General features: G+C 52.6%; 104 protein-coding genes (2 of these 104 only partly in view). 72 read left to right on the forward strand and 32 right to left on the reverse strand.

What is annotated here, in order from left to right:
- Nucleotides 1-1,631 carry the 3' portion of an efflux RND transporter permease subunit gene (locus tag C5610_RS01920; RefSeq protein ID WP_105305638.1) on the forward strand. The gene continues 1,417 nt to the left of window position 1, outside the view, so 1,631 of the gene's 3,048 nt are visible here — the last part of the coding sequence; its start codon lies off the left edge, out of view; its stop codon occupies nucleotides 1,629-1,631.
- Between the two features lie 16 nt (nucleotides 1,632-1,647).
- Here C5610_RS01920 and C5610_RS01925 read toward each other — a convergent pair whose 3' ends face one another.
- Nucleotides 1,648-3,405: a DUF885 domain-containing protein gene (locus C5610_RS01925; RefSeq protein WP_105307670.1), complete on the reverse strand. Its 1,758-nt coding sequence runs from the start codon at nucleotides 3,403-3,405 to the stop codon at nucleotides 1,648-1,650.
- A gap of 133 nt (nucleotides 3,406-3,538) precedes the next feature.
- Here C5610_RS01925 and C5610_RS01930 point away from each other — a divergent pair, with 133 nt between their 5' ends.
- Nucleotides 3,539-4,504 carry a Dyp-type peroxidase gene (locus tag C5610_RS01930; protein ID WP_105305639.1) on the forward strand — a complete coding sequence of 322 codons (966 nt, stop codon included), beginning with the start codon at nucleotides 3,539-3,541 and terminating at the stop codon, nucleotides 4,502-4,504.
- On the opposite strand, the gene argR is transcribed toward C5610_RS01930, so the two are convergent.
- The gene (gene argR, locus C5610_RS01935; RefSeq protein ID WP_105305640.1) at nucleotides 4,480-4,953 is read right to left on the reverse strand and encodes a transcriptional regulator ArgR; all 474 of its coding nucleotides are present in this window, start codon (nucleotides 4,951-4,953) and stop codon (nucleotides 4,480-4,482) included. The two genes, C5610_RS01930 and argR, sit on opposite strands and share 25 nt — an antisense overlap.
- Before the next feature lie 158 nt (nucleotides 4,954-5,111).
- On the opposite strand from argR, the gene mdh reads away from it, so the two are divergent.
- The 10 genes from mdh to C5610_RS01985 all read left to right on the forward strand — a co-directional run bounded on the left by mdh (nucleotide 5,112) and on the right by C5610_RS01985 (nucleotide 14,353).
- Nucleotides 5,112-6,041: a malate dehydrogenase gene (gene mdh, locus C5610_RS01940; protein WP_105307671.1), complete on the forward strand. Its 930-nt coding sequence runs from the start codon at nucleotides 5,112-5,114 to the stop codon at nucleotides 6,039-6,041.
- Between the two features lie 381 nt (nucleotides 6,042-6,422).
- A complete protein-coding gene (ispB, locus tag C5610_RS01945; protein ID WP_105305641.1) occupies nucleotides 6,423-7,394 on the forward strand; it encodes an octaprenyl diphosphate synthase in 972 nt (323 codons plus the stop codon).
- Nucleotides 7,395-7,782: 388 nt separating this feature from the next.
- Nucleotides 7,783-8,094, forward strand: a complete 312-nt coding sequence (gene rplU / locus C5610_RS01950; RefSeq protein WP_105305642.1) for a 50S ribosomal protein L21 — start codon at nucleotides 7,783-7,785, stop codon at nucleotides 8,092-8,094.
- A gap of 15 nt (nucleotides 8,095-8,109) precedes the next feature.
- Complete coding sequence (gene rpmA / locus C5610_RS01955) at nucleotides 8,110-8,367, forward strand: 50S ribosomal protein L27 (RefSeq protein ID WP_105305643.1); 258 nt, start codon at nucleotides 8,110-8,112, stop codon at nucleotides 8,365-8,367.
- A gap of 126 nt (nucleotides 8,368-8,493) precedes the next feature.
- The gene (gene cgtA / locus C5610_RS01960; protein WP_105305644.1) at nucleotides 8,494-9,657 is read left to right on the forward strand and encodes an Obg family GTPase CgtA; all 1,164 of its coding nucleotides are present in this window, start codon (nucleotides 8,494-8,496) and stop codon (nucleotides 9,655-9,657) included.
- Between the two features lie 220 nt (nucleotides 9,658-9,877).
- Complete coding sequence (folA, locus tag C5610_RS01965; protein ID WP_105305645.1) at nucleotides 9,878-10,378, forward strand: type 3 dihydrofolate reductase; 501 nt, start codon at nucleotides 9,878-9,880, stop codon at nucleotides 10,376-10,378.
- Between the two features lie 113 nt (nucleotides 10,379-10,491).
- A complete protein-coding gene (locus C5610_RS01970; protein ID WP_105305646.1) occupies nucleotides 10,492-10,866 on the forward strand; it encodes a DUF3718 domain-containing protein in 375 nt (124 codons plus the stop codon).
- A 141-nt stretch (nucleotides 10,867-11,007) separates the two neighbouring features.
- Nucleotides 11,008-12,474: an alpha/beta hydrolase gene (locus C5610_RS01975; RefSeq protein WP_105305647.1), complete on the forward strand. Its 1,467-nt coding sequence runs from the start codon at nucleotides 11,008-11,010 to the stop codon at nucleotides 12,472-12,474.
- Nucleotides 12,474-13,208 carry an ATP-binding cassette domain-containing protein gene (locus C5610_RS01980; protein WP_105305648.1) on the forward strand — a complete coding sequence of 245 codons (735 nt, stop codon included), beginning with the start codon at nucleotides 12,474-12,476 and terminating at the stop codon, nucleotides 13,206-13,208. Before C5610_RS01975 ends, C5610_RS01980 begins: the two co-directional genes overlap by 1 nt.
- Nucleotides 13,208-14,353 carry an ABC transporter permease gene (locus C5610_RS01985; protein ID WP_105305649.1) on the forward strand — a complete coding sequence of 382 codons (1,146 nt, stop codon included), beginning with the start codon at nucleotides 13,208-13,210 and terminating at the stop codon, nucleotides 14,351-14,353. The genes C5610_RS01980 and C5610_RS01985 overlap by 1 nt, the downstream gene beginning before the upstream one ends.
- 19 nt (nucleotides 14,354-14,372) lie before the next feature.
- On the opposite strand, the gene C5610_RS01990 is transcribed toward C5610_RS01985, so the two are convergent.
- The 7 genes from C5610_RS01990 to folE2 all read right to left on the reverse strand — a co-directional run bounded on the left by C5610_RS01990 (nucleotide 14,373) and on the right by folE2 (nucleotide 21,387).
- On the reverse strand, nucleotides 14,373-15,692 hold the full coding sequence (locus C5610_RS01990) for an NAD(P)/FAD-dependent oxidoreductase (protein ID WP_105305650.1): 1,320 nt from the start codon (nucleotides 15,690-15,692) through the stop codon (nucleotides 14,373-14,375).
- A 2-nt stretch (nucleotides 15,693-15,694) separates the two neighbouring features.
- Nucleotides 15,695-16,270, reverse strand: coding sequence for a GNAT family N-acetyltransferase (locus tag C5610_RS01995; protein WP_105305651.1), 576 nt, complete (start codon nucleotides 16,268-16,270; stop codon nucleotides 15,695-15,697).
- Nucleotides 16,270-17,655, reverse strand: a complete 1,386-nt coding sequence (gene ahcY, locus C5610_RS02000) for an adenosylhomocysteinase (protein WP_105305652.1) — start codon at nucleotides 17,653-17,655, stop codon at nucleotides 16,270-16,272. The genes C5610_RS01995 and ahcY overlap by 1 nt, the downstream gene beginning before the upstream one ends.
- Nucleotides 17,656-17,671: 16 nt before the next feature.
- The gene (locus tag C5610_RS02005) at nucleotides 17,672-18,667 is read right to left on the reverse strand and encodes an adenosine kinase (RefSeq protein WP_105305653.1); all 996 of its coding nucleotides are present in this window, start codon (nucleotides 18,665-18,667) and stop codon (nucleotides 17,672-17,674) included.
- Between the two features lie 49 nt (nucleotides 18,668-18,716).
- Nucleotides 18,717-19,670, reverse strand: coding sequence for a cobalamin biosynthesis protein (locus C5610_RS02010; RefSeq protein ID WP_105305654.1), 954 nt, complete (start codon nucleotides 19,668-19,670; stop codon nucleotides 18,717-18,719).
- 24 nt (nucleotides 19,671-19,694) lie between these two features.
- A complete protein-coding gene (locus C5610_RS02015) occupies nucleotides 19,695-20,255 on the reverse strand; it encodes a DUF2726 domain-containing protein (protein WP_105305655.1) in 561 nt (186 codons plus the stop codon).
- A 205-nt stretch (nucleotides 20,256-20,460) separates the two neighbouring features.
- Nucleotides 20,461-21,387, reverse strand: a complete 927-nt coding sequence (folE2, locus tag C5610_RS02020; RefSeq protein WP_105305656.1) for a GTP cyclohydrolase FolE2 — start codon at nucleotides 21,385-21,387, stop codon at nucleotides 20,461-20,463.
- A 189-nt stretch (nucleotides 21,388-21,576) separates the two neighbouring features.
- On the opposite strand from folE2, the gene C5610_RS02025 reads away from it, so the two are divergent.
- The gene (locus tag C5610_RS02025; protein ID WP_105305657.1) at nucleotides 21,577-21,930 is read left to right on the forward strand and encodes an Hpt domain-containing protein; all 354 of its coding nucleotides are present in this window, start codon (nucleotides 21,577-21,579) and stop codon (nucleotides 21,928-21,930) included.
- On the opposite strand, the gene C5610_RS02035 is transcribed toward C5610_RS02025, so the two are convergent.
- From C5610_RS02035 to C5610_RS02070, 8 genes are all read right to left on the reverse strand, one after another.
- A complete protein-coding gene (locus tag C5610_RS02035) occupies nucleotides 21,924-22,646 on the reverse strand; it encodes a response regulator (protein WP_187346274.1) in 723 nt (240 codons plus the stop codon). The genes C5610_RS02025 and C5610_RS02035 overlap by 7 nt on opposite strands.
- Before the next feature lie 111 nt (nucleotides 22,647-22,757).
- The gene (locus C5610_RS02040; protein ID WP_105305659.1) at nucleotides 22,758-24,398 is read right to left on the reverse strand and encodes an ATP-binding protein; all 1,641 of its coding nucleotides are present in this window, start codon (nucleotides 24,396-24,398) and stop codon (nucleotides 22,758-22,760) included.
- Between the two features lie 97 nt (nucleotides 24,399-24,495).
- Nucleotides 24,496-25,416, reverse strand: a complete 921-nt coding sequence (locus C5610_RS02045; protein ID WP_158682638.1) for a methyltransferase — start codon at nucleotides 25,414-25,416, stop codon at nucleotides 24,496-24,498.
- A 93-nt stretch (nucleotides 25,417-25,509) separates the two neighbouring features.
- A complete protein-coding gene (locus C5610_RS02050) occupies nucleotides 25,510-27,219 on the reverse strand; it encodes a DUF342 domain-containing protein (protein ID WP_105305661.1) in 1,710 nt (569 codons plus the stop codon).
- Between the two features lie 69 nt (nucleotides 27,220-27,288).
- Nucleotides 27,289-27,639, reverse strand: a complete 351-nt coding sequence (locus C5610_RS02055) for an Hpt domain-containing protein (RefSeq protein ID WP_105305662.1) — start codon at nucleotides 27,637-27,639, stop codon at nucleotides 27,289-27,291.
- The gene (locus C5610_RS02060) at nucleotides 27,636-28,655 is read right to left on the reverse strand and encodes a succinylglutamate desuccinylase/aspartoacylase family protein (protein ID WP_105305663.1); all 1,020 of its coding nucleotides are present in this window, start codon (nucleotides 28,653-28,655) and stop codon (nucleotides 27,636-27,638) included. The genes C5610_RS02055 and C5610_RS02060 overlap by 4 nt, the downstream gene beginning before the upstream one ends.
- 32 nt (nucleotides 28,656-28,687) lie before the next feature.
- On the reverse strand, nucleotides 28,688-29,596 hold the full coding sequence (gene rimK / locus C5610_RS02065; protein ID WP_105305664.1) for a 30S ribosomal protein S6--L-glutamate ligase: 909 nt from the start codon (nucleotides 29,594-29,596) through the stop codon (nucleotides 28,688-28,690).
- Between the two features lie 2 nt (nucleotides 29,597-29,598).
- On the reverse strand, nucleotides 29,599-30,015 hold the full coding sequence (locus C5610_RS02070) for an ATP-dependent zinc protease (RefSeq protein ID WP_105305665.1): 417 nt from the start codon (nucleotides 30,013-30,015) through the stop codon (nucleotides 29,599-29,601).
- A 165-nt stretch (nucleotides 30,016-30,180) separates the two neighbouring features.
- Here C5610_RS02070 and C5610_RS02075 point away from each other — a divergent pair, with 165 nt between their 5' ends.
- Nucleotides 30,181-30,915, forward strand: a complete 735-nt coding sequence (locus C5610_RS02075; protein WP_105305666.1) for an EAL domain-containing protein — start codon at nucleotides 30,181-30,183, stop codon at nucleotides 30,913-30,915.
- 7 nt (nucleotides 30,916-30,922) lie between these two features.
- On the opposite strand, the gene C5610_RS02080 is transcribed toward C5610_RS02075, so the two are convergent.
- The gene (locus tag C5610_RS02080) at nucleotides 30,923-31,606 is read right to left on the reverse strand and encodes a DUF2982 domain-containing protein (protein ID WP_105305667.1); all 684 of its coding nucleotides are present in this window, start codon (nucleotides 31,604-31,606) and stop codon (nucleotides 30,923-30,925) included.
- Nucleotides 31,596-32,276 carry a DNA mismatch repair endonuclease MutH gene (gene mutH, locus C5610_RS02085; RefSeq protein ID WP_105305668.1) on the reverse strand — a complete coding sequence of 227 codons (681 nt, stop codon included), beginning with the start codon at nucleotides 32,274-32,276 and terminating at the stop codon, nucleotides 31,596-31,598. The genes C5610_RS02080 and mutH overlap by 11 nt, the downstream gene beginning before the upstream one ends.
- Nucleotides 32,277-32,355: 79 nt before the next feature.
- Between mutH and rppH the strand changes: the two genes are divergently transcribed.
- From rppH to tcdA, 8 genes are read left to right on the forward strand one after another with little or no spacing between them, the layout of a single operon-like run.
- Nucleotides 32,356-32,883 (forward strand): RNA pyrophosphohydrolase, encoded by a 528-nt coding sequence (gene rppH / locus C5610_RS02090; RefSeq protein ID WP_105305669.1) that lies wholly within the window; start codon nucleotides 32,356-32,358, stop codon nucleotides 32,881-32,883.
- A 3-nt stretch (nucleotides 32,884-32,886) separates the two neighbouring features.
- Nucleotides 32,887-35,157, forward strand: coding sequence for a phosphoenolpyruvate--protein phosphotransferase (ptsP, locus tag C5610_RS02095; RefSeq protein ID WP_105305670.1), 2,271 nt, complete (start codon nucleotides 32,887-32,889; stop codon nucleotides 35,155-35,157).
- Between the two features lies 1 nt (nucleotide 35,158).
- Nucleotides 35,159-35,950 (forward strand): sulfite exporter TauE/SafE family protein, encoded by a 792-nt coding sequence (locus C5610_RS02100; RefSeq protein WP_105305671.1) that lies wholly within the window; start codon nucleotides 35,159-35,161, stop codon nucleotides 35,948-35,950.
- Nucleotides 35,951-35,959: 9 nt separating this feature from the next.
- On the forward strand, nucleotides 35,960-36,766 hold the full coding sequence (lgt, locus tag C5610_RS02105; protein WP_105307672.1) for a prolipoprotein diacylglyceryl transferase: 807 nt from the start codon (nucleotides 35,960-35,962) through the stop codon (nucleotides 36,764-36,766).
- On the forward strand, nucleotides 36,763-37,629 hold the full coding sequence (locus C5610_RS02110; RefSeq protein ID WP_105305672.1) for a thymidylate synthase: 867 nt from the start codon (nucleotides 36,763-36,765) through the stop codon (nucleotides 37,627-37,629). Before lgt ends, C5610_RS02110 begins: the two co-directional genes overlap by 4 nt.
- Before the next feature lie 8 nt (nucleotides 37,630-37,637).
- Nucleotides 37,638-38,654 (forward strand): response regulator, encoded by a 1,017-nt coding sequence (locus C5610_RS02115; RefSeq protein WP_105305673.1) that lies wholly within the window; start codon nucleotides 37,638-37,640, stop codon nucleotides 38,652-38,654.
- A 1-nt stretch (nucleotide 38,655) separates the two neighbouring features.
- Nucleotides 38,656-39,075: a PAS domain-containing protein gene (locus tag C5610_RS02120; protein WP_105305674.1), complete on the forward strand. Its 420-nt coding sequence runs from the start codon at nucleotides 38,656-38,658 to the stop codon at nucleotides 39,073-39,075.
- On the forward strand, nucleotides 39,041-39,862 hold the full coding sequence (gene tcdA / locus C5610_RS02125) for a tRNA cyclic N6-threonylcarbamoyladenosine(37) synthase TcdA (RefSeq protein WP_105305675.1): 822 nt from the start codon (nucleotides 39,041-39,043) through the stop codon (nucleotides 39,860-39,862). Before C5610_RS02120 ends, tcdA begins: the two co-directional genes overlap by 35 nt.
- 359 nt (nucleotides 39,863-40,221) lie before the next feature.
- Here tcdA and C5610_RS02130 read toward each other — a convergent pair whose 3' ends face one another.
- A complete protein-coding gene (locus C5610_RS02130) occupies nucleotides 40,222-40,611 on the reverse strand; it encodes a SufE family protein (RefSeq protein ID WP_105305676.1) in 390 nt (129 codons plus the stop codon).
- 140 nt (nucleotides 40,612-40,751) lie between these two features.
- On the opposite strand from C5610_RS02130, the gene C5610_RS02135 reads away from it, so the two are divergent.
- The 4 genes from C5610_RS02135 (at nucleotide 40,752) to C5610_RS02150 (ending at nucleotide 46,559) form a co-directional block, all read left to right on the forward strand.
- Complete coding sequence (locus C5610_RS02135) at nucleotides 40,752-41,501, forward strand: electron transfer flavoprotein subunit beta/FixA family protein (protein ID WP_105305677.1); 750 nt, start codon at nucleotides 40,752-40,754, stop codon at nucleotides 41,499-41,501.
- On the forward strand, nucleotides 41,498-42,427 hold the full coding sequence (locus C5610_RS02140; protein WP_105305678.1) for an electron transfer flavoprotein subunit alpha/FixB family protein: 930 nt from the start codon (nucleotides 41,498-41,500) through the stop codon (nucleotides 42,425-42,427). Before C5610_RS02135 ends, C5610_RS02140 begins: the two co-directional genes overlap by 4 nt.
- Nucleotides 42,428-42,605: 178 nt before the next feature.
- Entirely contained in the window at nucleotides 42,606-44,426 is a 1,821-nt protein-coding gene (locus C5610_RS02145) for a DUF1302 domain-containing protein (protein WP_105305679.1), read from the forward strand.
- Nucleotides 44,427-44,534: 108 nt separating this feature from the next.
- Nucleotides 44,535-46,559, forward strand: a complete 2,025-nt coding sequence (locus C5610_RS02150; RefSeq protein ID WP_105305680.1) for a S9 family peptidase — start codon at nucleotides 44,535-44,537, stop codon at nucleotides 46,557-46,559.
- On the opposite strand, the gene C5610_RS02155 is transcribed toward C5610_RS02150, so the two are convergent.
- On the reverse strand, nucleotides 46,556-47,290 hold the full coding sequence (locus C5610_RS02155) for a glycosyltransferase family 25 protein (protein WP_105305681.1): 735 nt from the start codon (nucleotides 47,288-47,290) through the stop codon (nucleotides 46,556-46,558). The genes C5610_RS02150 and C5610_RS02155 overlap by 4 nt on opposite strands.
- The gene (locus C5610_RS02160; RefSeq protein WP_105305682.1) at nucleotides 47,291-48,076 is read right to left on the reverse strand and encodes a glycosyltransferase family 2 protein; all 786 of its coding nucleotides are present in this window, start codon (nucleotides 48,074-48,076) and stop codon (nucleotides 47,291-47,293) included.
- Between the two features lie 74 nt (nucleotides 48,077-48,150).
- Between C5610_RS02160 and ung the strand changes: the two genes are divergently transcribed.
- Both ung and C5610_RS02170 read left to right on the forward strand, forming a co-directional pair.
- On the forward strand, nucleotides 48,151-48,801 hold the full coding sequence (gene ung / locus C5610_RS02165) for a uracil-DNA glycosylase (RefSeq protein ID WP_105305683.1): 651 nt from the start codon (nucleotides 48,151-48,153) through the stop codon (nucleotides 48,799-48,801).
- A 308-nt stretch (nucleotides 48,802-49,109) separates the two neighbouring features.
- Entirely contained in the window at nucleotides 49,110-49,283 is a 174-nt protein-coding gene (locus tag C5610_RS02170; protein ID WP_105305684.1) for a DUF3545 family protein, read from the forward strand.
- A gap of 57 nt (nucleotides 49,284-49,340) precedes the next feature.
- Here the strand turns inward: C5610_RS02170 and suhB are convergent, their stop codons facing one another.
- Nucleotides 49,341-50,129, reverse strand: a complete 789-nt coding sequence (gene suhB, locus C5610_RS02175; protein ID WP_105305685.1) for an inositol-1-monophosphatase — start codon at nucleotides 50,127-50,129, stop codon at nucleotides 49,341-49,343.
- 142 nt (nucleotides 50,130-50,271) lie between these two features.
- Between suhB and trmJ the strand changes: the two genes are divergently transcribed.
- From trmJ to C5610_RS02190, 3 genes are all read left to right on the forward strand, one after another.
- A complete protein-coding gene (gene trmJ / locus C5610_RS02180; RefSeq protein ID WP_105305686.1) occupies nucleotides 50,272-50,994 on the forward strand; it encodes a tRNA (cytosine(32)/uridine(32)-2'-O)-methyltransferase TrmJ in 723 nt (240 codons plus the stop codon).
- Nucleotides 50,995-51,139: 145 nt separating this feature from the next.
- Complete coding sequence (gene iscR, locus C5610_RS02185) at nucleotides 51,140-51,598, forward strand: Fe-S cluster assembly transcriptional regulator IscR (RefSeq protein WP_105305687.1); 459 nt, start codon at nucleotides 51,140-51,142, stop codon at nucleotides 51,596-51,598.
- 36 nt (nucleotides 51,599-51,634) lie between these two features.
- On the forward strand, nucleotides 51,635-52,786 hold the full coding sequence (locus tag C5610_RS02190) for an IscS subfamily cysteine desulfurase (RefSeq protein WP_105305688.1): 1,152 nt from the start codon (nucleotides 51,635-51,637) through the stop codon (nucleotides 52,784-52,786).
- A gap of 283 nt (nucleotides 52,787-53,069) precedes the next feature.
- Here C5610_RS02190 and msrA read toward each other — a convergent pair whose 3' ends face one another.
- Nucleotides 53,070-53,597: a peptide-methionine (S)-S-oxide reductase MsrA gene (gene msrA, locus C5610_RS02195; RefSeq protein ID WP_105305689.1), complete on the reverse strand. Its 528-nt coding sequence runs from the start codon at nucleotides 53,595-53,597 to the stop codon at nucleotides 53,070-53,072.
- Nucleotides 53,598-53,768: 171 nt separating this feature from the next.
- Here msrA and ndk point away from each other — a divergent pair, with 171 nt between their 5' ends.
- From ndk to der, 9 genes are all read left to right on the forward strand, one after another.
- On the forward strand, nucleotides 53,769-54,200 hold the full coding sequence (ndk, locus tag C5610_RS02200) for a nucleoside-diphosphate kinase (protein ID WP_105305690.1): 432 nt from the start codon (nucleotides 53,769-53,771) through the stop codon (nucleotides 54,198-54,200).
- 59 nt (nucleotides 54,201-54,259) lie between these two features.
- A complete protein-coding gene (locus tag C5610_RS02205; RefSeq protein WP_105305691.1) occupies nucleotides 54,260-55,396 on the forward strand; it encodes a bifunctional tRNA (adenosine(37)-C2)-methyltransferase TrmG/ribosomal RNA large subunit methyltransferase RlmN in 1,137 nt (378 codons plus the stop codon).
- 201 nt (nucleotides 55,397-55,597) lie between these two features.
- Nucleotides 55,598-56,014, forward strand: coding sequence for a pilus assembly protein PilF (locus C5610_RS02210; protein WP_158682639.1), 417 nt, complete (start codon nucleotides 55,598-55,600; stop codon nucleotides 56,012-56,014).
- Between the two features lie 46 nt (nucleotides 56,015-56,060).
- Entirely contained in the window at nucleotides 56,061-57,212 is a 1,152-nt protein-coding gene (rodZ, locus tag C5610_RS02215; protein ID WP_105305693.1) for a cytoskeleton protein RodZ, read from the forward strand.
- Between the two features lie 33 nt (nucleotides 57,213-57,245).
- Nucleotides 57,246-58,361, forward strand: coding sequence for a flavodoxin-dependent (E)-4-hydroxy-3-methylbut-2-enyl-diphosphate synthase (gene ispG, locus C5610_RS02220; RefSeq protein WP_105305694.1), 1,116 nt, complete (start codon nucleotides 57,246-57,248; stop codon nucleotides 58,359-58,361).
- 126 nt (nucleotides 58,362-58,487) lie between these two features.
- A complete protein-coding gene (gene hisS / locus C5610_RS02225; RefSeq protein ID WP_157982906.1) occupies nucleotides 58,488-59,765 on the forward strand; it encodes a histidine--tRNA ligase in 1,278 nt (425 codons plus the stop codon).
- Between the two features lie 11 nt (nucleotides 59,766-59,776).
- On the forward strand, nucleotides 59,777-60,394 hold the full coding sequence (locus C5610_RS02230) for a YfgM family protein (protein WP_105305696.1): 618 nt from the start codon (nucleotides 59,777-59,779) through the stop codon (nucleotides 60,392-60,394).
- Nucleotides 60,394-61,641, forward strand: coding sequence for an outer membrane protein assembly factor BamB (bamB, locus tag C5610_RS02235; protein ID WP_105305697.1), 1,248 nt, complete (start codon nucleotides 60,394-60,396; stop codon nucleotides 61,639-61,641). Before C5610_RS02230 ends, bamB begins: the two co-directional genes overlap by 1 nt.
- Nucleotides 61,642-61,647: 6 nt before the next feature.
- Nucleotides 61,648-63,093 (forward strand): ribosome biogenesis GTPase Der, encoded by a 1,446-nt coding sequence (gene der, locus C5610_RS02240; protein WP_105305698.1) that lies wholly within the window; start codon nucleotides 61,648-61,650, stop codon nucleotides 63,091-63,093.
- 142 nt (nucleotides 63,094-63,235) lie between these two features.
- On the opposite strand, the gene hslO is transcribed toward der, so the two are convergent.
- Together hslO and hslR are read right to left on the reverse strand one after the other, a co-directional pair.
- A complete protein-coding gene (hslO, locus tag C5610_RS02245; RefSeq protein WP_187346275.1) occupies nucleotides 63,236-64,075 on the reverse strand; it encodes an Hsp33 family molecular chaperone HslO in 840 nt (279 codons plus the stop codon).
- Nucleotides 64,072-64,482 (reverse strand): ribosome-associated heat shock protein Hsp15, encoded by a 411-nt coding sequence (gene hslR / locus C5610_RS02250; RefSeq protein ID WP_105305699.1) that lies wholly within the window; start codon nucleotides 64,480-64,482, stop codon nucleotides 64,072-64,074. The genes hslO and hslR overlap by 4 nt, the downstream gene beginning before the upstream one ends.
- A gap of 117 nt (nucleotides 64,483-64,599) precedes the next feature.
- Between hslR and gspC the strand changes: the two genes are divergently transcribed.
- The 13 genes from gspC to C5610_RS02315 all read left to right on the forward strand — a co-directional run bounded on the left by gspC (nucleotide 64,600) and on the right by C5610_RS02315 (nucleotide 76,730).
- Nucleotides 64,600-65,487 carry a type II secretion system protein GspC gene (gene gspC, locus C5610_RS02255; protein WP_262339969.1) on the forward strand — a complete coding sequence of 296 codons (888 nt, stop codon included), beginning with the start codon at nucleotides 64,600-64,602 and terminating at the stop codon, nucleotides 65,485-65,487.
- A 2-nt stretch (nucleotides 65,488-65,489) separates the two neighbouring features.
- Nucleotides 65,490-67,571 (forward strand): type II secretion system secretin GspD, encoded by a 2,082-nt coding sequence (gene gspD / locus C5610_RS02260; RefSeq protein WP_105305700.1) that lies wholly within the window; start codon nucleotides 65,490-65,492, stop codon nucleotides 67,569-67,571.
- On the forward strand, nucleotides 67,564-69,045 hold the full coding sequence (gene gspE / locus C5610_RS02265) for a type II secretion system ATPase GspE (RefSeq protein WP_105305701.1): 1,482 nt from the start codon (nucleotides 67,564-67,566) through the stop codon (nucleotides 69,043-69,045). The genes gspD and gspE overlap by 8 nt, the downstream gene beginning before the upstream one ends.
- Before the next feature lie 6 nt (nucleotides 69,046-69,051).
- Nucleotides 69,052-70,278, forward strand: a complete 1,227-nt coding sequence (gene gspF / locus C5610_RS02270) for a type II secretion system inner membrane protein GspF (RefSeq protein WP_105305702.1) — start codon at nucleotides 69,052-69,054, stop codon at nucleotides 70,276-70,278.
- 5 nt (nucleotides 70,279-70,283) lie between these two features.
- Nucleotides 70,284-70,727 (forward strand): type II secretion system major pseudopilin GspG, encoded by a 444-nt coding sequence (gspG, locus tag C5610_RS02275; protein WP_105307675.1) that lies wholly within the window; start codon nucleotides 70,284-70,286, stop codon nucleotides 70,725-70,727.
- Between the two features lie 11 nt (nucleotides 70,728-70,738).
- Nucleotides 70,739-71,320, forward strand: coding sequence for a type II secretion system minor pseudopilin GspH (gspH, locus tag C5610_RS02280; protein WP_105305703.1), 582 nt, complete (start codon nucleotides 70,739-70,741; stop codon nucleotides 71,318-71,320).
- A complete protein-coding gene (gene gspI, locus C5610_RS02285) occupies nucleotides 71,307-71,711 on the forward strand; it encodes a type II secretion system minor pseudopilin GspI (protein WP_105305704.1) in 405 nt (134 codons plus the stop codon). Before gspH ends, gspI begins: the two co-directional genes overlap by 14 nt.
- Nucleotides 71,708-72,385, forward strand: coding sequence for a type II secretion system minor pseudopilin GspJ (gspJ, locus tag C5610_RS02290; protein ID WP_105305705.1), 678 nt, complete (start codon nucleotides 71,708-71,710; stop codon nucleotides 72,383-72,385). The genes gspI and gspJ overlap by 4 nt, the downstream gene beginning before the upstream one ends.
- Nucleotides 72,382-73,350, forward strand: a complete 969-nt coding sequence (gspK, locus tag C5610_RS02295; RefSeq protein WP_241970524.1) for a type II secretion system minor pseudopilin GspK — start codon at nucleotides 72,382-72,384, stop codon at nucleotides 73,348-73,350. Before gspJ ends, gspK begins: the two co-directional genes overlap by 4 nt.
- 2 nt (nucleotides 73,351-73,352) lie before the next feature.
- Nucleotides 73,353-74,582, forward strand: coding sequence for a type II secretion system protein GspL (gene gspL, locus C5610_RS02300; RefSeq protein ID WP_105305707.1), 1,230 nt, complete (start codon nucleotides 73,353-73,355; stop codon nucleotides 74,580-74,582).
- Nucleotides 74,579-75,115 carry a type II secretion system protein GspM gene (gene gspM / locus C5610_RS02305; protein ID WP_241970523.1) on the forward strand — a complete coding sequence of 179 codons (537 nt, stop codon included), beginning with the start codon at nucleotides 74,579-74,581 and terminating at the stop codon, nucleotides 75,113-75,115. The genes gspL and gspM overlap by 4 nt, the downstream gene beginning before the upstream one ends.
- Entirely contained in the window at nucleotides 75,112-75,852 is a 741-nt protein-coding gene (locus C5610_RS02310; RefSeq protein ID WP_105305708.1) for a type II secretion system protein N, read from the forward strand. Before gspM ends, C5610_RS02310 begins: the two co-directional genes overlap by 4 nt.
- Before the next feature lie 62 nt (nucleotides 75,853-75,914).
- Nucleotides 75,915-76,730, forward strand: a complete 816-nt coding sequence (locus C5610_RS02315; RefSeq protein ID WP_105305709.1) for a mechanosensitive ion channel domain-containing protein — start codon at nucleotides 75,915-75,917, stop codon at nucleotides 76,728-76,730.
- A 60-nt stretch (nucleotides 76,731-76,790) separates the two neighbouring features.
- Here the strand turns inward: C5610_RS02315 and C5610_RS02320 are convergent, their stop codons facing one another.
- Together C5610_RS02320 and C5610_RS02325 are read right to left on the reverse strand one after the other, a co-directional pair.
- Nucleotides 76,791-78,062 carry an O-acetylhomoserine aminocarboxypropyltransferase/cysteine synthase family protein gene (locus C5610_RS02320; RefSeq protein WP_105305710.1) on the reverse strand — a complete coding sequence of 424 codons (1,272 nt, stop codon included), beginning with the start codon at nucleotides 78,060-78,062 and terminating at the stop codon, nucleotides 76,791-76,793.
- Nucleotides 78,059-79,006: an alpha/beta fold hydrolase gene (locus C5610_RS02325; protein WP_105305711.1), complete on the reverse strand. Its 948-nt coding sequence runs from the start codon at nucleotides 79,004-79,006 to the stop codon at nucleotides 78,059-78,061. The genes C5610_RS02320 and C5610_RS02325 overlap by 4 nt, the downstream gene beginning before the upstream one ends.
- Nucleotides 79,007-79,523: 517 nt before the next feature.
- Here C5610_RS02325 and guaB point away from each other — a divergent pair.
- Nucleotides 79,524-80,993, forward strand: a complete 1,470-nt coding sequence (gene guaB, locus C5610_RS02330) for an IMP dehydrogenase (RefSeq protein ID WP_105305712.1) — start codon at nucleotides 79,524-79,526, stop codon at nucleotides 80,991-80,993.
- 37 nt (nucleotides 80,994-81,030) lie between these two features.
- The gene (guaA, locus tag C5610_RS02335; protein ID WP_105305713.1) at nucleotides 81,031-82,608 is read left to right on the forward strand and encodes a glutamine-hydrolyzing GMP synthase; all 1,578 of its coding nucleotides are present in this window, start codon (nucleotides 81,031-81,033) and stop codon (nucleotides 82,606-82,608) included.
- A 75-nt stretch (nucleotides 82,609-82,683) separates the two neighbouring features.
- On the opposite strand, the gene xseA is transcribed toward guaA, so the two are convergent.
- Together xseA and C5610_RS02345 are read right to left on the reverse strand one after the other, a co-directional pair.
- A complete protein-coding gene (xseA, locus tag C5610_RS02340) occupies nucleotides 82,684-83,997 on the reverse strand; it encodes an exodeoxyribonuclease VII large subunit (RefSeq protein ID WP_105305714.1) in 1,314 nt (437 codons plus the stop codon).
- A 63-nt stretch (nucleotides 83,998-84,060) separates the two neighbouring features.
- A complete protein-coding gene (locus tag C5610_RS02345) occupies nucleotides 84,061-85,245 on the reverse strand; it encodes an endonuclease/exonuclease/phosphatase family protein (RefSeq protein WP_222843003.1) in 1,185 nt (394 codons plus the stop codon).
- Between the two features lie 415 nt (nucleotides 85,246-85,660).
- On the opposite strand from C5610_RS02345, the gene C5610_RS02350 reads away from it, so the two are divergent.
- Both C5610_RS02350 and C5610_RS02355 read left to right on the forward strand, forming a co-directional pair.
- Complete coding sequence (locus tag C5610_RS02350; RefSeq protein ID WP_105305715.1) at nucleotides 85,661-88,801, forward strand: TonB-dependent receptor domain-containing protein; 3,141 nt, start codon at nucleotides 85,661-85,663, stop codon at nucleotides 88,799-88,801.
- A 143-nt stretch (nucleotides 88,802-88,944) separates the two neighbouring features.
- On the forward strand, nucleotides 88,945-92,106 hold the full coding sequence (locus tag C5610_RS02355; protein WP_105305716.1) for a TonB-dependent receptor: 3,162 nt from the start codon (nucleotides 88,945-88,947) through the stop codon (nucleotides 92,104-92,106).
- A 354-nt stretch (nucleotides 92,107-92,460) separates the two neighbouring features.
- On the opposite strand, the gene C5610_RS13570 is transcribed toward C5610_RS02355, so the two are convergent.
- Complete coding sequence (locus C5610_RS13570; RefSeq protein ID WP_158682640.1) at nucleotides 92,461-92,817, reverse strand: four helix bundle protein; 357 nt, start codon at nucleotides 92,815-92,817, stop codon at nucleotides 92,461-92,463.
- 322 nt (nucleotides 92,818-93,139) lie between these two features.
- Here C5610_RS13570 and C5610_RS02365 point away from each other — a divergent pair, with 322 nt between their 5' ends.
- The 15 genes from C5610_RS02365 to C5610_RS02430 all read left to right on the forward strand — a co-directional run bounded on the left by C5610_RS02365 (nucleotide 93,140) and on the right by C5610_RS02430 (nucleotide 114,360).
- Nucleotides 93,140-94,528, forward strand: coding sequence for a Na+/H+ antiporter NhaC family protein (locus C5610_RS02365; protein WP_105305718.1), 1,389 nt, complete (start codon nucleotides 93,140-93,142; stop codon nucleotides 94,526-94,528).
- Between the two features lie 106 nt (nucleotides 94,529-94,634).
- The gene (tadA, locus tag C5610_RS02370) at nucleotides 94,635-95,084 is read left to right on the forward strand and encodes a tRNA adenosine(34) deaminase TadA (protein ID WP_105305719.1); all 450 of its coding nucleotides are present in this window, start codon (nucleotides 94,635-94,637) and stop codon (nucleotides 95,082-95,084) included.
- A 704-nt stretch (nucleotides 95,085-95,788) separates the two neighbouring features.
- Nucleotides 95,789-97,084, forward strand: coding sequence for an amidohydrolase (locus C5610_RS02375; RefSeq protein WP_105305720.1), 1,296 nt, complete (start codon nucleotides 95,789-95,791; stop codon nucleotides 97,082-97,084).
- Nucleotides 97,085-97,448: 364 nt separating this feature from the next.
- A complete protein-coding gene (locus C5610_RS02380; protein ID WP_105305721.1) occupies nucleotides 97,449-99,053 on the forward strand; it encodes a PAS domain-containing methyl-accepting chemotaxis protein in 1,605 nt (534 codons plus the stop codon).
- The gene (locus C5610_RS02385; protein ID WP_105305722.1) at nucleotides 99,037-100,689 is read left to right on the forward strand and encodes an EAL domain-containing protein; all 1,653 of its coding nucleotides are present in this window, start codon (nucleotides 99,037-99,039) and stop codon (nucleotides 100,687-100,689) included. The genes C5610_RS02380 and C5610_RS02385 overlap by 17 nt, the downstream gene beginning before the upstream one ends.
- 119 nt (nucleotides 100,690-100,808) lie before the next feature.
- On the forward strand, nucleotides 100,809-101,621 hold the full coding sequence (locus C5610_RS02390) for an ETEC_3214 domain-containing protein (RefSeq protein ID WP_105305723.1): 813 nt from the start codon (nucleotides 100,809-100,811) through the stop codon (nucleotides 101,619-101,621).
- Between the two features lie 3 nt (nucleotides 101,622-101,624).
- The gene (locus C5610_RS02395; RefSeq protein ID WP_105305724.1) at nucleotides 101,625-102,569 is read left to right on the forward strand and encodes an LPP20 family lipoprotein; all 945 of its coding nucleotides are present in this window, start codon (nucleotides 101,625-101,627) and stop codon (nucleotides 102,567-102,569) included.
- Nucleotides 102,570-102,578: 9 nt separating this feature from the next.
- Complete coding sequence (locus tag C5610_RS02400) at nucleotides 102,579-103,604, forward strand: hypothetical protein (RefSeq protein WP_105305725.1); 1,026 nt, start codon at nucleotides 102,579-102,581, stop codon at nucleotides 103,602-103,604.
- Between the two features lie 9 nt (nucleotides 103,605-103,613).
- Complete coding sequence (locus C5610_RS02405) at nucleotides 103,614-104,198, forward strand: LPP20 family lipoprotein (protein WP_105305726.1); 585 nt, start codon at nucleotides 103,614-103,616, stop codon at nucleotides 104,196-104,198.
- 2 nt (nucleotides 104,199-104,200) lie between these two features.
- Nucleotides 104,201-105,391 carry a murein transglycosylase domain-containing protein gene (locus C5610_RS02410; protein ID WP_105305727.1) on the forward strand — a complete coding sequence of 397 codons (1,191 nt, stop codon included), beginning with the start codon at nucleotides 104,201-104,203 and terminating at the stop codon, nucleotides 105,389-105,391.
- A 70-nt stretch (nucleotides 105,392-105,461) separates the two neighbouring features.
- The gene (gene mltF / locus C5610_RS02415) at nucleotides 105,462-106,826 is read left to right on the forward strand and encodes a membrane-bound lytic murein transglycosylase MltF (protein WP_105305728.1); all 1,365 of its coding nucleotides are present in this window, start codon (nucleotides 105,462-105,464) and stop codon (nucleotides 106,824-106,826) included.
- Between the two features lie 85 nt (nucleotides 106,827-106,911).
- Nucleotides 106,912-107,046, forward strand: coding sequence for a hypothetical protein (locus C5610_RS13675; RefSeq protein WP_262339975.1), 135 nt, complete (start codon nucleotides 106,912-106,914; stop codon nucleotides 107,044-107,046).
- Between the two features lie 628 nt (nucleotides 107,047-107,674).
- Complete coding sequence (gene rfaH, locus C5610_RS02420; RefSeq protein WP_105305729.1) at nucleotides 107,675-108,160, forward strand: transcription/translation regulatory transformer protein RfaH; 486 nt, start codon at nucleotides 107,675-107,677, stop codon at nucleotides 108,158-108,160.
- Nucleotides 108,161-108,383: 223 nt separating this feature from the next.
- Nucleotides 108,384-112,355, forward strand: coding sequence for a phosphoribosylformylglycinamidine synthase (gene purL, locus C5610_RS02425; RefSeq protein ID WP_105305730.1), 3,972 nt, complete (start codon nucleotides 108,384-108,386; stop codon nucleotides 112,353-112,355).
- A gap of 277 nt (nucleotides 112,356-112,632) precedes the next feature.
- The gene (locus C5610_RS02430) at nucleotides 112,633-114,360 is read left to right on the forward strand and encodes a DUF5666 domain-containing protein (RefSeq protein ID WP_105305731.1); all 1,728 of its coding nucleotides are present in this window, start codon (nucleotides 112,633-112,635) and stop codon (nucleotides 114,358-114,360) included.
- Between the two features lie 382 nt (nucleotides 114,361-114,742).
- Here the strand turns inward: C5610_RS02430 and C5610_RS02435 are convergent, their stop codons facing one another.
- On the reverse strand, nucleotides 114,743-115,343 hold the 3' portion of the coding sequence (locus tag C5610_RS02435) for an REP-associated tyrosine transposase (RefSeq protein ID WP_262339976.1). Its footprint extends 80 nt past the window's final position; 601 of the gene's 681 nt are visible here — the last part of the coding sequence; its start codon lies beyond the right edge, outside the window; it ends in the stop codon at nucleotides 114,743-114,745.

Raw genomic sequence — 115,343 nt, forward strand, 5'->3', positions numbered from 1 at the left:
TGTTAAGTTGGATTACGGCACTGATATTGATCCCATTTTTAGCGGACCGGCTGTATTCCAAAAAGGACATCAGTGGTGATGGTAACAGTGATGTCTTCGACCATCCGGTGTATCGCGTTTATCGACGTGTGCTGGAAGCCTGTCTGCGGCACAAAGTGTTTACCATGTTATTGATGCTGGCACTGTTGGTGGTATCCGCAGCCGGCTTTAAGCAAGTTAAACAAGCGTTTTTTCCACCGTCGACGACGCCGATGTTCTACGTTGACCTCTGGTATCCGCAAGGTACCGATATTCGCACCACGGCACAGGACTCCAAGCGCCTGGAACAATACCTGCTGGCGCAGCCGCAGGTGGTTTCGGTGTCCACAACCGTCGGTCAGGGCGCACCGCGTTTTACCTTGACCTATCTGGTCGAAAAAGCGTACGAAAGTTATGCACAGTTAATTGTGCGAGCTCAGGATAAGGACGCCATGGAGCAGATCATGGCCAATGTCCGTGAACACATCCGGGTCGCTCATCCTCAGGTGGAAGATAAACTGATTCGAGTCGAAATTGGACCGGCGACGCCGGCCAAAATCGAAGCGCGCATCAGTGGTTCAGAACCGGCAGTATTACGTGAGATTGCGACGCAGATCGAAGCGATTCTGGCCAAGGATCCGGGCGCCATGAATATTCGTCATGACTGGCGCAACAAAACTAAGTTGCTAAGGCCGCGTTTTGATGAGTCGGCGGCACGGCGACTGGGTATTACCAAACAGGACGTTAATGATCTGCTGCGGACCAACTTTGTTGGTCGCCAGGTCGGCTTGTACCGTGATGGCACCGATTTACTGCCTATTGTCTCGCGGGCTCCGGCCAGCGAACGAGTGGATCTGGATAACTGGCAGGAACTGCAGATATACAGTCCAGTCATGGATCGCTTTTTGCCGTTGGCGCAGGTGGTACAGCGCATAGACGTAGAGTGGGAGGACGCCTTAATTTTACGCCGTGATCGCAAACGCACGCTGACGGTGATGGCTGATCATGATGTACTGGGTGAGGAAACCGCCACAGCGGTATTTGAACGGGTCCGTCCGCAGATTGAGGCGCTGTCGCTGCCGCTGGGTTATGAACTGTCCTGGGGAGGTCAGCACGAGGCGTCAAATAAGGCTCAGACGGCGCTGTTCAGCTCGTTACCGCTGGGATTTTTGGTGATGTTTATCATCACGGTGTTGTTGTTCAATTCCGCTCGCCTGGCGGTGGTGTTGTGGACGACAGTACCGTTGTCGATTGTGGGGGTGACAGCAGGCCTGTTGCTGTTGGATAAGCCGTTTGGTTTTATGGCGTTACTTGGCTTCTTGAGTTTGTCGGGGATGCTGATCAAGAACGGCGTGGTTTTGCTGGAGCAGGTGAATGTTGAGCTGGGCGAGGGTAAACCGCCGCATCAGGCGTTGGTGGATGCGTCGGTCAGCCGCGTTCGTCCGGTTGCGATGGCGGCAGCAACCACAATTCTGGGGATGCTACCGCTGTTATTTGATGACTTCTTTGCCAGTATGGCGACGGTGATCATGTTTGGCCTTGGGTTTGCGACGGTACTGACGCTCATCGTGGTACCGGTGATGTACGCGCTCATCGCTTCACCCAAGCGCTAGGCGCCGCCGACGGCGTCTAGCGTTGCTGGTTGATCCAGTCATTGATGTGAGCCTCGAGAATGTCCAGCGGCACGCTGCCATTCTCCAGAATCGCATCGTGGAACTCACGCAGATCAAAGTCAGCCCCCAATTGCTGCTCAGCCTCGGCTCGTAAGCGCTTAATGGTTAACTCACCCAGCTTGTATGACAACGCCTGCGCCGGCCACGTAATGTAACGATCAATCTCGGTCGTTACGTTATGCAAGGACAACGCCGTGTTATTGGCCATAAACTCAATCGCCCGCTCACGGCTCCAGCCCATCGCGTGCATACCGGTATCCACCACCAGTCGCGCCGCGCGCCACATCTCATAACTCAGACGACCAAAGTTGCTGTAGGGGTCCTGATAAAAGCCCGCTTCCAGCCCCAGATACTCCGAATACAGCCCCCAGCCCTCACCGAAGGCTGAGATATAGGTCTGTTGACGGTATTCAGGTAACCCCTCCAGTTCGCCGGCCAGTGCATTCTGCAAATGATGACCCGGCACCGCCTCGTGTAAGGTCAACGCTTCCATCTGATACAACGGGCGACGGTCCAGGGCATAGGTGTTAACCCAATAAAAACCGGCGCGGTCATCGCGGTTGGTGCCTGAATAGCGACCGGTGGTGTATTTGGGTGCGATTTCTTCCGGCACCGGAGCAATACCATAAGGCTTGCGTGGCAGCGTTTTAAACAGTTTGGGCAGTTCGCCGTCCATTTTTTTGGCGATCCAGGCGGCATAGCGCAGCAATTCTTCTGCGGACTTTGGATAGAACTGCTCGTCGGTACGCAGGAAATGAACAAAGTCATCAAAGTCGCCGTCAAAGCCGGTTTCTTCGATCACGCGCAACATTTCAGCACGAATACGGGCAACTTCCTGCAAACCGATGTTATGAATTTCTTCCGCACTCAAGTCGGTGGTGGTGTAATGTTCAATGCGGTTTTTATAGAAGGCATCACCGTTTGGCAGCTCGCTGGCACCGACGGATTCACGAGCACTTGGTAAGTACTCACTGACCATGAAGGTAAAGTAATCGTCGTAAGCCGGCATGATTTGGTCATCAATGATGGTGGCGGCTTGTTGTTGTAAATCGGCCCAGGTGCTGTCATCAATAAACGTCGGCTGCTGCTGGAACGGGTCGTAATAAACGCTGGCTGTCGGATCTTGTACGATGTACGCAAGGATACTTTCTTCAAAGCCGGCCATGGCTGCTTTAGGCTGAGTATAGCCTTGCTCGATGGCCTGCCGCAGCCAGTCGGTCTGTTGCGCCATGTAACGTTCGATGGTGCCGAGTTTGGCAAGGTAGTCGCGATAATCCTGTTCGCTGTTAAAACGGGTATAGCCCGGCATAAACGCCAGTGAACTGTGAAATGAGCCCTCGGCGGTTAGCGGCATCAGGTGGGCATTAAACCGGTACTCATCGACACGGTTTTTCAATGCATAATGGATCATGGCGTGATTAATACGATCCTGCTTATCAAGCTGTGCGACATCGATGGCATCGAGTTGTTTAAGCCATGTTTGATGGCGCTCGAAGCGTTGCTTTAACGCGTCTGGCGACATATCCGGCAGCGCGGTTTTGTGTGGTGCCGAAAGTGCTTCCCAAATGGTGTCAGCCAATTGTTTAAACTGTTGAGTTTGTGAGCTGGCCGCAACCGCGCTATTGTTGGTCGTAGTCCGTTGATTTGGCGCGTCCGTCTGACTGGCACACGAAGTCAGTGACAGAACCGCTAAAGCAATGATCGTTTTGCGCATGATTTTTCCTTGCGAAGCAATATTAAATAAAGGCATTCTATAATGCCTGCAGTTCGCGGCAATGTAAAAGAACCGAAAAAGCACGCCAAATGTCTCAAACGGCGGCCTAAAAACAACAACAACGGGGTCAACTTTGCTAAAAGCACAATCCGGCGTTTGTGCCGAACCTAATCTGCATGGTTTAACCTTATTCTGCAACGTAATGACAGATGACGTTGATGCGGTGCGTGGCAAGCTGGCGCGCATTCCGGACATCATCAGCGAACTTGATGATCGCTTTTCCGAATCGATGCTGAACGGCTTTGTCGCCGTAGGGGCCGATTATTGGGATGTCGTCTATCCGGAGCAGAAACCGGTTTATTTACGCCGTTTCCCGGAGCTGTCGCAGGGCGACCGTGAAGCACCACGACAGCCTTACGACTTATTATTGCAGATCCGCTCCGATCGATTTGACGCCAATTACCTGGCCGGGCGAACCCTGCTCGAGTGGTTAGGTTATGATGTCGAAGTGGTTGAGCAGTTGCGTACCTTTCGTTATCTGGATGGCCGAGACCTGACCGGCTTCATTGATGCGCCCGATAATCCTCGGGGCTTACGCAAGCGCGCCGTTGCGCTGCTCGACCCAGACATGGATGCGGAGTTTGCCGGTGGCAGCTATTTGTTTCTGCAAAAATTTCGTCACGATCTCAGGCGCTGGGACCACCTCGGACCTGAACGGCAACAACAAATCATGGGGCGCGATAAAGTATCCGGTGAGCGCTTAGCGGAGGCCGAAATTGAAGGGGTTACACACGCCGCCAAAACTCGTTTGCTAGGCACTGACGAGCAACCGGTAGCCTTGTTACGACAAAACATGCCTTGGGGCGACCTGCGTGAACAAGGGCTGCTTGGCATGTATTTTAGCAACCAGCCCAAAACCGTTATCGATTGGCTTAAAGTACGCTACTACGAAGACGAACAGGGTCATTATGACCCTTTGCTGGACTACACTCAGGCCGTTACCAACGCCAGCTTTTTCGTCCCGTCCCCGGATTTTTTAAAACGTTATCGCTACGCGATACAGACCGAATCGCGTCAGGGTTCTGATACCACCGAATGAGTGGCAAACAACTCTTTGACTTTGGTCAAGGTAAAGTCAATTTCCGACACCTTTAACGGTGCAATAAAGATGGTATCGTCACCGGCAATCGTGCCCAATACGCCTTCTTTTTTCCCCACCGAATCCAACAGCCGCGCGATCAACTGTGCCGCGCCCGGGCTGGTACGGATGATCACCATCACATCATTATGCTGAATATCCAGTACAAGCTGATTTAATGGTGCTTTGGCTGAAGGTACGCTAATCTCAGCGGGTAAACAGTAAACCATCTCCTGCTTAGCATTGCGGGTGCGAACAGCGCCGTGTTTGCTCAGCATGCGTGAGACTTTTGACTGACTGACATTAGTGAATCCCTGTGCTTTAAGGGCATCGACAATTTCCGTTTGTGAGCCATAGCGTTCTTCTTTGAGTAATGCTTTGAACGCATCCAGTAAATCTGCTTTGGTCATAAGTCTTGTGTTCCAGGTTTGCGGTACCGGGTTGGTGGGTGACCAGCCGCGGCTAAATTTGTAATTTTAACCCTATTAGAGTACAGTTTTGCGCCAAATATTGCATAACTATTCTATGCTTATGCAGTACCTTATCAAACAGTCAAATGGAGTCTGAGATGAAAGTAGCCGTATTAGGTGCGGCCGGTGGTATCGGCCAGGCATTGTCATTACTTCTTAAAACTCAATTACCAGCAGGTTCTGAGTTATCTTTATATGACGTAGCACCGGTCGTTCCGGGTGTTGCTGTTGACCTGAGCCACATCCCGACCGACGTTAAAGTGACCGGTTTCGGTAAAGACGATCTGGCATCAGCGTTGGTGGGCAGTGACATCGTATTGATTCCAGCCGGTGTTCCGCGTAAGCCGGGTATGGATCGTTCAGACTTGTTTAACATGAACGCGGGCATCGTGAAAAACCTGGTGCAGGGCGTTGCTGATAATTGCCCGGACGCTTGTGTGGGTATCATCACTAACCCGGTTAACACCACAGTTCCTATCGCTGCTGAAGTACTGAAGCAAAACGGTTGCTACGATAAGCGCAAGTTGTTTGGTGTTACTACGTTGGATGTTATCCGCTCGGAAGCGTTCGTCGCGGAACTGCGTGGCCTTAACCCGGCTAACGTGACGGTACCGGTTATCGGTGGTCACAGCGGTACGACGATTCTGCCATTGCTGTCTCAGGTTGAAGGTGTTGAGTTTACCGAGCAAGAAATTAACGATCTGACGCATCGTATTCAAAACGCCGGTACCGAAGTGGTTGAAGCGAAAGCAGGCGGTGGTTCAGCGACCTTGTCGATGGGTCAGGCGGCAGCACGCTTCTGCTTATCGCTGGTGAAAGGCTTACAAGGTCAGGAAACCGTCGAGTGCACCTACGTTGAAGGTCCAGGTGACCACGCGACTTTCTTCGCACAGCCAGTACGTCTGGGTAAAAATGGCGTTGAAGAAGTGCTGCCTTACGGCGAGCTGAGTGCATTCGAGAAGCAATGCATGGATGAGATGCTGGATGGCCTCAAGAGCGATATTCAAAAAGGCATCGATTTCGTTTAATCGGGTGTCGCCAAAAAAACCGCGCTTCGGCGCGGTTTTTTTATGCCTGGCGCCGCCTGCGGCGGCTTGCCTGGCGACACGTGCTTCGCCGTGTCTTGCTCGGCGTCCGCTCCGCGAACTTGCCTGGCGCGCCGAAGGCGCTTGCAGCAAAGCGCCGTAACTTGCGCCTACGGCGCAAGGAGGCTTGTCGCGCCACAGGCGCGACTCGCTGGGGTTTACAAGCGCCTACGGCGCGCCCAGCAAGCGGGCGGAGCCCGCGCCAGGCAAGGTACGGCGAAGCACGTACCGCCGAGCAAACCGCCGAAGGCGGTGCCTAGCGCTTATTGTAAAAATGATGTAGCATGGCGCTTCCGTTAAATTTTGTAAAAACAGATAGCTACCATGGATATGCAGTCCATTAACGCGTTAGCCAAAGACGACATGCTTGGGGTTAACGCGCTGATCGGTGAACAGCTAACATCAGATGTTGCCCTAATCAACCAACTTGGCATGTACATCGTTAACAGCGGCGGTAAACGACTCCGTCCCTTGTTGACCGTACTCGCCGCCCGAGCCCTTGGGTATCAGGGCAACGATCATCAAAAGCTGGCCGCCATCATCGAATTTATTCATACCGCAACTTTGTTGCACGATGACGTAGTGGACGAATCCGAACTGCGGCGCGGACGCAAAACCGCCAACGCAGTATTTGGCAATGAAGCCTCAGTACTGGTGGGTGATTTTCTTTACACCCGTGCCTTCCAGATGATGGTGCAGCTGGACTCGCTGAAAATCCTCAGTATTTTGGCCGATGCCACCAATATCATCGCCGAAGGTGAAGTACTGCAGTTAATGAACTGCAATGATCCTGATACCACCGAAGCACGCTACTTTAATGTCATTTACGGCAAAACCGCGAAACTGTTTGAAGCGGCAACGCAGTTGGCCGGCATTTTAACCGAGCAGGATGATGATGTGACGGCGTCGATGGCGGATTATGGCCGCTATCTCGGTACCGCGTTTCAGCTCGTCGATGATTTGCTGGATTATACCGCGGATACCGCAACCATGGGTAAGAATGCCGGCGACGATCTGGCTGAAGGAAAACCGACGCTGCCGCTGTTGTACGCTATGTGGCATGGTGATGAAACTGAGCAAAATTTGATTCGCGCCGCGATCGAAAACGGCGACGGACGCGAGCATTTGCAAACGGTTTTGACCGCGATGGAGCGTACCGGGGCGTTGACCTACACCCGCGAAAAAGCGCTGGAAGCGGCACAACAGGCGCGCGACGCGTTAGCGGATATTCCAGATTCAGACTACAAACAGGCCTTGCTGGCGCTCGCTGATTTGTCAGTCAATCGTATCGCTTAACTCCACAACGCCTTACTGCGTTGCGCTTGGCGCGGGCTTTGTCCGCTTGCTTGGCGCTGCAAGCGGTGCTTGCAGCTTGCGCGGCGTTCGCTACGCGAACTTGCCCGGCGGCGCGAAGCGCCTTGCGAAAACGCCGTACCTTGCGCCTACGGCGCAAGGAGGCTTGTCGCGCCGCAGGCGCGACTCGCCGGGGGTTGCAAGCGCCTTCGGCGCGCCCGGCAAGCGGGCGGAGCCCGCGCCGGGCAAGACACGTGCGTAGCACGAGTCGCCAAGCAAGCCGCCGCAGGCGGCGCCAAGCGGAAATTACCGCTTGCGTTAATTTCCGCTTTTCAGTACAATTCGCGCCCTGATTTAAATTTGGATACCCATAAGGGTTGTGGAGATTACTATGTACGCAGTATTCCAAAGTGGCGGTAAGCAGCACCGTGTGACTGAAGGCCAAATCGTCCGCCTGGAAAAACTGGAAGCAGCTACCGGAGACGTAGTTGAGTTCGACCAGGTTTTGATGGTTTCTGACGGCAGCGACGTGAAAATTGGCGCGCCGTTCGTATCAGGTGGCAAAGTTAAGGCAGAGATCGTAAACCACGGTCGTGGCGATAAAGTAAAAATCGTCAAGTTCCGTCGTCGTAAGCATTCTCGTCGCCAACAAGGTCATCGTCAGTGGTTCACTGAAGTGAAAATCACTGGTATCAACAGCTAATTAAGGAGTAACGACATGGCACACAAAAAGGCTGGTGGTTCAACCAAAAACGGTCGTGACTCAGAGAGTAAACGTCTGGGTGTTAAGCGTTTCGGTGGTGAGTCTGTATTAGCAGGCAACATCCTTGTTCGTCAACGTGGTACTAAGTTCCACGCCGGCGACAACGTAGGTATGGGTAAAGACCACACCTTGTTCGCGACTGCAGAAGGCAAAGTTTCTTTCGAAACCAAAGGCAACAAAAACCGTAAATACATCAGTGTTATCACTGACTAATTAACGGATTGCCAAAGCCGCCTGCAATAGCAGGTGACTGATTACGGAGCCCCGCCTACAATAGGCGGGGCTTTTTCATATGTGCTAAGATTTTGTTCCAGGCATCCAAGCAAAGTAAGTTTATTCATGAAATTTGTCGATGAAGCAGAAATCCGCGTAGAAGCGGGCGATGGCGGTAATGGCTGTATCAGCTTCCGCCGCGAAAAATACATTCCTAAAGGTGGACCCGACGGCGGCGACGGTGGCGACGGCGGTGACGTATACCTTGAGGCTGATGAAAACCTCAATACGCTCATTGACTACCGCTTTGAGCGCTTCCACCGGGCACAGCGCGGTCAAAACGGGATGGGTAAAAATTGTACCGGTAAACGGGGCGAGGATATTACCCTGTTCGTACCACCGGGAACTCGCGCCACCGATCAGGACACCGGTGAGGTGCTTGGCGATTTAACCAAACACGGTCAACGTCTGATGGTGGCCAAAGGCGGTTTCCACGGCTTGGGCAACACTCGCTTTAAAAGCAGTGTCAATCGTGCGCCACGGCAAAAAACCGACGGCACTCCGGGTGAGATACGCAACTTAAAACTGGAGCTGATGCTGCTTGCGGACGTCGGTTTGTTGGGTATGCCAAATGCCGGTAAGTCGACCTTTATTCGTTCGGTTTCGGCTGCCAAGCCGAAAGTGGCGGATTATCCGTTTACCACCCTGGTGCCGAATCTCGGTGTGGTGCGTCCTGCCGCACACCAAAGTTTCGTGATTGCCGATATTCCGGGGTTGATCGAAGGGGCCGCGGATGGTGCCGGACTGGGTATTCAGTTCCTCAAACATCTGGAACGTTGTCGGTTGTTGCTGCACTTGGTTGATTTGGCACCTTACGACGAAAGCGATCCGGCCGAGCAGGCCCGAATCATTATCGAAGAGCTTGAAAAATACAGCCCGAAACTGGCCGACAAGCCACGTTGGCTGGTGATCAATAAGATCGACCTGGTACTGGAAGAAGAGCGCCAAGAGCTGGTTGATGCTCTGGTTGAGGAACTTGAGTGGGATGGCCCGGTCTATCAGATCGCGGCACTGGAAGGCCGTGATACTGATAAACTTTGTCGTGACGTGATGGCGTTTATCGAAACCATGCCATCACCCCATGAAGAAGCTGAACAAGCCACCGAAGCGGATCCGGTCGACTTTAAATGGGATAGCTACCATGAAGAGGCGATGGAACAGGTCGACGATGATGACGACGATGACTTTGATGACGACGACTACGACGTTGAGGTTATTTACGAGCGCTAGCCGGGCTCGCTGCGCTCGCGTTTTAGGCTCGCTGCGCTCGCGGTTTGGGCTCGCTGCGCTCGCGGTGTAGCTTGCCGCCTTCGGCGCAAGGGTTTAGGGCCTCCGGCCGCCACACCGGCGAAGCCCTAAACCGGCCGCAGGCCCCAGACCGGCCGCAGGCCCTAGACCGGCCGCAGGCCCTAGACCGGCCGCAGGCCCTAATCGAAACTGAGGAAATTCAATGAAAATATCACTGGTGGCCGCGATGGCCAATAACCGCGTCATAGGTAAGGACAATACCATGCCGTGGCACATACCCAGCGAGTTAAAATATTTCAAAAAAATTACCTTGGGTAAGCCAATTGTTATGGGTCGGCGGACATTTGAATCCCTTGGCCGTCCTCTGCCAGGGCGCAAAAACATTGTCCTTTCGACCCAGGCGAAACCGCCCGAAAGCCAAGCAGAACAAGTGGTTTGGGTGTCCGGTGTTAAGCAAGCCATTGCCGCTGCTGGGGCGGTAGACGAGCTTATGGTGATTGGTGGCGGAAAAATTTATAACGCGTTTTTACCCTATGCGGATCGACTTTATGTTACCGAAATCGAACTGAATGTTGCAGGCGATACATACTTTCCAGACTATCAGCAAGTCGGTGAATGGCAGGAAGTGGAGCGGCAATACGTTGCCGCCGAAGGCCCCGAGGTACCCGCTTATACTACTCGTATACTCGACTTAAAACGTTAGGTAAATGTTAACAAATCAAACACTTAAGCTTAAAATCGGACGTTGATGCGACGCTAAATTCGTAGTATTATTTTGATGAAAATTTGAGCGATTTAGTGATAGGGGTCACATAGATGAAAGCATTGTTATTAGGCTCAGTAATGGCAGCCGTGGCAGCGACTGGAGTAACCTTTTCAAAGAACGCAGAAGCCAATGAGCTGGCGTTGAGCCTTTGCACTTACGTACAAGGTGACGACACCATGCGCATGCGCAAAAAGTTGCGCGATTCACGCGTACGGATTCGCGACGTGTACTCGGGTATCCAGTGCAACGGTCAAAGCCTATTGCAATTCGCAATGAGTAATGGTTCGAGCGATGTCGGTACCTTTATTGTCGGCCGCCTTGCTGTTGATGATTTGAAAGCATCAGGCGACTATGAGTGGGCGCAGTCGAATGGCCACGGTGGTTCGGCTATTGCGCAAGCGATTAAAGAGCGTGCTGGTCTTTAACCGCGATTGATGACGAAAACGAAAAAGGCTCCTACGGGAGCCTTTTTCATATCTGTTAACAAATTATTCGATTAAAGCCGTTGCTAAACTTGCGTAGCAAAGTAACATTGATGCTTCTTAGCGTATCGACAGGGAATCACAATGCGATCAAGTTTGGCCATTATTTATGGTTTAGTGGGCATAGCAGGTGCCCTCAGTAGCCCTTTGTTCGCGTCTGACGACGTGCCGGTTGCTCACAGTGAGTCATGTTTTATTGACGGTGTCGATGAGCAACTCACCTGCGGTTATGTGCCGGTTCCGGAGAATTACCAGCAACCTGATGGTAAACAGATCGACATTCATTATGCGATTTTGCCAGCGGTAACCGAGGGTAAGCGGCCAGATCCTTTGTTAATACTCGCCGGTGGACCGGGTCAGGCGGCAACCGAGTTGGCCCCGATGATTGCAAAAATTTTTGAGCCGGTGCGCAAAAAACGCGATATTGTCTTGATCGATCAACGCGGCACCGGCGCCAGTAATCCGTTGCAATGCGAAGTGCAGCATGCGGATGAACTCATGCAGACCGACGATCCGGACAACCTTCGTAAGATGGCTGCAAATTGCCTCGCTAAATTGACGGATACCGATACGCTTCAATACACCACACTGAACAGCATTCGCGACTTCGAACAGGTTCGGAAGGCATTAGACATTGCTCGCTTTAATCTCTATGGCGGTTCGTATGGCACTCGGGTTGGGCTCAAGTATCTGCAGCACTATCCTGAGTCCGTTCGTACCGCGACACTTGACGCTGTGGCTCCTCCACAAGTGGTCATTGGCCCGTTCGGATTACACGGCAGTCTGGCGTTCAACCTGATGTTAGAGGACTGCCAAAAGCAACCAGGATGTGCCAGGACATTTCCTGATCTTACCGGAGATTATCAGGAAGTGATGAAGCGACTAGCGACAACCGAAGTGAAATTGGACGCTAACGATCCGCTGACAAATGAACCTATTGAGATGTTACTCACGCCGGGACGTTTTGGGTCCATTATTCGCTTGGCGCTGTATAGCCCGATGAGTCGCCAGTTATTGCCGTACACGATTCACCAGGCCGCTGTTGAAAACTATCAGCCATTACTGGGATTAATGGGCAGTACCACCGTTGCCGCGCAAAACTCAATTTATTTGGGTTTAATGTTATCGGTTGTGTGTAGTGAAGACTTACCGCGGGCCAGTGACGAGTTGCTGGCTCAGGATGCCAATAATGACTTTATTGGCGGCCAGACCGGCGAAGCGTTCAAAGCGCTGTGTTCGGCATGGCCGGCGCAGCCGGTTGATGAAAGCTGGGCCGAACCGGTGCAATCAGACAAACCGGTGTTGCTGCTGTCCGGCACCCAGGATCCGGTGACGCCACCACGTTGGGGTGATATTGCCGCCCGTACGCTACCCAACAGTAAACATTTGGTTGCGTCACATGCCAGCCACACGATTGCCAGTCACACCTGCGCTAATCGCATTATTGCTAAATTTATCGAAGCCGGCAGTGTCGAGTCGCTTGACGGCGACTGCCTGAAACAGCGCGTTGCTCAACCCTTTGTGCTTAACGTCAATGGGGAGGGGCTGTAATGATCAACGTGCAACGCTTAAGTAAATCTTTTAAAGAGGTGCAGGCACTGGATAACCTCAGCTTTAGTGCTCCCGACGGCCAGATAACAGGACTGTTGGGTCCCAATGGCGCGGGGAAAACAACCTGCCTGCGGATCATTTATGGACTGTTGAAAAGTGAGCAGGGTGAAGCCCTTATTAATGGTATTGACGCCAATCAGGATCCCATCAATGCTCGCCGCCAGATTGGTATTTTTCCGGATAAATTCGGACTTTATGAGCGCCTGACCGTGCGTGAACAGATCCGCTATTTTGCGCAGCTACATGGGCTGAGTGGTACGGAGCTGGAGCAGCGCACCGAACTCGTTATCAATCAACTGGACATGAGCAGTTTAGCGGACCGAAAGTCAGCCGGTTTTTCGCAGGGCCAACGCATGAAAGTGGCGTTAGCGCAAGCATTGGTGCATAACCCCAAACACCTGATCCTGGATGAACCCAGTCGTGGCCTGGATGTCATGAGTACCCGCATCTTACGCGATATTTTACGAGAGCAGCGAGCGCAGGGGACCTGTATCTTGTTCTCCAGCCATGTCATGCAGGAAGTCGCCGCGTTGTGTGATCGCGTGGTAGTGATGGCAAAAGGGCGTGTTGCTGCTGAGGGAACCCCACAGGAGCTGTGCGAATTGACGGGTGAATCCGCACTGGAAGAAGCCTTTGTTAAGATTATCGGTAGTGATGAGGGGATTGCAGCCTAATGAATATGACGGCACTGATCTGGCGTAAAGAATTTAAAGACGCCCTGCGTGATAAACGATCGGTTCTTGCGGCGATGTCTTACGCGTTCTTTGGGCCCATGTTAATGGCGGTGGCGTTTTTTTTCCTCATCAGCCAGTTGACCGATCCCTCCGACGTTGAAATCTCCATCGAAGGCAAAGAACATGCGCCGGAGCTGGTACAACACCTGCAACGGCAGGGAATCGTTGAGCGCCAACAACCCTGGCCGGACACCGTTACGCCGATTACACTTTCGATCCCGGCGCAGTGGGCCGAGCAAATAAAACGTGCCGAGCCGGTTACGGTAACGTTGCGCGCGGACTGGTCGGCACAGAAACAGCAAACGGAAATTAAACGGGTTGAACGGGCGGTGCAAGCTTATGCGGCGCAAATAACGCATTACCGCATGATACTGCGGGGGATCGATCCTCGCATGGCACAACCCATTAACCTCAGCAAACAAGATTTGGCAACGCGGGGCTCTAAAGCCGCGTTGATCATGGGCAGCGTGCTGGTGTTTATCATTCTATCGGTGTTTTGGTCCGGCATGAACGTAGCTATCGACATCAGCGCGGGTGAACGGGAGCGCAATTCGCTGGAGTTTCTGTTGTCGCAGCCACTCAGTACGCAGTCAATTGTCTGGGGTAAGGGGCTGGCGGCCACCAGTTTTGCGGTGTTTGGCGCGGCTCTCTCTCTGGTGCTGATACCCATTATTTTTAATTACGTCCCGTTGCAGGAAATCGGCATGAGCGTTAACTTCTCGGTGCCGATGATGCTACTGATGTTCGTACTGCTGATCCCTCTGGCGCTGTTGGCGACGGCATTACAACTGTTTGTTTCGTTCCGGGCAAAGAACTTTAAAGAGGCACAGACCTATATCAGCTTCCTGTTGATTATCCCGATGGCGGCTTCTTTCGGGGTCGAGTTTGCACGCCTTAAAACGCCGATTTTGTATTATCTGCCGCTCACCGGCCAGCATCAGACATTCCTGTCGCTGATCCGCGGCGAAGGGGTAAATTGGCTGGGGGCTAGCGTCAGCGCCGTGGCAACCCTGGTATTGGCGCTACTGATAGGGCAACTGATCGCACGGATGCTGAAAAGTGAAAAAACGGTATTTGGGCTGTAGCTTGCGCTTAATGCGCAAGCTACTCGGTCATCCGCGCATAATGGTAGAACGCCCATTGCCCGAGGCGACGTAAAGACGCCAACGGGAAGCGTTTAAGCGGCGTTTTGTAGTAGGGCAGGTCCGGCAGTTTATCACCCATGGCGGCCTCGGCCAGGCGCTGTCCGGCCAGTGCACTAAAACTTACGCCGGCGCCGCAATAGCCCATACTGGCGTACAAATTATCGCCAATCGCACGTACCCGTGGGTAGTCATCCAGGGATACACTCACCCAACCGCTCCAGAAGTGCTCCCACTTATGTATCGATCGCAGCGCTGGAAACGAGCGCTGTAAGGCGCTTAACAGGTGTTGTGCGTAAAAGGGGTCATCGGCATGGCGACCACGGATGGCTCCACGGCCTCCCATCAGTAACCGCTTATCGGGTAACAGACGGAAGTAATATTTCAACGTACGGGTGTCCATATAGGCGTGTTGTGACTGTAAACCACAGCCCCGCAGTTGCTCATCGGTAAGTGGCGGTGTGGTAATAATGCTCGACAACACTGGCAGTGAGCGTCCGCTCAGTTCTGTCAGTAACCGGTTGGCGGTATAGGCATTGGTACACAACAACAATTTATTGCAACTGATGTCGCCCGCTGAGGTGCTGACACGCCAGCCTTCCGCTAACCGTTGTATGTTGTTAGCGCTGCATTGCTCCACCAAATTGGCGCCGGCCTGAGCCGCCTGCTGCGCCGTAGTGGCGGCCAGCTTCAATGGATTAACCGTAAAGCAGTCATCAAACTTTAAGCCCGCATGGGCGTGTTGGCTGTGCAAATAATCCTGTAGGTCTCCGCCGTCGAGCCAGGACACCGGCTGCTGATAGTGCTTAAGGGTTTGAAATTGCTGCTGCAGTGTCGCCACCGCACGGGGGCGATGGGCCAGTTTAATGTAGCCACCGTACTGTGCGTCACAATGGTCGGCAGCGCCCTCAAGGCGTTGTTGAATCAGTTCCAGCGCCCGTTGGTGCTCATCAGCCACGGCACGGGCTACGGTTGGACTGAAACGTTGTTGCCATTGGGCGAGGCCGAGCCGTCCAGTGCTTTTCATAACGAAGCCCGCGTTACGGCTGGAGCAGCCCCAGGCTAGCCGGTTTGCGTCGATAACCGTGGTTTCGCGGCCATATCGTTCGGTTAATGTGATAGCCGCATTCAATCCGGTATAGCCGGCGCCAATGACCAGTACATCCGTGTGCTCCGGTAACTGACCGGTATGCGGCCAATGCACTTGGCTATGTGCCTCCCAGTAGCTGTTCGGCGAGGGTTGGTTTGACTCAAGCTGGGTATCGGAGAGCGGATCGTACATGCTCAGATGTCCTCAAACAGTAACACCATCTCACCCGCTTCGCAGCGGCAGGTACCATCACAGACGGGACAATAATAACCTTCCTCGATGGAGGCCTGGAGCCAACGGTCCGGATGACGGGTGATCAACTTGCCACCGCAACGGGAAAAGTATTCATAGGCGCTGTTACCCGGGCTCTGTAGCCAAATATGTGCCAGTCCGGCAGTGCAACCAAGGCGTTTGGCCTCGGCAATACTTTTCATCAGTAACTGTCTCCCGACGCCCAGGCCGCGTGCTTCTTCCGCGACGGCTGCACATTTAAAATAGCACATCTGGGTTGCCGGCACCGGCCACTGTTCCGGCGTACAGGCATCGTCGATAGGCCATTGTCCAGGAGCCAGAGTTAAGCGAATACCGAGCACCTCACCGTCGCGCTCGGCCAGCCAATTGAGCTTAATGTCGCCAACGCTGCCACCATCCAATAACTGTTGCAGTGAAGCGTTGTTCAGGTAATTATCGCCATGAACGCGATTCGCCAGATCAATAACGGCCGCCGAATCGGCAGCCGTTATTTCGCGGTAGGTTACTGAACCCGCCATTAGTAGCGATACTCATCGGTTTTGAACGGGCCATCCACATCAACGTGAATGTAATCCGCCTGCGCCGGGGTCAAACGGGTGATGACACCACCAAAGCCTTGCACCATATAACGTGCGACTTCTTCGTCCAGGTGCTTAGGTAACACTTCAACACGGAGGTATTCTTTTTGCTGTTCCAGCGACATATCGGCAAATTTTTGCTCAAATAAGTGCAACTGAGCCAATACCTGGTTGGCAAAAGAGCCGTCCATGATCCGGCTTGGGTGTCCGGTTGCGTTACCCAGGTTAACCAAACGCCCTTCGGCTAACAGTAACAGGTAATCGTTATCATCGTCGGAACGATAGATTTTGTGCACTTGCGGTTTGATTTCTTCCCAGCGCCAATTTTCGCGCATGAACTTGGTGTCGATCTCGTTATCAAAGTGACCAATGTTACAGACCACTGCCGATGACTTCAGTGCGGCCAGCATATAACGATCACAAACGTCCATATTACCGGTGGTGGTGACCAGCAGGTCGGTGTTTTCCAGCAGCGCTTTGTTGATGTTCTTGCCGCTGCCGTCGTTGATGCCATTGATGTAAGGAGAAACGACTTCATAACCGTCCATACAAGCTTGCATCGCACAAATCGGGTCGATTTCTGTGACTTTTACGATCATGCCTTCCTGGCGCAGGCTCGCGGCAGAGCCTTTGCCAACATCACCGTAACCGATGACCAATGCTTTTTTACCGGACATCAGGTGATCGGTAGAGCGTTTGATGGCATCGTTCAGTGAGTGACGGCAACCGTATTTGTTGTCGTTCTTGGATTTGGTGACAGAGTCGTTCACGTTAATGGCAGGCACGCGCAGAGTGCCTTTTTCCAACATATCCAGCAAACGGTGGACACCGGTGGTGGTTTCTTCGGTAATACCATGGATTTTTTCCAGCATTTGCGGGAATTTCTCATGGATCATCAGGGTCAGATCACCACCATCATCAAGGATCATGTTGGCATCCCACAATTCGCCGTCTTTGTGGCAAGTTTGTTCAAGACACCACTCATACTCTTCTTCGGTTTCACCCTTCCAGGCAAATACCGGAACACCGCGGGCTGCCATCGCAGCGGCGGCGTGATCCTGAGTTGAGAAAATATTACACGATGACCAACGAACCTCTGCACCTAACTCAAGTAAGGTTTCGATCAGCACCGCGGTTTGAATGGTCATATGAATACAACCGATAATACGGGCGCCTTTAAGGGGCTTGCTCTCAGCATATTTACGGCGAATCGTCATCAGCGCCGGCATTTCAGATTCGGCGATGGCGATTTCTTTGCGACCGTATTCTGCAAGACTAATGTCTGCAACTTTATAGTCAGTATGCTTCGGATCATTCAAACTCATAATAGCTCTCTCAATGTTAAAATAAGCGTTGCATCAGTTGCTGCTGGCGTTCTTTGCTCAGCCGTGCGCCAAACTCAGTAACCAGTTCAGCAGCGGCGTGGCTGGCTAAGCGACCGGCATCGGCTAATGACATACCCTGCGTCAGTCCATACAGCATAGCTCCGGCAAACATATCGCCGGCGCCGTTCGTGTCAATGGCTTTTACGGGAACGCCCGGAATATAGACTTGTTGCTTCTGATCAACCACCAGGGCGCCTTCTTTGCCCAACGTTATGGCAACCGTATCGGCGTGCTTAAGCAATGCCTTAGCGGCTGCTTCGGCGTCACTTTCGCCGGTCAGCAGTTCGGCTTCCTCGCGGTTACAGAACATCAGGTCAACGCCACCGTCGAGAATTTCTTCAATACCATCCTGGAAATACTTAACCATGGCCGGATCAGAACAGGTCATAACCAGTTTAGTACCGTTTTCACGGGCTACCTGCTTAGCGCGTTTTATCGCTTCACGAGCTATTTGTGACGTGATTAGATAGCCTTCGATGTACAGGTAACTGGCCGCGGCAATCGCTTCCTCATCCAATTCTTCTGTGGATAAATCAGCGGTTATGCCCAAATGGGTACGCATGGTGCGTTCTGCATCGGGCGTTACCATGACCAGACAGCGGCCCGTGGTTCCCGGGTTTTGCTGACGTTCAAGATTAGTACGAATACCGACTTGTTCTAGATCTTGGCGATAAAACTTTCCGGCTTCATCGTCTGCGACTTTGCAGCAATAGAAAGCTTTGCCACCAAACTGAGCAAAGGCTACCAGAGAATTGGCAGCCGAGCCGCCACCACATTGTTTTTTCAATTCGCCCAGCTTACTGAGTTCAGTAATGAGCTTGTTTTGGTCATCCTCTTCGATCAGGGCCATCATGCCCTTTTCTAAACGATGCTGCTGCAAAAAGGCGTCAGAGACTTCAAACTCTTGATCTACCAAGGCATTTCCAATGCCGATTACATCAATGGTCTTCATAACAGATTATGGTTGCTAATTAGGGCGCACAGTATATACGAAGTCGTGCTCAGGGTCGATAAATGAACAACAGTATGAGCGCAATCGTTACCAGCAGGATCAATGTTGACTGCCAGGCGCTCAACCAGAGGCGGTAGCGTGGGTAGCAGTATTCCGGGGGGCGTCCGGCAAAGCGTTGCCGCTGCAGACGTTGGCCGGCGACTTGTAATGGCCCGCCGGTACTCATGTTATATAAGCGGGCGAGCGCCTGTAACCAGCGTGCGGTAGGCCAGAGCCAGGCACTATTGTTATCGATTGGCTCATCCCGGGGACGGCGCCGCAGCGCGGCCAGCACCGAGGCAACCATGGCCAAGAGCAAGGTCACTGGGCCAATGGTAACCGCATAAGCAACGCGTACCGCCACGCCGAAGTGACGAAAGCGCGGCATGCAAACCGGCCATAACTGGTACAGCTCGGTGGTGACGCGCAATGCCAATGCCAGGATAGGGCCACCAAGTAGCCAGCCGAGCACAGGCACATAACGGTGCTCGATAACACTCAACGCGCGCAGCTCAAAGGTTGTTTTGAAAATGCCGTGCACGCTGAGGTTATTTGTATCGCGCCAGTCGGTGCGTGCCAGTAATGCCCGGGCTGCTCGCTTTTGCCCTTTGCGGGCCAGCTTTTCAACGCTATCCAATGTGTGCAGCAGATGCTGTTGACGCAAACAGCCAACTAACACCAGGGTTCCCAGCCATTGCGACAAGTCAGCGGCGTATACCACAATCGCGGTCGGCACCAGGGTTAATAGCAACAGTAATAGCAATGCAAGAGCACCGGCGAGGCGCTGTTGGGACGGCGCGTATCGGGATTGGTTAACCTTACGTTGCAGATAGTTGGCGAATAGCCGAAAAATAGCCACCGGGTGCCATTGTTCGGGCCATGGGAGCCAGCGCTCGATGGCGATAGCGATCAGCGCGAGCCCCCATGGCGAGGTTAAAATTTGCTGGATGTCATGCGCGTTCATGACCTCATTTTGCCGAAAGCCAGCTTAGGCGGCAACGGGAGATTGCTGGCCGTTTTGCGGTTGCTCGGTTTTCGGTACCGCCGCGCGGATGTGCTCGGCCTGACGGATTTTCGCGTGAATATAGTCGTGCAAGTCCGCTACCCGATAGCCAGGTTTAGCTTTAAACCGCAGGAACGGAAGTCCCGCTGCTGCCAGGGTATTTTTCAAAAACAGGTTGCGTTTTTGCTGTTGCAGGTTATTGGTTGCCGGTTCAAGTTCGATAACCATTTTAATTTGCATGGTTTCGATATCGCACAGCACGTAATCGAGAATCCGTTGGTTGGCTTTTGCCTGCGCGTCTTTCTGGACGCTGCCGGACACGCCTTTTTTGACGGTAACGATGTCACTTAAACGGACTTTGGTGAAGATGCGGAAGTCAGCGCCAACGGCTTTATCCAGTAATGTCATGAACTGCGCTTCCTGCGCGGTGCAAAGGCTGACATCTTTCAGTTTGTAGGGGTAGGGCGCGTAGTTCTCTGACATGCGGCTGGCGATCAGCGCTACAGCAATTAATACAACAACAAAAAGGAGTAATACGATTTCCATAACTCACCTCGGCAAAAATTTGACACAACAAACTTCGTGTCAAATTTAATGCAAAGGCTGTGCCAAGGGCTCGCTCCGCTCGCGGTTTAGAGCCTTCGGCCGGTTTGACGGGCGAAGCCCCTAAACCCTTGCGCCGAAGGCAGCAAGCTACACCGCGAGCGCAGCGAGCCTAAACCGCCCGAAGGGCCTAGGCCGCCCGAAGAGCCTAAGCCCGGTAGCCGCTGTCGACACCTTTGGTGGCGATGGCGACGGCGTCGTGCGCGTGCAAGGACTCGTAATGATTAACACGCAGCCAAAAATCTTTGAAAATTGGCATTTGGTTTAGCTGATGCTTGAGTCGGCGCGAGGCGTCTTCACAGAACATCAAGTTTTGACCATTTAAGCGCGCAAATTCTTGCTCGTCTTCACGTTTAACCGCAGCCTGCACCGGTGTCTTCAACGCACCTTCAACAGCATCAATCAATGCAACAATCGGAAACTCTTCCAGATCTTCGGCAAGCTTAACCTTAACTTCTGCCGTTGAACGTTGGCTGTGTGGCGTTGCAACAATACCTTCGGTAGAGCCAAGCCATTCGTGCAGCGTCGCTTTATCAATCACTTCTTTGTCGGCGAACTTTTCAACAAAAGCCTCTTGAATCAGTTGGCGTGCAAGCGCTGCTGAGCAAGGGCAAGTTGACGAATAGGGCACGTCGACCGCCAATTCGAGTGACAATTTGCCGGCATCATAGCGCCCGGTCAAACTCACCGGATAGGCTTTCCAGCCCTTCTTGCGGCTGATTAATGACTCGCGACGTAGGTGATATTCAAAATCAAACTTAATAAACGCTTGATTACTGATGTCACTGTGGCTTTCGATAAAGTCACGCAAAAGTTGCTTAAGCGACGAGTGGCTGAGTTCGCCCTCGGTGGAAAGCTGATCCAGTAATAAATACAACCGAGACATATGAATGCCTTTGGTTTTCGGATCTTTAAGGTTAACGAATGCCTCCACGTGCGCAGCCACTGGACGCTCTGCGGCGTCAGAAGCGGCGACCATAAGAGGCACTTCTATGTTGCTCATGCCAACCCAGTCCAGGGTACCTTCTGTTTGTGCCTGGCTCTGATTGGCTACGTCGGGCATGCTATTAGGCATTCGTTTTGAACTCCGATCGGTGTTTACTGTATCAAGCATAAATGTTGAATCCGCTAGTATATCGTAGATGCAGGGATCATTTCATTCCCGAACACAAAATTTAATCAGAAATAACCGATTATCTGAATCGGTTGACTGAATCAAGGTTTACGCACAGGATAAGCTTTTGGATTGTTATGGAGTTAAGGTATGGCCGAACAACAGGTTTTAGATACTGAGTTATTGAATCAGTATCGCGAGAGTTTGGGTGACGACGGGCTAAAGGCGACGTTGGCAACCTTTGATCAAATCATACAAAGTTACGCAAACTTACTGCATCAAGCGGCAAAGCAAAAAAACGAAGAGCAACTTCGCAGTCAAGCTCATAAAGTGAAGGGTGCTTGTAACTCCGTGGGTTTACTGCAATTGGCCAAGCTGATGGAACGGCTCGAAAAAGACGCGTGGGAATGGCCTCAGGCGGAGCGACTACTGATTGAATGGGCCGACTCGGTTATCCCTCACCGGCAACAACTCAATCAGTGGGTTGAACAGGAAGCTCACTGAGCTTCCTGAGTGACCTCGCCAATAAAGCGATAGCCTTCACCATGAATGGTGGTGATCAGATTCGGCGTATCCGGGTGCGATTCAAAATGCCGGCGAATACGACGAATAGCTACATCGACAGTACGATCATTCGGACGTAACTCGCGATCCAGCATACGCTTAACCAGGGTTTCACGGTCAAGGATGCGCCCCGGACTGGTTAAGAACAGCTCCAGTGCCCGGTATTCGCTTTTCGGTAGGCGGAACATCTGATTGTCCGGTGAATACAAACAACGGCTGTCGCTATTTAAGCGCCAGCCATGGAAATGAAACTGTACGCTGTTACTTTCGACCGGACTGCTGTTGCGTGATGCTTCGATGCGACGGCACAGATTGCGCACTCGAATGGTCAGCTCTTTCGGGTTGTAAGGCTTAATCAAATAGTCATCAGCACCTAATTCAAGCGCCAGCAAGCGGTCATCTTCGCTGTCGCGGCCGGTCAAAAAGATCAAACCGATGTTGTCGCGCTCGCGCAAGGATTCGGCCAATTCCAGACCATTTTTTCCGGGTAGATTAACGTCCATAATGACAACATCGATACGCTCCTGGCGCATGATGTTTTCCATTTGGAGGCCGTCAGCCGCATCAAATACTTCGTAATTCTCTTGCTGAAATAGGCGGGTCAATGTCTGGCGGGTAACAACCTCATCTTCCACAATTAATAGTCTGGCGTTCATAGTGTTCCGCGTTCCTGGCAAATTATTATAATTTAGCGCTTAAGAAAAGTTGTACAAATATTGACGCTATATTATGACTTTTGTTCAAAATTTTTCAAGCATATGGGCCGTTTAGTCGTCGATGGTTTCAATCGATTTTACTGACTGTACCACGCTAACCGGAAAACGCACGATGAACTCGACACCATGTTGCTCCTCGCTGAAGAAGTGAATATTGCCACCGAGCACCTGGGTAACCAGGTTGTAAACTAAGTGCAGCCCCAAACCGCTGCCGCCGGCGCCCCGTTTGGTGGTAACGAAGGGGTCGAATATTTTTTTGCGGATATCAAAAGGTACACCGTTGCCATCGTCGCGGTAGGTGATTTCAAGGTCGTCATCAATCAGTTCGAAGGAAATGTCGATCGTGCCGCTGCTTCTGCCGTCAAAACCATGCACCATCGAATTTACAATGAGGTTAATTAAAATTTGATTCAGTGGACCGGGCTTGGTAATCACCGACAAACCTTCCGCACAATGCACATGAATGGGGAACTTTTCTACGTCAAGTCGACGCGGTTTAACTGAGGTCAGCACATCACGCATAAAACTATGAATTTCGATGGTACGGTCGATTTCTGAGGATTGATCGACCGCGACCTGCTTAAAGCTGGTGACCAATTCCGCGGCGCGGTTAAGGTTGCGATAAATGATGGACAAGTTTTCGTCACAATCATCCAGGAAGCGGGCAAACTCGTTGGTTGAAATACGTTTTTGCTGGAATTTTTCCTGCATAACCGCCAACTTGTCCTGCAACAGTGTCGATGCCGTGACCGACAGACCAATCGGTGTATTGACCTCATGCGCAATACCCGCGACCATATCACCCAGTGAGGCCATTTTTTCGGATTCCACCAGTTGCCCTTGGTATTGATGCAATTGTTCGAGCGTAGCCAGTAATTCCTGATTTGATTCCCGTAGGGCTTTCGTGCGTTGCGTTACCTGCTGCTCAAGTTCCAGGTTCAACTGACTTGCTTCTTTTTCCGCGCGTTGTTGCCGACTAATTTGATGTTGCACACGTTCCAGCATAATGTTCAGCGACTGGCCCAAATCATTAAACTCGTCGAGCCTGGATTCCGGAATGCGCAGGGTATAGTTTTTATCCCGTGCCACCTGACTGGCGATATCAACGATATGTTCGAGTGGCTGAATCACACGGTGCCGCAGTTTTAAGGTCGCCAGCCAGCACACCAGTATGGTGATCACAAAGACCGCAATCGCAATCGCAATGGCACGCCACATAAACAGACGCACCTCATCATTGGAGCCGCGTAAATAAACATAACCGACAACGGAATCGTCGAGCAGAATCGGTTCTGCCACTTCCATATAATGCTCATTGATACGGGGTTCGCTGAGATGTTCAATTTTTGAGAACTTAGCGGGAATGGGTGCCAGACCTTCTTTGTTATAACTTGAAAAAAAGCTCAGTTCAGCACTGTTTGGATCGACCCGGTAAATATGGACATGCTGGACAAATGGACTGTTTGCCAGTGAATTGAGTCGTTGCGATTCTTCACTGTTGTCATTAAGTGCGACACTCTCACGGGCGTTGCCGGCGATAATTTTTGCATAAGAAGAAACACGCTTGAGCATCGATGACTGATATTGACTGACCTGGCTGACCACATTAATGGTGAAGCCAATACCCAGCGCGGTTGCCGTTACCAGTAACACTACGATAATGAGGCCGCGCCTAAGGGATATCGATTGCATGAATCTACACTAGCTCGCTGTTCAGTGAATAGTAATATGTTATCAAAGCGTTAACGTGACTGCACCTCATAATTACCGGCATACGACGATTGTGCCTTTATTTCCGTTGAGCGTGATAAACACAGAACTTATTGGTTTCAACGAGGCGTTCGCAATGACCAAAATGGGCTTCAATCGCCTCCGGCCAGGGCAGAAAGCGATTAGCCACCAAGTACAAATCGCCGCCTTTGCGTAATGCCTGATGAGCGTCACGAATAAATTGTTTAGCAATTTGGTAATCGGTTCTTAAACCGGTATGGAACGGCGGATTGCTGACAATGGTGCCGACGCCTTCAATGTCCTCGGGTAAGCCATCGTTGAGAAAAATCTCGGCATCGGCCGCTGCCAGGTTATGTTGTGCTGCCGCCACCGCCAATGGGTTAACGTCACTTAAATAAAGCTTTGGTTGTTGGCGCTTATGCAGGGTGGCCGCAATAACGCCACTGCCGCAGGCAAAATCAACGATGGGGGTTTTCAGTTGCTTGGGCAAATGCTCCAACAGCAGCCGTGTGCCGACATCCAGCCGTTGTTGGCTGAATACGCCGGGCAGGCTTTGTAGCGAAAACTGGACGTCCGTTAGATCCACGGCAACAGAGTGCATAAATTGATGCAGCTGCGGAGCCGTATGGGAAGCCTCTACGTGCGTTTCAAACAACTGACAATGGTTGCCCGATGCAAGTTTTTGGGGCGCACCGTAGCCGTCCGGAAGACGTTTAGCCAGCGACATGACGCCGCCTCTCTTCTCGCCGACAAGCCAGATTGGGCTGCCTGCGGGCAACGCCTGCAGTTGCGTTAAAATGTAGTGATTCAGCGTTTGCTCTTTGGCAACGACAAGCAGAGCCCCGCGATAAGAGGATAAGTCGGGTGGTTGTGCCTGACAAAATGCCCGTTGCCAATGTTTGGCATGGCCGGCATGGAAACACCAGGCATCCGCGTCCAAAAAGGTCAGCGCGTCGCCATCGGGATTAATCACTAGCATGGGTCCTGTGCGTTGTGATGGACTCCATGGTTGTTGAGATTGGCGTTGAAGTAATTTGGCTACAGCGTGAGAGGTCGATTCTGCCGACATAAGTTATCGTAATATATCCATTCGTAATTGATGATCCTGAAGCATAAACAGTGTACCACCGCGATGCTCTTTCATCTGCAAGTTTTTATTCTGATGGATAAATTTAACCCCGGGGAAAACCTCTTTAGCGGCGATAACTCTCAGGGTTGGATGTTGATCGGCGGACGCTTTGATGACGGCTATGTCGTCCTTGAGCGACTGCAGCTTACGCTGCTCGTGACGAATCGCTTTGATCAGCGTTCGGGTATGTTGAATACGCTGTTGCTCGTCTTCCAGCGCGTTACAGCGCGACAAACCCATTTTCAGTCGTTTCAGCTTTTTTAACGTCAGCTTTAAATTCTGTGTCAGACTTTGCAACGCATCCAGGGTGCTTTCGTCAGGAGGTGGTGGCGAGAGGATAAAGCGAGTTCGGGTGCCTGCTCTGGCGCCAAGCTGTCCGGCAAAAACCGGCGCGCAAGTTTCAAAGGTGCCGCCGATAATTTTGCCGCGGGCTTGTTTGTCATTTCCGCCAATTTCAGCCGGCCCAGCGGTGATAACGTGGCAATGGGTAAGTTGTTTATCGACAATAATACCCTGGCCACTTTCAAGGTAAGCGTACTGGGCGTATGCACACCAAATATTACCGGCGGCGGCGAGCTTGCTGCTTAACGTGGGGATAAAGTTTTCATTATCCAGCACCAACTGCTCATCTTCTTTGGAAATGTGCCCAATACAACCTTTGCGAATGGTAATGTTGCCACCGGCACTGAGCTCTGCTGAGTCTACGTAACCGGCTACGGTTATGTCCCCGGTGGCATTGACGCGCATGCCTTCGGTGACACTGCCGGAGATAATGACAGAACCTTTAAAGTCAACATGCCCGGTCGCGACGTCAACGGCTTTTAAGGTTAAAACATCATCGACGTTCGCCGAGTTATGAGTAAACCAAGGCATACCAACCTTGGTTGCGACCAACAAGTCCGGATCCTGGTCACTGATTTCTGTGCCCTCGCCGGCTGCTAAGGCAATGTCGTCGCCGCCCTCCGCCGGCAGTGTTTCACCTTTTATGGTGAAACCGTCACGGCCGCCTTCCGGCGGTAAGCGGCGCATGAGCGCATCGCCCTTATCCACCGTAATTTGTTTGCCAAGGTCACGCATATCAACGGTACCGTCTTCACGTTCCTGTGGCTTAAGAATGCGTTTACGGGCATCTTCAACTAAGGCTTCAAAACGCGCGTTTTTGCCATGAATGGGGGGGCGACCTTTGGCAATGACCACCTCGATGGTTGTACCGGCCGGAGCTTCGATGCAGTGTTGTAAGATTTGATTGATGCCGCTGCGTTGAATACCTCTGGAAATGCTGCAACTTTTCAGTTCGGCCAGCAATCGCGGTCGGGTAAGAGGCTCGCCACCCCAGGCCGACGTCACGGACGCGGTGGCTAACATATCGTCATCATCGATAGTTATGGTGAGTCTGGCGTCGACAATGACAGCGACTTCTTCACTGTAGTTGTCCTGAGATTGCGCTTGCCGCTGTTGCCGCCAGTCGTTGAAGTTTTTGGCAATGGTATCGAAACTGTTCCGATCCAACGGTTGCGCACTGGCAAACTCAGACAATTGGAAAGCCTGTTTTAAGCGCTCAGCTTTAATCGATGAATTGGATGCCGAAATAAACACATAAACATCGTTGCCATCGCGCTGAAAGCGTATGTTATCAGACGGCTTCGCAGACATAGACCCGTTAACTTGAGTAATCGTTATTGTTATATCGACCCAGTGTAGCGAAAATTAACAAAAATGTGACTAAAAATTTAACATCTCATTCGACGCCAGGTACTCTTCAATAACTTGTATAAGTGCTGCTAACTCAGTCGCTATGTTGCTTAACTCAACTTGTGCATCGGCCGTGCTGATGCTGGTCCAATGCTGGTAGCTGTCGGCAGCCAGTGTGCTCAGACGGATCGCACCAATGGTTGCGCATAAACCTTTGAGCGTATGCAATTCAAGCCTGGCCTGCTCTGGCGACTGCATTATAACGGCGTCGTCAAGGCCATTTTGGTACTGGGCTAGAAACTGTCGCAGCACCGCAAGGTAAATGCGGTGCTGGTTATCACAATGTTTAAGCCCTTGATCAAAGTCAATTAAGGCGTTCATAACGGGGTTTTGTTGTCGAACACTTCGGTGAATGAACCCACCACTTCAGTGGCTTCAGAGATTTCCTCTTTCTCGAACTGAGCAACGTTAAAAAGCGCCTCGCCTTCATTGGCTACCGGGATGTTGCTGCAGCCGATGATGATGCCACGCACCGGTGAGGAAATGATATCGGCCTCGCCCGCGTGCGGATTCACGCTGTGTGCCAGCACCTGACCTTTCTGAATGGTCTGGCCAAGCTCGACCTTACGCAGTACCAGGCCGTCCTTTTCCGCACGAATCCAGGTTGAGCGACGCGCAATTACTGGTGTGATGCGCTTACCACGGCGTCGGCCTTTGACCATCTTCAGATGCTTCATGACATTCTGTACGCCGATCACGCCGGCATTAATGGATGCGTCATCAAAGCGCAGAGCTTCGCCGGCTTCATAGAGGATCAACGGAATCCCCAATTCGTTGGCAAAGGCGCGCAATGAACCATCGCGCTCTTTCGAGTGCAGAATAACCGGTGAGCCAAAGGCCTTCGCCATGTCCAGCGCAGTGGCATTTTCCACATCGACACGTATCTGCGGCAAATTGCTGCGGTGAATGGCACCGGTGTGCAGATCAACGATGTGGGTACACTTCTTAACCAGTTCTTCACTGAACAAATAGGCCATTCGCGAACCCAGCGCTCCGCGCTCCGAACCGGGGAAACAACGGTTCAAGTCGCGTCGGTCCGGCAGGTAACGAGACTGCTGGATAAAACCAAAGAGGTTCACGATAGGGACCACAATCAGGGTTCCGTGCAACTGTAACGCATCGGTCTGATCGATGATCTGGCGGCAAATCTCGATGCCGTTTAACTCATCACCGTGGATTGCCGCGCACAACAACATCACCGGGCCTGGGCGGGTGCCGTGGAATACGTCAACACGTAAGTCCAGCGGGGCGTCATTGTACAGGCGCACCGCCGGGATCAGAATGTGTTGATGAGAGCCCGGTTCGATGCGTTTACCGGCCAGTTCAAAGGCTGCCATAACAGGCTTACGAGAGGCAGAACTTCTGTTCATTAACCGCGGCTCCCTTTGGTGCGCGTTTTATGCGCTTTGGCGTTGTTTTCCAGGAAGGTGATGATCTGGCCGGCGATGTCTTTCTCGGACGCGGTTTCGATACCTTCCAAGCCCGGCGATGAGTTGACTTCCATCACCAACGGTCCATGGTTAGAGCGCAGAATGTCGACACCGGCGACATTCAGACCCATGGTTTTAGCGGCTTTAATCGCGGTCTGGCGCTCAGCCGGCGATAATTTAATCAGGCTGGCACTGCCGCCCCGGTGCAGGTTGGAGCGGAACTCGCCTTCTTTGGCCTGACGTTTCATTGCTGCAATGACCTTATCGCCCAAGACAAAACAGCGAATATCGGCACCGCCGGCCTCACGGATATATTCCTGCACCATAATGTTCGCTTTCATACCCATAAAGGCTTCGATAACGCTCTCTGCGGCCTGTGCGGTCTCAGCCAGCACCACACCGATGCCCTGCGTACCTTCTAACAGTTTAATGACCAGCGGCGCACCACCAACCATATCAATAAGATCCGGGATATCCTGCGGCTGATCGGCAAAACCGGTGGTCGGCAAGCCAATGCCTTTCCGCGATAACAGTTGTAACGAGCGTAATTTGTCGCGACTGCGCGAAATAGCAACCGATTCATTCAGCGGGTACGTGCCCATCATTTCAAACTGGCGTAATACCGCGGTGCCGTAAAAGGTGACCGATGCGCCGATGCGCGGGATGACACAATCATAGTAAGGCAGTTCCTTGCCGTGACGGTGAATTGAGTTTTCTCGCGCGTTAATGTTCATGTAGCAACTTAACGGGTTAAGAACATCGACCTGATGGCCGCGCTCCCGTGCCGCCTCGACCAAACGACGCGTCGAGTAAAGATTGCTGTTACGCGACAAGATTGCAATTCGCATAGTTATTCTCCTAATAAGTGGGCTTGCGCAGGATTAACAATAAAATGCTGGCGCATGGCCTGACGGCCCAACAACATCCTAAATTTCATGGTGTCCCGGTTAGTTAACGTTAATTCGATGACCTGGTCAAACTGTCCTAGTACTAATCGTGTGCGAATGACGTAGCGTACTTCGGTATGGCCGCCGGAGTCTGTGACCTCGCGTTGCTCATAGACCGGGGCTTCAAAACTGTGTTCTTGCAAAGAGTCTTGTTGTGGGTGGACATAGACCTTCAGCCAGGTGGCACCGTCACGCTCGAAAGGTTCTAGTTTAAACGCGTGCAGACAGGATGTTTTGGCGCCCGTATCCACTTTCATATGGATGCGATCAATCCCGATATCCGGCAACGCGCCCCATTCCTTCCAACCTAATGTTTGCATGACAATCTCCTGACCGTTACAAAATAAATCCTGAGCGTGCTAAATACACTATTTTCAGATTAGCGCAATCAATTTATTTGTTGAACGGGTCGATGATCTCAAATGCTATCATAATCGTTTTACTGCTACGTGCGTAATTTGTGACGCCACGTTCGAGGAGGAATAATGGCGGCTTGCCCATCGTGTGACTGCGAGAGTCCGTTAGGTTTTAAAATTAAAATGGCGTTTCAGCCGATTGTTAATGTGCAGACCAAAGAGGTGTTTGCCTTTGAAGCATTGGTGCGTGGTGAAAACGGCGAGGGTGCCGGTGAAGTACTGTCGCGGGTGAACGATGCCAACAAATACACCTTTGATCAGAGCTGCAGAATGGCGGCCATTGAAACGGCAGCTGCAGTTAATCTGCCGTCAAAAGTCAGCATCAATTTTATGCCGAATGCCATATATGAACCCGAAACCTGTCTGGCAAAAACGTTGAAAACCGCACGAAAAACCGGTTTCCCGCGTGAAAATATTATTTTCGAAGTGACCGAACACGAAAAGGTGGAAAATCACGGCTTGCTGGTTGATGTGTTTAAAACCTACCGTGAACACGGTTTTTTAACGGCCATTGATGATTTTGGTGAAGGCTACGCCGGGCTCAATCTGCTGGCCGACTTCCAGCCCGATATCCTAAAAATTGATATGAAACTGGTGCGTAATATTCATCAGGATCGGATTAAAAAAGCCTTGTTTTCGGCGGTTCAGAAAGCCTCTCAAGAGCTTGGAATTATGTTGGTTGCCGAAGGTGTTGAGACTCAGGACGAGTATTTGTACCTCAAGTACAACGGTGTGGAACTGATGCAGGGGTATTATTTCCAGAAGCCAGAAATTGAAGCCTACTCCATTCCCACGTTCGACTGATGCGCTGCTACTCGTCTTCGCCGGCCGCCTCATTGCGGCTGGCCTGCAGTTTTTGAAGGTGAGCTTTAAATTCATAGACATCGCGGTCAAGCGCATTGGCACTGACATATAAGTCGTAACCCAACAATTCACGCAACTGTGCCATGCGAACCGCAAAGGACGCGATCAAACCTTTGTAAACCACCCCGTTGGGGCTGACATAACGGTCGGGAATATCGAAATACTGCGAGTAATCCGACTGGTCAGGGCGTTCATGACGTAACGCCATGGTCAGCAGTTGGCGCTGTTCAAACAACAGCGCCGACGCCAGCCGCGGCGATATCGACTGCAACACCTCATCAACATTGTGTAAGCGAAACCCGAGAAAGGGTGCGTCTTCCAAATCCAGAATGCGGGTTACACGTGGCACGTCATAACGGATGATATTATCCCAACTGATCTGCCATTGGCCGCGGCGATGCAGGTACGTCAGATGTTCGGGGGTGATGCTCAGTGACACCGGCGGTTCAATCAGTTTACCGATGCCCAGCAACAACAGGATCGCCGAGGTTGCGCCGATCACCACGGTAACGCCGCCGGGCACATCGTCCCTGACCAGGTGGATAAACACAATTAACGCAAACAGCAACAGCGCAAGCCCACAAAACGTGAGGGCATTGCGTTTGGCGTGAGGGGTCACATTAAACTGCATGAAATACCTGCCGGATGATTTGTTCGGTAAATGATGTTTTCAAATAAAACCCACGCGGCCTGACTTGGATAATACTCCCGTCAGGTCCTATCGCATCGGTTAACGCTGAGCCATCGGCTGCCTTCGGACGAATTTGTAACGCCACCCCCTGACGTGCGGTAATGTGCTCCACTTCGCCCAGCGCAATGCGATCCATGTGTTCTTCCCAGTCGCGTTGCAGCATTGACTCCTGTGCCGCGCTGGGTTGCCAGATAAAGGCACTGCCGACCACCCGGTCAGCCAAGGGAATTTCCCGGCGCCCGTCAATCGGCAACCATAATACGCATTGTAGCTTATTACGGACATTACTGGTCTGCCAGTTCACTCCGGCGAGGTCGGTTAATGGTGCGACACAGACGAAGGTGGTTTCCAATGGTTTGCCGTTGGCATCCACCGGTAAGGTTTTCAGTTCAATGCCCAGTTCCGGAAAGTCCTGTGTTGGCTTTGAGCCCGCCGTCGCACCGAGATAATGCTCCAGCAGCATACCAACCCAGCCTTTATCACGTCGCAGATCGTTGGGAATGGGCAGTTGCGCGGCAGCCGCAAGATCAGCAAAACGCTGACCGGCAAGCTCGCTGGCGCGGGCAAATAATTCATCAATACTGTGTGGACGTTGGGGTTTCAGGCTCATATTTAATAGCTAATCGTTTGCCCAAAGCGGGCCTTTATGGAAGAATCAATGCTAACAGAGAATAATTGAGGATGCTCGCGTGATAGATGCAGAAGGATTCCGGCCAAACGTAGGAATCGTCATCTGTAACGGGCATGGGCAGGTATTTTGGGCTCGCCGCATTAACCAGCACAGCTGGCAATTTCCGCAGGGCGGCATTGATGAGGGCGAGACCCCTGAACAGGCAATGTACCGAGAACTTTGGGAAGAGGTCGGTCTTAAGCCAGAGCAGGTAGAAATTCTGTACACCAGCCGTCACTGGTTGCGTTATCGATTACCCAAGCGGTTAATTCGGCGCGAACAACGGCCCATGTGTGTTGGTCAGAAACAAAAATGGTTCCTTTTGCGGCTGAAATGCCGCGAAGAAGATGTTGACGTGTTGAAGTCCGGACACCCTGAATTTGATGGTTGGCGCTGGGTGAGCTATTGGTATCCGGTAAGGCAGGTAGTTTCGTTCAAACGCGATGTGTATCGTCGTGTGATGAAAGAATTTGCTTCGCACGCCATGCCATTTAACGGAGGGGGACGCCCGCCGCGGCACTCCCGCGGTAACAAACGAAGACGGTAACTCATGCTCGTAACCTTGCAGCGCATTGTCGAAACAGTTAACAAGTCGCCGGATTTTAATCTCGCCTTGCGTGCGATGGTGGGTCAGGTGCGGGAAGCCTTGCAGACCGACAGTTGTAGCGTGTTTTTAGCAGACGACGATACACAACAGTTTGTGATGGCTGCCAGCGATGGTCTCAGTACCCGGCAGGGTGAGCAAGTTCGGGTGGATTTTGGCGACGGTATTATCTCGCTTGCGGCGCAGCGTGAAGAGCCGCTGAATATCGCGGATGCCAGTCAGCATCCGGCGAATAAAAAGCTGACGGAAACCAACGAATCCGAATATCGGGGCTTACTGGCCGCACCCATTATTCACCGCCGTAAGGTGCTCGGTATTATCGTTGTGCATCAGAGCGAGGCACGCAGCTTTACCCGCGAGGAAGAAGCCTTTGTCGTCACACTGGCGGCGCAGTTGGCGGTCGTGATTGCTCATGCCAGCGCCAAAGGTTTACTGGCCAATGAGAACTCGCCCTGGATCCATAGTCTGCAGGGCTTACCCGGCTCACCGGGCGTGGCGATTGGTGATGCCTTTGTGTCGCGCCCCGAAGTCAGTCTCAAGGAAGTCTCAGCGCAGCGCACCGACCGACCGCAACATGAAATTCGCAAATTTCGCCAGGCGGTGGCGCGTACCCGGGCCGACTTAAAGCAGTTGGCTGAGCGGATGTTGGGACAGGTCCCTGACGACACCCTATCTATTTTTGATGTTTACCAGAGCATGCTCGATGCCGCCAGTCTCGGCAATGCGGTTGAAGCGATGATTAACGAGGGTTGGCGTGCGCAAACGGCCCTCAAGCATGTGGTGGAACAGTTTGTTGATCAGTTTGAGGCATTGGACGATTCGTACTTACGCGAACGCGCAACGGATGTCCGTGATATTGGTCAACGGGTGTTACTGCACTTACAACAACGGCAGCGCAAGCCGCGGTTATTCCCGGCTGAAGGCATTTTGATTGCAGATGAAGTCACGGCGTCGATGCTGGCCGAATTACCCCAGGAAAAGATCGCAGGCATTATCTCGCTGCGCGGCTCCAGCAACTCCCACGCGGCGATCATGGCGCGGAGCATGGGGATTCCCGCCGTACTGGGTATTGACGACATTGAGTTGCACTTTTTTGCAGAGAAACAACTGATTGTCGATGGTTACACCGGCGAAATTTACATTAATCCACCGCCGCAGGTAAAAGAGCAATACCGTCATTTGGCGGAGGAAGAAGAAGAACTCAAAGAGATTGTTGCCCGGCACGCCCATCTGCCGGCACAAACGCAGGACGGCCAACGTGTCAGTTTGCATCTAAACCTGGGCCTTGATCTTAAACAACCGCATCTGAAAAACCTGAACATCGACGGCATTGGTTTGTACCGTTCGGAAATTCCGTTCATGATGCGTGATCAACTGCCGACCGAAGATGAGCAGGTTGAAATGTACCAGGAGGTGCTGGATCAGTTTCCGGATCAACCGGTAGTGATGCGGACCCTGGACGTCGGCGGTGACAAGCCATTACCTTACCTACCGCTGCAGGAAGATAATCCGTTTTTAGGCTGGCGCGGCATTCGCTTAACGCTGGATCATCCGGAAATCTTCCTGGTGCAGGTGCGGGCAATGTTACGGGCCAGTATTGGTCGCACCAATTTACGCATTTTATTGCCCATGGTGACCAGCGTTAGCGAGGTCGAAGAGGCGTCGCGACTGATCAAGCAGGCGTATTTTGAGGTGGCCGAAGAGCAGGGCTGTGCGGTTGGCGTCAATCTGGTACAGCCGCAGTTAGGCGTTATGATTGAAGTGCCGGCGATCATTTACCAGTTGCCGGCGTTGGCCAGTAAAGTGGACTTTTTCTCGGTCGGTTCGAACGACCTCACGCAATACTTACTGGCTGTGGATCGTAACAATCGCCGCGTGGCCAACCTGTACGATGCTTACCACCCGGCGGTGTTGGCAAGTCTTGATGAAATTGCCCGGCGTTGTGAAGAGTTAAGTAAGCCGGTCAGTGTTTGCGGCGAGCTTGCCGGCGATCCCGGTGGCGCGTTGCTGCTGGTGGCGATGGGTTACCGCCAGTTGAGCATGAACAGTTATAACATCGATCGCGTGCGCTGGATATTACGCAACGTACGCTCCAGCACGTTGCAGGTGATGCTGGCAAAAGCCTTGCAGGCAAGACACCCGGAGCAGATACGAAAAATGATCGCGAATAAAATGGAAAGTATTGGCCTTGGCGGCTTCGTCCGGGCGGGCAAATAATATGGACATAACCGTTTGGCTGTGGTGTCTTGGTGGTGGTGCGTTAGCTGGGTTACTGGCCGGGCTGCTGGGCATTGGCGGTGGCTTGGTGGTGGTTCCCCTGCTGATTTATTTATTGCCGGTGATCGGTGTGGCACCGGAACTGGTGGTACCCAGTGCTATCGCTACCAGCCTGGCGACCATTTGTATGACCACCGCTTCGGCCGCGTTGACTCACTCCCGTACCGGCTATCTTGAGCGATTTTGGCTGATACGGGTATTGCCAGGGTTGTCAGTCGGTGCGTTGTTGGGTGCGTTTTTAGTGACCGTGGTCAATCCAGAATGGTTAAAGCTGAGCTTTGCGGCAGTGTTGGTGATTTTGTCCATACGTATGTTACTGCCGGCGCCGGAAGGTGAACCGAAAACCAGTGTCTCAAAACGATTGTTGGCCATCGGAGCGGCGCTCATCGGCACCATTTCCGGGCTGGTAGGTATCGGTGGCGGTGCGTTGACGGTACCGTTTTTACAACGCGTAAGAATTCCGGTACGGCAGGCCATCGCCATATCGTCACTGGGCAGTTTTGTTATTGGCTGCAGTTCGGTGGTGATGTTTATCCTCAACGGCTGGTTGTCCGAGCAGACCAGTGGCCCCTTGGGGCTGATTAACCTGCCGGCGTGGATTGCGATTTCAATGGCTTCGGTGCTATTGGCGCCGTTAGGCGCCAAGCTTGCGCATCGCTTGCCAATCAAATTGATGCGACGTTTTTTGGCGGCCTTTTTGGTGGTCGTTGCGATTAACTTATTAATGAAGTAGGAGATGAATGTGCCCCCAACGGACTTTTGGCAATTTCCAACCATCGACCCGGTGATTCTGCATATTTGGGGTCCAATTGCTATCCGCTGGTACGGTCTGGCGTACATCGCCGGGTTTGTGTTTGCCTACTGGTGGGGCAGCCGTCAGGCTCGACGCAGTCAGCATTGGACTCAGGAACAGTTTTCCGACTTGCTGTTCTGGGGGTTTCTGGGCGTGATTCTGGGTGGCCGTATCGGTTACGTGCTGTTTTATAAATTTGCTGACTTTATTGATAACCCTCTGTTTTTATTCCAGGTATTTGACGGTGGAATGTCGTTCCACGGTGGCTTGCTGGGGGTGATCACCGCGATGTTCTGGTATGCCCGAGCGAAACAACGACCGTTTTTGCAGGTGGGCGACTTTATCGCACCGCTGGTGCCGATGGGGCTGTTCTTTGGCCGTTTGGGCAACTTTATTAACGGTGAACTGTGGGGACGCGCAACGGACGTGCCCTGGGCCATCGTGTTTCCAAGCGGCGGCCCGGTACCGCGCCATCCATCGCAGCTTTATGAGGCGCTGCTCGAAGGTTTGGTATTGTTTGCATTACTCTGGTGGTTCCAGCAAAAGCCTCGCGGCCGCGGAGCGGTTAGCGGGCTGTTTTTACTGGGTTACGGCGTCGCCCGTTTTACCGTCGAGTTTTTCCGTGAACCGGATGCGCACCTTGGGTTGCTGTCTCTGGGGATGTCGATGGGGCAATGGCTGACCTTGCCGATGATTTTGTTGGGTATAGGCCTGTTGTACGCGGCCAAGGGTAAAGAAAAGGTAGTGCAGCCATGAGTAATCGTCCGGAGCAACAGTATCTGCAGTTGTGTCAGCGTATCGTTGATGAGGGCGTTTGGGTTGAAAACAAGCGCACGGGTATTAACTGTCTAACGGTGATAGACGCAGACCTGAGCTACGATGTCGGCAACAATGAGTTTCCGCTTATCACAACCCGCAAGAGCTTTTATAAGGCGGCCATTGCCGAATTGCTGGGGTATTTGCGGGGGTACGACAACGCAGCGCAGTTTCGCGCGATTGGTTGTAATACCTGGAATGCAAACGCCAATGAAAATCAGGCCTGGCTGAACAACCCGAACCGCAAAGGCGAAGACGACATGGGGCGGGTGTACGGGGTGCAGGCCCGCCAATGGCGCAAACCCGACGGAACGCACCTCGACCAATTGCGCAAGGTGATCGATAACCTCAGTCGTGGTATCGACGATCGCGGTGAAATTATTACGTTTTATAATCCTGGTGAATTTGAACTTGGCTGTTTACGTCCGTGTATGCACACGCACACCTTTTCGCTGCTGGGTGACACACTCCATCTGACATCCTATCAGCGCAGTTGCGACGTGCCGCTGGGGTTAAACTTTAATCAGATCCAATGTTTTGTGTTACTTGCGTTAGTGGCGCAAATCACCGGCCATAAGCCGGGTAAGGCCTATCATAAAATCGTTAATGCCCATATCTATGAAAATCAGTTGCCGTTAATGCGTGACGTGCAACTGAAACGCGAACCCTACCCGGCGCCGTCGTTGCACATTAACCCGGACATCCGATCGTTGCAGGACCTGGAAACCTGGGTCAGCAAGGACGATTTTAACGTTCAAGGTTATCAATCGCATCCGGCGATAAAATACCCGTTCGCGGTATAGGAACCATCATGTCACTGAAGGTCACCATTTGCGATGACTCAGGGATGGCACGCAAACAATTGTTACGCACCTTGCCCGAGGACTGGGACGCTAAGGTGTATCAGGCCGCGGATGGCGAGCAGGCGCTAGCCTGTGTCAAAGCCGGTCAGGCGGATGTGTTATTTCTTGATTTGAACATGCCGGTAATGGATGGCTATCAAACCCTGGCGGCGATCCAACAACAGCAGTTAGAATCGCTGGTGATCGTCGTGTCCGGCGACATCCAGCCGCAGGCGCATCAACGGGTAACTCAGCTCGGTGCGATGGCGTTTGTGAAAAAGCCGATGTCCGGGGGTGAGTTGCGTCAGTTGTTACAGCAGTTCGGGTTGTATCAACCGGCATCAGGACACCTACAATTGGTGGACGAACGTCAGGCACAGCCGGAGAACGCGCTGGATGTTTATCGAGAAGTCAGCAATGTCGCGATGGGGCAGGCGGGCGACCATCTGGCGCGTATGCTCAACACCTTTATTGAACTGCCGGTGCCCAATGTCAATTTCATTGCCCCGTCCGAACTGCATATGGCGCTACAGGCTATTGATAACAGCGAACGTGTGTCGGCGATCAGTCAGGGCTTTGCGGGTAGCGGTATCTTGGGGGAAACCCTGACCTTGTTCAGTGATACCTCAATTGATGATGTTTGTCAGTTATTGGGTCATCAGTTAAGTGGCTCGATGCGACAACAGCGTATTGAGGCGCTGATGGATATCGCTTCCATTATTTCATCCGCTTGCCTGAACGGTCTTGGCCAACAGTTGCACGTCGAGTTTACCGCGTCACAGCCTGTCCTATTAGGTGAACAAAAAGCCATCAGTGAATTACTTGCCGAGTCCGAGCAACGTTGGCAGAACATACTCGCCATTGAAATTGGTTACACCCTTAAACAGCATCAAATCGGCTTTGACTTACTGTTGCTGTTCCCTGCTGATGCCGTCAAGGTACTCGACCAGCAACTGGCGCACTGGCTGGCCGGGCAGGAGGACTAAAATGACAGAGATGGATGAATTACACGCCAAAATGAGTATACTCGGCGCCATCGATGTGGGCATCGTGGTGCTGGATCGCGAATACCGGGTGCAATTGTGGAATGAATTCATGCAGAACCACAGCGGCCTGCGCCCCAGCCAGGTGCGTGACCAAAATCTGTTTAGCGTGTGTCCCGAAATTGATGAAGCCTGGCTCAAACGAAAGGTAGAACGGGTGTGGGAGCTCGACGCCCGGGTGTTTATTACCTGGGAGCAGCGCCCCTACGTGTTTCGCTTTCGTAACAGTAGGCCCATTACCGCGACCAGTGAATGGATGTATCAGAATATGACCGCGATTCCGCTGCATAACCCCCGCGGCGAGGTGTATCAGGTCTGTTTAATCATTTATGACGTCAGTGAGCAAGTACGTGAGCAACAGTAATCATCAGGCAATAACAGAAGCACAGGGTGGTATCCAGCGTGTCTATGGACGCCAGGCACTCACTCAGTTTCAGCAAACCCATGTTGCCGTGGCCGGCCTCGGTGGCGTCGGCTCCTGGGCGCTAGAAGCGTTGGCGCGAACCGGTATCGGTAAACTCACGTTAATTGATTTGGACGACGTCTGTGTCAGCAACATTAACCGTCAGTTGCCGGCAACCTTTGATACCGTCGGACAACCGAAAACAGAGGTACTGGCAGCACGCGTGCGTGCCATTAACCCGGACTGTGACGTGCGGGTTATCGATGACTTCCTGCTACCGGATAATTTTGACGAGTATCTGCAGGGCGTAGACGCGGTCCTGGATGCGATCGACAGCGTCAAAACCAAAGCCGCGCTGGTCGCCTGGTGCAAACGGCATAAGGTACGGATGGTGTGTTGTGGTGGCGCAGGTGGGCAAATCGACCCCACTCAGATCCGCGTGGCTGATCTGGCCAAAGCCAAGCAGGATCCGTTATTGGCAAAAGTGCGTTCGGATTTGCGCCGTAATTATGGTTTTTCTAAGAACCCGAAACGTAAGTGGGGAGTTGACTGCGTCTATTCGGAAGAGCAGTTGCGCTATCCGATCATCAGTGGTGAGGGTGAGGGCGAGGTGACGTTGCAAAAACCGGGCAGCGGCAGCATGCAAATGAACTGCTCCTCCGGCTTCGGCGCCGCCATGACCGTCACCTGCAGCTTCGCCATGCACGCAGTTGCTCTACTACTCCGGCGCTGCGCGCCTCCGCGCTAGGCGCGGCTGACAGCCGCTTGCCTGGCGGTGCGTACCGCACCTTGCTCGGCGTTCGCTGCGCGAACTTGCTTGGCGGCGCGTGGCGCCTTGCATCAAAGCCGTAGCTTGCGCCTGCGGCGCAAGTAAGCTTGTCGCGCCGCAGGCGCGACTCGCCGGTGTTGGCAAGCGCCTTTGGCGCGCCAGGCAAGGCACGGCGAAGCACGTGCCGTCAAGCAAGCCGCCGTAGGCGGCGCCTAGCTGGTGAGTTCACGCAGAGACTCAGCAACATGGCGCAAGAAGAATTCAACGTGCAAAGTCATTAAAGCCTCAGGAGCCGGACTATACCGATTCACGTATTCAGTTCATAAGTAGCCATCGGTTTAGCGAGCCGAAGGCGAGCGTACCGATCGGGGGGCGTCGAAGTCGGATGTTAATTTTTTAGCGACGTTACGCAGGCCGTTGCTGCGTGATGGGGTTAAATGATTTTCCAAATTCTCAGCCCGTAACAGCGCATCGAGGTCGAACGCCTGTATCTCTGCCAACGGTTGCCCATCAAGCCGCTGCTGAATCAGCGCCAACAACCCCTTCACAATCCGCGACGCACTATCAAAACGAATCACCACCGCATCCGGATTCGAGCTATCAACGTATAACCAGACCTTAGCCTCACAACCGCTGACCAGATGCCGCTCATCACGCGCATCGTCCGGATACGGAGGGAGGGTACGAGCTAACTGCACCAAGCGACGGTATTGTTGTTCCCAGTTCAATTCGTAAACTCTCCCTTACATCTGCGAAACTAAATTGTCGCATAACTTGTGAGATGGACGCTAGTTAAGGATAATAACGATAAATTAACAGCAAATCACAAGAGTAACTTTTTAAAAGTTCCAAACAAAAGGAAGTTAACATGAAGATACTTGTCGCGGTGAAGCGCGTGATTGACTACAACGTCAAAGTCCGCGTTAAGCCAGATCAGTCCGATGTCGATTTGGCCAACGTCAAGATGGCTCTTAACCCCTTCTGCGAAATTGCCGTAGAAGAAGCTGTTCGCCTAAAAGAAGCAGGCACGGCCGACGAAGTGGTGGTGGTTTCTATCGGCCCGAAAGCCGTCCAGGAACAATTACGTACTGCCTTGGCGCTGGGCGCGGATCGCGCGATTCAAGTTGAAACCGACGACATGCCGGATTCACTGTCGGTCGCCAAAATTCTTAAAGGCGTGGTCGACAAAGAAGGTCCGGATATGGTCATTCTTGGTAAGCAGTCGATCGATTCAGACAACAACCAAACCGGTCAAATGCTGGGTGCATTAACCGGTATGCCTCAAGGCACGTTTGCGTCAAAAGTCGAGGTCGGTGACGGTTTTATCAACGTCACCCGTGAGATTGACGGCGGTTTGCAAACCGTAAAACTGAACCTGCCGGCGATCGTAACCACCGACTTGCGTTTGAACGAACCGCGTTACGCGTCTCTGCCAAACATCATGAAAGCGAAGCGTAAGCCGCTGGAAACCATCAGCACCGACGATTTGGGTGTTGAGGTTAAACGCACCGTTAAATTGCTAAAAGTTGAGCCACCTGCGGAACGCAGCGCCGGTATCAAAGTGGCGGATGTGGATGAGCTTGTCGAGAAACTGAAAAACGAGGCCAAAGTACTATGAGCATTTTAGTGGTTGCAGAACACGACAATAACGCCGTTGATCCGTCGACTCTGAAGACTTTGGCTGCGGCACAGAAACTGGGTGGCGACATTCACGTATTGGTGGCCGGCAGCGGCTGTTCAACCGTTGCCGAAAACATCGCTAAAGCCGAGGGTGTGAGCAAAGTATTCCTGGCCGATAACTCGGTCTATGAACATCAACTGGCTGAAAACATCGGGGCACTGGTCGCTGAATTAGGCAAAGATTACAGCCACGTGCTGGCTCCAGCTACCACGACCGGCAAAAACTTCATGCCGCGTGTAGCGGCGCTGCTGGATGTGGCACAAATTTCGGACATCATCAGCGTTGAAAGCGAGGATACGTTTAAACGTCCTATCTACGCCGGTAATGCCATTGCCACCGTACAGTCGGAAGATGCGATCAAAGTGATCACTGTGCGCACCACTGCCTTTGATGCGGTCGCAGCAGAAGGTGGCAGCGCCAGTGTTGAGTCACTGGATATCGTGATTGACAACGACAAGTCAGCGTTCGTTGGTGAGCAGTTGGCTGAATCAGAACGTCCTGACCTGACCTCTGCTGAGATCGTGATTTCAGGCGGTCGCGGTATGCAAAATGGCGAAAACTTCAAACTGATCGAAGACATTGCCGACAAATTGGGCGCCGCAGTGGGTGCATCACGTGCGGCGGTCGACGCCGGCTTCGTACCAAACGATATGCAGGTGGGACAGACCGGTAAAATTGTTGCCCCACAACTGTACATCGCGGTGGGCATCAGTGGCGCTATCCAGCACCTGGCCGGGATGAAAGACTCCAAAGTGATCGTTGCCATCAACAAAGATGAAGAGGCGCCGATTTTCCAGGTGGCTGACTATGGTTTGGTTGCCGACTTGTTCGATGTACTGCCAGAACTGAGCAAAAAACTGTAATCTGCAGTAACGCTTCTCTGACGCCGCCTGAATCAACAACTTGATGAAAGGTGGCGTCATTTTCCTCACTTTTCGCCCCGATACACTTGCATATTTTTAACTCATCGGACATGATTCAGTCATAACCGCCGTAAAAGTTAAAAATATTAGGTGGCTCACAATGAAAAGAAGAACAACTATGCTAAAAAAATTACCTCTAGCGTCGGCCATTGCGCTGGCCTTTGCGTTGCCAACTCAGGCTGCTGACTTTGAAGTGGGTGATTTCGACATCAAGTTCGATTCCATCCTGTCCTACGGTGCCGCTTGGCGGATGGAAGATCCGGCCATGCACCTCATTCATCCGGGTAACCGCGCCGGTGGCACAGCCGGTTCCAGTGTCGGTGATGACGGCAACCTGAACTTTGAAAAAGGCGATCTGGTAAGTTCAGTATTTAAGGGTGTTCACGATTTAAGCATTGACGGCGGCAGCTACGGTGCCTTTTTCCGTTTCAATTACTGGTATGACTACGTGATTTCTGAAGAAGAAATGCCGCACGGTCATCCGGGTAACAACTACGTGCCTAACACCACCCTTAACGATGACATTTTTGATGACTACTCACAGGGTAGTGGTTTCGAAGTGTTGGATGCGTTTGTCTGGGCAAACTTTGATATGGGCGATATCCCGACCAGTCTGCGGGTAGGTCGTCAGGTGTTGAGCTGGGGTGAAAGTACCTTTGTCTTTAACGGCATCAATGACATTAACCCACTGGATGTTAACGCGGCGCGTCGTCCGGGTGCTGAAATCAAAGAAGCTCTGTTACCGGTAGGTATGGTGAGCATCAACATGGGCTTAACCGAAAGCCTGAATATGGAAGCCTTCTATCAATACGAGTGGGACAACACCAAGCTTGATGGTTGCGGTACTTACTTCTCCAGCGTTGATATCATCGGCGGTCCGGGTTGCGGTAAAGTGACCCTGAACCCACAGCTGGTTCCGGGAGATCCCAGCAGTTATCTGAGCGACCGTGAGTCGGTTGTATCGGGTGCCTACATTGGCTCCAACCCAACGCTTGATGCGTCAGATAGCGGTCAGTGGGGGGTTAACTTCCGTTATTACTCACTGGATTTAGACGCTGAATTTGGTTTGTACTACCTCAACCTGCACAGCAATACGCCGATCATTTCAGCGTATAACTGGACCGTCGATCCGGAACAGTACATGTCCGATGAAGATCGTATGAATCCAGGTTACACCTATGCGACACCAAACGGCTACCCCATCGACGGACCGCGTCTGGTGATCGAGTATCCGGAAGATTACAAAGTCATGGGTGCGAGCTTTAGCACCAACCTGGGCATGTGGTCTGTTGCCGGTGAATACAGCTTCCGTAAAGACGCGCCCGTGCAAATTAACACCACCGAAATTCTGACCGCCGGTTTGCGTCCGAATGTACCGAGCACCTTTGCAGATCGCGTGCAAACCACCGAGTTGGGTGGGCTTGCCAACGGTTATGACCGACTGGACGTCAGCCAGGCGCAGGCCAGTTTTGTGCGTTTCGTTGACCGTCTGTGGGGTTCTGACCGCATGACCTTCGTCGGTGAAATTGCGATGAACCAGGTACACGACCTACCGGGTCTGGAAGAACAACGTTATGGCCGTCTGCCATTATTTGGTAAGTGCTTACTGCCATCAGAAGTAGGGCCGGCCAACGCGGGCAACTGTGAAGGTTTCGTCACAGAAAACTCGTGGGGTTACCGCACCCGCTTCCAGTTTGAATACTTAAACGTATGGCAAGGCTGGAGCCTGACCCCGGTGGTTCAATTTAACCACGATGTATCGGGTTACTCACCAAACAGTAACTTTATCGAAGACCGTAAGTCGCTGGGTATTAACCTGACGGCCGACTACCTATCGACTTATAAAGTGAACCTGGGTTACACCACGTACAGTGGCAGTGACTATGATGCGACGACTGACCGTGATTTCGCGTCCATCAGCTTCTCATACGCCTTCTAACAAGGTTAGACTGCTTATGAGCTAACGGAAAGTCGTGCCTTTGGCGCGACTTTTTTGTTTATGGTAGCTTGCGCCTGAGGCGCAAGGTACGAAAACCAGGAGAGCAAGATGAAACGAGCGTTAACCGCAATAGCGGCATTGATGGTCTCTGCCACTGCATTCGCTGATGACCATAACACCTTTCAGTTAGAAGATGTTTTTACGCTGGAATATGCGTCTTCACCAACCATTCACCCCAGCGGGGATTACAGTGTTTTTGTGCGTCAGGCGATGGACATCAACAAAGACCGTAAGGTGGGTACGCTGTGGAAAATCCACGAGAATGGCGACTTGCGGCCACTGACCGGCGACAAAGCCAGTGAGAGCCAGCCGGTCTGGTCACCGGATGGGAAACGGCTGGCGTTTGTCTCAACCGCAACCGGTAGCCCGCAAATTCATATTTATTGGGTCGATAGTGGTGAGCATGCTGCGATTACCGACTTAACCCAGGCACCATCAAGCCTGAGTTGGTCACCGGACGGTAAGCAAATTGCCTTTACTATGTTTACCCCGGACGCCAAGCCGGCACCGGTTTCATTGCCGGGGAAACCACAAGGCGCCGAGTGGACGGACGCGCCGAAATACATCGATAAAGACAACTATCGCTACGATGGCGGCGGTTATGCCCGTGACGGTTATCAACACATTTATGTGGTACCCAGCGAAGGTGGTACCGCGCGTAAACTGACGAGCGGCGACTATAACCACGGTGGCGAACTGGCTTGGGCGGATAACGGCGAGGTCATTTACTTCTCGGCCAATCGCCGTGACGACGCGTTTCGTCAGCCAACCAACAGCGAACTTTATCAAGTGGCCGTCAATAGTGGCGAGATACAGCAAGTGACCGACCGCAAAGGTCCTGACCGCTCGCCTGCCGTATCGCCGGACGGCGAATACATTGCCTATCTGGGGAACGACGATAATGGCAAAAGCTTTCAGGTGACGCGGCTTTACGTAATGTCTGCTGACGGCAGCGACAACACAGTACTGACGGCGGATCTGGATCGCAGTGTCACCGGCTTTGAGTGGGACAGTGATAGCGATGGTATTTACTTCAGCTACGACGACCACGGCATTGGCTACCTGGCACGCACGGACCTGTCCGGCGATCACGAACAGCTGGCGGATCGTGTCGGCGGCTTGTCCTACAGTCGTCCTTATGGGGGTGGTGATTTCTCAGTGGCTGCCGATGACAGTGTACTGTATACCGTTTCGAACCCTCAGCGTCCGGCGGATTTGGCCTTATGGCAGGACGGCGACAGTCGTCAGTTAACGCAACTGAATGAGGATGCGCTGGCGCATAAACAGCTCGCGCGTGTCGAAGAAATTAACTATAAGTCCAGCGTGGACGGTCTTGATTTACAGGGTTGGATTGCCTACCCACCGAATTTCGATCCGAGTAAAAAATACCCGCTGATGCTGGAGATTCATGGTGGTCCGCACACTAATTACGGCCCGCGTTTTGCCGCCGAGATCCAGTTATTCGCGGCAGCCGGCTACGTGGTGCTTTATACCAACCCTCGTGGCAGCACCAGTTACGGTGATGAGTTTGCCAATACCATTAATAAAAACTACCCGAGTCATGACTACGATGACTTAATGGACGGCGTCGATGCGGTCATTGATAAGGGCTTTATTGATGAAGACGAGCTGTACGTCACCGGTGGTAGCGGTGGTGGTGTTTTGACCGCCTGGATTGTCGGCCATACCGATCGCTTCAAAGCGGCGGTGGTCGCGAAGCCCGTAATCAACTGGTACAGCTTTGTACTGACCGCCGATATGTATAACTACTTCTATCAGTACTGGTTCCCGGGGTTGCCATGGGATAACCTGGAACACTATATGAAGTATTCGCCAATAAGCTATGTCGGTAACGTGACCACACCAACGATGTTACTGACGGGTGAGAATGACTATCGCACACCGATGTCAGAAACCGAGCAGTACTATCAAGCATTGAAATTAGCCGGTGTAGAGACAGCGATGGTGCGGATTCAGGATTCAGGGCACGGTATTTATGCGCGCCCAAGTAACCTGATGAACAAAGTTGCCTACATCCTGCATTGGTTTGACAAGTACCGCGACAAGGATTAATCCCGCGTGCGGCAAAAACGGCGGTTTTGCCAGTAAAACCGCCACTGTTCGAGAAAGCGCCGCCAGGCGCTTTTATCTTTTAAGTGGCGATCTTCAACGTCAAGAATGTCACTGCCGTGCTGATGAGTGTTATCAACGCAGTAGGGCAGCAACCCCTGTACGTAACAGCCGGTTTCCCATTGCCACTGAAAATCAACATCAACCGGACGGAAAAATCGTTTACGAGCTAGCAATTTAGCCGCACCGGAGCGGCTTAAAATGTAGCCGCAGGCGCCCATCGGTGGTTTGTCGGTACGGTAGTCCACCAGCGTAAATGCGCCAACATCAGCCAGCTTATAATGTTGCTTGGGCTTAAAGGGTTGCGCTAATTTCAGCAAGTGCCAGTCGTCCGACAGTGTTGCAACGGCCGCGCCCAACTCGGCAAAGGCCGGACTAACCATAATATCGTCTTCCAGAATGACGGCCGCTTGCGCAGGGCTGTCGAGCAGTTGCTGCCAAGCCTTCCGGTGGCTCATGTAACAGGCGATTTCGCCACGCGTTAGTGACGCGTAAAAGCGCTGCCGATTGCGTTCGCTGTCATAGACACGATCAATCTCGGCATCGCTTAACTGACGTCCGTCAATCGCCGCGATCCGAGTAAAATCAACGCCGATACTGTGCAGTTGTTGGCTGGCGTGCTGTAGGCGTTCGCGCGAACGGTCGAGGTTAATAACATAAACGGGCAACATCATTTAGCGCTCAGATTTTTCGACATCATCACCGCGCTTGCGGCGGTATTCACGTTCGTAGAGCTTGGCTTCCGTCAGGAAAAAGTGGAAGGCATCAATATTGGCTTTGATAAAGCCCCGCCAGCCAGCCAGGAACATACGGCGAATGAGATAAAATTTAATGAACATCAGCGGGAAAATGAGTAATACCCGCGCCAGGCTACAGGTACGACCCTGTTCTTCGCGTTGTTTGGCTTTTAGTAACGAGTATTTGTTCAGTTTATCCATGTAACCGTGCGCTGAGTCATAGCCATAATGTTTAACATCAATGGGCAGGTGCGCAAGCGGTGGCTCGACCTCGATGTGTTCGTGCACTTTTAATGAGGTGTTCCAGCGTGACTTGGACTTGCGATAAACACGGCGGAAGCGGTGATGTCGGTGACCCGGTAGCGAGTGACCCATAAAAATATCGTCGTGCGCCAGATAGATGCCGTTGATGTCCCCTTTGGCAATGCGCTGCTGAATTTGCTCGAACGCCCCGTTGGGAAGCACTTCATCGCCATCCAGGTTAATCACCCAATCGTTACGACATTGTTCCAGCGCGAACGCCTTTTGCTTTGAATAACCAAGCCAGTCTTGATGAATGATACGAGCGCCATGCTTTTCAGCGATGGTGAGGGTATCGTCGGTCGAACCAGAGTCGACCAGAACGATCTCATCAGCGCCTTTCACGCTGCTAAGCACTTCGTCTAAATGACGACCTTCATTTTTGGTGATGAGATAAACACTGATTTTTGGTAACTCGGCCATGAAAGCCTCCCGTTAACTCGCGATGGCGTTAATGATATAGTTTTTTCTACGTATACGCATCAATCGGAATCGCTATGGGTGACTGGACAAAATTGCTGGCTGACGAAAAACAACAACCGTATTTTCAGGAATTACTGCACCGCGTTGCCCAGGCACGCGAACAAACCACCGTATACCCGCCGGCAGCGGATGTCTTTAATGCATTAAAGCTAACCGCGCCTGAACAAGTAAAGGTCGTGATTTTGGGGCAAGACCCGTATCACGGGCCTGGCCAGGCGCATGGGTTGAGTTTTTCGGTACCGGATGGGGTTAAGCTGCCGCCGTCGTTGCGCAACATACTGAAAGCCATTCAGGTGGACTACCCCGAACAGCCGCAGCCCGCGAACGGTGATTTGACGCGCTGGGCAAAGCAGGGCGTGTTGCTGTTGAATACGGTACTCACGGTGCAGGCGGGTAACGCTCACAGCCATGCCAACTGGGGCTGGGAGACCTTTACTGACCGGGTGATTGAACGGCTGGCGGCAGAACAGCAGGGCATTGTCTTTTTGTTATGGGGCGCGCATGCGCAGAAAAAGGCACGCCTTATTGATGGTAATCGCCACTGCGTGCTAAAAACGGTGCACCCGTCGCCGCTTTCAGCACATCGAGGTTTTTTCGACGCGCACCACTTCCGTAAAGCCAATGACTATCTTGTCAGCATTGGACGTGAGCCCATTCGCTGGTGACTCGCTCACCGTAGAGGTTTTTCACCGCAGAGGGCGCGGAGAACCGCAGAGAAAAGACTTTTAATGGAAAACCCAATTGGGTTCGTGGTTTTACCCTTAAAAACCTCCGCGCTCTCTGTGGCCTTAGCGGTGAACAGACGCTGTCGATGTTCATGAAAAATTGCGGAAGAGTTAACACGAGTGTAACAATTAGCTTTTAATCTGGAGCTCGCTGTGGTATCAAGGTGTTTGTGAATTTATTGTTATAAAAAGTGATAACAATTTTTTCACGTGCGCTAAGACCATAACTATAAAACTGAGAGGCAAGTATGGATCATTCAGAAGAGCTTCAGAAAGTCAGTGACAAGTCATCGAAGGGACGCGCAAAAAAACGCAAATGGCGTGAAATTGAACAACTAAAAGAAAAATATCAGTTACGGGAAGAACTGGCCGAAATGGATTATTGCTACGATCTCGATTTGGAAGAAATCGACCTGACGTAGGTCGCGCCCAGAGCGCGACCCATTATCTTTCGGAATGGCTTGCGCCATGGGCGCAAGTTACTCAGGCTTTTTGCGCATGACCGGCAGCATTTGCTTGAGCACTTTCGGTGCGCCTGCAACCACGTTACCGCTTTGCACGTAATTGTGGCCGCCGCTGAAGTCGCAGATGATACCACCGGCTTCGCGAATCATCAGTTCGCCGGCCAGCATATCCCAGGGCTTGAGACCCATTTCAAAGAAGCCGTCAAAGCGACCGGCCGCGACATAGGCTAAGTCCAGTGCTGCTGCTCCGGGGCGGCGCATGTCTGCGCAGTGTTCAAACAAGTTATTAAACATTTGCTGATATTCAGGCAGTTTGTGCTTGTATTTGAACGGAAAGCCCGTCGCTAACAACGCTCCCTTAAGCTCAACTTTCGGGTCAATCCGTAAACGGCGACCATTTAACTGAGCACCGGCACCTCGTGATGCACTGAATAACTCTTCGCGAATCGGATCATAGACCACGCCCTGTTGCACAGAACCTTTGTGCAAAAGCGCAATCGAAATACAGAAGTGAGGGATACCGCGCAGGTAATTTGTGGTGCCGTCCAGCGGGTCGATAACCCACTGAAAATCATTATCCGAGCCTTGTTGCTGGCCGCTTTCTTCCGCGATGATACCGTGTTCCGGGTAGGATTTACGGATGGTGCTGATGATTGCCTGTTCGGCGGCTTTGTCCATTTCGGACACCCAGTCATTCGGGCCTTTAGAAACCGCGTCGATGGGTTGCCCCTGATCAAATTGCTTAACAAGAATTTTGCCGGCTGCACGCGCTGCGCGCACCGCAATGTTTAACATCGGATGCATAATCAAATTACCTGTGCTGTCAAAGAACGTTGTGAGGATCACAAAAATCTGGTCGCGGATAATACCAGTATTGCGGTATCATGCACAACTTTTATTCAGCAACACTGTTGTGTGTCATCCGTTTTAATCGTTCAAGGGCATCATGTTAGATTCAATTCGTATCGTACTTGTAAACACCTCGCATACAGGCAACATCGGTTCGGTGGCACGGGCCATGAAAACCATGGGTTTAAAAGAACTGACCCTGGTTGATCCGGTGAACAAACCGGACAGCCACGCGTCCGCGTTGGCGGCCGGGGCGACGGATATTTTGGCCAACGCCCAAATCGTTGACACGCTGGAAGAAGCGATCGCAGACTGTGAGTTGGTGCTGGCGACCAGCGCCCGCAATCGGACCCTCGACTGGCCGTTGTTAGGTCCGCGCGATGCGGCCGCCAAAATGCTGGCCGAAGCACCAAAGCATAAAGTCGCAGTGGTCTTCGGGCGTGAGAACAATGGCTTAACCAACGAAGAGCTGCAACTCAGTCAGTATCATTTGCACATCCCGACCAACCCGGATTATGGTTCGTTGAACCTGGCGATGGCAGTACAGACGGTTTGTTACGAGCTGCGTATGCAACACTTGGAAGCGGCAGAAGGGCAGTCGTTATACACGCATACGGATGAGATTGCGGACTATCCCCGTGCGGAACAACTGGAAATGTTCTACCAGCACCTGGAGCAGACGCTCTACCATACCGGCTTTATTGTGAAGCAGCATCCGGGGCAGGTGATGACCAAGTTGCGGCGCTTATTTAACCGAGCGCGCCCGGAAGAAAGCGAAATCAACATCCTGCGCGGTATCCTCGCTTCCATTAAGAAATAACCGCTTGGCACAAAAAGCGTAACGTGCGCCACCGGCGCAAGAGGGCCAACGCGCCAAGCGCAACGCCCACGTCGCGCTAATACTTGACTATTTTAGTCGGGTAAGTAAACTTAAAAGTCCAGCTCAGCGAAGAGGATACAGAATCATGCGCCTGACATCCAAGGGCCGCTATGCGGTCACCGCGATGCTTGACGTCGCCATGTTTGCACAAAAAGCCCCGGTACCATTGGCGGACATCTCAGAGCGGCAAGGTATTTCATTGTCGTATCTCGAACAGCTGTTCGCGCGCCTGCGAAAGCGCAAACTCGTTCAAAGCGTCCGTGGGCCAGGCGGTGGTTACCAACTCGGTCGCCGTGCCAACGAAATTTCGGTCGGCGCCGTGATTGAAGCGGTTGACGAATCCATCGATGCAACCCGTTGTCAGGGCAAGGCCAACTGTCAGGGCGGCGAACGCTGTTTAACCCACTCCTTGTGGGAAGGATTGAGCGACCGCATCGCCGATTTCCTTGATGGTATCACGCTGGCCGAGCTGATGGCGTCACGGGATGTGAATGCCGTGGGCAAACGGCAATCATCAGAAAAGATTGAGTTAAACGTTATTTAGTATGTTGTTAAATTACGGTTCAGGAGTTTTTGCGTAGTGAAATTGCCTATTTATATGGATTTTGCGGCCACCACCCCGGTAGAACAGCAGGTCGCTGATAAAATGATGCAATTTCTTACCTATGATGGCATCTACGCAAACCCCGCTTCACGCTCACATCGCTATGGCTGGCAGGCTGAAGAGGCGGTTGATATTGCCCGTCACCAAGTGGCTGATTTGCTCAACGCAGACGCACGCGAGATTGTTTTCACCTCAGGCGCAACCGAATCGGACAACCTCGCGATTAAAGGCGTTGCCTACCAATTGCGTGACAAAGGCAAGCATCTGATCACCGTTAAAACCGAGCATAAAGCGGTGTTGGATCCGATGTTGCAACTGCAAAAAGAAGGATTCTCGGTCACCTTTCTCGATGTACAGGCGGATGGGCGTATTGATCTCGATGAATTGCGCTCGGCGTTACGGGAAGACACCACCCTGGTCAGTGTGATGCACGTGAATAATGAGCTGGGTGTGATTCAGGATATCGAGGCGATCGGTTCTATTTGCCGCAGCAATGGTACCTTACTGCATGTCGACGCTGCGCAAAGTGCCGGTAAACTGAGCCTGGATCTGAGTCAGCTTCCGGTCGATTTGTTGTCGCTTTCGGCGCACAAATTGTATGGCCCGAAAGGCATTGGTGCCTTGTATGTGCGGCGTCAGCCAAGAGTGCGGCTACAGGCGCAAATGCACGGTGGCGGGCATGAGCGAGGTATGCGCTCAGGTACCCTGGCAACCCATCAAATCGTCGGGCTTGGCGAAGCCTGCGCGGTTGCCGGAGAGCGACTGCAACACGATGCAGAGTACTTTGAGCAACTCCGTCAGCGGTTTTTAACGCCGCTACTGGCTGAGCCTGGCATCGATCTAAACGGCAGTGATGCGTTGCGGGTGCCGCACATCATTAATTTGCGCTTTGCGGATGTCGAGGGTGAGATTTTACTGATGTCACTAAAAGATCTCGCCATTTCATCAGGCTCTGCCTGTACTTCGGCCAGTGTCGAGCCGTCTTACGTGCTGAGAGCGCTGGGGCTGACGGATGAGTTGGCGCATGCCTCGTTACGCTTCAGCTTCGGCCGCCCAACGACGGAAGCGGAAGTAGACCACGCCGCCGAACACATCCTCGCGGTTTACCGAGCCCTTAGCACTTTCTAAGCGCTTGGCGCCGCCTCCGGCGGCTTGCCCGGCGGCACGTAGTTCGCCGTGCCTTGCTCGGCGCGGGCTCTGCCCGCTTGCCAGGCGCGCCAAAGGCGCTTGCAAACACCGGCGAGTCGCGCCGTTGGCGCGACAAGCATTCTTGCGCCGAAGGCGCAAGTTACTGCTTTTAGGCAAGGCGCTACGCGCCGTCTAGCAAGTTCGCGCAGCGAACGCTAAGCAAGCTGCTAGCGTAGCGAGCAGCGCCGGGCAAGCCGCCGGAGGCGGCGCCAAGCGCTAGGAACTAGCGCAGCAGCCCGGCAAAGGTCTTACGGAATTTCGCTAATTTCGGTGAAATCACCGCCTGACAGTACGGATTTTCCGGGTTTCGGTTAAAGTAGTTGGTATGATAATCCTCAGCCGGATAAAACACCTCCAGCGGCGACACCTCAGTTACAATCGGATCAGCAAAGGCACCCTCTGACTCAAGTTCAGCAATGATTTGCTCCGCTTCACGCTTTTGCTCATCGTCGTGGTAAAAAATCGACGTGCGATACTGCGTGCCAATGTCATTGCCCTGACGGTTCACCTGCGTTGGATCGTGCAACGTGAAGAAGATTTCGAGGATTTGACGATACGAAATTTGCTCAGGGTCGTAGGTTAACTGCGCGACTTCCGCGTGTCCGGTCTCACCGCTACACACTTGTTCATAAGTCGGATTTTCAGTATGGCCACCGGTGTATCCCGATTGTACATTGCTGATGCCCTTGACTTGCAGGAAGGCTGACTCAACACACCAAAAACAGCCGCCACCCAAGGTTGCTTGTGCCATGCTTATTACTCCTCTCGTCGTATAGACGTCTATATGGCTATATGTTTTTGCATCCTAACTTAGAATTTAAACAAAAACAATCAATCGCTATTCGATTTTTAATGCAATCTCCCGTATAATTCGCGCGGAAAATTTAATCACTGGTTTAATACCCTTTTTGGAGTAAAACAGATGGCTTTAGAGCGCACTTTATCAATCATCAAGCCCGATGCAGTTGCTAAAAACTTAATCGGTGCTATCTACAACCGTTTCGAATCTGCAGGTCTACGCATTGTTGCAGCTAAAATGATGCACCTGAGCAAAGAACAGGCGGAAGGTTTTTACGCGGAACACAAAGAACGTCCTTTCTTCGGCGCTTTGGTTGAGTTCATGACCTCTGGCCCAATCGTTGTTCAGGTTCTGGAAGGCGAAGACGCCGTCCGTAAAAACCGCGACATCATGGGCGCAACGAACCCGGCAGAAGCACTGGCAGGAACGTTACGTGCAGACTATGCTGAAACTATCGACGAAAATGCAGTACACGGCTCAGACGCTGTTGAATCTGCTGCGCGTGAAATTGCTTACTTCTTCAGCGACGAAGAAATCTGCCCACGCACTCGGTAAGATCTTAGCTTCGGCTTCGCTTCCGCGGAGCCGAAGTATTCCAATTTAACAGGAAATTTATGACCAATACCATCGACAAAAAAGTGAACCTTCTTAACCTCAACCGCGAGGGAATGAAAGAATTCTTCCGCGAAATGGGGGAGAAGCCATTTCGTGCCGATCAGGTGATGAAATGGTTGTATCATTTTTGCGTGGATGATTTTGATGAGATGACCAATCTCAACAAAAAGCTGCGGGAAAAACTCAAGCAAGTTGCAGAAGTTCGGGCGCCAGAAGTCCGCACTCAACAGCAATCCTCCGACGGCACCATCAAGTTTGTCATGACCTTATTTGACGGACAGGATGTGGAGACGGTATGGATTCCCGAGCGTGATCGAGCGACCTTATGTGTGTCATCGCAGGTTGGCTGTGCGCTGGAATGCACCTTCTGCTCGACCGGGGCGCAAGGCTTTAACCGTAATCTCAACGTTGCGGAAATCATTGGTCAGGTATGGCGCGTTAATCAACTACTCGGAGCCTACGGTAAAACCGGCATAAAACCTGTTACCAACGTGGTGATGATGGGGATGGGTGAACCGCTACTGAATATGAATAATGTTGTTCCGGCGATGGAATTGATGCTGGACGACTACGGTTTTGGTTTATCAAAACGCCGTGTCACGCTAAGCACCTCAGGGGTGGTACCGGCACTGGATAAACTGGCCGAACAAATTGATGTGATGCTGGCGATTTCGTTGCACGCGCCGAATGATGAGCTGCGTAACGAGATTGTGCCGATCAATAAAAAGTACAACATTGAACAGTTTTTAGCGTCGAGTCGCCGCTATGTTGAGCAATCAAAAGCGCAACACAAAGTGACCGTAGAATATGTGATGCTGGATCACGTCAATGATTCGACGGATCAGGCGCACGAATTGGCGAAAACGCTTAAGGACACGCCCAGTAAAATTAATCTTATTCCGTTTAATCCGTTCCCGGGATCGGATTACGGGCGTTCGAGCAACTCGCGCATCGACCGTTTTGCTAAGGTGTTGATGGAATATGGCTTTACCGTGATGGTCAGGAAGACCCGTGGTGACGACATTGATGCGGCCTGTGGTCAATTGGTGGGTGATGTGATTGACCGCACCAAGCGCATCCTCAAGCGCCAACAAGCGGCGCGCGGCGACGAGATCGCCATCGCTTCTAACAGCTAGGCGCCCCACAAGCTTACTGGCTCACCTTAGCGAGTCGTACCGAAGGCACGACAAGCTGCGCTGTTTTGAGCAAGCGCCTCCGGCGCGCCAGGCAAGCGGGGGGAGTCCGCGTCGAGCAAGGCACCGCGCAGCACGTGCCGCCAAGCAAGCCGCCGCTGGCGGCGCCAAGCGCGTAGCGCAAATAAGCAAAGGAATGCTGAAATGAGAATATGGATAGTACTCGCCGTAACCCTGAGCGGTTGTAGCGCAGCCCCCAGTACATCACTCAGCGATGCCGGCCAACATCGCCTCAACCTTGGCCTCGAATACATGAAACGCGGACACCTGGAACGCGCCCGCCAACATCTCGATAAAGCATACGCCGACGCACCAGGAGCAGAAGCCGTCATCATCGCCCTCGGACAATGGTATTTACACAAAGAAAAGCTCAATTCTGCGTTGCTACTTTACCAGCAAGCGTTATCATGGCAACCTATGAGCGGCGCATTGTACAACAATTACGCTATCGCGCTGTGCTTATCCGGTCACTGGCAACAAGCGCTGGTGATGTTTGACCATGCTCAAAGGTTACAGCAAGATGTTGCTGCCAACCGAGCACAGTGCTTAACCAGTCGCTGAGCCGAAGCGAGAGGGTAGCGTACTAACAGGGAACAACCCAGATATCATGACTGCTGATAATCAATCGAACGACACTGAGGAAAACGCGGTAGATAACAACGACGTAAAAGCCTCCGCGGAACAGCAGAAGGAACCTGTCAAAGGGCCTGGACAGATCTTAAAAGAGGCCAGAGAACGCAAAAACCTGAGTCAGCGTGAGGTCGCGGATCGCTTGCGGCTGCGTTTACAGATCATCGAATTGCTCGAAAACGATGAGTATGACTCGTTTTCAACACCTACCTTTATTAAAGGTTATTTGCGGTCCTACGCAAAACTGCTCGATGTCAATGAACAGGAAGTGTTTGCAGCCTACCGCAAATTAGGCATTAAAGAGCCTGACACGTCAGCCATGCAAAGCTTTTCGCGGCGCGTAAAACACGAAGAAAACGACAACCGTCTCATGCTGATTACTTACGCAGTAATCATTGTCGTCATCGGCTTAGTCATCTGGTGGTGGCAAGACAGTGACTTGAGTTTTAACAGCATCAGTGATGATGTGGAGCAAGCGGTTACAGAAACGGAAGTGCAGGAGTCGTCGCAGCCGCAACTGCAGTCACCGGCGACGTCGCAGCCAGAACCAACTAAAAATGATGAACAACCGTTGCTGGAATCGGAAGTTGAGGCCGACGATGTGAGTACCTCGTTGACCGCCAACGACCCGAATCAGTCGACCGCGGATGAGGCAGTAACCGTGTCCGAAACTGAGCAACCAGAAACGACGCTGGCGGCAGTCAACGAGCCGGCACCAGAATCAGGCGCGAGTGACGAGTCTGCCGTTGATGATGAACAACCGGCTACCGTCACCGATGATACGGCCAACGAGAGTGAGCTTGCAGACGTCAATGAACCGTCGCCGGCAGCCGACTCGGACGCCGACCAAAATACGTCACCACAAGCGCAACAGGAAGACACAGCTGCCAGCTTGGTGTTTCAGTTCAGTGAAGAGTGTTGGGTAAAAGTTGATGACGCCAACGGCGAAACTCAGGCGGTCGGTATCAAAGCCGCTGGTTATACTATGCAGGTGCCCGGTGAAGCACCGTTCTCGATTACCGTGTGTAAGCCAGAAGCGGTGACTATTACTTATCAAGGCGAAACCGTAGACTTGAGCAGCTTCCGACAGTCACGTGTTGCGCGTCTGACCGTACCGGCAACCAATTAATAGTGGATCTCTAAGCAGTAGGAATATCGATCTATGATGCACGAAAGTCCCATCAAGCGCAGACCCTCCCGTCGTATCTACGTCGGCGATGTGCCCATTGGTGATGGCGCTCCGATTGCGGTGCAGTCCATGACCAACACCGAAACCACCGATGTGCAGGCGACCTTAGCGCAAATTCAGGCGCTGGCCGACGCGGGAGCGGATATTGTGCGTGTTTCGGTACCCACGATGGAGGCCGCAGAAGCGTTTAAAGCCATCAAGCAGGGCAGTCCTGTGCCTTTGGTAACAGACATCCACTTTGACTATCGCATTGCTTTAAAAGTGGCGGAATACGGTGCCGACTGCTTGCGCATTAATCCCGGCAATATTGGCCGCGAAGATCGTATTCGCGCGGTTGTTGACGCCGCCAGAGATAAAAACATTCCTATCCGAATTGGTGTTAACGGTGGTTCGCTGGAGAAAGACCTGCAAGAAAAATATGGTGAACCAACGCCCGCGGCACTGGTTGAATCGGCGATGCGGCATGTCGAGATTCTCGATCGACTTAATTTCCAGGACTTTAAAGTCAGTGTCAAAGCATCCGATGTGTTTCTCGCGGTTGATTCTTATCGCTTATTGGCGAAACAAATTGAGCAACCGTTGCACTTGGGCATCACCGAAGCGGGCGGCAAGCGCAGTGGCGCGGTCAAATCATCCATCGGTCTGGGTATGCTATTGGCCGAAGGGATTGGCGATACCTTGCGGGTGTCATTAGCGGCGGATCCCGTCGAAGAGATCAAAGTGGGATTCGATATTCTGAAATCGCTCAGGATCCGGTCCCGTGGCATTAACTTCATTGCCTGCCCAAGTTGTTCGCGGCAGGAGTTTGATGTGATAGCAACCGTTAACGAATTGGAACAGCGGCTTGAAGACGTTACGGTGCCGATGGATGTGTCCATTATCGGCTGTGTCGTCAACGGCCCGGGGGAAGCCCTGGTTGCCGAAGTTGGGTTGGCCGGTGCAAAGAATAAAAGTGGCTTGTATATTGGCGGCGAACGGCAAAAACTGCGCCTCGACAACAAGGACCTGGTGGATCAACTGGAACGTCAAATCCGTGAACGCGTTGCCCACGTCGAAAAACACAAAATTGACGTAAAAGAAATCGGTTAACGCGTTTTACCCGCTGTCATAAAATCCTTATAATACGCGCTCGTTTTTTGAGCCTTTGTTTTTATGGCTCATCGTGTACGTAATGACCATCGGCAACAGATAGCAACCAAGACGGAAGTAACAAGCGTGGCAAAATCCATACAGGCAATTCGAGGCATGAACGACCTGTTACCCGACCAAAGCCCAGCCTGGCAACAGGTTGAGTCGATTATTCGTCGAGTGGCAGCAAGCTACGGCTACAGCGAAATTCGCATGCCGGTACTTGAGCAAACCGCACTGTTTAAGCGCTCTATCGGTGAGGTGACCGATATTGTCGAAAAAGAAATGTACACCTTTGATGACCGCAATGGTGAGAGTCTCACCTTGCGTCCTGAGGGTACGGCAAGCTGCGTCCGTGCCGGTAATCAACATGGGTTGTTGTATAATCAAATTCAGCGACTTTGGTACATGGGGCCGATGTTTCGCTATGAACGCCCACAAAAAGGTCGTTATCGGCAGTTTCATCAGTTCGGTATTGAAACCTTTGGGCTACCTTCAGCGGATGCTGATGCCGAAGTTATTCTGTTGTCAGCGCGGCTGTGGAAAGCCTTTGGTATCGCCGATCAGGTTGAGTTGCAGTTAAACTCGCTGGGATCGAATGAAGCCCGCGCGCGTTATCGCGATGCTCTGCGTGAGTACCTGGAGCAATATAAAGAGCAACTGGACGAAGACAGTCAGCGTCGGTTGGACAGCAACCCGTTGCGTATTCTTGACAGCAAAGACCCCAATACACAGCAGCTATTGGAAGAAGCGCCGCGTCTGTCAGAGTACTGGGACGATGAATCCCGGGAGCACTTTGAGCAGTTGCGTGCATTGCTGGACGAAGCCGGTATTCGCTACACCCTAAACGAGCGTTTGGTGCGCGGACTGGACTATTACAACCGCACAGTGTTTGAATGGGTTACCACCGCCTTGGGCGCTCAGGGTACCGTCTGTGCCGGTGGCCGTTATGACGGCTTGGTAGAACAACTTGGCGGTAAGCCAACGCCGGCTGTTGGTTTCGCGATGGGCATGGAACGGTTAGTGTTGCTGTTGCAGGAACAAAATAAATTGACGCCAAGACGTGCGGTGGATGCTTATTTAATGCCGTTAGGCGACGCTGCGGAACTAAAAGCAGCGGCGATTGCCGAACAGCTGAGAGATGCACTGCCGGAGTTGCGGCTGGTGACCCACTGTGGTGGTGGGGCAATGAAAAAACAAATGAAAAAAGCGGATAAATCCGGTGCGGAAGTCGCCCTAATTATCGGCGAGAATGAGCTGGCAACGCAGCAAGTAACGGTTAAACCGTTACGCAGCGAGGCTGAACAAATTACTTTAAGTCACGCAGAACTTATTGACCATCTGCGGCCATTGACGCAAGCGTAAGAGGTGATCCTGTGGATCAGAACGAAGAACAACAAGTCGAACGAATTAAAGAGTTTTGGGCCGAACACGGCAAAGGCATTATCGCCGGTGCGGTGATTGGTTTTGGCCTGTTTTTTGGCTGGCGCTATTATGACCAAGCACAGATTGATGCGGCTAACGCAGCTTCAGCAGGTTATCAGCAAGTGGCCAGTCAGTTACAGGCAGACGCCGATAACGCAGTGGTTAACGCGCAACAATTTATTGATGAGCACGCCGGTTCACATTACGCGCACCTTGCCGCACTGCAGTTAGCTCAACACGCCGCCAGCAATGGCGATCTGGCGACGGCGGTGACCGCACTGCAACAGGTGGTCGGTGAGAGCGACGATAACAATCTGAAAGCGGTTGCCAACATCCGCTTGGCACGGGTTCTGTTAGCGCAGCAGCAATACGAGGGTGCTCTGGCCGCCGTAACAACGGCGATGCCAACGGCCTATCAGGCCGCGGCTGCGGAACTGGAAGGCGACATCTATGCTGAACAGGGTCAGAATGATGAAGCTCGCGAAGCTTACCAGCGTGCGCTTGCCGCTGAGGGTGAAGCGCTGACTCCGGCACTGGAACTTAAACTCAACAGCCTGGCTACGTCATAATGCATTTGCTTAACACGTTAAAAAAGTCCGCCTCGTTACTCGCGATTGCCGCACTAGCAACCAGCATCAGCGGTTGCTCGCTGTTCGGTGATGATGACGAAGAAATTAAGATTGCACCGCTCCAGCCGATTAACGAAAACCTCAATGTTTCCGTTAAGTGGGAGCGCTCCGTTGGTGATGGTGTAGGAGAGTTTTTCTCTCGCCTTAACCCAGTTGTTGCTTACGATAAAGTGTATGCTGCCGATCGTCAGGGCACGGTTGTCGCGATGAGTAAAGACAACGGCGAAACGCTGTGGGAAGTCGAGTTGCATGACCTCATCGAAATTAACGAAGCGTCTGATGAGGGTTGGTTCAGCGGCATTCTGTCATCACCATTCCCGGCGCGCATTTCCGGCGGTCTGGTTGCAGCTTATGACAAGCTGTTTTTGGGCACCGAGAACGGCGATTTGATAGCGTTAAATGCCGAGACCGGTGAGTTGGTCTGGCATGTCGACGTTGGCAATGAAGTAAACTCTGATCCCGCCGTTGGCGAAGGACGAGTCGTCATTCACACCACGGGCGGCAAAGTCATCAGTTATGATGCCGAAAGCGGTGAGCAACAGTGGCAGTTTGAATACCAGACACCTACGCTAACCTTGCGTGGTTCATCGGCGCCGACCATCGCCAGTGGTGGTGTGATTGTTGGTGACAGTAATGGTACCGCGTCAATCCTCATCGCTAATAATGGCCAGCAGGCGTGGACGCAGAGTGTTGGCACGCCAAGCGGCGCGACCGAGCTCGAAGCATTGGCCGATATCGACGCCAATCCGGTTGTGGTCGGTGGCGTGATATACATGATCGCGTATAACGGCGAACTGGTGGCACTGGAATTACGCAGCGGCGAGGTACGTTGGAAGCGTGACTACAGTGCGTTCGAGAATATGCTGGTGCGCGGTGGACGCATTTATTTGACCGACTACCAAAGCCATCTTTATGGCTTGAACCAGGAAGGCGGCATTGAGTTGTGGAGCAACAACGAAATGTTTGGCCGTAAATTGACGGGCCCGGCATGGCATGATGGTTTCGTCGTTGTCGGTGATCTGGACGGTTACTTACACTGGTTGAATCCAACCGATGGCACTATTGAAGGTCGCTATGAAGTCGGCGGTGATGGCATTTTTGCGCAGCCGGTTGTGGATGGAACAACCTTATACACACAAACTCGCGACGGCGATATTGTGGCAATTGAGATAAATTCAGGAAGTTAAACAAACATGTTACCTGTTGTAGCCCTGGTAGGGCGCCCGAATGTGGGGAAATCCACATTATTTAATCGTTTAACCCGCAGCCGGGATGCACTGGTAGCAGACTTTCCCGGCCTGACCCGCGATCGTAAGTACGGCCAGGCCAACTATGATGGATATCAATTCATTGTCGTGGATACCGGTGGTATTCACGGGGATGAAGAAGGCATCGATGAGGTAATGGCAAAGCAATCGCTGCAAGCCATTGAAGAAGCCGATGTGGTGTTGTTTTTGGTGGATGCCCGTGACGGCGTGACCGTCGGCGATCAGGCCATTGCGGATCATCTGCGCAAAAAACAGCAGCAGAAAAAAGTCTACATGGTTTGTAACAAGATCGACGGTATCGATGCCTCAACCGCAATGGCTGACTTTTACTCACTGGCGTTAGGCGACCTTTACGGTATTGCCGCTGCTCACGGACGTGGTGTTGAACAGTTGCTGGAAAGCTGTTTTAAGCCGCTGGCTGAGGACTACCCGGACGTTATAGTCCGTAACGACGAAGCGCCGGAAGATCTTGACCACGATGAAATCGACTACGATGCGTTACCGCTGAAGTTGGCCATTGTCGGCCGACCGAACGTGGGTAAGTCAACGCTTACTAACCGTATCCTTGGTGAAGAGCGGGTGGTGGTTTTTGATATGCCCGGAACCACTCGCGACTCGGTGTATATCCCGATGCAACGGGATGAGCGCGAATACGTGCTCATTGATACCGCTGGTGTGCGTCGCCGGGGCCGTATCGATGAGGCGATCGAGAAATTTTCGGTGGTGAAAACGTTGCAGGCGATCGAAGAAGCCAACGTTGTACTGATTGTCATTGATGCGCGCGAAACCATCACCGACCAGGATCTTAACCTGATTGGTTTTGCCCTCAACGCCGGCCGTTCAATCGTGATTGCGGTGAATAAGTGGGACGGTTTAGAGCAGGATCACAAAGAAGAGATTAAGCGTGAGTTAGATCGTCGCCTCGGCTTTGTTGATTTCGCGCGTTTACACTTTATCTCGGCGCTGCACGGCACCGGTGTCGGTCACCTGTTTGAAAGCGTTGAAGAAGCTTACAGCAGCGCCACACAGCGGGTGAGTACGTCTAAACTGACCAAGATCATGGAAATGGCTCAGGAAGAACACCAGCCACCGTTGGTCAGTGGTCGTCGTGTGAAACTCAAATACGCGCACGCCGGCGGCTACAATCCCCCGCGTATCGTTATTCACGGCAACCAGGTCACCAAGCTGCCGGGCTCATATCAGCGTTATTTGACCAACTACTTCCGTAAAGCCCTGGGTGTGATGGGCACACCGATTAAGATCGAGTTCCGCGAACCGGTTAACCCGTACGAAGGTAAGAAAAACCAGCTGACCCTGTCTCAGCAGCGCAAACGCCGCCGCTTAATGAAGTTCATTAAGAAGAAAGGCTGAGGGTTCTCACCGCAGAGGGCGCTGAGAACCGCAGAGAAAAGCTTTTTAATGGAAAAGCCAATGGGGCGGGTGGTTTTACCATAAAAAAACCTCCGCGCTCTCTGTGTTCTCAGCGGTGAAAGACTTGCGCCGCAGGCGCAAGCTACGCGAAGTCGGATTCTTTGAAGCGGTATTCTGTCAGGCAATAGTCGCAGGTCATGACGATCTCGCCGTCAGTCTGTAAAATCTCTCGCAACTGCTCGACCGGCACGCTGGCCAACGCATCCAGCGTCCGCTCGCGTGAACAACCGCAGACAAAGGAAACTTTCTGAGCCGGATACAGGTGCACCGTTTCTTCGTGGTATAAGCGATGCAACAGCTGTTCTGCCGGCAGCGAATACAACTCCTGTTCGGTGATGGTATCGGTTAAGGTGGCCAAGTGTTCAAACCCGGTCATGTCTTTACCGGATGCCGGCAGCCGTTGCAATAACATACCGGCCGCATGTTCGCCGTCGGCGTGCAACCAGATTTTGGTGGCCAGCTGCTCGGATTGCATAAAATAATTTTCCAGCATTTCGGCAATTGAGTCGGCGTCTGAACTGGTAACGCCCTGATAACGTTCGCCCTGTTCCGGCTCCAGGGTAATAACCAGCTCACCTTTACCAATCATGCTGCGAATATCCGTCGCGGTGATGTCACCACGAACGCGAGCAATGCCGCGCAACTCCTGGTGATGGTTACCATTAACCGCAATAAAGTTTAGCGGGCCGTTGCCCTGCAGTTGCACAGCGATGTGGCCTTCAAACTTAAGTGTTGCGGTCAGCAGTGACACCGCCGCCATCATTTCACCGAGCGCCTGTTGTACCGCCGGTGGGTACTGGTGGCCGCGGATCAGGCTTTGATAACTGCTGGTTAACTGCACCAACTCACCGCGCACATCCTGGTCAGCAAAGGTATAACGCACCAGTTGGTCGGTCGGGTATTCGATAGTTTGCTCGGTCATTGCCCATCACCTTCGTTTCGTTGTCCGTCTTTCATTCTGATCAACTGCCGCCGCTGCTTTTTGTCCGGACGGCCTTGTGGGTGCGGATTATACATGGCATTGAGTTTTCGTGCTTGCGCGTTTTGCTCGCGTTGCTTGATGCTGCTCTCGGTTTCGCGATAAAGCAGCTGCGCTTCGCTGGCGCCGCGGCGCTGATCACTCAAAGCAATTACTTCGACTTCTTTACTGTCAAAGCCTTGTCTAAGTTTCAGCATCGCGCCAATTTCCACCGCCTTGGAAGGCTTAGTGCGCTGGCCATTGTAGTGAACTTTGCCAGACTGAATCATCTGCCTGGCAATGGCCCGTGTTTTATAAAAACGCGCTGCCCAAAGCCACTTGTCTAAACGTATTGCGTTTGCTGTTGTCATAAAGTTGCAATCAAATTACCATAAACTGTGTTAATCGATTGTTGGCTCTTGCACGGAGAGCTAGAATGCGGTTAGCTACACAAGTCTAACAAAACTATAATGATAAAGTGACCTAAATTGTCTTACCTAAACGGCTTTCGCAGCAATAAATGGGCATCGCCCTCACGGCTGATATCGCTGGCAACCATCGCTATCTGGCTGCTGGTGGTGATACTGCTAGCGCAGTTAACCTGGTGGTTGGTGGCTCCGGCCGCGCCAACGGGCGGCACATCGGCACCGTCACTACCGTCAAGCTACAACGCGGCAGAAGACACCGCGGTCGATATTGCCGCTCTGCAACGTCTTAACTTGTTTGGTGAAAGTTCGCAAACCTCATCGACAACGCGTCGTGATGCACCGAAAACCTCATTGAACATCCGTCTGGTAGGGGTATCGGCCAGTTCCAACCCGCTGCGTTCTGCGGCTATTATTGAACAGGCCGGTCAACAACAGACTTATATCGTCGGCGACAAGCTTGGCCGTAGCGGTGTGACCGTTGAAGAAATCTATGCTGACCGGGTATTGTTAGACAACAACGGTCGTATAGAAACGTTGCAACTCGAAGACATTGGCGAGGATCGGCCCGCGTTGTCGCTGATTGTTGAACAGCCGCAGCAAGAGGCGACGGAAGCCGTCCCCGAACAAGACCTTGAGCAGGCCGTTGAGGAGATTAATGCGGATCCGCAGTCGCTTACCGATTACGTGTCGATAAGCCCGGCCATGGATAACGGTCAACTGATAGGGTACCGTCTGGAAGCAGGACAAAAGCCGGAACTGTTTCGTCAGGCCGGTTTACAAAACGGCGACCTTGCCATTGCCATTAACGGTTACGATTTAACCGATATGCAACAGGCAATGCAATTAAGTAACGAATTAACCACGCTGACGCGCGCCGACATAGAGATTGTGCGCGACGGTCAACCGATGCAGCTCACCATTGAGCTTGCCAACGAACAGGACAACTAACTATGGCAGTTCACTCTCGTGGCCCCAAAGTCTGGTTAAGCGCACTTGCGCTGGGTATCGCTTCGGCGGTGTTGGTACCAACGCCCGCTGCGATGGCTGATGAATACGCCGCAAGCTTTAAAAACACCGACATTAATGAATTCATTCAGGTGGTTGGGCGTAACCTTGGTAAAACCATCATTATTGACCCTAACGTGCGCGGCAAAATTGACGTTCGCAGTTATGACGTCATGAACGAACAGCAGTACTATCAATTTTTTCTGAATGTGCTGGAAGTTTATGGGTTTGCCGTGGTGGAGATGGATTCTGGCGTACTTAAAGTTATCCGCGACAAAGATGCTCAGCATGCACCGTTACCGGTGGTGGCGGGTGAGCAACAGCAACGTGGTGACATGATGATCACCCGTGTGGTGCCGGTGGAAAACGTTTCCGTACGAGAGCTCGCGCCCTTGTTACGGCAGTTAAATGATCAGACCGGTGGCGGCATGGTGGTCAGTTACGATCCTTCTAACGTGATCATGATGACCGGTCGGGCAGAAACCATTGGCCGCCTGGTAGAAATCATCGAACGCGTCGACCAGGCCGGTGACCAGGACGTCGATATTATTGATTTAGAGTATGCGTCGGCGAATGAGTTGGTTCGCATCGCCCAAAGCTTATTTGAAAAAAGCGCCCAGGACGGCACACCGACCTTGCTGATTCCAAAAATCGTTGCCGATGAGCGCAGTAACAGCGTCATTGTCAGTGGTGAGCCGCGTGCCCGTTCGCGGGTGGTGAAGCTCATTCGTCAACTGGATCAAGACCTCAAGACCGAGGGCAACACACGCGTCTATTATCTGAAGTATGCGCGTGCTGAAGAAATGGTTGAAGTGCTGGATAACGTCAGCCGCTCGATTCAGGCAGAAGTTGAACAACAGCAGGGCAGCAATACCGGTGGTCGACGCGCAGGTGGTGGTAACAACACCGTCAGTATCAGTCCCCATGCGCCGACCAATGCCGTAGTTATTACCGCCGAGCCGGACATGCTGGCGTCACTGGAAAACGTCATTCGCGACCTTGATATCCGTCGGGCTCAGGTACAGGTTGAGGCCATTATTGTCGAGATACTGGAAGGCGACAATGTCGACTTTGGTATTCAGTGGATCAGCGAGGATGGTGGCCTGGTGCAGTACAATACTGGTAACCAAGTGCCGATTGGCGCGTTAGCTGCAGGCGCTTATCAGGCGCAGCCACAAGAGGGCACCACGGTGATTTCCGAAGGTGGTGCGGTTACCCAAAACCCGGACAAGCCGGGCGATATCAGCTTGTTAGCAGAGTTGCTGGGTAGTGTTAACGGGATGATGTTCGGTACCATTAAGAACGATTGGGCGGCCGTGGTGCAGGCGATTTCGCAGGATACCAACTCCAATATTTTGGCAACCCCAAGCATCGTAACCGTTGATAACGAAGAAGCCAGTTTCCTCGTGGGTCAGGAAGTGCCGACCATTACCGGCTCAACGTTGGGCGGTGATAACGAAAACCCATTCCAGACCGTCGATCGTCAGGAAGTGGGTATTAAGTTAAAAGTGACGCCGCAGATCAACGAGGGCGATGCCGTACAAATGCTCATTGAGCAGGAAGTCTCCAGCCTAAGCGGAGCAACCTCGGTGGACGTCATTGTTAATAAACGTGAACTGAAAACCACGGTGATGGCCAATGACGGTGAAACCATTGTGCTTGGCGGCCTGATTGACGAAGACGTGCAGGAGTCGGTATCAAAAATTCCGTTGCTCGGCGACATTCCGATCCTGGGTAAGTTATTCAGTTCAACCTCAACCTCGACCCAGAAGCGCAATCTTATGGTGTTTATCCGTCCGACCATCGTGCGTGACGGCAGCAAGCTGGCGGAAATCAGTCGCGGTAAATACAACTACATGCGGGCTTTGCAGCTTGACCGTAAAGCACGCGGTGTGGATTTAATGCCGACCAAAGAAACCCCGGTAATGCCAGAGTGGGACGGTGAGCTGACGCTGCCGCCAAGTTTTGACGAATACATGGATAACAAAGAAAAGTCGGTGCAAGATAAAGGTCAAAATAATGACTGAAGCCAGTGCCATTGCAACCAAACGTTTGCCCTTTAGTTTTGCCAAACGCTTCGGCGTGGTGGTGGAGCAGGGCGAGCACCCGACCGTACATTGCCGCGCCGGCGTGGCGGCGGAAGCGTTGCTGGAAGTCAGACGTGTGTTGCAACAGCCCTTCCAGTTGCAAGAACATCCGGAGTCGGAGTTTGAGACACTGTTAACCCAAGCGTATCAGCGTGACTCCTCCGAGGCCAAGCAACTGATGGAAGACATCGGCAACGAATCGGATCTGTTTTCGTTGGCCGACGAGTTACCGCAAACCGAAGACCTGCTGGAAAGCGAAGACGATGCGCCAATCATTAAGTTGATCAATGCCATGCTTAGCGAAGCCATCAAAGAAGGGGCTTCGGATATCCATATTGAAACGTTCGAGAAGCAACTGACCATTCGTTTCCGCATCGACGGTGTCTTGCGTGAAGTGCTCAAGCCCAACCGCAAACTGGCGTCGCTGCTGATCTCGCGGATTAAAGTCATGGCGCAACTCGATATTGCCGAGAAACGGGTACCGCAGGACGGCCGTATTTCGCTATTAATCGCCGGTCGGGCGGTGGATGTGCGGGTATCGACCATGCCGTCTAACCACGGCGAGCGGGTGGTACTGCGACTGCTGGATAAAAACAATGCACGGTTAAACCTCAAGCAACTGGGGATGACCGAGCATAACCGCGGTATTTTCTCGCAGCTCATCCATAAGCCGCACGGCATTATTTTGGTGACCGGACCGACCGGTTCTGGTAAATCCACCACGCTCTATGCCGGCATTACCGAAATCAATTCAAAAGATCGCAATATCCTGACGGTTGAAGATCCCATTGAATATGCCATCGAGGGCATTGGCCAGACTCAGGTTAACCCTCGCGTGGACATGACCTTTGCCCGCGGCTTGCGTGCGATTTTGCGACAAGACCCGGACGTGGTCATGGTCGGCGAAATCCGTGACGTCGAGACCGCACAAATCGCGGTACAGGCATCATTAACCGGCCACTTGGTGTTATCGACGTTGCACACCAACACCGCTGCCGGCGCCATTACCCGATTGGAAGATATGGGCGTTGAACCGTTCTTGTTGTCGTCCAGTTTACTCGGGGTATTGTCGCAACGTTTGGTGCGTACCCTGTGCCCGCAGTGTAAGCAGCCCCATCAACCGGACGCTGAGGAACGACGGATGCTGGGCACGGTTGACGACGACGTCGTGATTTATCGCGCCCAGGGGTGCGAGCACTGCAACCAAAGCGGTTACCGGGGGCGTACCGGTATCCATGAGTTGATCGTGGTCGACGACACCATTCGTGAGCTCATTCACAACGGCCACGGCGAGCAGGCGATTGAAAAATACGTGCGCCGGAATACCCCCAGTATTCGTCGCGACGGTATTGATAAAGTGCTGGCCGGACAGACCACTCTCGAAGAAGTATTGCGCGTAACGCGTGAGGAGTAAGCGCTAGTGGCGGCATTTGCATATCAGGCACTGGATGCCAAAGGGCGTAAAAAGCGCGGTGTTATCGAAGCCGATACGATGCGCCAGGTACGACAGCAACTCCGTGATCAGGGACTGATGCCGGTCGAGGTCGAGCCTGCCTCAGAAAAAGAGCAACAACCGGGTCAGACGACCTCGCGCTGGACCATGGTGCGCAAAGTCAAAGCACAGGATTTGGCGTTGATCACCCGCCAGCTCTCGACGCTGGTAAGTTCAGCATTACCGATTGAACAATGTTTGTTGGCGGTGGCGGATCAAACCGAGAAACCGCGCCTGAAGAAACTGCTGATGTCGGTGCGCAGCAAAGTGGTGGAAGGTTACTCGTTGGCCGAAGCGATGGCTGATTACCCCGGCGTGTTCGACCATTTGTACACCGCCATGGTGGCCGCGGGTGAGAAATCCGGTCACTTAGATCAGGTATTAAATGAGCTGGCGGACTACACCGAACAGCGTCAACACATGAAAAGCCAGTTAACGCAGGCGTTGATTTATCCGTTGATGCTGACGCTGGTTGCGATTGGCATCGTCGTGTTTCTGTTGGTGTCAATTGTGCCGCAAATTGTCGAAAACTTTGCCGATATGGGACAAACCCTACCGGGCACAACCTTATTTATGATCGCAATTTCTGAGTTTTTGCAGAACTGGGGCCTGTGGTTGCTGGTCATACTTATGGTCATGGTCGTTGGTTTTAAGCAATGGCTGCGAAAAGACAACAACAAGCGCTGGTATCACCGCAAGTTACTTAAACTGCCGTTAATCGGGAAAGTCATCCGCGGCGTCAGCACCGCACGCTTTGCTCGTACGCTCAGTATCTTAACGTCCTCGGCCGTGCCGCTGCTGGATGGTTTGCGCATTACCTCAACGGTAATCGGTAATCTTGCCATTCGTGATGCCATCGACGATGCCGCAACACGAGTGCGCGAGGGTTCATCGCTGCGGGCGGCCTTACAGGAAACCGGTTTGTTCCCACCGATGATGCTGCACATGATAGCAGCCGGGGAAAAATCCGGTGAACTGGAACAAATGCTGCGACGCACAGCGGATAACCAGGACCGTGAGTTTGAAGCGCTGGTGCAAGTCAGTTTAAAAGTGTTTGAACCGGTACTGATTGTCACCATGGCAGGTATCGTGTTCTTTATTGTATTGGCTATTATTCAACCCATTTTGCAGTTAAATCAGAGTGTAGGACTTTAATTATGATGTACAGAACAACAGCCCAACGGGGTTTCTCTTTGGTTGAGGTGATGGTCGTTATCGCCATCATCGGTATTCTTGCCACCATGATCCTGCCGAACGTGTTAGGTTCGCAGGAGCAGGCAAACAAACAGAAAGTGACTGCGGATATCGTTGCACTGGAAAATGCGCTGGCGCAGTATCATTTGGACAACGGCATGTTCCCGACCACAGAGCAGGGTCTCGAAGCCTTGGTACAACGCCCCAATATGGATCCGCAACCACGGAATTACCGTAACGGCGGCTACATCAAACGCTTGCCACAGGACCCTTATGGCAACGACTACCTGCTGTTGAACCCTGGCGAGTATGACGACGTCGACCTGTTTTCGGCAGGCCCTGATGGTCAACCGGGCACAGACGATGACTTTGGCAGTTGGATGATTGGTCAGGACGAACAAAACAACTGATCGACTCTCTGATGCAACCACGGCGCCGCAATAATGGGTTCACTCTGGTCGAAATGCTGCTGGTCATGGCCATTATTGGCATGATAGCCGGTACGGTTGCCTTTACTCTGCCTTCTTCATCCGCTCGAGATAAATCGCCGCAGGACATTGCGGTTACCTTAAAAGAGCAACTGCAGTACGCCCGTGAGTACGCGATGGTAAGGCAGCAGCCCTTGGGCTTAGTCATGGACGATGACGGTTATCAGTTTGTGCACTGGTACGACAATCAATGGCAGCCGCTTAATGCCAGAGGCTTAAAAGCCGTTAACTGGGATGAGCGTCTGCGCTGGCAACTGCAACCGCTGGAAGGCAACCTGGTGGCGCAGGAAGAGGCGGCGCGCGATTTGTTGTTTCAGCCCGATGACGATAATGACGAACAAGAGGACGAGCAGCCACAGCCGCAAATACTGATCTTGCCGAGCGGTGAGATGACGGCCTTTTCATTGGCGTTGGATAAGCCGCAACTGGCACGCCGGGAGCAGCGTTGGTTAATTGCACAAAGTGCCTGGCAAGTCAGCATACAGGATGAGGCCAGTGTCGATGCGAGTTACTGAGCGCGGCTTTACCCTGGTTGAAGTGATGGTGGCCATCGCCATTTTTGGTACCGCCGCGCTGGCGGCGGTCAATGCAGCCAGTGGCCATTTGAGCAGTATCAGTCAAATTCAGCAAAAAACCTTTGCCCAGTACGTAGCATCCAATCGCCTGACCGAACTGAGTCTGTCGCGGCAGTGGCCGGTTAAGGATAAACAAAGCGGACAAATGCAACTGGCGGAACAGGACTGGCGCTGGCAACAACAGGTGGTTGAAACGGTTACACCGGACGTGGTGGCGGTCACGGTGACCGTCACTAAACCCGGCAGCGACGCGCAACTGGTTCAGTTGACCCGCTATCTGCGTCGCCCGGATGCGGCCGCTCAGAGCGATGCGAATGGAGTCGGACCATGACGCAACAACGGGGCTTTACCTTGGTTGAAGTGTTGGTGACCATGGCCATTTTTGCATTGCTGGGAATCGGCAGCTTTACCGTGCTGGATCAAATGAGTAAAACCAAGACGCAGTCAGAGGCAGCGCGTGAGCAACTGCAACAGATGCAGTTTGGCTGGCTGATGATCGAGCAGGATCTGCGGCAGTTAGTGAATAAACCAACGCGGCCAAACGGTACCGAGGTGGTGCGCCGTTATGTCAGTAACGACGAGCGGGTAACTGAGTCTGACAGTGGCGTGCTGGCGCTGGTCAAAAGCGGCTATGACAACCCGGGCTTGTTATTGCCGCGCTCAGAGTTGCAGCCGGTCATTTATCGGGTTCGCGACGGTGTGTTAGAGCGGGTCAGTTTTCCTTACGTGAATGACCGCTCGGACGAACCGGTGGTACAACCGTTAATGAACGATGTTGAAGCGTTCAGTGTGCGGTTTTTCCGCGATGACGCCGCCGGTGACCAGCAGCAGCTACAGAATCAGGGCATCCGCGCTGGCTGGCAGGGCAGTTGGGATACCGAAGGCGATGTGCCCAAGGCCGTTGAGGTCACCATCAACAGCAAAGCCTACGGTGAAATTAGCCGACAGTTTTTAACGGCGGCAAGCACCGCAGTCAGCGTCAGCGATGAGGACAGCGACCAATGATGGCGAGGCAGCGTGGCGCGGCGTTAATCACTGTGATGCTGGTGATTGCGATTGTTTCAGTGATTGCGGTCAATTTGGGCAGTAGTCTGCAACGTCAGGTCAGTCGCAGTGCCAATCTGCAACAGGCCGAACAAAGCTACTGGATGTGGCTGAGCGCGGAAGATGTGCTGGCGGAAGTGTTGCAGCTAGAGCTGGAGCAGAGTGACGGTATTGTCCATCGCCAGCAGAACTGGGCGACCAAGCAAGGGCCATTTCCGGTTGCCGGCGGACAAATTGCCGCCGATGTGCGGGATTTGCGCAGTTGTTTTAATCTCAACAGCCTGGTACCCGGAGGCGAGCAGGAACTGCAGGGGGAACGCCGGCGTCAGCAATTTCGGCAGTTGCTGATGGCTAACGAGGTGGACAGTTATCTGGCGCAACAGCTTACCGATGCCCTTATTGACTGGATTGATGAAGACACTCGCTTGAGTGAAAACGGCGCCGAGGATCCGGACTATGAATCCTTGCCGCACCCGTACCAAGCCGCCAACAGTCCATTACTGGACATCAGTGAACTCAGGCAGGTGCGCGGCTTCAGTGCCGACATTGTGGCGAAGATTAAACCACAGGTGTGCGTCATTCCGGGCAATAGCGAACTTAAGTTAAACATTAACACAATGGATGATGAGCATGCTGCGTTGTTGGTCGCGCTGACCAATGGCGCGCTGGATCTAGCCGGTGCGCAGCAGGTTCTGGCAGGTCGACCTGAAGGTGGGTATGATGATCGCGAACAGGCCCTAACCGAGGGGCCGCTGGCCGGCATTAAAGATCAAGACGGCAACCCGCTCGATGAGCTGGTGGTCACGAGTCAGTATTTTCAATTATTGGCGTACATTCAATGGGGCGAGGTCGAAACTCGGGCGCGCTCTGTCATGCAAGTAACGCCAGAATCGGCCCGGGTCATTTACCGGGCGATGGGAGAATAACAATGCAAGAGCGACTGTTTATCCGGCTACCCGCCAGTAGCGGTAAAGAAACGGCAGTAGCCGATGCGGGTAAGGTAGTCTGGTTTATATGGCACCAGGCGCAACAGGAAGTGATTGCCAGTGGCGAACTCGGTTCGCCGGCGGAACTGTCGCAGTTGCAGCAGCAGGCCCGTCGTTGCGAAACCACGGTAATGCTGCCGGGTCAGGACGTGTTATTAAAACAGGTTGAGTTGCCGGCCGGCAGCCGCCGTCATCTCGATCGCGTGATTCCTTATGCACTGGAAGAAGAGCTGGCAAGTGATATCGATGAACTGCACTTCAGTTGGCCAGCCAACGTCAGTAAAGCCCAGAGCAGTATCCCGGTTGCGATAGTCGCGCGCAGTCGCATGAGCTGTTGGCAGAATTGGTTAAAAGAGGCGGCAATTGATGCCGACCACTGGTACCCGGAAACGCTGTTACTGCCGTACAGCGAGAACCACTGGAGTGCCATTCGTGTGGGTGCTGATGTGGTGGTTCGCACGGGGCCGTGGCAGGGCTTCAGTATCGAAGCCGAGGCCAGTGCCGCGCTGATGCCGGTGATCGTGGCGCAATGGCCGGCGCCGTCGCTGATCGACCATTATGGCGACATCGACTGGCCGCAACCGCCATCACCCATGCAAGCGGCGGATATTGAAGTGCCGTTGAGTATTTTTGCACGTGCCGGCGATACCTTAGAACTTCGTCGTGGCGAATTCGCGGTAAAACGCAAGCGCGTTGATAGCATTCGCTGGAAGCCACTCGCGGTTGCCGCGTCGGTAGCGCTGGTGGTCGCCGTCGGCGGCAATTTATTAAGAGCCTATCAATTGTCGTCAGAAGCCGATGCCTTGCAGTTGCAGGCTGAGCAACGCTTTTTAGAAGCCTTTCCCAATAAAACCCGTATCGTTAACTTGCGTGCACAATTGCAACAGGAGCTGAACCAACTCGGTGCCAGCGGTGCTGAGCAGGCATCGGCTCTGGCATTGCTGGACAGTCTGCAACCGGCTTTTGCTGATTTACCAGAGATGACGCTGGAGTTGTTGCGCTATCAGGACGGCGAGTTGAGACTGCAGGCATTGGCGCAGAATTTTTCTCAGTTTGAACGCTTTCAGCGTGCTGCTGAGCAGGCAGGGCTGCAAGTGCAGCAGGGCGCATTGAATAATCGCGGAAATCAGGTGGCCGGTTCACTGACAATCGCACGAGGAGCTCAGTCATGAAGGCGTTTTCAGGTATGGCGCAGCAACTGCAACAACACCCGCTGATGCAGCGAGCGCAACAACGCTGGCAGCAGTTTGCGCCGCGCGAACAGCGGCTGCTGCAGGTGTTGGCCGCTGTGCTGGGTGTGGCCGTGGTATACTTCCTCATTTGGCAGCCCAGTCAGCAAGCGCGGCTGCAGGCCGAACAACGGTTGCAGGCGCAACAGCAACAACTGTTGTGGGTGCAACAGAACATCGCTCGTTACGAAGCCCTTGCAGCACGTCAGCAGGAGCGGGTAGAACCCGCATCCGGCTCGTTAACGCAACGGCTCAATCAAGCTGCGGAAGCGCAGGATATTCGCTTGGCGCGCATGCAGCCGCAGGGCGAGGGTATGGTGGTTAGCGTCGATGAAGCCAGTTTCGCTCAGGTCCTGCAATTGGTTGCGCAACTGGAACAACAGTATCAACTGCGGGTGGAAACGCTGGATGTGGCACGCCTGGATACCCCGGGTCAGGTCCGGGTAAGACAGTTACTGGTAATGGATAATTCATGAAACGTTGGTGGTGGTTACTCGTTGTTTATGTCGTCGCCCTGGTAGTGATGCTGCCGGCTAAGGTCATTTATTGGTTGCCACTGCCGCCGCAGGTGTCAGTCAGTCAGGTGTCCGGCAGTCTCTGGCAGGGTAATATCGGTGCGCTGCAGATCCAGGGGGTGCCGCTGACGAACGTGGGTTGGAATTGGCGTGTCAGCAAGCTGCTGACGGGACAACTGAGTATCGATGTGACGGTGCCCGCAGCCGCCGGTAACCCTTTAACAGTCAACGGCACGGTGCAAGCGGGGCTGAGCGGTGTGTCGGTCGATAACCTCCGCTCAAAGGGTGATCTAGCTACCCTGTTGCAATTGTCGAATACCCGTCTGCCACTGACCACTCGTGGCCGTTGGTCAGTTAATGTCGACGCTTTCGCGGTCAGCGATCCAGGACCGTTAAAATGGTGTAACCAGTTACGAGGTGATGCGCAGGGGCAGGATATCCAGGTGCTGGTCAACGGTGTCTGGCAAAACCTTGGCGACTTTCCGGTGGGTCTGAGTTGTGATAATTCCGGCGCCGTGGGGCTTTCCATGAACGGTAATAACAGCCTGGGATTGGCGTTCGACGGCACCGTAAATAGTCAGGATATTCGCATCGCTGGTACCGTACGGCCTAATCCTCGTACCCCCGAAGGGCTGGCCAAAATGCTGCAATACCTTGGTCAGCCGGACGCGCAGGGACGATATCGTTTTTCGCTGTAATTGCCCAAATGCGCATTTCACGCTAAATTGAACAGACACTCTGCAACATAAGGAATTACTCAATGCAGGCCATCATTGACTGGATTAACGAAAACCAGGGCATGTTGATTGAATACAGCATTAAAGTCATCATAGCCATTGTCATTCTCTTCGTCGCCAAAATTGTCGCGAACGTGGTTACTGGCACTATGCGTAAAGGTATGGCGAAACGAGAAATGGACGGTGCCGTGATTGGCTTCCTGTCCGCCATTGTGAAGTCGATCATTTTTATCGCCGCATTGCTGGTGGCGTTGAATCAGGTGGGTGTAGAAACCACGTCGTTTATTGCCATTTTAGGTGCGGCCGGTTTAGCCATTGGTTTGGCGTTGCAGGGCTCGTTGTCCAACATCGCCTCCGGGGTGTTGCTGATCATGTTCCGCCCCATGCGAGCCGGTGAGTACGTTGAATGTGGCGGTACCGCAGGCACCGTCGAAGAAATCAATATTTTTCAGACCATCCTGAAAACGCCGGATCGCAAAGTGGTGTATGTGCCCAACTCACAGGTTATCGGTGGCACCATCACCAACTACAACCGTGAAGATCTGCGTCGTATTGACCTGGTGATCGGTGTCAGTTACAGCGCCAACCTGCAGCAAACCAAACAGGTGTTGATGGATGTTATTACCAGCGACGAGCGCGTACTGACCGATCCCGAACCGAACGTGCGGGTGAGTGCACTGAACAGTTCATCGGTTGATTTTATCGTGCGCCCATGGACCAAAACCGAAGATTACTGGCCAACCTACTGGGATCTGCTGGAACGCATCAAAGACCGTCTTGATGAGGAAGGCATCGGCATCCCGTTCCCGCAAATGGACGTGCACATGCATAAGCCTTAAAGGATCGTAGGTCGTGCCTTTGGCACGACCCCGATGTTGGCCTTGCGCCAAAGGCGCAAGCTACGGTGCCAATGCGTTGTCCAAATCCTCGAGGATGTCATCGATATGCTCGATACCGACACACAAGCGGATGGCTTCGGGTTTAACACCCACCCGGGCCTGTTCTTCCTCACTCAACTGGCGGTGCGTGGTTGACGCCGGATGACAGGCCAGGCTTTTAGCATCACCAATGTTAACCAGACGCTTGAACAATTTTAGCTTGTCGTAAAACCGCACCCCGGCGTCAAAGCCGCCCTTAATGCCAAACGTCAGTAACGACGCCGGCACACCGCCGCTGATGTACTTACTGACTCGCTCGTTGTCCGGATGATCAGCACTACCGGCAAAATTCACCCAGTCCACCGCATGGTGTTGCTGCAGAAACTCCACCACGCGCACCGCATTCTGGCAGTGACGTTCCATCCGCAGCGACAACGTTTCTAAGCCCTGTAACAACAAGAACGCGTTAAACGGTGACAGTGAAGCTCCGGTATTACGCAGCGCAACCGTACGTACTCGGGCAATAAACGCCGCTGCTTCAAAGGCATCCGTGTAGACAATACCGTGATAGGCTGGCTCAGGACTGCTGAACTGAGGGAAGCGGTCTTTGTGCTTAAGCCAGTCAAAACGACCGGAATCGACAATCAAGCCACCGACCGAGTTACCGTGGCCGCCGATGTATTTGGTCAGCGAGTGGACAACAATGTCGGCACCAAAATCAATCGGCTTGCACAACACCGGTGTCGCCACGGTGTTATCGACCACCAACGGCACCCCGGCCTGATGCGCGACTTCGGCCAGGCCTTCGATATCGGCGACGTTGCCAGCAGGGTTACCGATGGTCTCGCAGTACACCGCTTTGGTGTTGTCATCGATAACACGGGCAATGTCCTCGGGCTTGTCACTGTCAGCAAAGCGTACCTCGATACCAAACGAAGGCAGCATGTGCTGGAACAGCGTATAGGTGCCGCCGTAAAGCTGCGGCGTCGTGACAATATTGTCGCCGTGTTTAGCCAGCGTAATCAGCGCATACTCGATCGCCGCCATACCCGAAGCTACTGCCAGCGCCGCAATCCCGTGTTCGAGTTCGGCAACCCGCTGCTCCAGTACATCGTTGGTCGGGTTCATGATGCGCGAGTAGATATTGCCGGGCACGGCTAAATCAAACAAATCCGCACCATGTTGCGCGTTATCGAATTCAAACGCGACGGACTGATAAATCGGCGTCGCCACGGCTTTGGTGGTGGGATCCGTTTGGTAACCGTGGTGGATGGCCAGCGTTTCGTCTTTCATAAAGGGTTCTCCGTAAGTTCTAATCGGGATGTTTTTAACGGTGGAATAAAATGCCTAAGCGGCTGCTGATAATCAGCAACGTTCTTGATAAAGCCATCGTGACCATAAGGCGTCTCGATGGATAAATAACTGTGACAATGGGGTAATAAGGCTTCCAGCTCCGCCACCAGTGCCGTTGGCGCAATACTGTCCGAGGCGAAACCAATCACCTGAACCGGGCATGAAATGCGTTTCGGATCGACTTGATAATCGTTCAGTGCCGGTGTTAGATGGGTAAATAAGGTATTGGCCTGGTTGCCGTGGCGACGAAGTAAACGTTCACCCTGCGCGAGTACATATTGGAGCGCGTCATCGCTGTTGGCAAAGCGTTGCTCAAATTCGTCGGCACTGCGGTAGGTCAGCATGGCCAGCGCCCGCGCCAGAATCACGCCCTGCTGCGGACTTTCTGCATGCTGCAGTAACAGTTGCTGGAACGAACGCAACAACGCCGACTGAATCGAAGGTTTATGCGCGGCACCGATAACCGCCAGTCGGCGAATGACCGGCCCATGTTGTTGAGCCGCTGCATGCAGGCCCAGCACCCCGCCAAACGAACCACCGACCCAGGCTTCGACGGATTCAACCCCCAGTTGCGTGAGGGCGTCGGTATAGGCCTGAGTATGTTCGGTAACCGTCAGTGGCTGCGTCGGCGTGTCCGAACCACCAACACCGCCCAGATAATCAAAGCTGATCACCTGCACGTCTTCGGCCGGCGCGAACACGTTATACAGCGACTGCCACCAGCCGCTGCCATCCAGCCGCCATAACTGGCCGGTAGCACTGATACCGCCCTGAATGACGATCACCGGGGCATCAGCACGACCATTATCAGCCGCGTAGCGAAACCCTTTCACGCGACCAAAGCGGGTGTTTGTATAAAATGAACGACCAACGGGTAATACCATATCAACTCCTCACTATCCGAACCCGCAAGATCGCAAATAGATTTCTAGCTGTCAAGAAGTTTAGACGTCCAAAAGGCTTGCGCCAAAGGCGCAAGCTACAGCGAGCAGCAAGCGCCAAAGGCGCGAGCGCAGCAAAGCAGCAAGCGCCAAAGGCGCGAGCACAGCAAAGCAGCAAGCGCCAAAGGCGCGAGCACAGCAAAGCAGCAAGCGCCAAAGGCGCGAGCGCAGCAAAGCAGCAAGCGCCAAAGGCGCGAGCACAGCAAAGCAGCAAGCGCCAAAGGCGCGAGCACAGCAAAGCAGCAAGCGCCAAAGGCGCGAGTACAAACCGCAAGCGCGAAAGCGCGCCCAGCAAGTTCGCGCAGCGAACGCCAAGCAAGGCGCAACGCGCCGCCAAGCAAGCACCGAAGGTGCGCCAAGCGCAATTTTCGCACACGAAAATTGCGCAGAAGAGCTTGCTTAAAATGACGTCGGTATGTATAATCCACGCGCAACATGAATCCCCCTACGGAGTGTTGCAATGCTGCGAATCGCCCAAGAAGCTCTTACCTTTGACGACGTCTTACTCGTCCCCGGACATTCAACCGTTCTGCCTCATCAAGCCGATCTGCGCACCAAATTGACGCGCGGAATTACCCTGAACGTGCCTCTGGTATCAGCGGCGATGGACACCGTCACCGAAGCCCCATTGGCGATCGCGCTGGCGCAGGAAGGCGGCATCGGTTTTATCCACAAAAACATGACCGCTGAGCAGCAGGCTGCACACGTTCGTAAAGTGAAAAAATACGAAAGTGGCATGGTCACAGACCCGGTTACCATTCACCCTGACACCACCATCGGTGAAATCAAAGCATTGACCGCTGAACATGGCTTTCAGGGCTTCCCGGTGATCGAGAAAAACGGCGATCTGGTTGGCATCGTGACCGGCCGTGACACCCGTTTTGAAGACGATGACGCTAAGCAGGTAAAAGACGTCATGACCGGTAAAGACCGTTTGGTCACCGTGCATGAAAGCGCTGAAAGCGAAGAAATCCTGCAGTTGATGCACCAGCATCGCATCGAAAAAATTCTGGTGGTCGATGATGCCTACAAACTGAAAGGCATGATCACGCTGAAAGACTTTGAAAAAGCCGAGAACAAACCCAACGCTTGTAAAGACGAATTGGGCTCCTTGCGTGTCGGCGCAGCGGTCGGCGTTGGACCGGGTACCGAAGAACGCATCCAGTTGCTGGTCGAAGCTGGCGTTGATGTTCTGCTCATCGATACCTCACACGGTCATTCTCAGGGCGTGATTGATCGCGTTGCAAAAACGCGTAAAGACTATCCAAACTTACAGATCATCGCCGGTAACGTAGCAACCGCAGCGGGTGCTAAGGCATTGGCAGAAGCGGGTGTTGACGCGGTGAAAGTGGGGATTGGCCCGGGTTCAATTTGTACCACTCGTATCGTCACCGGTTGCGGCGTACCACAGATTACCGCCATTGCCGACGCGGTTGACGCCCTTAAAGGTACTGACATTCCGGTGATTGCCGACGGCGGTATCCGCTTCTCCGGCGACATCGCCAAAGCCTTGGTGGCAGGCGCGCACTGTGTCATGGTGGGTAGCATGCTGGCCGGTACCGAAGAATCGCCGGGCGAAGTCGAGCTGTATCAGGGCCGCTATTACAAATCCTATCGTGGAATGGGTAGCCTGGGTGCGATGAATCAGCGTAACGGCTCTTCAGATCGCTATTTCCAAAGCTCGAACGAAGCGGAAAAGCTGGTCCCCGAAGGTATCGAAGGTCGCATCGCCTATAAAGGACCGATTTCGGCCATCATCCATCAGCAGATGGGTGGTGTGCGCTCGGCCATGGGCTTAACCGGTTGCGCCAACATCGAAGAACTGCGCACCAAGCCGCAGTTTGTCAAAGTGACCGCGGCCGGCATGGGTGAATCGCACGTCCATGATGTGCAGATCACCAAAGAAGCACCGAATTATCGCAGCTCTTAAGTAGCGCCTTTTTATCCGACAGGAAACGAAAAACAGCATGACTCAAGACATTCATGATCATCGAATACTGATTTTAGACTTCGGCTCTCAATACACTCAGTTGATTGCGCGCCGTATCCGTGAAATTGGCGTTTACTGCGAGCTGTGGGCTTGGGACGTTGACGAACAGGACATCCGTGACTTCGCCCCGAAAGGCATCATTCTGTCCGGTGGTCCGGAAAGTGTGACCGAGCAAGGTTCGCCACGCGCACCGGATTACGTATTTGAAGCCGGCGTGCCGGTACTGGGTGTGTGCTACGGTATGCAAACCATGGCGCATCAGCTGGGTGGTTCGGTACAGGGGTCCCTGGAGCGCGAATTTGGTTACGCGCAAATCGAACTGGTCGAGAAAAGCCCGTTGTTTGAAGCCATTGAAGATGCGGTCAGCGAATCCGGTGCGCCGTTGCTGGATGTCTGGATGAGCCACGGCGATAAAGTCGATGCCATCCCGGCAGGATTCCACACCGTGGCCAAAACCTCGTACTGCCCGTACGCCGCGATGGCGGACGAAGAGCGTCGTTTTTACGGCGTGCAGTTCCACCCGGAAGTGACGCATACGCGTCAGGGTATGCGTATGCTGGAACATTTTGTCAGCGGCATTTGCGGTTGCGAGAAAAACTGGACACCAGAGCAAATTATCGACGATGCGATTGAACGTATCCGTGAGCAGGTTGGCAGCGATAAAGTCATTTTGGGTTTGTCCGGTGGTGTTGACTCCTCAGTCACGGCGATGTTGCTGCATCGCGCCATTGGCGAACAGCTTACCTGTATTTTTGTTGATAACGGTTTGTTGCGTTTAAACGAAGCCGAACAGGTGATGGAAATGTTCGGCGACCATTACGGCCTGAACATTCTGCCGGTGAAAGCCGAAGATCGCTTCCTGGATGCGCTGAAGGGCGAAAACGATCCAGAGAAAAAACGTAAGATCATCGGTAATACCTTTATCGAAATCTTCGACGAAGAAGCGGCCAAACTGACCGAAGTCGACTGGTTGGCGCAGGGCACCATTTACCCCGACGTCATTGAGTCAGCCGGCTCCAAAACCGGTAAAGCGCATGTGATCAAATCACACCACAACGTCGGTGGTCTGCCGGAAGACATGAAGTTGGGCTTGGTTGAGCCGTTGCGTGAACTGTTCAAAGACGAAGTACGCAAAATTGGCTTAGAACTCGGCCTGCCGTACAACATGCTGTACCGTCATCCGTTCCCGGGACCGGGTTTAGGTGTACGGGTACTGGGCGAGATCAAGAAAGAGTATTGCGATTTACTGCGTCGGGCCGATGCCATCTTCATCGAAGAATTGCACAAAGCCGACTGGTACCACAAAGTCAGTCAGGCCTTCGCGGTATTCCTGCCAGTGCGGTCGGTAGGCGTGATGGGCGATCAGCGCAAATACGACTGGGTTATCGCACTGCGAGCGGTAGAAACCATCGACTTTATGACCGCGCGCTGGGCGCACCTGCCGTATGAGCTATTGGAGAAGGTATCCAACCGCATCATCAACGAGGTCACCGGCATTTCACGGGTAACCTACGACATCTCCGGCAAACCACCGGCAACGATTGAGTGGGAATAACCAACGATTGGTAGCGTGCGCCTTTGGCGCACGAATATTCAATCTTGACCAATTCGCTTGCGCCAAAGGCGCAAGCTACTCGGCTTTCGCCCTCAACTCACCTTTCGCTAAACGAATAGCCAGCTCGGTGCCCGGCGGTGCTTGCTGGCTGTCGCGTATGACGTTGCCGTTGTTATCGCGAACGATAGCGTAACCTCGGTCGAGGGTGTTGAGTGGGCTGACAATGTTCAGTGCTTGCATCAAGCTGCGCTGCTGCTCTGTTTTCTGCTTCAACAATCGCTCAATTGCTGGGTTTAACCGCTGTTGCACATCACTTAATCGACGCTGACAACGATCCAGATCCTTCTGTGGATGTAATGCTTGTAGGCGACTTTGGAAATAATTCTGGCGTTGTATTAAGCGCTGCAACTGAACCTGCATGGCACGCGTTGCGCGCGCCTGCAATTCGTCCGCGCGCTGTGCCTGTTGTTGCAGTTGGCGCTGCGGATGTTGCTGTTGCAAACGCACCTGCAGGTGTTGAAAGCGTTGCGCGCTGTGCGTCAGTTTACGTTGTTGTGCCAGCATCAGGCGTTGCTGCAGTGACTGCAACTGCTGCAGCGTCTGACTACGATCCTTGGTGACCACCTCGGCAGCTGCTGACGGCGTGGGGGCGCGCAAATCGGCGACAAAGTCACAGATGGTAAAGTCGATCTCGTGACCAACGGCGCTGATCACCGGCATCGGCGCATCGACCAACATTCTCGCTACCCCTTCGTCGTTAAAGCACCAAAGATCCTCGATGGAGCCACCGCCACGGCTGACAATCAGTACGTCGACCTCGTTTCGGACAAAGGCGCTGTGCAGCATGTGTTTTAATTGTGGAATCGCGGCTTCACCCTGAACCGCACTGGGATAGATGATCACTTCAACGTTTGGGTCGCGCCGTTTCATCACCGCCAGAATGTCCTGAATGGCGGCACCGGTCGGTGAGGTGACCACGCCGACCCGCCGAATGTCCGTCGGCAGCGGGCGTTTGCGTTCATTGGCAAACAGACCTTCAGCAGCCAGTTTCACTTTCAATTGTTCAAATTGCTGTTGCAGCAGACCCTGACCGGCATCTTCGATGTGTTCAACAATCAGTTGGTAATCACCGCGAGGGGCATAGACAGTGACCCGTGCCCGCACCAAAACCTGGACACCATTCTGCGGCCGGATCTTAGCGCGTTGATTGTTGCCACGGAACATCGCACAACGGATCTGTGCTTTGTCGTCTTTAAGGGTAAAGTACCAATGGCCGGAACCCGGCGCAGCAAAGTTCGACACCTCACCCACCAGCCAGACATTACCAAACTGCTGCTCCAGCGCCAGACGGATGTCGTTGTTCAGTTTCGAAACCGAGTAAATGTCCATATGAATTGCACCCTGTTCGGTAGCGTGCGCCTTCGGCGCACGGGCTTGCGCCAAAGGCGCAAGCTACAGCTCGATATCCACCCACACCAACCGGTGGTCGGAGGATGCGCCGCGCTCGGCCATTAAGCGATAGCCTTGCTGTCCTTTGATAGGCCAGAAGACGCCGGCGTCGTTAACGGTTAAGTCCGTTGAAGGTAGCACATAATCAACGCGCTTGCGCCAGGCGGCGGTGTGATACTCAGCGCCATCGATATCCGGAGAATGACGTTTACCGCCTTTACTGGTCGGCGCAGGATCCTTCACGCGGGGGTGCTCAAGCAGTTGCTCAATGGCACCATCAACGCCGCCGGCGCCCGGTGCCGCATTAAGATCACCTAAGATGACAAAAGCGGCATCAGCGGCTAAACCGCCACGTACGCCATCGTCATCGTAAATGTAGTTATCAGCACCTGGTGTGAGATAGTCACGGATTAAGCGAATTTCATCAAAGTTCTTCATACCGTTACGGTTTTCCGGACCATCGAAACTCGGCGGTGTTGGGTGCGCAGCGAGTAAATGAATACGGCGTTCGCCGACCTGAACCGGCACATCCCAATAGGATTTAGAGCTTAATGGGAACTGTGCCATGACCTCGTCGGAATACCAGTTTTCAGCGGTCAGTTCGCCGGCTTCATTAGGTACTTTGGGGACATGATGGCCGGGCATATCGCGCCATAAGAAATGTTGGAAGGTGCGCGCGTCATCGATAGCCAACGGATATTTCGACAAGATCACCATGCCGTACTGACCCGGATACCAACCAAAACCCCAGGCATCATTACCACGGCCAGTGGCTTCACCGTCGCGGTTAAGATCAAACGCCGATGGCACACCGGTATTAACCGGAGCGGTGTAAACATAAGGGTACTCAAGCGGCTGCAGACCGTTCTGCGATGCGCCCAGGTAGTCACGCAGGAACACATCAATGCCGCGTTCGCGCTCGACATAATCAAACTCGTTCAGTAGCACGATATCCGGACGTACACGCTGCAATATCTCAGCAATGCCGGCAATTTGTTCATTGCCGTTGGCCAGTTGCGCCGGAACCGGAGACTCCGTGACCGTGGGTAATTGTTCATAATCGACATAATTACTGGCGTCCATACTGACATTAAATGTCGCTATCCGGACGCGATCAGACGCAAACGATGTAGAAGAAACCATGAAAAGTGCTGCCAAGAGAAAAAAGTTAAAACGCATAAAGCCCATGAGTACGCCTTGTGAGGGGAAGCTACGACAAGTTTTTACAATAAAGGTTCAATTGGCACTAGGCAAGCGTTGCTTAATTAATTAAAATGCGCGCACAAATTGACACATTAATGTCATAAAACGGTATCAAAAGCTTAATGATTTCAACCGCTCCATACACAGCGACGAACTCTTACCACACCCGCGAAGCCTGTCTCGTTGTCAGCTTTCCGGTGGCTAATCAGTTGTTGTGCCGCGGTTCCTCATCTTTTCGGGGAAAACGAAATTCACGATTTGCTGTTTCTATCTCCCCTGCTGTATTTAGAATAAATCCCAAGTTTTTCAAAGCTTTCATCAATTTGTCATCTTTACGCGATATAAACCTTCGCTCGTTGCTTTTTGTTTTAACCCTCAATCGAAAACCAGGAAATAACTCATGACGTTGAATTTTAAAGTGAGTCGCCTTTCGGCTGCGTTAGCGCTAGCTGTTGGGTTATCGACCAGCGCTATGGCGCAGGACACTTCATCTGTTGTACGTGGTAACGTAGTTACAGCTTCAGGCGAAGTTGCCGCTAATGCACGTGTTGAAATCATTCACATTCCTACCGGAACACGCTCTGTTGCGACAACCAACGAAGCGGGTGCATTCTCTAACTCAGGCCTGCGCGTTGGCGGTCCTTACCTTATCGTTATCGAAGGTGAGAACGGCCGTAAAGTATACGAAGACGTATACTTGTCACTAGGCGAACCTTTCCGTATCAATGCTGAGCTTGAAGCTGTTGATATGGAACGTATTGAGGTTTCTGGTTCTGCGATCATCGGCTCGTCTAACAGCGGTAGCAGCAGCTACTTCGGTGAAGACGATATTGCAAACACGCCAACGTTTAACCGTGACTTGAAAGAAGTTGCACGTTTAAACCCATACGTAAACCTGTTGTCAGGTAGCGAAACACCAATGAGTATTGGTGGTGCTAACCCACGTTACAACAGCGTCTCAATCGACGGTGTTGGTGTGAATGATGACTTCGGTCTGAACGGCAACGGTTACCCAACGCAGCGTTCACCGATTTCTATCGACGCGGTTGAGCAAGTCGCTGTAGACGTCGCTCCATTTGACGCGTCAGAAGGTGGTTTCTCAGGCGGCCGCATCAATGCAGTAACCAAATCAGGTACGAACGAATTCCACGGTTCATTGACCTATGAGCGCATGAGCGACTCTCTCGCAGGTGACCCTAAAGATCCTGAAGATGGTGAAGAATTACCCCTGGACTTTGAACGCGATACATATAGCCTGGCGTTAGGCGGACCGATTGTTAAAGATAAATTGTTCTTTTTCGCGAACTACGAAAAATCGGAAGAACCTGCGCAAATAGAATTTGGCCCGGCCGGTGCGGGCGCTGCTAATGACAGCGACGTAACACTGGATCAATATAACGACGTTAAGCGCATTGCAGATGAAGTTTATGGCGTTGACATCGGTAACTGGGACACTATCCAGGACACAACCAACGAAAACTTGTTGTTCAAGTTGGACTGGAACATCAACTATGATCACCGCTTAGCCTTTACCTACAATCAGACTGAAGGTAACAACGTTCGCGGCCGTAGTGGCTCGTCACGGTCATTAAGTCTAGACACCAACTGGTACAACTATCAGCAAAACATGGATCTTTACCGTGTTTCATTGTTCTCAGATTGGAGCGGTGACCTATCCAGTGAGTTCTATGTTAGCCAAAAATCGGTAGAATCTTTGTCTGGACTGATTACCAAAGACATTGGTGAAATCAGCATCCGAACCGGCACTGGTACACTGGTCTTCGGCCCAGACTCAAATCGTCATGCTAACCACTTAGAAACGGATAACCTGAAAATTGGTGCTCGTTTTGATTATTTGATCGGTGACCATGAAATTGAATTTGGTGGCGAATACGATCGTACTGATGTATTCAACGTATTTGTGCGCAACTCATTAGGTTCATGGACATTTGATTCAATCGACGACTTTGAAAACCGTGTTGCTGACTCGTTTGATTACGAAAATGCTTATACAAATGACGCAACCGATGCGGCTGCAGACTTTGAACTTGGTCAGTGGAACTTATACGTTCAAGACAATTGGTATCTTAACGATACGATGGAGTTAGGGTTAGGCCTACGTTATGAACGTTATGACGTCAGCGATAAACCAACACTGAATCCAAACTTTGTTGACCGTTATGGTTACAGTAACCAAGAAAACCTTGATGGTATTGACATCTTCCTACCACGCGTTGATTTCAAATGGTTCGCTACTGACCAAATGGTTGTGCGTGCAGGCGCAGGTCGCTTCTCGGGCGGTCGTCCTAATGTTTGGGTTTCAAACTCGTTCTCAAACGATGGCTATACGCTGGTTCAGTTTAACCGTAGCGAAGTTCCAGAAAGTGAATACCTGACCAACGTTGACATTGCAAACGTGCCTGAAGCGGTTCGCAACGCGATGTATGCAGGTGACGGTTCTACCAACAGCATCGATCCTAACTACGAAATCCCGTCTGATTGGATTGCTCGTGTTGGTGTAGACTATCAGTTTGACGTTCCGGGCTTTGGCGATAATTACAATGCAACGGCAGAAGTCATGCGCAAATGGATGACTGACAACAGCCAGTGGAAAGACATTTCTCGTTGCAAAGCAGGTGAGACTGCGGCCGGCGTTAACGTCTATGAGCCATGCGATCCAAACGCACCTGAAGGTCACTACGACCTGCAGCTAACCAATGAAGATCCTTCAGGAAAAGCTTGGATTGTTACCACGTCACTGTCTAAAGAGTGGGACAACGGCTTCAATGCATACGCTGCATATACCTATCAGGATATTGAAGAAGGTAACCCAGGTACATCATCTACAGCGACCTCAAACTATCAGTACAACGTTGTTATTGATCGTAACAAGGCGCTGATTGGCACAGCTGACTATGAAGTAGAACATAGCTTGAAAATTGCTCTGGGCTACAGCAAAGAGTTCTTTGACGGTTATGCGTCTAAGTTCAACTTGTTCTTCCAACGTCGTTCAGGCACAGCCTTCAGTTACACGCTGGGAATGCATGACGACCGTGATTTCGGAGACCAGGATTACTTCGATCGTTCTGATGCGTACTTAGTTTATGTGCCAGGCGGTGAGAACGATCCTAACATCAGCCCTGAAAGCGGTCTGAGCTATGCTGAAATCATGGATTTATTCGGTCAAGCTGGCATCGACCAGTATGCTGGCGGTTTTGCTCCTAAGGGTGCTGGCCGTTCACCTTGGATTACTTCGATGGACTTCCAGTTCCAACAGGAAATTCCTGGACTTATGGAAGGTCATAAAGGTACGTTGTATTTCACAATCAACAATTTACTTAACCTGATCGACAGCTCGAAAGGTCAAGTATTGCGTCAGCGTTATACCACTAAGCCAATCGTTGACTTCGGTGGCCTCGATAGCGAAGGTCGTTATATCTACGACCCAGTTTACGGCGGTTTTGATAACCGTAACTGGAGCTCTTTCGAAGCAGAAGAGTCAACTTGGCGTGCTAAAATTGGTGTTCGTTACACCTTCTAAGTTTAGTTACGTAAAACCATCAAGCCGCGTTTTTAACGCGGCTTTTTTTTGCTCAAATTTGGAAAAGAGTTCACAAACTTGTCATAAATCGACTATACCCTGATATGTGTTCAAAAAAACAACACTAGGGATGAACGAATATCATGTTTACGTTAACTTTCAAACGCACCGCGATTGCTGCGGCTGTTGCCATGACCTTGTCAGGCGCGGCTGTCGCGCAAGACACCTCATCTAATTTACGTGGTTCGGTGGCAACCGAGTCGGGTGAAATTGTCGCCAATGCAACCATCCAACTGCGTGACGAACGTACCGGTACGACACGTACCTATACCACTAACGAACAGGGCGCTTTCTCGGCACGAGGTCTCAGTGTCGGTGGTCCTTACACCATCGTTGCAGAAGGTCCTGGTGGCCGTCGCGACGTGATTGAAAACATTTATCTGACACTGGGTGATTCCGAGTCCATTCGTGTGGTGCTGGAAGCGGATATGGAAACCATTTCAGTGACCGGGTCTACCATGGCGAATTCGCTCTACGGCAGCAACAGTCCGGCGGCCAATTTTAACTTGAGTGACCTGGAGAACCTGCCGGCCATCAACCGTGACTTGAAAGACATCGTCCGCGTTGATCCCCGTGTTTACATTGACCAAAGCTTTGGTGATGGTATTCAGTGTGTCGGCGCAAGCCCGCGTTTTAACAGCTTGACGGTTGACGGCGTACGCATGAACGATAACTTCGGCCTCAACTCGAACGGTTACCCAACCGAACGTATGCCGTTCTCCTACGATGCCATCGAGCAGGTGGCTGTAGAATTTGCGCCCTTTGATGTGCAATACGGCGGGTTTACCGCGTGTAACATCAACGCCGTAACAAAATCGGGTTCTAACGAATTCCACGGTGGTTTCTTCTACGACTACACCAACGAATCTATGATCGGTGATGAACTGGAAGGCACTAAGCTGGAGCAGGCCGACTTTGAAGAAGACCGTTATGGCTTCACTTTGGGCGGCCCGATCATTGAGGATACCTTGTTCTTCTTCGCCTCTTATGAAAAATTTGAAGGCGCGGATAACTTCGATTTTGGTCCGGCCAACAGTAATGCAGCTACGGTCGTTAACGGCGTCAGTCAGGAGCAATTAAATCAGATCGCACAGATCGCTCGTGATGTTTACGGCTATGACGTCGGCGAACCACTCTTGTCGTCGCCGGTTGAAGACGAAAAAATGTTGCTGAAGCTGGACTGGCAAATTAACGACGCCCACCGTGCCTCAGTAACCTACAACTACAACGAGGGCTCGTCAGTCACACCATCAGACGGTGGTAATGCGTTCGAATACGAATTCTCAAACCATTTTTATAACCGTGGCGCTGAGTTCACCTCGTACGTTGGTCAATTATACTCTGACTGGACCGACCGTTTTTCAACCGAGTTCCGGGTCGGCTATTCAGAACTCGATAACCTGCAGGAAACCATTGGTCCAAAAGACATCGCCGACTTCCAGATCAATACTCAGTTTGATCACGACAACAACGGTACGCCATCATCGGCCACCGTTTATTTTGGCGCCGATGACTCACGTCAGGCCAACGATCTTTACTATGAAACCATGTTCTACAAAATGGCGGGTACCTATTTTGTCGGTGACCACGTCATTTTTGGTGGCTTCGAGCGCGAAGAGCTCGACATCTTTAACATGTTTGTGCAGCATTCCCGCGGTGGTGAAATTGACTTCTACTCGCTGGAAGACTTTATTAACGGCGATGTCGGCCGTTACTACTATGGCTCGGGTACCGGCACCAACAACCCACGTGATGCCGCCGGTGCGTTCAAATACGCCACCAACACCGCCTACTTACAGGACGAGTACTATTACGCGCCGATGGACATGACCATCACCATGGGTTTCCGTTACGACTGGTACACCAGCGACGACTACCCGCAGGAAAACCCGAACTTCGTCCAGCGTTACGGTTTCACCAATGCCTCGAACCTCGACGGCGAAGGCCTGTTCCAGCCACGCATTGGCATCAACTGGAATGTCAGCCCGTCACTTGAAGTTCGTGGTGGTATTGGTCTTTACTCCGGTGGTAATCCCAACGTGTGGTTGGCCAACAACTTCCAGCAGGATGGCATCAGCCAGACTCAGGTTTCTCTCAGCGGCTTTAACTTGTTCGACGTACCACTGAGCGGCGAAGGGCGTCCGGGCTATGATGCACCGGCTGAGCTGGTTGACGCGGTAACCAACGCGACCAACGATTCAGCGGTCAATGTGTTGGATCCTAACTTTGACATTCCAAGTGAATGGAAGTACGCGCTCGGTGCAACCTACACCTTCCCGGACGAATACATCCTGATGACGGATTTCATGTACACCGTTCGTAAAAACGAAGCGTACATCAAAAACATCGCCGTTGAGCAGGTTGGCACGATGGCCGACGGGCGTCCAATTTACGGCGAACGCGAAGCGGGTCGTTCTGAAGACTTGATGTTAACCAACTTAAGTGATGACACCAAAGCGTTCTCATTCTCGACCGCTATCAGCAAGAGCTACGACTTCGGTCTGAGCGGCTCATTGGCGTATGCCTTCACCGAGTCGGAAGATGGTAACCCAATGACCAGCTCAGTGGCGTACTCAAACTACGCGAATTTCGCCACGGACAACTTTAACAATCCGTCTGCGGCTACCTCGAACTACGAGATACCGCACCGTTTTACCTTGCGTTTAACCTATCAAAAAGAATTTTTTGACGGGCTGAACACCACGGTGTCACTGTTTGGCTCTGCCAACAAAGGTCGTCCATACAGCTATGTGTTCCAGAATACTCCTGACCAGCCGGCGATTCAGGGTCTTGATATCGCCGATGATCGTCAGTTGCTGTACGTACCGGACGGTGCAGACGATCCGAATGTCGTATTTACGGACAACTTCGATCAACAGGCCTTCTTTGCATGGCTGAACGATTCAGGTTTGGGCAAGTACGCCGGCGGTTCAGCCGAGCGCAACGCCCAGTACAGTTCCTGGTGGCATAAATTAGACCTGCACGTTTCACAAGATCTGCCGGGTTTAATGGAAGGTCATAAAGCTAGCCTGTTCTTTACCATTGATAACCTGACCAACTTACTGAATGACGACTGGGGTGTTCTGTATCAAGCAGGCTTCCCGCAGTATCAGGAAGTGGTATCGGCGTACCGTAATGAACAGGGTCAGTATGTATTCGACCAGTTCTTAGAACCGAATGTTCAAAGTCGGGTGTCGGGTCCATCACTATGGACAGCACGCATCGGCGTCGAATATAAGTTTTAATCGCACGGCGCGTTGCGCCGCGCTTGGCGCCGCCTTCGGGCGGCTTGCTGGGCGGCCCCGCTCTGCGGGGCCTTGCTTGGCGTTCGCGGTGCGAACTTGCCTGGCGCGGCTGCGCCGCTTGCTGGTTTTGCGCCTTGTCGCCTTCGGCGACTCGGCGCTTTGCCCTTGCCGCTTTGCGGCTCAGGCGTTGTTTTTTCCCCTTGTCGCCTTCGGCGACTCGGCGTTCTGCCCTTGCCGCTTTGCGGCTCGGGCGTTGGTTTTTTCCCTTGTCGCCTTCGGCGACTCGGCGATTTGCCCTTGCCGCTTTGCGGCTCGGGCGTTGTTTTTTCCCTTGCCGCCTTCGGCGACTCGGGGTTACGTAGGTCGTGCCTTTGGCACGACTTTTATTTTTAGATAATACAATTGAAAGTTTACTTTTTGGACTTGCTTCAACAACTCTTCGCATACATCATTACTGAAATATCCTAACTTTTTTGCAATCAATAACTGCGTTTCCAATTCGGCATTCGACGCCTTGGCGATACTTAAAAAACGATTTTTTTCAACCTCACTATCCCGCGTCATCCCCTCAGCAATATTCGACGGCACCGAAATCGCCGAACGCCTTACCTGATCAGCAAAGGCATAATTCTGGCAAGACTCCACCAACCTCAGCACCTCAACCGCAATCTCCAACGCCCCCTGCCAAACCCTTAGATTTTTATAACTCACCAACCGCCCTCCATGGCAAAACAAAAAGTATAGCCCAACAACCCAACACCCGAGCCGCAAAGCGGCAAGGAGGAAACCAACACCCGAGCCGCGTAGCGGCAAGGGCAAAGCGCCAAGTCGCCGAAGGCGACAAGGCGCAAAACAGCAAGCGGCGCAGCCGCGCCACGCAAGTTCGCATCGCGAACGCCAAGCAAGGCACCGCGAAGCGGAGCCGCCCAGCAAGCCGCCCAAAGGCGGCGCCAAGCGCGGCGCAACGCGCCGCGCTAGAAAAACCAAGAAAATTCCGATAACCTCAGCACATTATTCAATAGAGAAATGACCCATGGAACTGACCTGGACAAGCCTGCTGCCATCGCTACTGGCGATCATTTTTGCCATCATCACACGCAAAGTACTGCTCGCCCTGATCGGCGGCATTCTGCTCGCCAACATACTCCTGTTTTGGCCCCACAGCAGTGACATCAGCGAAGGCGTCCTACTCAGCTCCTGGAGTACCCTGGTCGACCCCGGCAACATGCTGGTCTGGTTCTTTACCCTTGGCATCGGCGCCTTGTTTGGCGTCCTTGAAAAAGGCGGAACGTTTAAACAGTTCGTGCTAAAACTCGAACAAAAACAATGGGTTGAATCCAAACGCCGCGCCCGACTTATGACCTGGGTACTCGGCGTTATCGTTTTTATCGAATCCAACGTCACCATCATGATCTCCGGCACCACATCCCGGCCTATCTACGATCGACTTGGCATTTCGCGCGAAAAACTGGCTTATATCGTCGACTCCACCTGCGCGGCGATCTGTATTCTTATCCCACTCAATGCCTGGGGCGCCTTTAATCTCACGTTGATTGCTAATCAAGGGGTTGAGCAGCCGTTGCTGGTCTTTATTCAATCCATTGCCTTTAACTTTTACGCCATCTTCGCGGTATTGCTGGCGCTGTTTGTGGCATGGTTCGACTGGAATATCGGCCCGATGAAGGCCTTTGAACGTAACGCTAAGCCCAACCGCGTAACCCAGCACACTTGGTCCGATGGTCCTGATGAGGAAGCCAGCTTTGGCAAAGGCACGGCGGTGGTGTTGCTGAGCCTGATAGCACTAGTGGTAATGGTGCCGGTGATGCTGTTGATAACCGGTAACGGCGTGCTGGTTGAGGGCGATGGCACGCTCAGCGTATTTGTTGCCATCTATATTGCGTTGGGGCTGGCAATGTTGGGGACGTTGCTTACCGGCTCGGCAGGTGCGGCTAAGATCGTAACCAGTGCCTTGAAGGGAGCCTGGAATATCTTACCGCTGGCGGTCATTCTTTGGTTATCCATAACGCTTGGCGGGCTAACCCGTGATCTGGGTACCGGTGAATTTCTGGCGTCGGTGCTGGACGGCAGCGTTAGCGTGTGGATGTTGCTGCCGCTGATTTTTGTGTTGTCGGCCATCACCGGATTCTCGATTGGTTCGAGCTGGGGAACCTTTGCTATTATGTTGCCGCTGGCGATTCCGATAGCCATGACCCTGGGGCTACCGGCGGCACCGTTTATCGCCGCCGCGATTTCGGGGGGAATCTTTGGCGATCACGCGTCACCGATATCCGACACGACGATTATTGCCTCGATGGCCAGCGGCACTGAACACATCGATCACGTGCGCACCCAATTGCCCTATGCGCTATTGGCCGGCGCAGGCGCCACCATCGCCTACGCCATCACCGGCGCGGTGATGTAGGTCGCGCCTTTGGCGCGACACTAGGGTGCAAAAAGAGCAAAACTCTGAACCGCAGAGGTCAATGTTTTAAAAACATGCGCCAAGGGCGCACGCTACGGATAAGAAGATGAATCAAGACGAAATCTACATGCAGCGGGCGCTGGAGCTGGCGGCAAAAGCGGCGGCAGAGGACGAAGTGCCGGTAGGAGCCGTGCTGGTGGTTAACGACGAAATCGTTGGTGAAGGTTATAACCAGGTCATCACGCTGTCCGACCCGTCAGCGCACGCTGAAGCCCAAGCCATCAGAGCCGCCGGCAAAGCCATCGACAACTATCGGCTGGTTGACTCCACCCTGTACGTGACACTCGAGCCCTGTGCCATGTGCGCCGGATTAATTACCCACGCCCGCGTTAAACGGCTGGTGTTTGGTGCCACCGATCCTCGTACCGGTGCCGCCGGCACCGCCATAGAAGTGCTCAATCACGCCTCCATGAATCACAAAGTCGACGTCCAGGGCGGTATTCTCAGCGACGCCTGCGGCGACATCCTGCGCCAGTTCTTCCGCGCCCGCCGCTAGCCGTAGCTCGCGCCTTTGGCGGTAGCTTGCGCCTTTGGCGGTAGCTTGCGCCTTTGGCGCAAGTTGGCCCTAAAGCAAGCCCGCTTCTGTCAGAGCTCGAGGGGGGTGACCAGGAACCGCCACGAGCACATCCGTGTGGGCTTGTTTCCGGCCATCCATGGCCTCCAACATTCCTGGTCACCCCCCTCAAACTCTGACGCGTTCTTACTTTGCGGCCAACTTGCGGCGGTCGTGATAAGTTGTTCGTAAATCGCCTGCGGCGGTAGCTTGCGCCTTTGGCGCAAGGGTGGGCCCTAAAGCAAGCCCGCTTCTGCCAGAGCTCGAGGGGGGTGACCAGGAACCGCCACGAGCACGTCCGTGTGGGCTTGTTTCCGGCCATCCATGGCCTCCAACATTTCTGGTGACCCCCCTCAAACTCTGACGCGCGTACTCACTTTACGGCCAACTTGCGGCGGTCGTGACAAGCAGGCACAGGATTTGTTGCTCCCGCGGCAGGGGGTGTCGAAGGCCAGGGATGGCCTGAGACAAGCGCACACGGATGTGCTTGTAGCGTCCCCCTGCCGCGGGTGCAACAGAGCCTGTAAAGCCTGCTTGTTACTACCGCTGCCCTTGCGCCAAAGGCGCAAGCTACCCTTGCCAATCGTTGATTGCAGATTTGTTGTTTTCCCCCTAAGATGATTGCAGATCATCCAGGGAGAATAACAATGAAAAAGCTCTTACTTGCGGCGGCCATTAGCGCCGTTTCTTTTGCGGCTCCTCAGGCTGCGGCACAGCAATCACCGGTTGCCATTGATGACACACTCGAAGCAAAAGTCATCGAATGGCGTCGTCATATTCACGCCAACCCGGAACTCGGTAACCGTGAATACGAAACCGCTAAATACATCGCCAATCATCTGCAATCGCTGGGGCTGGAGGTGAAAACCGGTATTGCACATACCGGTGTTGCCGCGTTGCTCAAAGGCAACGGTGATGGGCCAACCATCGCCTTGCGGGCTGATATGGACGCGCTGCCGGTAACGGAAAAAACCGATGTACCGTTTAAATCGACCGTTACGTCAACCTACCGTGGTAACGACGTTGGCGTCATGCACGCCTGTGGTCACGACACCCACGTTGCCATGCTGATGGGCGCAGCCGAACAGCTGGTGAAAATGAAAGATCAGCTTAACGGTAACGTACTGTTTATCTTCCAGCCGGCAGAAGAAGGCGCCCCGGAAGGTGAAGAGGGTGGTGCCGAACTGATGCTGGAAGAAGGCTTGTTCACTAACGTATTCCCAGGCTACAAGCCGGAGCGCGTATTTGGAATCCATGTTTGGGGCGGCTTCCCGACCGGTCACATCGGTTATCGCAAAGGCCCGCTGATGGCTTCGTCTGATAAATTTGAAATTAAGGTTAAAGGCGTTCAAACCCACGGTTCACGGCCTTGGGGTGGGGTTGATCCTATTGTGACGTCAGCGCAGATCATCAACAGCTCGCAAACCATCATCAGTCGCCAGTCTGACATCACCAAAGCGCCGGCGGTGCTGAGCTACGGTATTGTTGAAGGCGGCGTTCGCAACAACATCATTCCTGACGAAGTAACCATGATAGGTACTATTCGTAACTTCGATATGGACATTCGTGCAGACATCCACGAAAAGCTTGAGCATACCGCTAAGCATGTTGCGATGGCTAACGGCGCTGAGGCCGAGGTCAAGATTGACTTGGGGTATCCGGTAACGGTCAACAACCCGGAGTTGGTCGAGGAAATGTTGCCGATCACCAAGCGCATTGCCGGTGCGGATAAGGTGCGTGAAGTGCCGCTGGTGACCGGGGCAGAGGACTTTTCGTTTTATGCACTGGAAGTACCGGGAATGTTTGTTTTTCTCGGGGTAACTCCGCCGGATCAGGACATGGACGAAGCGCCGTCTAACCACTCGCCGTATTTTTATGCCGATGAGGACGCACTGCGCACCGGTGTCGACCTCTACGTCAACTGGGCACTAGAGTCCATGTAAGAACGGTATGTCGCGCCTTGGGCGCGACACTACCTTTTCACCGCAGAGGGCACAGAGAACGCAGAGGTTTTAATTTTAAAACGAATAGCTTCCCGTACCATATCACCACCGGTGCTGGTGACGGGCGCTTGGCCCGCCCTCAAAATCAAAGCCGGAACGATTGGGTTTTCCATATTAAGAGGTTTTCTCCGCGCTCTCAGCGGCCTCTGCGGTTTAATGGTTAAGAACGTGCGCCAAAGGCGCACGGTACGTCCTGATCTACGTCAACTTCATCCCTGATAACACCTAATTAACGTTTTTTTAACGTCAAACCTCTAGTAAATTACTAAGTCCACATTTTGTACAGGGTTATTAGGGGACTCTTATGCCTACGCCAAAACAGGCAACAGTTACCGGTGTTGAACAAACCTTTTCGGCACGCGCAAACATCCTGTCGACAACGAACCTAAAAGGCCAGATAACTTACGTTAATCAGGACTTCGTTGACATCAGCGGTTTTCAGCGTGACGAGTTGATTGGTCATGGCCATAACATCGTTCGTCATCCCGAGATGCCGAAGCAGGCGTTCAAGATGCTCTGGGATAACCTCAAGCAAGGTCAGTCGTGGATGGGACTGGTGAAAAACCGCTGTAAAAACGGTGACCACTACTGGGTTGATGCCTTTGTTACCCCCATTAAAAACAACAGCAAAGTTACCGAATATCAGTCGGTGCGGCGCAAAGCGCAATCGATTTGGGTAAAGCGGGCAAGCGACATCTATCGGACACTCAACCAGGGGCGGCGGGTGAGGAAGCTTGCTGATGCCATGCCAACCCACATCCGGCTGTTACTCAGTGTCCTGCTGCCTTACTTTATCCCCGCTGCCAGCCTTATTATTGCCCCGTCGTTAGCCATGTTTAGTTTGAGTGTCTTAGCTGCGGTCTGTTTATCGATTGTGCTCGTCATTATGACCTGGCAACCCTACCGTGAGGCGATCAGTAAAGCGAAAGACGTGATTGATGATCCCGTCGCGCGTTACATCTACACCGGCAACAATACCGAGGCCGGCAATTTATTGCTGGCGCTGAAAAAATTGGAGGCTGAAAATTCGGCACTGATTGGCCGTATCCACGACACCTCACTGGCCTTGTCCGATAGTGCGTCGAGCCTTAGCAGTGCGGTTATGCAGTCGGAAACCGGCAGTAAAAGCCAGCTACAGCAGACCGACGCGGTGGTGACAGCGCTGGAACAGATGCAGCACGGCGCGCATGAAGTTGCTAGTAGTACCCGGCAAACCGCGGATGCCACGCAACGCGGGTTACAAACCGCCGAAGATGGTCAAGCTGTGATTCAGGCGACCGAACAGTCAATCCAGCAATTGACGCAACAACTGCAACAGGCGTCATCGGTGATATCGACGGTTTCGCAGCGCAGTCAGGACATTGAACAAATCCTTGATGTCATCCTTAGTATTGCCGAGCAAACCAATCTGTTGGCGCTAAATGCTGCTATTGAGGCTGCGCGCGCGGGCGACTCGGGGCGTGGTTTTGCCGTGGTTGCCGATGAAGTGCGCTCGCTGGCAAACCGCACGCAGGAGTCAACGGCTGACATCCGCGGTGTTATTGAGCAACTGCAACAATCGGTGCAACAGGCAGTGACCACCATGCAACAAGGGGAGACGATGGCGGCCGATAGTGTTGAGAGCAGCCAACAGGCGGCACACTATTTAACCACCGTGGTGGACTCCATCAGCCGCGTTAGTGCTCTGACCGAACAGGTTGTCAGCGCGGTAGAGCAACAGCAACAGGCCTGCGACAGCGTACAGGACTCGGTCGCCGGTATCCGCGCCAGTGCGCAGGAAAATCTTGAGGCGGTTCAGCTCAGTCGCGAGGTCAGCCATCGCACGGTCGAATTTGCCAATCAACTGGACAAACTCACCCTTCAATTTTGGGAAGCACAACAGGGCGTTGCGCATGAAACAGCTCACTAACTCGGCATCAAGTTTGTACTCACTGGCCGATTATATCGACGATCCCTATGAGTCGATCAGTATTGATTTACTGCAACATTTTCTGCGCGCTCTGGATTACAGCGCCATTGTCTCGATCACAGATCGGGATGGTGTGATTACCTATGTCAATGAACAGTTCGTTCGAATCAGTGGCTATGAGCGCAGCGAGCTGATTGGGCAAAAGCACAATGTCGTTCGCCATCCGGATATGTCGCTGCGGGTGTTTGAACAGCTGTGGCAGACGATCAGTAACAGGAAACCCTGGCGTGGCCTGATAAAAAATCTGCGCAAAGACGGTAGTGCTTACTACGTTAAAAGCGTCATCCTGCCGGTGCTGGATGACAACGGCGAGATCACTCAATTTCTGAGTATTCGTAATGACGTCACTGACATCATAGAAGTACGTCACCAGTTAAGGGAGCAGCTAACCGATGATCTCACCGGGTTGCCTAATCGCATGGCGCTCCTTAATGAACTGAAAGAATGCAAAGTGGGGGCGGCCGCGGTGTTTGACCTTCGCAACTTCAAACTGTTTAACGACTACTGGGGGATCGACATCGGTGATGTCTATATCCGCAAGCTGGGCGAGCAATTTAAGCTATTAGAGCAAAGCTACGAGGTAAAAGTGTATCGCTTAAATGGCGCCTGTTTTGCGATTCGGCCCCGCCAGCGCCTGCAAAAGCACGAGTTCTGCCTGATGGTAGAGCAGGTTAAGTACGAACTCGAACATAAAGACATTCTGTTTAATGACATTGACTGCGATATTCAGTTAACCGTCGGTATCGGTATTTCACCGAGCCGGGCGCTTGCTTACGCCGAAAGCGCGGTGGCTGACTCCAAAGCTAAGTTTTATGGCCGAGCGGTGGTGATAAAAGATGGCAGTGACAGTGGTGATAATGCCTTCTGTTGGGTCGAGGAAATCAAGGAGGCGCTACGGGACGGCCGCTTGCTCGCTTTTTTCCAAAAGATGTGCAGCGCTAAAGACCCAGGCACCGGTAACGACAAATACGAAGCACTGGCACGGATAAAACTGCGCAATGGCCGCGTGGTTTCGCCGTTGGAATTTCTCGATCACCTGAAAAAGACCCGTTACTACGCCGAACTGACCAAAGAAATGGTCGTTCGCGCACTGGAATTTGCCGGCCACAACCGTTGTAAGGTGTCCGTTAACTTATGTATTCAGGATATTTTGGACACCGACACCGTGGCTTTTATCGAACAGCAATTACTGCACTATGGTGGGCAGCGCATTATTTTTGAAATTACCGAATCGGAGGCGGTGAATGACTTTGCCCGGGTCAGTGAGTTTATCGACCGTGTGCGAACGTTCGGCGCGACCATCGCCATCGATGATTTTGGCAGTGGTTATTCCAACTTCGTTTATCTGGTGCAGCTAAAGCCGGAGTACATAAAAATTGATGGCTCTATCATCAGCGGCATTGTCGATAATGAGCAAAGTTACCTGGTGACGAAAAGCATTGTCGATATGGCTCGTAATCTTAACATCAAGACCATTGCTGAATTTGTCAGCAGTCACGCCATTTTAGAGCGCCTTCGCCTGCTTAATGTGGATTTCTTACAAGGGTTTTATTTGCATCGGCCGGAATTAAGCTAACGTGTACGATGAATAATAAATGAAATTTTAACATTTAATGTTGCACTTTATCGTACATTAAAATAGTCTTGCAAACGTAAAAGTTTGTAAAGAAACAGTAAAGCAGGGAAGCCCCACATATGCAAGGTGAACCGTCGTCATCGACCGCAACCGATATCGCCGCTAACTCGGCGCAGCCGCCGGGATTCTGGAAGAAACTGGCACGTATTATTGTTACGGTGTCGTTACCGCTCATCGCCATGGGGCAATGGGTCGACACGCGGGATCTACTCATCGACACTTACCAGGGATTCATCACCCACTTCACCGATGAGGTCGAGTTGGAGATGCTATCCGAAGTGCGGGTTGGTGGCAACCTAGACTATCTCGAACAGGTGTTCGGTGTCGCGAAGCTGATCAAGAGCAGCTCGCTCGAAGCCGATACGCAATACCGCTATTACCAACATCCCAAATTTATGCTGACCCTGGCGGTTCGTCAAAATCAGGTAACCGGCTACACCGTCACCTCGCTGCGGCCTGCATTTCATCCGCCGATTACATTTTCAGACTTAACGCTGGGTGAGCAAAGCTTTGCTCAGATGCAAGACTTTGCCGGTGTGTTTACGGCCGATGCCGCCAACATTCATTACTACATGGAACAAAGACAGTTGGCGCGCGAAGGACTGTTCTATAACCGTTATCTTGCATATGTCGAGTATGGAGCGGAGCACCGCGATTCTGAGCGCAAGGTACAACCCATCGCAGAAACCCTTAACCGCATCAGTGACGCCTACGCCCTGGACGATACCGAGCTGTTGCGCACGCAGTTAACCCAGTTACGCGAACAGCAGCGCCCAAATACCTATGTATTAGGCCGGTTAAGCCTGGAGCAGGCCGCAGAAATGGTGCTGACGCGGTATGAGTTTAATGCCTATTTTGGCCAGGAGAGTTAATCGATGATACGCCTGAAAGCTTTGTTAGTAGCAGTCGCTGTCATGGCAACCAGCGCCTGCAGTACCAGCGCAGCCATCGCGCAGGACTGGTGGAATTCGCCGCCGGTGGATGATGAACAATACTTTTATGGGCTGGGTGAAGGATATACCAAGCAACAGGCGCAGGAACTGGCGCTGAATAACATTGCCGGCAAGTTGGGCACCACCATCGCCTCGGAAATGAGCCGCAATACGCAGGATATGTCAGGCATCAGCGCGGATGATATTCGCCGTACCATTAAGACCCAGGTTGCCGATATGCAACTCGGTTATTACAGCGTTTTGCGTACCGCTGATGAAGGTTCGGGTACTCGCGTACTGGTGCGGCTGGACAAGCAAAAACTGGCTGCAGACTGGCAGCGCCAGTTAAAAAATCAAAAGGCGCTTATCGTACCGCAAATCCAACGCGGCCCGGCGACAACATTAAACGATTACCTACAACTGAAAGACGTACTGTTAAAGGCTCAGCAGGCGGACGTATTGGAAGCGCGCCTGACCGGTATCAGCGACCATCAGGCTGGTCCTAGCTTATATCAGGCGGTCAGTGGATTACTGGACAAGAGCACCTTACGTATTGGGATCAAAGGTGAGCTGCCACAGGTCAACGAAGTGTTGGAACTGGAACTGGCGGAGCAGGGATTGCCGATTTGTCGCAGCAACTGCCCAACCTGGATAGAACACTCGGCCACTATCGCTCGCAAAGAGATGTTTGGTCAGTATGTGAGTGAAATGAACCTGAAGTTTTCCGTTACCGAAGGCGGTCAGCTTCTTAAAACCAAAAGCTGGAGTAATAAAGTGTCGTCGGTGAGCAGCAGTCGTTCTGCTGACCGGGGAGCCGTCACGACAGCGCTTAATAATCTAAAGGAAAGAGGTCTTTGGATAACCTTAGGCTTTGAAAACTTAAATTAGGGAATCGTTATGAAAAACCTCATTAAAGCAACCGCAATCTCAACACTGGCCTTGGCTCTAACGGGCTGTATGAGTTCGGGTCCGAAACCAGCGGAAACTCGCGTCGTCAACTTTCCGGACGCACAAATTATGCCGACACCAGAACAGGTAAAAGATCCCGGTTATCGAGTGGTGGTAACTCCGGTTGAGTATAACAGCGGTGTACCGAGTAGCTTTGCTGAAAAAGTCTACGGTGACGTAGAATCTATGTTGCTGCAAGCCGGTAACAAGGTCATCGATCGTGACTTAGCTAAACAGTTGCAACGTGAGTTGATGGTAGCTGAGGAAGAAGGCCGTTATAACACCCAAGGCGTGCTGGCTGCTGATATTGCGGTGATGGCAACTGTACAGGATGTGGGTGTTGGCTACGACTTTACTGAACGTCGTACATACGAGGATGATGGCGAAACGAAAGTTTCTCCGGCACACTGTGATTACACCGCTACAGCTGCTGTCGATGTGAAAGCTTATTATTTGCCATCGATGAACCCAGTTGGAACATGGAAGTTTGAAGGTCGTGAAACCATGAGCAGCGAGACCAGCAATAGCCGCTGCCCATTATCCGATACCGCCGCAGCCAGCCTGATGAGCTCAGCGACTAACGATGCGGTAGAAAGCAATATGCACAACTTGTTGACGCCGCTGGCACCGAGCTTCTATGTATTAGAGCGTCGTGATGGTGAAAAGGGTACTATTTTCCGTACTAACCTGGGTACTTCAAAAGGTGCTAAAGCAGGTGCTGCCGTAAAATTGTTCAAGCTGGAACGCATCCCGGCAGACGAATACAATGATGAAAAAATCACTCGTGTTGAAATCGGTGAAGGTGAGATCATTGAAGGTGTGAGTACCGATATGTCATACGTATACGTCAGCGACAAAGAAGTGGTTAATAAAATTCGCCGCGGCCATGTCGTTCAATTGCTGCACTCCGAGTGCGGTATTGGTGAAGGCGAAGCTTGGATACCAGGCTTGTGCTTCAATAAAATCATTAAATAAGTGAGAAAAATGATGAAAAAGTGGTTAATCACCAGCTTATTCGTCACCGCTGGCGCACTCTCCGGGTGCGCCAGTAATGGTGGTGAACCAGTAAGCTATGACCCTTGTGTGTTTCCGGACGCTCCTGACCATAAAGCACCAGGCTGGATTTGTGAACAGCCGGTAAAAGATGTGTGGGTTCAGGCTGTCGGTTTTTCACCGAAAAAATCGGCCGGTCCGGGTTTCATGAAAGACGTGGCCGCGCAGGAAGCTCGTAATCGTCTGGCACAAAACTTTGCTCAGCAGATCGCGTCCGAGTACAAACGTTACACGGCCGATAAAACCACCAATGGCGAAAATGTCAGTGTTGACGCTATTGAACAGACCATGCTGAGTGAACTGGCAATGAACGTGGTTTATAGCCGTATTTATCGTTCACAAACCAGCCCTAACGGTGGTGTTTATGTGTTGGTAGGCTTAAACGAGGCCGGTTACAAAGAAAACGTTGACCGCTTGTTTAATAACCCGATTGATCCGGAAAACCCGGAGTTGTTCCAGCAGTTTTTGATTGATAATTCGAAGTCAAAACTCGAACAAGTCAGAGAAGAGCTATAACCATGAACTATTGGTATCTGGGAATCAGCGCAGCGACACTGATGGTGGTGTCTACGCCTGCGACAACGCAGTCTTACGAAGCGTTTAAACAACAGTATCAGCAACGCTATACGGACTACCAGGCTGAATACTTAAAATCTTACGAGTCGTTTAAGCAACGTGTGACAGCGCAGTGGGGTGATAAGGCTGAAATCTCAGATGCTGATACGTACGTGCATTACTCCGACGATTTGCAACAAAAAACGGTGATCGATTACGCCGATAACAGCATTGTGGTTGAGCGTTTAAGTGATGATGCTATCGACATCAAGGAGGTCGAAGCACTATTAACCGCCTTAAGTGAAACGCCGGTAACAGAGCAGGCAAAACGCGATCCAATCCTACAGTCTATTCCGGTTGCTAATGATCAAACGGTACTGGCCAGTTGGGTGCCTGAATCTGATGTCGATGACATACTGCAACAGGCAACCATCGAAGCCAGCGAAGATCAGGCCGAAGTGCCGGCTGAAGTTGTGCAGGAAACCATCGCCGATGTTGAATCGGAACAACCGGCAACGACGGCACCGGAAAACGTTGAGCAAGAACAATTACCGCCACCAACGGTGAAACGCATTCAACGGATGACGATTAGCCTCAACAGCGGCAGTGTGTATAGCCAACGGGCAAAACCTTATATGGAAGATGCTCGCCAGGTGGTGACGGAATTGAACCTGCCGTTTGCGTTGCTCATGGCGGTCATGCAAACCGAGTCGAGCTTCAATCCACTGGCGCAGTCACCCATTCCCGCTTTTGGGTTGATGCAAATTGTGCCCAGCACCGCCGGCCTGGATGTCAATCGCCTGGTTTATGGAAAACAGCAGCCACCGAGTGTTGATGTATTGTTTGAAGCGTCACAAAACATGCGGTTTGGTGGAAACTACCTGGCCTTGTTGCGGGATCGTTACCTGAAACAAATTGAAAACCCTGAAAGCCGCCTTTACTGCATGATTGCGGCATATAACACCGGCGCCGGCAACGTGGCAACAGCGTTTCATCCTCGCGGTGAAAAGAGTGTGCAAGAAGCTATCGACGTGATCAATCAGATGACGCCAGAGGCAGTTTATCAGCGGCTGGAAGAAAAACTTCCTTACCAGGAAACTCGTGCTTATATGGGTAAAGTTCGGGCGGCCATGGAGCACTATCAGAGTATTTAAGGATAAGATAACTTGGCATCGATTTAAGACCGCCTTAAAATGACCCTGTCAGTTCATTAATAGGAAGCGAATGCCAAGTCTATTTGTGCGTGTTGTTCTGTGGCTCTTATGTGTGGTGACGCTGGTCGCCTGCAAGCCCCAGCAGGTCCCCGACAAGCTGACGGTCGTTAAAGAACGTCAGGTGTTGCGGGTCGGTACATTGATGAATCCGACCAGCTACTATTTTGATCACGATCGCGAGCAAGGTTTTGAGTATGACCTAGCCAAGCGCTTCGCCGATCGGTTAGGTGTTGAGCTGCAGATGGTGCCGCGCTTTGATGTGAATGACCTGTTCACGATGTTACGACGTGGTGACGTTGACATCATTGCTGCCGGTCTTGACCGAACCTCAGCACGCGCTACGCTGTACCGCTTTGGCCCTCCGTATGACATCATCAGCCAGAAACTGGTGTTTAAACAAGGCTCCCGCCAGCGCCCGCGGGATTTACAGCAAGTCACCGACGGTGAGATTGTGGTTGTCGAAGGCAGCTCACACCATGAATACCTAAAGGCACTGGGCGAGAGTATTCCCGGTTTGCAATGGCGCGCGACCCGTGACCACGATGCGGTGGAATTACTTCGTATGGTGGCCCGCGAAGAAATCGACTACACCATTGCTGACAGCAACCAATTGGAAGTGCAACGCCGTGCTTACCCCGGTTTGAGTGTCGCCTTTACCCTTAAACACGATCAGCCGGTCGCCTGGGCCCTGGCGCAAACGACGGATGACTCACTGTACAGCGCTGTTATTCAGTATTTTGGTGAAATTCGCAGCAGTGGGCGCCTAGCCTATATCAAAGAGCGCCACTTTGGCCACGTCAAACAATTTAACTACGTCACCACCAGCCTGTTCATTGAGGCGGTAAAAACCACGCTACCTAAGTATATTGATGTATTTAAAGAGCATGCCGGCACACTGGACTGGCGGCTATTAGCCGCGATTTCTTATCAGGAGTCGTTATGGAATCCACGGGCGGTATCGCCAACCGGGGTGAGGGGGATGATGATGCTGACCTTGCCGACAGCCAAGGCGATGGGGGTGAAAAGCCGTCTTAATGCCGAGCAAAGCATTCGTGGCGGAGCCCGTTATCTGGAGCGGATGATGCGGCGCATTCCGGCACGCATACCCGAACCAGATCGCACCTGGTTTGCATTGGCCGCTTATAACATTGGCTTTGGACACCTCGAGGACGCGCGGGTACTGACGGAACGTCAAGGCGGTAACCCCGATCGTTGGCTGGACGTTAAGCAGCGGTTACCGCTGCTGCGCAAGAAGGAGTTCTACCGCCAGACCAAATTTGGCTTCGCCCGCGGCGACGAGCCAGTCACCTATGTTGGCAATATCCGCCGTTTTTATGACACGTTAAAGTGGCTCGACGAACAAGGACGCTTATAACGCACCCGCGCCTTTGGCGGAGTAGCTTGCGCCTTTGGCGCAAGTTAAGGCACAATACCCCCGAACCCACACGTAGGAGCCAACCATGCGCCGAATCCGTAAAACCGCAAATGACGCACGCCGCCGCGCGGTCATCCGTAAACGCCGTAAACGCATCACCGAACGCCGCGAAAAATGGTTCCGCATCGTGCAAAAAGGCGGCAATCCAAAAATCGATTGAGGCTAGAGCGCAGAGACAAGCGGTTCACCGCAGAGGGCGCAGAGAGCACAGAGTTTTTTTTAAGGTTAAAACACCAAAGCTCACGGATGATATAATTGGTGGTGTTACTGATGGGCACAAAGCCCATTCCAAAACCAAACTCGAACAATCGGGTTTCGGGTAAGAAGGGTTTCTCCGCGGTCCTCAGCGCTCTCCGCGGTGAAAAAACACCGTGTTCACCGCAGAGGGCGCAGAGAGCACAGAGTTTTTTTAAGGTTAAAACACCAAAGCTCACGGATGATATAATTGCTGGTGTTGGTGATGGGCACAAAGCCCATTCCAAAACCAAAACCTGAACAAATGGGTTTCGGGTAAAAAGGGTTTCTCCGCGGTCCTCAGCGCTCTCCGCGGTGAAAAAACACTGTGTTCACCGCAGAGGGCGCAGAGAGCACAGAGTTTTTTAAGGTTAAAACACCAAAGCTCACGGATGATATAATTGTTGGTGTTGCTGATGGGCACAAAGCCCATTCCAAAAACAAAACCTGAACAAATGGGTTTTCCATTAAAAGTATTTTCTCCGCGTTCTCAGTGCTCTCCGCGGTGAAAAAACTTAGCGGTAAAAAACACAATAAACGAGGGTGGATGAGTTATGGATAACGACGCTTGGTACGTTTTAAAAAGCAAACCCAGACAGGAAGTCCGGGCAGTACAAAACCTTGAAAACCAGGGTTTTGAAGCCTATTGCCCGCAATTAATGGTGGAAAAAATCCGCCGTGGCGTGCGCCAAAGAGTCCTCGAACCCATGTTCCCGGGCTATCTTTTCGTGCACCCCGACAACCTCATCGAGCAATTTTACAAACTGCGCAGCACCTACGGCGTCGCCTCAGTACTGCGTTTTGGCGACAATATTCCGCAAATACCCGACGAATTTATCCAGCAGCTCAAGCAATTGGATAAAGGCGAAGATACGCTGGCACCCAAGGTTGGCGACAAGGTCGAAATAAAATCCGGCCCCTTCAAAGGCTTCCTGGCAAAGGTCATTAAACTCGACGGCGAATCACGCTGTTTCGTCATGCTTGAGTGGATGCAAAAAGAAGTTACCGCGACCTTTAGTTACAGCGAACTTGCTCTCTAGGCTCGCTTTGCTCGCGATCCGGGCGCTTCGCGCGGGATAGGGCTGCGCCGGTTTAGGCTTCGCGGTTTAACGGGCGAAGCCCCCAAACCCTTGCGCCGAAGGCAGCAAGCTACACCGCGAGCAAAGCGAGCCCAAACCAGCCGAAGGCTCTAGGAATTCCATTAATCCATGCTTTACTGTATACTTCGCACGCAAAAATTCCCCAGCGTTTGGAGACAGCAAAGTGGAAATCTTTCGTGGTGCACCGGCATTATCCGCCTTTAAAATTACCAAGAAACTCGAACAGTTAAAGCAGGCGGGGTTGCCGGTCAAAGGGCTCTACGCCGAATACCGACACTTCGTAAATCTACACTCACCGCTCTCAGACGCCCAGCGCGATACCCTCACAAAACTCTTAACTTACGGCCCGGATGCCGGCGAGGCACAGTCCCACGAGGATGGTTGCAACTATCTATTGGTTACCCCTCGTCTGGGTACCATCAGCCCTTGGGCATCTAAAGCGACCGATATCGCGCATAACTGCGACTTGAAGAACGTCCATCGTATCGAGCGTGGTATTGCCTATTTCCTCGAGGGGGATTTATCCGGCGAAGAGCAAAAACAGGCCGCTGCGCTGTTGTATGACCGTATGACCGAGTCCGTGTTGTATCACGAACAGGACGCGGAAAAGTTATTCGAGAAGCATGAGCCAAAACCATTGTCCAGCGTAGACATCCTGGCCGGCGGCCGCGCGGCACTGGCTGACGCCAACATCAGCCTGGGCTTGGCGCTGGCCGACGACGAAATTGATTATCTGGTTGAAAACTTTAAAAAACTCAACCGCAACCCGAACGACATCGAGTTGTACATGTTCGCGCAGGCCAACTCAGAGCATTGCCGACACAAAATTTTTAACGCCGACTGGACCATCGACGGTGTCGAACAGCCGAAGTCGTTGTTTAAAATGATCAAAAACACCTATGAAGTAACTCCGGATTACGTATTGTCGGCGTACAAAGATAACGGCGCCGTGATGGAAGGGTTCGACGCCGGCCGTTTTTACCCAACCCCAGTAGGTCGTGCCTTTGGCACGACAAGTCGCGGAGAAGGCGCGACCTACTCGTACAACCACGAACCCATCCACATTCTGATGAAAGTCGAAACCCACAACCACCCGACGGCCATTTCGCCGTATCCGGGGGCAGCAACGGGCTCCGGCGGTGAGATTCGTGACGAAGGCGCTACCGGTGTCGGCTCCAAACCTAAAGCCGGATTGGTCGGTTTCAGTGTTTCTAATCTGAACATCCCGGGCTTCAAGCAGCCGTGGGAAGAAAACTACGGCAAACCGGCGCGCATCGTTACCGCGCTGGACATTATGCTGGAAGGTCCGCTGGGTGGTGCGGCATTTAACAACGAATTTGGTCGTCCGGCACTGACCGGTTACTTCCGCACCTTTGAACAGACCGTCAACAGCCATAATGGCCGTGAGATGCGCGGCTATCATAAACCGATCATGATCGCCGGCGGTTTGGGTAATATTCGCGAAGCGCACGTGCAAAAGGGCGACATCCCGGTCGGAGCCAAACTGGTGGTATTGGGTGGTCCAGCGATGAACATCGGCCTGGGCGGCGGTGCTGCCTCATCGATGGCCAGCGGTGAATCAACCGAGGATCTCGATTTCGCTTCGGTGCAGCGTGACAACCCGGAAATGGAACGTCGCTGCCAGGAAGTCATCGACCGCTGCTGGCAGCTCGGTGCGGACAACCCCATCGCCTTTATTCATGACGTTGGTGCCGGTGGTTTATCCAACGCCATGCCGGAACTGGTCAGCGATGGCGGCCGTGGCGGCAAGTTTGAACTGCGTGACATTCCGAACGACGAACCGGGTATGACGCCGTTGGAAATCTGGTGTAACGAGTCGCAGGAACGTTATGTGATGGCGATTGCGCCGGAAAATCTGCAGCGCTTTGAAGACATCTGTGCCCGCGAACGCGCGGAATACGCCGTTATTGGCGAGGCCACCGAAGAGCTGACCATTTTGCTCAACGACGCTAAATTCCATAACCAGCCGATCGATCTGCCGCTGGACGTGTTGCTCGGTAAGCCACCGAAAATGCATCGCGACGTGCAAAGCAAAAAAGCCGAGGGCGAAGCGCTGACACTGGACGGAATTAGCCCTCAGCAAGCCGCAGAACGTTTGATGCGGTTGCCGGCAATTGCCGAGAAAACCTTCTTAATCACCATCGGTGACCGCACCGTTACCGGCCTGGTTAACCGTGACCAAATGGTCGGTCCGTGGCAGATCCCGGTGGCTGATGTGGCCGTTACCGCACAAAGCTACGATACCTATCACGGCGAAGCCATGGCGATGGGTGAGCGCACGCCGCTGGCATTGCTGAACTACGGCGCATCCGCCCGGATGGCAGTGGGTGAGGCGTTAACGAACCTTGCCGCTGCTGATGTTGGCCATCTGCAACGCGTGAAAATGTCGGCCAACTGGATGGCGGCAGCCGGCCACCCCGGTGAAGATGCTGGCCTTTATGAAGCCGTGAAAGCCGTCGGCGAAGAGCTTTGCCCGGCGTTAGGCATCACCATCCCGGTCGGTAAAGATTCAATGTCGATGAAAACACAGTGGCAGGAAGACGGTGAAGATAAAGCAGTAACCGCACCGATGTCGCTGGTGATCACGGCGTTTGCGCGGGTCAATGACATTCGTAATACGCTCACACCGCAGTTGCGCCTGGATAAAGGCAAGACCCATTTGTTGCTGGTGGACTTAGGTAACGGTAAAAACCGTTTAGGCGCCTCGGCGCTGGCACAGGTGTTCCAGCAGTTCGGTACTGAAACGCCGGATTTAGATGACGCGGGCGAATTTAAAGCTTTCTTCGAAACCACCCAGGAACTGATCGGCGAAGGTCGTATCCTTGCCTATCACGACCGTTCCGACGGCGGCTTATTCACCACGGTGGCCGAAATGGCGTTTGCCGGCCATTGCGGTGTTGAGATTGATCTCGACGACGCCGCCAAGGCCGGCGGCCGTGCGCTGGGGCGTGATTTTGGCTCGACCACCGAAGATGCCATGAAGTTGCTGTTCTCAGAAGAACTCGGTGCAGTGTTGCAGGTTACCGACGAACAACTTGAGCATGTGATGAAGGCGTATCACATCAACGGCATCGGTCATTTGGTTCACAACATTGGTCAGCCAACCGAGAAAGATGAGTTGAGCTTTACCATCGACGGTAAGCAAGTACTTACTGGCTCGCGCACCCATTTCCGTACTCTGTGGGCGGAAACCACCCATCAGATGCAGCGACTGCGGGATAATCCGGTCTGCGCCGATGAGGAATTCCAGCTCAAGCAACGTGCTGACAACCCGGGCTTGCAGGCGGATCTGACCTTTGATGTACACGAGGATATTGCGGCGCCATACATCAGTAAGGGCAATGCCCCACGCGTAGCGATTTTACGTGAGCAGGGCGTTAACTCTCACTATGAGATGGCCGCAGCCTGGGATCGTGCCGGTTTCGAAGCCATTGACGTGCACATGAGTGACATTCTCGCTGGCCGTGTTGACCTCAAAGATATGCAAGCGCTGGCGGCCTGTGGCGGCTTCTCATACGGTGACGTACTGGGCGCCGGTGAAGGCTGGGCGAAGTCGATTCTGTTCAATGCCCGCGCCCGCGAGCAGTTCCAGGCGTTCTTTGAACGTAACGACACGCTGGCACTTGGGGTTTGTAACGGTTGTCAGATGCTGACCACGTTGAAAGAGCTGATACCTGGAACCGATCATTGGCCGCGGTTTGTCACCAACCGCAGTGAACGTTTTGAAGCCCGTTTCAGCCTGGTGGAGGTAGCCGAGTCCAATTCAGCGTTCTTCAGCGGCATGGCCGGTTCACGGATGCCGATTGCGGTGTCGCACGGTGAAGGCCGCGCCGAGTTCAAGAACGCGGCGCAGCAAAGCCAGTTAGAAAATGCCGGTCAGGTGGCCATGCGCTACATCAATAACTGGGGCGAAGTCACGGAAAGCTATCCGTGTAACCCGAACGGCAGCCCGAATGGCATTACCGCGGTGACCAACAGCGATGGTCGAGTCACCGCCATGATGCCGCACCCGGAACGCGTATTCCGCACCGTCGCCAACAGCTGGCACCCAGACGAGTGGGGCGAAGACAGCCCATGGATGCGCCTGTTCCGCAACGCCCGGACCCTGCTGTAGGTCGTGCCTTTGGCACGACACCTTTCCTCGATGCTTGAGATACGTGCGCCAAAGGCGCACGGTACGTCGTGCCTCTGGCACGACATCTTTCCTCGATGCTTGAGGATACGTGCGCCAAAGGCGCACGGTACGTCGTGCCTTTGGCACGACATCATGTGTCACCCGAACGCGCACGGTAGGTTGATAAAAGTAAATTTCCCGTAAACCCCTTTGTGAAAAATCAATTTCATGGTAATACTATGTTACACTTTTTTGATTATTCGCACGGGAGGTTACCATGCGTTTCTCTAAATCACTCATTGCACTTGCACTGTCCACCACACTGGCTGCTTGCGGCGGCTCCGATTCATCCGATGACAACGTGTCCAACCCACCGCCAGGCGATGACAACAGCGGCAGCTCAACCACGGTTTATACTGAAGGCGTGATAACCGGGTTTGGTAGTGTGTATGTAAACGGTCAGCGCTATCGCTCAGAGAACGCCAACATTGCGACCGGCAATAATCCGGCGGCAACAGAAGGTGATCTTAAAGTCGGTATGGTTGTTTCACTGGCGGCTTCCTCCTCTAACAATGGCGAGGACCCTGAAGCCACCGATATCCGTTACGAAGAACATTTGCAAGGTCCGGTCAGCTTTATTGACCGTGAAGCCGGCATTATTGAAGTGCTTGGCCAGCAAGTCGTCTTTAATGACTTAACCGAGTTCGACGAAACCGACGCCGATACCCTGGCGGTAGGGGATATCATCGAAGTGAGTGGTTACATCGATGACAACGGCGATTTTTATGCGACCCGTATCGAGTTGGAAAACGACGAAACGGAAATGAAGCTTAAAGGCACCGTCAGTGCGCTCGACACCACAGCACAAACCTTCATGCTCAACGAACTGACCATTGACTACAGCAGTGCCGAGTTTGATGACATGACGGCTGACGATCTGGAAGATGGTCTGTACGTTAAAGTCGAAGGTGAAGCGTTTGATGCTGAAACACAGACCCTGGTAGCGACCGAAATTGAGAACAAAGATCGTGAATTTGACGACATCGATGATGCCGACGAAGTAAAAATTGCCGGTATCGTCAGCGGCTATGATGAAACCGCAGGTACCTTTGAGGTTAACCGCTATACCTTTACCGTAACCGACGACACCGAATTTGAAGACGGCCCGGCCTCGCGCCTGACCAACGGCGTGCGGGTAAAAGTCGAAGCGGAATACGACGGAGAGCAGTTAAACGCCAAAGAAGTCGAATTTATTGCTAAGGAAGCACGCCAGAAGACCGAAGGTCAGGTCACCGCCGTCGATGCTGACGCGCAAACCTTCGTGGTTAACGACATCACCTTTGTTGTTGACGAAGACACCAGTTACCTCGATACCTCCGGTCAGGGCGCACGTCAGTTTAATTTTGACGGCATCGCCGTTAACGACTGGCTGAAAGTATTGGCTGTGGTCAACGATGACGGCGAATATCTGGCGCTAAAAATTAAACGCGCAGAAGAAGACGACCGCGAAGGTGAAGTCAAAGGCATTGCCAGTGATGTAACCGTCGACGGCATGACCGTCGCCGGCATCAGCGTCGCATTTGCTGACAACACCGAGTTTGAAGGTGACGATGAAGAACTGACCGTTGAGGAGTTTGTCGCATTGTTCAGCGCTGAAACCGACATCGAAGTCGAGGTCGAAGGTGACTACGACGGTGACGTCTTGGTAGCCCGCGAAGTCGAAATCGAAGCAGACGATGAAGACGATGAAGACGAAGATGACGACAATGGCGCGGATAAACGCGGCAAAGCCGAATTTGAAGGTTCCGTAGAGTCCATTGACGGCGACAGCGTCATCGTTAACGGCCACGAGTTACGCTTCACTTCAAACAGCGAATTGGAAATCGACGGTGAAAGCGCCACCTTAGAAGAATTTTTCGCCGCCCTCGAAGTCGGCTCCATCATCGAAATCGAAGGCGTCTGGCGCGAACAAACCTACATCGAAGTACAAGAAGCGGAATTGTAGGTCGTGCCTTTGGCACGACATCTTTCCCCGATGTTGAGATACGTGCGCCCAAGGCGCACGGTACGTCGTGCCTTTGGCACGACTCGTTTCCTCGATGTTGAGATACGTGCGCCCAAGGCGCACGGTAGGTCGTGCCTTGGGAACGACTTTATTTCCTAGATGTTGGAGATACGTGCGCCCAAGGCGCTCGCTACGTTGTGCCTTTGGCACGACTCGTTTCCTCGATGTTGAGATACGTGCGCCCAAGGCGCACGGTACGTTGTGCGTTTGGCACGACATCTTTCCCCGATGTTGAGATACGTGCGCCCAAGGCGCACGGTACGTCGTGCCTTTGGCACGACTCGTTTCCTCGATGTTGAGATACGTGCGCCCAAGGCGCTCGCTATTCGTCATAAGAGGCGAAGTTGTCTATCGTCCAGCTTTCATCAATATATTGCCAACTGTCAGGGTACCGTCCACTGGCAATACCTTTCCTGAGCGTCGAATAAGGCCAATCTACCGCCCTTTTAACATAACCGTGCTTAACAGGGTTAAAACAGCAATAAAGAGAGTACATATAAAGCTCTTTCTCATTACGAATCATATGATCATAAAACCTGTTATGCCAAAGACAGCCCTGACGACGTTTATGTTTTGAGACATTACTTTGCCGAAGATAACTAAACTCTGGCAGAGCTCGAGTCGTGAGTGACTTAATCTTTCTTATGCGTGTATCAAAACCAGCGTCTTTGACACCAATTAACAGGTGCATATGGTCTGGTAAAACTACCCACGCCTGAATTTCAAATGGATGGCTTTTAATCGTTGTTTTTACTGCATTTCGGATAGCATCGATGACCGCCGGACGTGTTAATAAATGTCGGCGGTCTTGGGTGGATACAGTAATAAACGCGTAGTGGCTTTCTGTAAAATATCGCCGCACATTCTTCATGTAACACTCCTTTGCATTCATTCCATAATCCGTGCGCCCAAGGCGCACGGTA

Origin of the sequence: Idiomarina sp. OT37-5b, assembly GCF_002968395.1 — a bacterium.
Classification (GTDB): Bacteria; Pseudomonadota; Gammaproteobacteria; order Enterobacterales; family Alteromonadaceae; genus Idiomarina; species Idiomarina aquatica.

Bases quoted from the DNA above. Each gene is read 5' to 3' on its own strand.
- C5610_RS01925 (WP_105307670.1), bottom strand. From the start codon at position 3,405: ATGCGCAAAACGATCATTGCTTTAGCGGTTCTGTCACTGACTTCGTGT.
- argR (WP_105305640.1), bottom strand. From the start codon at position 4,953: ATGACCAAAGCAGATTTACTGGATGCGTTCAAAGCATTACTCAAAGAA.
- mdh (WP_105307671.1), top strand. From the start codon at position 5,112: ATGAAAGTAGCCGTATTAGGTGCGGCCGGTGGTATCGGCCAGGCATTG.
- ispB (WP_105305641.1), top strand. From the start codon at position 6,423: ATGGATATGCAGTCCATTAACGCGTTAGCCAAAGACGACATGCTTGGG.
- rplU (WP_105305642.1), top strand. From the start codon at position 7,783: ATGTACGCAGTATTCCAAAGTGGCGGTAAGCAGCACCGTGTGACTGAA.
- rpmA (WP_105305643.1), top strand. From the start codon at position 8,110: ATGGCACACAAAAAGGCTGGTGGTTCAACCAAAAACGGTCGTGACTCA.
- cgtA (WP_105305644.1), top strand. From the start codon at position 8,494: ATGAAATTTGTCGATGAAGCAGAAATCCGCGTAGAAGCGGGCGATGGC.
- folA (WP_105305645.1), top strand. From the start codon at position 9,878: ATGAAAATATCACTGGTGGCCGCGATGGCCAATAACCGCGTCATAGGT.
- C5610_RS01970 (WP_105305646.1), top strand. From the start codon at position 10,492: ATGAAAGCATTGTTATTAGGCTCAGTAATGGCAGCCGTGGCAGCGACT.
- C5610_RS01975 (WP_105305647.1), top strand. From the start codon at position 11,008: ATGCGATCAAGTTTGGCCATTATTTATGGTTTAGTGGGCATAGCAGGT.
- C5610_RS01980 (WP_105305648.1), top strand. From the start codon at position 12,474: ATGATCAACGTGCAACGCTTAAGTAAATCTTTTAAAGAGGTGCAGGCA.
- C5610_RS01985 (WP_105305649.1), top strand. From the start codon at position 13,208: ATGAATATGACGGCACTGATCTGGCGTAAAGAATTTAAAGACGCCCTG.
- C5610_RS01990 (WP_105305650.1), bottom strand. From the start codon at position 15,692: ATGTACGATCCGCTCTCCGATACCCAGCTTGAGTCAAACCAACCCTCG.
- C5610_RS01995 (WP_105305651.1), bottom strand. From the start codon at position 16,270: ATGGCGGGTTCAGTAACCTACCGCGAAATAACGGCTGCCGATTCGGCG.
- ahcY (WP_105305652.1), bottom strand. From the start codon at position 17,655: ATGAGTTTGAATGATCCGAAGCATACTGACTATAAAGTTGCAGACATT.
- C5610_RS02005 (WP_105305653.1), bottom strand. From the start codon at position 18,667: ATGAAGACCATTGATGTAATCGGCATTGGAAATGCCTTGGTAGATCAA.
- C5610_RS02010 (WP_105305654.1), bottom strand. From the start codon at position 19,670: ATGAACGCGCATGACATCCAGCAAATTTTAACCTCGCCATGGGGGCTC.
- C5610_RS02015 (WP_105305655.1), bottom strand. From the start codon at position 20,255: ATGGAAATCGTATTACTCCTTTTTGTTGTTGTATTAATTGCTGTAGCG.
- folE2 (WP_105305656.1), bottom strand. From the start codon at position 21,387: ATGCCTAATAGCATGCCCGACGTAGCCAATCAGAGCCAGGCACAAACA.
- C5610_RS02025 (WP_105305657.1), top strand. From the start codon at position 21,577: ATGGCCGAACAACAGGTTTTAGATACTGAGTTATTGAATCAGTATCGC.
- C5610_RS02035 (WP_187346274.1), bottom strand. From the start codon at position 22,646: ATGAACGCCAGACTATTAATTGTGGAAGATGAGGTTGTTACCCGCCAG.
- C5610_RS02040 (WP_105305659.1), bottom strand. From the start codon at position 24,398: ATGCAATCGATATCCCTTAGGCGCGGCCTCATTATCGTAGTGTTACTG.
- C5610_RS02045 (WP_158682638.1), bottom strand. From the start codon at position 25,416: ATGCTAGTGATTAATCCCGATGGCGACGCGCTGACCTTTTTGGACGCG.
- C5610_RS02050 (WP_105305661.1), bottom strand. From the start codon at position 27,219: ATGTCTGCGAAGCCGTCTGATAACATACGCTTTCAGCGCGATGGCAAC.
- C5610_RS02055 (WP_105305662.1), bottom strand. From the start codon at position 27,639: ATGAACGCCTTAATTGACTTTGATCAAGGGCTTAAACATTGTGATAAC.
- C5610_RS02060 (WP_105305663.1), bottom strand. From the start codon at position 28,655: ATGGCAGCCTTTGAACTGGCCGGTAAACGCATCGAACCGGGCTCTCAT.
- rimK (WP_105305664.1), bottom strand. From the start codon at position 29,596: ATGCGAATTGCAATCTTGTCGCGTAACAGCAATCTTTACTCGACGCGT.
- C5610_RS02070 (WP_105305665.1), bottom strand. From the start codon at position 30,015: ATGCAAACATTAGGTTGGAAGGAATGGGGCGCGTTGCCGGATATCGGG.
- C5610_RS02075 (WP_105305666.1), top strand. From the start codon at position 30,181: ATGGCGGCTTGCCCATCGTGTGACTGCGAGAGTCCGTTAGGTTTTAAA.
- C5610_RS02080 (WP_105305667.1), bottom strand. From the start codon at position 31,606: ATGCAGTTTAATGTGACCCCTCACGCCAAACGCAATGCCCTCACGTTT.
- mutH (WP_105305668.1), bottom strand. From the start codon at position 32,276: ATGAGCCTGAAACCCCAACGTCCACACAGTATTGATGAATTATTTGCC.
- ptsP (WP_105305670.1), top strand. From the start codon at position 32,887: ATGCTCGTAACCTTGCAGCGCATTGTCGAAACAGTTAACAAGTCGCCG.
- C5610_RS02100 (WP_105305671.1), top strand. From the start codon at position 35,159: ATGGACATAACCGTTTGGCTGTGGTGTCTTGGTGGTGGTGCGTTAGCT.
- C5610_RS02110 (WP_105305672.1), top strand. From the start codon at position 36,763: ATGAGTAATCGTCCGGAGCAACAGTATCTGCAGTTGTGTCAGCGTATC.
- C5610_RS02115 (WP_105305673.1), top strand. From the start codon at position 37,638: ATGTCACTGAAGGTCACCATTTGCGATGACTCAGGGATGGCACGCAAA.
- C5610_RS02120 (WP_105305674.1), top strand. From the start codon at position 38,656: ATGACAGAGATGGATGAATTACACGCCAAAATGAGTATACTCGGCGCC.
- tcdA (WP_105305675.1), top strand. From the start codon at position 39,041: ATGACGTCAGTGAGCAAGTACGTGAGCAACAGTAATCATCAGGCAATA.
- C5610_RS02135 (WP_105305677.1), top strand. From the start codon at position 40,752: ATGAAGATACTTGTCGCGGTGAAGCGCGTGATTGACTACAACGTCAAA.
- C5610_RS02140 (WP_105305678.1), top strand. From the start codon at position 41,498: ATGAGCATTTTAGTGGTTGCAGAACACGACAATAACGCCGTTGATCCG.
- C5610_RS02145 (WP_105305679.1), top strand. From the start codon at position 42,606: ATGCTAAAAAAATTACCTCTAGCGTCGGCCATTGCGCTGGCCTTTGCG.
- C5610_RS02150 (WP_105305680.1), top strand. From the start codon at position 44,535: ATGAAACGAGCGTTAACCGCAATAGCGGCATTGATGGTCTCTGCCACT.
- C5610_RS02155 (WP_105305681.1), bottom strand. From the start codon at position 47,290: ATGATGTTGCCCGTTTATGTTATTAACCTCGACCGTTCGCGCGAACGC.
- C5610_RS02160 (WP_105305682.1), bottom strand. From the start codon at position 48,076: ATGGCCGAGTTACCAAAAATCAGTGTTTATCTCATCACCAAAAATGAA.
- ung (WP_105305683.1), top strand. From the start codon at position 48,151: ATGGGTGACTGGACAAAATTGCTGGCTGACGAAAAACAACAACCGTAT.
- C5610_RS02170 (WP_105305684.1), top strand. From the start codon at position 49,110: ATGGATCATTCAGAAGAGCTTCAGAAAGTCAGTGACAAGTCATCGAAG.
- suhB (WP_105305685.1), bottom strand. From the start codon at position 50,129: ATGCATCCGATGTTAAACATTGCGGTGCGCGCAGCGCGTGCAGCCGGC.
- trmJ (WP_105305686.1), top strand. From the start codon at position 50,272: ATGTTAGATTCAATTCGTATCGTACTTGTAAACACCTCGCATACAGGC.
- iscR (WP_105305687.1), top strand. From the start codon at position 51,140: ATGCGCCTGACATCCAAGGGCCGCTATGCGGTCACCGCGATGCTTGAC.
- msrA (WP_105305689.1), bottom strand. From the start codon at position 53,597: ATGGCACAAGCAACCTTGGGTGGCGGCTGTTTTTGGTGTGTTGAGTCA.
- ndk (WP_105305690.1), top strand. From the start codon at position 53,769: ATGGCTTTAGAGCGCACTTTATCAATCATCAAGCCCGATGCAGTTGCT.
- C5610_RS02205 (WP_105305691.1), top strand. From the start codon at position 54,260: ATGACCAATACCATCGACAAAAAAGTGAACCTTCTTAACCTCAACCGC.
- C5610_RS02210 (WP_158682639.1), top strand. From the start codon at position 55,598: ATGAGAATATGGATAGTACTCGCCGTAACCCTGAGCGGTTGTAGCGCA.
- rodZ (WP_105305693.1), top strand. From the start codon at position 56,061: ATGACTGCTGATAATCAATCGAACGACACTGAGGAAAACGCGGTAGAT.
- ispG (WP_105305694.1), top strand. From the start codon at position 57,246: ATGATGCACGAAAGTCCCATCAAGCGCAGACCCTCCCGTCGTATCTAC.
- bamB (WP_105305697.1), top strand. From the start codon at position 60,394: ATGCATTTGCTTAACACGTTAAAAAAGTCCGCCTCGTTACTCGCGATT.
- der (WP_105305698.1), top strand. From the start codon at position 61,648: ATGTTACCTGTTGTAGCCCTGGTAGGGCGCCCGAATGTGGGGAAATCC.
- hslO (WP_187346275.1), bottom strand. From the start codon at position 64,075: ATGACCGAGCAAACTATCGAATACCCGACCGACCAACTGGTGCGTTAT.
- hslR (WP_105305699.1), bottom strand. From the start codon at position 64,482: ATGACAACAGCAAACGCAATACGTTTAGACAAGTGGCTTTGGGCAGCG.
- gspD (WP_105305700.1), top strand. From the start codon at position 65,490: ATGGCAGTTCACTCTCGTGGCCCCAAAGTCTGGTTAAGCGCACTTGCG.
- gspE (WP_105305701.1), top strand. From the start codon at position 67,564: ATGACTGAAGCCAGTGCCATTGCAACCAAACGTTTGCCCTTTAGTTTT.
- gspG (WP_105307675.1), top strand. From the start codon at position 70,284: ATGTACAGAACAACAGCCCAACGGGGTTTCTCTTTGGTTGAGGTGATG.
- gspH (WP_105305703.1), top strand. From the start codon at position 70,739: ATGCAACCACGGCGCCGCAATAATGGGTTCACTCTGGTCGAAATGCTG.
- gspI (WP_105305704.1), top strand. From the start codon at position 71,307: ATGCGAGTTACTGAGCGCGGCTTTACCCTGGTTGAAGTGATGGTGGCC.
- gspJ (WP_105305705.1), top strand. From the start codon at position 71,708: ATGACGCAACAACGGGGCTTTACCTTGGTTGAAGTGTTGGTGACCATG.
- gspK (WP_241970524.1), top strand. From the start codon at position 72,382: ATGATGGCGAGGCAGCGTGGCGCGGCGTTAATCACTGTGATGCTGGTG.
- gspL (WP_105305707.1), top strand. From the start codon at position 73,353: ATGCAAGAGCGACTGTTTATCCGGCTACCCGCCAGTAGCGGTAAAGAA.
- gspM (WP_241970523.1), top strand. From the start codon at position 74,579: ATGAAGGCGTTTTCAGGTATGGCGCAGCAACTGCAACAACACCCGCTG.
- C5610_RS02310 (WP_105305708.1), top strand. From the start codon at position 75,112: ATGAAACGTTGGTGGTGGTTACTCGTTGTTTATGTCGTCGCCCTGGTA.
- C5610_RS02315 (WP_105305709.1), top strand. From the start codon at position 75,915: ATGCAGGCCATCATTGACTGGATTAACGAAAACCAGGGCATGTTGATT.
- C5610_RS02320 (WP_105305710.1), bottom strand. From the start codon at position 78,062: ATGAAAGACGAAACGCTGGCCATCCACCACGGTTACCAAACGGATCCC.
- C5610_RS02325 (WP_105305711.1), bottom strand. From the start codon at position 79,006: ATGGTATTACCCGTTGGTCGTTCATTTTATACAAACACCCGCTTTGGT.
- guaB (WP_105305712.1), top strand. From the start codon at position 79,524: ATGCTGCGAATCGCCCAAGAAGCTCTTACCTTTGACGACGTCTTACTC.
- guaA (WP_105305713.1), top strand. From the start codon at position 81,031: ATGACTCAAGACATTCATGATCATCGAATACTGATTTTAGACTTCGGC.
- xseA (WP_105305714.1), bottom strand. From the start codon at position 83,997: ATGGACATTTACTCGGTTTCGAAACTGAACAACGACATCCGTCTGGCG.
- C5610_RS02345 (WP_222843003.1), bottom strand. From the start codon at position 85,245: ATGGGCTTTATGCGTTTTAACTTTTTTCTCTTGGCAGCACTTTTCATG.
- C5610_RS02350 (WP_105305715.1), top strand. From the start codon at position 85,661: ATGACGTTGAATTTTAAAGTGAGTCGCCTTTCGGCTGCGTTAGCGCTA.
- C5610_RS02355 (WP_105305716.1), top strand. From the start codon at position 88,945: ATGTTTACGTTAACTTTCAAACGCACCGCGATTGCTGCGGCTGTTGCC.
- C5610_RS02365 (WP_105305718.1), top strand. From the start codon at position 93,140: ATGGAACTGACCTGGACAAGCCTGCTGCCATCGCTACTGGCGATCATT.
- tadA (WP_105305719.1), top strand. From the start codon at position 94,635: ATGAATCAAGACGAAATCTACATGCAGCGGGCGCTGGAGCTGGCGGCA.
- C5610_RS02375 (WP_105305720.1), top strand. From the start codon at position 95,789: ATGAAAAAGCTCTTACTTGCGGCGGCCATTAGCGCCGTTTCTTTTGCG.
- C5610_RS02380 (WP_105305721.1), top strand. From the start codon at position 97,449: ATGCCTACGCCAAAACAGGCAACAGTTACCGGTGTTGAACAAACCTTT.
- C5610_RS02385 (WP_105305722.1), top strand. From the start codon at position 99,037: ATGAAACAGCTCACTAACTCGGCATCAAGTTTGTACTCACTGGCCGAT.
- C5610_RS02390 (WP_105305723.1), top strand. From the start codon at position 100,809: ATGCAAGGTGAACCGTCGTCATCGACCGCAACCGATATCGCCGCTAAC.
- C5610_RS02395 (WP_105305724.1), top strand. From the start codon at position 101,625: ATGATACGCCTGAAAGCTTTGTTAGTAGCAGTCGCTGTCATGGCAACC.
- C5610_RS02400 (WP_105305725.1), top strand. From the start codon at position 102,579: ATGAAAAACCTCATTAAAGCAACCGCAATCTCAACACTGGCCTTGGCT.
- C5610_RS02405 (WP_105305726.1), top strand. From the start codon at position 103,614: ATGATGAAAAAGTGGTTAATCACCAGCTTATTCGTCACCGCTGGCGCA.
- C5610_RS02410 (WP_105305727.1), top strand. From the start codon at position 104,201: ATGAACTATTGGTATCTGGGAATCAGCGCAGCGACACTGATGGTGGTG.
- mltF (WP_105305728.1), top strand. From the start codon at position 105,462: ATGCCAAGTCTATTTGTGCGTGTTGTTCTGTGGCTCTTATGTGTGGTG.
- C5610_RS13675 (WP_262339975.1), top strand. From the start codon at position 106,912: ATGCGCCGAATCCGTAAAACCGCAAATGACGCACGCCGCCGCGCGGTC.
- rfaH (WP_105305729.1), top strand. From the start codon at position 107,675: ATGGATAACGACGCTTGGTACGTTTTAAAAAGCAAACCCAGACAGGAA.
- C5610_RS02430 (WP_105305731.1), top strand. From the start codon at position 112,633: ATGCGTTTCTCTAAATCACTCATTGCACTTGCACTGTCCACCACACTG.